This window comes from Streptococcus sp. LMAG:39 (assembly GCF_008680485.1).
In the GTDB taxonomy this organism is placed as follows: Bacteria; Bacillota; Bacilli; order Lactobacillales; family Streptococcaceae; genus Streptococcus; species Streptococcus pasteurianus.
The window spans coordinates 346,029-461,371 of record NZ_NALE01000001.1 but is presented as its reverse complement, the minus strand read 5'-3'; the positions used below and the strand labels follow the sequence as shown (position 1 = coordinate 461,371).

Genomic DNA, 115,343 nt, shown 5'->3' with positions numbered 1-115,343 from the left:
AAAGCTGTTGACAACGTTAACAACATCATCGCTGAAGCAATCATCGGTTTCGATGTTCGTGACCAACAAGCTATTGACCGTGCAATGATCGCTCTTGATGGTACTCCAAACAAAGGTAAACTCGGTGCAAATGCTATCCTTGGTGTTTCTATTGCCGTAGCTCGTGCAGCAGCAGACTACCTTGAAGTTCCACTTTACAACTACCTTGGTGGTTTCAACACTAAAGTTCTTCCAACTCCAATGATGAACATCATCAATGGTGGTTCTCACTCAGACGCTCCAATCGCTTTCCAAGAATTCATGATCTTACCTGCTGGTGCACCTACATTCAAAGAAGCTCTTCGTTGGGGTGCTGAAATCTTCCACACTCTTAAGAAAATCCTTAAAGAACGTGGTCTTGAAACAGCTGTTGGTGACGAAGGTGGATTTGCTCCTAAATTTGACGGAACTGAAGATGCCGTAGAAACAATCATCAAAGCTATCGAAACTGCTGGTTACAAACCAGGTGAAGATGTATTCCTTGGATTTGACTGTGCTTCATCAGAATTCTACGATAACGGAATCTATGACTACACTAAATTCGAAGGTGAAGGCGCAGCTAAACGTACTGCTTCAGAACAAATCGATTACATTGAAGAATTGGTTAACAAATACCCAATCATCACAATCGAAGATGCAATGGACGAAAACGACTGGGACGGATGGAAAGAACTTACTAAACGTCTTGGTAAACGTGTTCAATTGGTCGGTGATGACTTCTTCGTAACTAACACTTCATACCTTGAACGTGGTATCAAAGAAGAAGCTGCTAACTCAATCCTTATCAAAGTTAACCAAATCGGTACTTTGACTGAAACATTCGAAGCTATCGAAATGGCTAAAGAAGCTGGTTACACTGCCGTTGTATCACACCGTTCAGGTGAAACTGAAGATTCAACAATCGCTGACATCGCAGTTGCAACTAACGCTGGTCAAATTAAAACTGGTTCACTTTCACGTACTGACCGTATCGCTAAATACAACCAATTGCTTCGTATCGAAGACCAACTTGGTGAAGTAGCTGAATACCGTGGATTGAAATCATTCTACAACTTGAAAAAATAATCGTTGATATATCAACGTTTTGAGAGCCTATCTATTTCAAATAGGCTCTTTTTTTGTGTTTAAGGGGCAAAAAAGGGGCAGTTAAGTCTTGTGCTAATTTTTAATATGGCTAGAAATGCTTAATAATCTCTATTTTAAAGGTGCTTAATTTTTGATTAAAGTGACTTTGTTATGGTAATTAGGAAGCTTGGCTACAAAGAAAAAGGACTGCGATAAACTGCAATCCTTTTAAGGTTATTTTTCAAATTCGGCTTTACTTTTAGTATCGGCATACTCTTCGGTGACTTCTTTTGAAAGAATGTCATCGTAACTTGGTAGTGTAATACTAGAACCGTATTTATTTTTTAGAGCTGTTGTCACTAGGCGATAAGCAAGGTTGGCATTACGTGAGAGGATAGGTCCGTGGAAGTAGCTGCCATAGACATTTTTATAATGAACACCTTCAGTGCCGTCCTCTTTGTTGTTACCATTTCCGTAAACGCAGATACCAAGTGGTTTTTCGTCATCAGACAAGAATGTTCGACCTTGGTGATTTTCAAAACCATAGTAAGTTTCGTTAAATTCATCGTTATGGATTTTTATATCTCCGATGAAACGATTATTTTCTTGGTTGAGGGTGTAATGTCCCATAACACCAATACCATTGATTTTTTCACCATTGGCTTGAACATAGTATTGACCAAGGAGTTGGAAACCACCACAGATAGCTAGAATGACTTTGTCTTTGTTGATGAAATCAGCAATGGCTTCTTTCTTACGTGGAAGGTCTTTGGCGACAATAGTTTGTTCATAGTCTTGACCACCACCAAAGAAAACCATATCGTAGTAGTCAGCATCAAAGGTATCTCCTAATGAAACAATGTCAAAGGTCATTCTAGCTCCAAGCTTTTCACCGACATATTTCATCATGAGGATATTACCATTGTCACCGTAGGTATTCATCAGATTGCCGTAAAGGTGGGCAACGTTTAACTCATAGTTGTAATCTTTTGTGTTAGGAGATTGTAGCGAAGTGTAAGTCATTTTAATTCATCTCCTTTCCAACGGCATGGCGACTAGCTAGAATTTCTCGGAATTGTAACATGGCGGTATAAGTTGCAAGGATATAGGCGTGCTCAGTTGTTTGTGATTCAATTAATGCCATAATATCCTCGAGACTTTCGGCTTCGGTGATGTTGTTTTCATCGTAGCCTGTCACACGCAAACGACGAGCAATTTCAGAATGACGAACACCGCCTGCAAATGCTTGAGGAATATCCATATCTAAAACAGCCTCGAAGTTAGCATCCCAAATCCAACTGGTATCAATTCCGTCAGCGTAATTGGCATTGAGTAGGACAGAAAGTGTAAATGGATAAGGGGCTAATTTAATCATATCAAGTGCTTGACTAGCGCCAACTGGGTTTTTAATGAGAACCAAAGTACAAGATTTATCACCGATTTTAAAGGTTTCTTGGCGTCCAAAGACGGCGCGACTCTTATCAAAACCAGCTTTAATTTTTTCAGGAGCAACTCCGAAAAATTCAGCAACAGATACCGCAGCAAGAGCGTTATAAATGTTATAGAGACCACCGACGTTGATTTTGTAATCTTGACCGTCAATGACAAATTCAGAAGTTGTATTGGTGATTTTCGTCAATTCTGTCAAGGCATAATCGAGTTTTGGACGGTGGAAACCACAATTGTCACAGACATAATCACCAAGGTTTGCATAGGTGTTCAATTTGTATTTTAGAATTTGCTGACATTGTGGACACAAAATTCCTTCGGTATTATAGTGTGCGAGTTCTGGAGTGTGTTTTTCAGTGTCAAAGCCATAATATTTAACAGGATTTACCACGTTTGTAGAATTGAAAAGTGGGCTGTCTCCGTTGGCTAAGATTGTTGCTGTTGGAGCTTTGGCAGCACCGTCTAAAATCATTTGGTAAGTGGTGTAAATTTCACCGTAACGGTCCATTTGGTCACGGAAAATATTGGTGAATACAAAGAGACTTGGTGTGATGTATTCTGTGATTTTTGGCAGACTAGCTTCGTCGATTTCAAGCACGGCAATTTTTTTACCAGATTTGGCTTTTTTGGCTGTCAAGAAAGTTGAAGTAATCCCAGTAATCATATTGGCACCGCTTGGATTTGTGACGATTTCACCAAAAGCTTCACGTAAAATCCCAACTGTAAGAGCAGTGGTCAAAGTTTTACCGTTTGTTCCTGTTACCACAACGATTTCATAATCTTTAGCGATAGTGTCTAAAATATCTTTGTCGAATTTGAGGGCGATTTTTCCAGGCAAGGTTGAGCCACGTCCCATTTTTGAAAGGACAAAGTGAGCTGACTTCCCAGCCGTGATTCCCATAAGTGTGTTTACTTTCATAGAAATATTGTACCACAAAAAGATATATTCTAATAAAGAAAATCTGTTTTAAACGTGGTATAATAGAAAGGTAGTTTTAATTAGTTAGAGAAAAGAGATGCATGTATGAGTAATTTTACGGCTATTGATGCTAAATTTTGGGCAACTTTAGTTGAAAACCCATGGACAATTGTCGTTCACATTTTGGATATTTTAATTGTTGCGTATTTTATTTATCGTTTAATCAAAGCCCTTGCGGGTACGAAAATCATGTCCTTGATTCAAGGGGTCGTGTTCTTCATTTTACTAAAGTTTGTAGCTGAATGGATTGGCTTTACGACGATTACTTACTTGATGAATCAAGTCATCACTTATGGTGTTATTGCGGGTGTGGTTATCTTTGCTCCTGAAATTCGTTCTGGTCTTGAGAAATTTGGTCGTTCAACACAAGTTTTCCTACAAACACAGCAAGTGAGTGACGAGGAAAAGTTGGTTGAAGCACTGGTGAAATCGGTGGCTTACATGAGTCCGCGTAAGATTGGGGCTTTAATCTCAATTGAACGCACGCAAACTTTGCAGGAATATATTTCAACAGGGATTCCTTTGGACGCGGATATTTCAAGTCAGTTATTGATTAATATTTTCATTCCAAATACGCCTTTGCATGATGGTGCTGTCATTATCAGAGGCAATAAAATTGCGACGGCTTGTTCTTATCTTCCTTTGTCAGAATCAATGGCGATTTCAAAAGAATTTGGGACACGTCACCGCGCAGCGATTGGTCTGTCAGAGAATTCTGATGCCTTAACGATTGTTGTTTCAGAAGAAACAGGTGGTATTTCAATTACGTCAAAAGGTGAATTCTTACACGATTTGACCAAAGAAAACTTTGAAGCTATTCTTCGAACACAATTAATCACAGAAGTAGAGGAAGAAGAACACTGGTATCATAAGATTTGGAGGAAGAAACAATGAAGAAATTTTTCAATAGTCAATTTTGGTTGGTTATTGTATCTATTGTCTTTTCCATTCTCTTATTTTTAACAGCCACATCAAGTAATTACACACGGACAGGCTCGCAAGTATCGGGGGCAACAGAAACTTATACCCATACTTTGGAGAATGTTCCCATTGATATTAAATATGATACTGATAAGTATTTTATTAGTGGTTATTCTTATGAAACAGAGGTTTATCTGACATCGATTAATCGTGTCAAACTGGATTCTGAGATTAATAATGATACAAGAAGTTTTAAGGTAGTAGCTGATTTGACAAACTTGGGTGAGGGGACACAGACGGTTCCTTTGCAAGTGACGGATTTGCCATCAGGAGTTACGGCGACAACCTCACCAAGTAGTATTTCAGTAACAATCGGTAAAAAGAAAACAAAGACATTTGAAGTTCAAGGTGAAGTAGATTCCAGTCAATTGGCTACTGGCTATGAGTTGAAAAAAGTTTCAACAAATATTTCTGAAGTTGAAGTCACGAGTTCGGAATCAATTATTGACCAAATTGACCATGTGGTTGCTAAATTGCCAGAAACAGAAGTGTTGGACAGTAATTACAGTGGACGCGTAGCCTTGCAGGCTGTGGCAGCAGACGGCACAATCTTAGCTAGTGCTATTAACCCTTCGAAAGCCAAATTAGAAGTGACCGTGAAAAAATTGACAAAAACAGTTCCAGTAACTGTGAAAACAACAGGAGAGATGAGTGATAAAATCTCTGACATTTCATACAAATTAAGCCAAAGCCAAGTAACGATTTCTGGTAGTCAGGATGCTTTGGATGCGGTGGATGAAGTTGTTGCTAATGTTGATATTGCTAATGTTACAAAAGACACAAGTGTCAGCGTGAATTTATCAGCAAATAATGTGACTGTTGACCCTTCTGTTGTGACTGTTCAGTTGACAGTAACGAAAAAATAATAGATAATAGCAAAGACTATATATTAATGAATTAATGATAATTTAAGATGAAAATGTGATTTTTATAATGCAACTATTATTTTAGATTATCTTAGGAAATGAATTTAGTAATGGAGGAAGCGATTTTTCGCTAGTAGAATAATGGGAAAATATTTTGGTACAGATGGTGTTCGTGGAGAAGCAAATGTCGAATTGACACCTGAATTGGCGTTTAAATTGGGACGTTTTGGTGGCTATGTTCTTAGTCAGCATGAAACAGGACGTCCAAAAGTATTTGTGGCACGTGATACACGTATTTCAGGAGAATTGTTAGAATCTGCCTTGGTTGCTGGGCTTCTTTCTGTTGGGATTGAAGTTTACAAACTTGGTGTTTTAGCAACTCCAGGGGTATCTTACCTAGTTCGTACAGAAAAAGCGAGCGCCGGTGTCATGATTTCAGCTAGTCACAATCCTGCATTGGATAATGGGATTAAATTCTTCGGTGGCGATGGTTTTAAATTGGCTGATGACCAAGAAGACGAAATCGAAGCATTACTTGATGCTCCAGAAGATACGCTTCCACGCCCTTCAGCTGAAGGTTTAGGAACATTAGTTGACTATCCAGAAGGACTTCGTAAATACGAAAAATTTCTTGTTTCAACAGGTGTTAGCTTGGAAGGGATGAAAGTTGCCCTTGATACCGCTAACGGAGCTGCTTCTGTATCAGCGCGTGATGTTTTCTTGGATTTGGATGCTGATATTACTGTTATCGGTGAAAAGCCAGACGGTCTTAACATCAATGATGGCGTTGGGTCAACTCATCCAGAACAATTGCAAGAATTGGTTAAAGAATCTGGCGCAGCAGTTGGTTTGGCATTCGACGGTGATAGCGACCGTTTGATTGCTGTTGATGAAAATGGCGACATTGTTGACGGTGATAAAGTCATGTACATTATCGGCAAATATTTATCAGAACGTGGACAATTAGCTCACAACACTATCGTTACAACGGTTATGTCAAACCTTGGTTTCCACAAGGCGCTTGACCGTGAAGGGATTAACAAAGCGATTACAGCAGTTGGTGACCGTTACGTTGTTGAAGAAATGCGTAAATCTGGTTACAACCTTGGTGGTGAACAATCAGGTCATGTTATCATCATGGACTATAACACAACAGGTGATGGTCAGTTAACAGCTATTCAATTGGCAAAAGTGATGAAAGAAACTGGCAAATCACTTTCTGAATTAGCTTCCGAAGTTACTATTTACCCACAAAAATTAGTGAATATTCGTGTTGAAAATAGCATGAAGAGCAAAGCCATGGAAGTACCAGCTATCGCTGATATTATCAGCAAAATGGAAGCTGAAATGAATGGCAATGGTCGTATTTTAGTGCGTCCAAGTGGTACTGAACCGCTTCTTCGTGTCATGGCAGAAGCACCAACGGATGAAGAAGTAAGCTATTACGTGGATACCATTGCTGACGTTGTTCGTAAAGAAATCGGTATTGACTAAAATCATTTTCATAAAAAAAGGAGTATGGGAAATGCGTTTTGCCTGCTCCTTTTCTTTCGTAATAAAGTCATTGGTTATCCTTCGTAAAAATGTTATAATAGCGTCATGTTAACAAAACCAACATCAGCTTATGTCCATATACCATTTTGTACGCAGATTTGTTATTATTGTGATTTTTCAAAAGTATTTATCAAAAATCAGCCTGTTGACGATTATTTGCAGGCTCTTATTCGTGAATTTGAGAGTTATGATATTGAACAATTGCGGACCTTATATATCGGAGGTGGAACGCCAACCTCAATTACCGCGCAGCAATTGGATTATTTGCTGACGAATTTGACAAAGCATTTAGATTTGAGCGTATTAGAAGAATTTACCATTGAAGCAAATCCTGGGGATTTGACGGATGACAAGATTGAAGTGTTGAAGAAATCTGCTGTTAATCGTGTGTCGCTTGGTGTTCAGACTTTTAATGATAAGCAATTAAAGAGAATTGGGCGTAGCCACAATGAATCGCAAATTTATTCGACGATTGACCATTTGAAAACAGCAGGCTTTGACAATATTTCGATTGATTTAATTTATGCGCTTCCTGGTCAGACAATGGAAGATGTTAAGGAAAATGTTGCTAAGGCGATAGCGCTGGATATTCCTCATTTGAGTTTGTATAGTTTGATTTTAGAACATCACACGGTTTTCATGAATAAAATGCGTCGTGGAAAATTGAATTTGCCCCAAGAAGACCTTGAGGCGGAAATGTTTGAGTACATTATTGCTGAATTGGAAGCTAATGGCTTTGAGCATTATGAAATTTCTAATTTTACCAAGCCAGGTTTTGAAAGTCGTCATAATTTGATGTACTGGGATAATGCAGAATATTATGGTGTCGGTGCTGGGGCGTCTGGGTATTTAAACGGTGTTCGTTATCGTAACCGTGGGCCGATTCAACATTATTTAAAGGCTGTTTCTGAAGGAAATGCTAGGTTGTCAGAGGAGGTCTTGACTAAGGACGAAATGATGGAAGAAGAACTTTTCTTGGGCTTGCGTAAGAAATCTGGCGTTTCCATTGCAAAATTTGAAGAAAAGTTTGGCGTGTCTTTTGAAGAACGTTATGGTCAGATCGTGACAGAACTTTGTCAGCATGAGCTTTTGGTGCCAGATGATGAGGTGGTTCGAATGACTAAAAAAGGTCTCTTTTTAGGAGACACGGTAGCAGAGAGATTTATATTGGAGTAGTGACATGGGATTAAGTTATCAAGAAAATTATCAAGTACCTTTTTACGAAAGTGACATTAATCACAACATGAAATTGCCGCAACTTTTATCGTTAGTGTTGCAAGTTTCAGGGAAACAGTCACTTAGTCTGGGGATGAGTGATGATTATATTTATCAAACGTACAATCTTGTTTGGATTATCACAGAGTATGCGATTGAAATCGAGCGTTTGCCAAAATATACTGAAAATATCGTGATTGAAACGGTACCTACGGCTTATAATAAGCTCTTTTGTTACCGTGATTTCAATGTTTATGGTGAATCTGGTGATAAAATCATGACGATTCATTCGACTTTTGTCCTCATGGATTATGATAGCAGAAAGGTTCACCCTGTTATTGATGAAATTGTTGACGTTTATGACGTTGAAAAGATTAAAAAAATCGATCGTGGTCCTCGTTACGAAAGCTTGGAAATTCCAGAAGAAACAACCTATCACGTTCGCTTTTTTGATCTTGATTTAAATGGTCATGTTAACAATAGCAAATACCTTGAATGGATGTATGATGTGTTGGACGTGGCGTTTTTAGAGGAACACATTCCGCACTGCATTAATCTCAAATACGTGAAAGAAGTCCATTATGGGCATGATATTAAATCACGTGTTGAAACAGATGGTTTGATAACAAAACATGAAATTGTTACCCAAGGTGTTGTTCATGCACAAGCTCGCATCGAGTGGAAGGAAAAATAATGACTGTTGATGATAAGAAATGGGTTGATTGGCTTGTTCGCTTGCAATCCTTAGCACAAGCAGGGCTAGCTTATGGTCGCGATAAGTATGATATTGAACGTTTTGAGGAAATTCGAGAGATTTCAGTTGCAATGATGGCTGAATTATCGCAGTTACCAGCTCAGAAAGTAGCTGATTTGTTTGCTAACGAAACGGGCTATCAAACACCAAAAATTGATACACGCGCAGCTATTTTTCAAGATGACAAGATTTTACTAGTGCAAGAAGCTAATGGAAAGTGGGCGCTGCCAGGTGGTTGGTGTGATGTTGACCAATCTGTGGCGGAAAACACGCTTAAAGAGGTGAAAGAAGAAGCTGGACTTGATGTGCAATTGGAGCGCGTGATTGCTATTCAAGACCGTGAAAAACACAATCAACCAGTTTCTGCTCACAAGATTTGTAAGATTTTTTCATTATGCCATGCCAAAGGTGGGCAGTTTACAAAAAATTTAGAAACGATAGCAAGTGGGTATTTTGCGTGTGACAACCTGCCTGATCTTGCTGAATCTAAGACAACGAAAGAGCAGATTGCGATGTGCTTTACTGCTTATCACGATGAGAATTGGAAAACACTAATTGACTAAGGATAGTCAGAGAATTTTTAGCTAGAAAGTCTTTTTGGTGTTGTAAAAATGGAGGAAAGAATGACTTATAAAGGCTATTTGATTGATTTAGATGGAACAATTTACAAAGGGAAAAATCGTATTCCTGCTGGGGAACGTTTTATTCAACGTCTGCAAGAACGCAATATTCCTTATGTTTTGGTGACGAATAATACGACACGCACACCAGAAAAAGTTCAAGAAATGCTTGCGACACAATTCAATGTGCATACACCGCTTGAAACGATTTATACAGCAACAATGGCGACGATTGATTACATGAATGACATGAATCGTGGAAAAACAGTTTATGTGATTGGTGAAACGGGTTTGAAAACAGCTATTGCTGAGGCTGGCTATGTTGAAGATACTGAAAATCCAGCATATGTGGTTGTCGGACTAGATACGCAACTAACTTATGAAATGCTTGCCATTGCAACGCTTGCCATTCAAAAAGGAGCAGTCTTTATTGGAACGAATCCTGATTTGAATATCCCAACGGAGCGTGGGTTAATGCCAGGGGCTGGTTCGATTAATAAACTCTTGGAGACTGCAACACGTGTGCAACCAGTCTTTATTGGCAAACCAAATGCGATTATCATGAATAAAGCTTTGGATGTTCTGGGAGTTAAACGTGAAGAAGCTATCATGGTTGGTGATAATTATTTAACAGATATTATGGCAGGAATTCAAAATGATATTGCTACTTTGCTTGTGACGACTGGTTTCACCAAACCAGAAGAAGTGCCTACCCTTCCAGTGAAACCTGACCATGTCCTTGCTAGCTTAGATGAATGGAATTTTGATGAAAAATAAACTTTGGACGTTTAGTACTTGGCTCTGGCTCCTTGCTCTAGCTGTCTTGGTAGCTATTTATGGTGCTTGGCTGATTTACCCTTTGGAAGTTGATTGGCTCAAACTAACCCTTCAGGTCACGATTACCAAAGACGACCTCTTGAAAAACTTTAATATTCTGATGACCTATCTGACCAATCCACTTTCGCACACCCTTTCTATGCCAGATTTCCCGTCATCAATAGACGGGCTCAAGCATTTTCGTGACGTTAAGCATTTATTTCACTTAGCGCAAGCTGTTTTTGTGGTGCTGCTGTATCCGTCTTGGCGTTTTTGGAAAATTAGCAGAGCTGAAAAATCACTTTTTCTACATCGAAGAGCGTTTACTTTGGCAGCTATTTTGCCTGTGCTAATTGCAGTAGCAGGATTGCTGATTGGCTTTGACCAATTTTTTACGCTATTTCATGAAGTGCTTTTCCCTGGTGATTCAACATGGCTGTTCAACCCAGCCACAGACCCAATTATCTGGGTTTTACCAGAGGAATTTTTCTTGCATTGTTTTATCATTTTCTTTGTCACTTACGAAGTTATTATGATTGGCTTGCTTGTCATTGCTCGCCGTCAATTGGCTAAACGTCTGCACGACCAACAGAAACATCCGAAAACCACTAAGGTAGAAAGGAACGATTAAGATGTCCCTTGCATGGTATTATTGGCTATTATTTGCAGTTTCGTGGCTGTTTGCCATTCTTCTTTGGATTAAATCAACGACTATCCCTCAAAAATGGCTGGAAGCCCTCTTTGTAATTTGTGGCTTAATTGCCTTTGCCCTCCCATTTTTCTGGGGTTGGTTGGTGAGCTAAATGAAATATAAAAACAGAAAAACAAGCGCCTTGAAAACGCTTGTTTTTTTATATTTTAAAGAGTAAAATAAAATTACTTAGTTTTGTTGCCATTATCTGTAAGGGCACAAAAAAACGCACCCGAATCGGGTGCCAAAATGTGTACGGACAAAGCCTTATTTTAACTTGCTGTGTTGTTTCGAATAGTTCCAACAAACATATTATATAATAATTACTTATTATTTACAAGTGATATTATATAGAAATTGTTAAAGCTATAAAACGCACAACTCTAAAACTAAAATACAACTCCTATTTTATTCTATCAAAATTTTATATTAATATCACTATTTATTTGATTTTTAAAAATTAAATGGTATACTTCAATTAAAATAAGTTGTATTTTAAGGAGACCGAAATGATAAGAATCAAATTTGGCAAGGATAAACTTATAATTTTAACTGAATTACTAAAATTTTTGAAAAGTTTTATAGATTTGATAAAAATTTTTACTTCTTAAAAAAACTTTTTTTTTATAAATCTTTTTATCTTCAATACTTCAGAGGAGGAAAATTATGACTAAGAAAAATTATTCAATCGGACTTGACATAGGTACTAATAGCGTAGGTTGGGCTGTGATTACTGATGATTACAAAGTTCCAGCTAAAAAGATGAAAGTTTTAGGAAATACTGATAAAAAGTATATCAAGAAAAACTTACTAGGTGCGTTATTATTTGATAGCGGAGAGACTGCTGAAGCGACTCGTTTGAAACGTACAGCTCGACGTCGTTATACGCGTCGTAAAAATCGTTTGCGTTACCTACAAGAAATTTTTGCTGATGAAATGGCAAAAGTTGATGAAAGTTTCTTTCAACGTTTGGATGAATCTTTCTTGAGATGGGATGATGATAATAAAAAATTGGGGCGTTATCCAATTTTTGGGAACAAAGCAGATGTGGTTAAGTATCATCAAGAGTTTCCTACAATCTATCATTTGCGAAAACATCTTGCAGATTCATCTGAAAAAGCAGATTTACGCTTGGTTTATCTTGCTTTAGCTCATATGATTAAATTCCGTGGACATTTCTTAATTGAGGGTGAATTGAACGCTGAAAATACAGATGTTCAAAAAATATTTTCTGATTTCGTAAGAGTGTATGATAGAACATTTGATGATAGTCACTTATCAGAAATTACGGTTGATGCTGCAAGTATTTTGACAGAAAAAATTAGCAAATCACGTCGTTTAGAGAATCTTATTAAATACTACCCAACAGAAAAGAAAAATACTTTATTTGGAAATCTTATTGCTTTGGCTTTAGGATTACAGCCTAATTTTAAAATGAATTTCAAATTATCTGAAGATGCTAAGTTGCAATTTTCTAAAGATTCCTATAACGAAGATTTAGAAGAGTTACTTGGGAAAATTGGAGACGATTATGCAGATTTATTTACTTCAGCTAAAAATCTTTATGATGCAATCTTACTTTCAGGTATCTTAACTGTTGATGATAATTCAACTAAAGCTCCTTTATCAGCTTCGATGATTAAACGCTATGCAGAACATCATGAAGATTTAGAAAAACTAAAAGAATTCATTAAGGCAAATAAATCTGAGTTGTATCACGATATTTTTAAAGATGAAACCAAAAATGGTTATGCGGGTTATATTGAAAATGGTGTCAAGCAGGATGAATTCTATAAATATTTAAAAAATACTCTCTCTAAAATTGCTGGAAGTGATTATTTCCTAGATAAAATTGAACGTGAAGATTTCTTAAGAAAACAAAGAACATTTGATAATGGTTCGATTCCGCACCAAATTCATTTACAAGAAATGCATGCAATTTTGCGCCGTCAAGGTGATTATTACCCATTTCTAAAAGAGAACCAAGATAGAATTGAAAAAATCTTGACTTTTAGAATCCCTTACTATGTCGGTCCGTTAGCACGAAAAGATAGCCGATTTTCATGGGCAGAATATCATTCAGATGAGAAGATTACACCGTGGAACTTCGATAAGGTAATTGATAAAGAAAAGTCAGCTGAAAAATTTATTACACGCATGACTTTAAATGATTTGTATTTACCAGAGGAGAAAGTTCTACCAAAACACAGTCATGTATATGAAACATATGTGGTTTATAATGAATTAACCAAAATTAAGTATGTCAATGAGCAAGGAAAAGATTCTTTCTTTGATTCAAATATGAAACAAGAAATCTTTGACCATGTTTTTAAAGAAAATCGCAAAGTTACCAAGGAAAAACTTTTAAATTACCTTAATAAAGAATTTCCTGAATATCGTATTAAAGATTTAATTGGACTTGATAAAGAAAATAAATCTTTCAATGCTAGTCTTGGAACTTACCATGATTTGAAAAAGATTTTGGATAAAGCTTTCTTGGATGATAAAGTAAATGAAGAAGTCATTGAAGATATTATTAAAACGTTAACTTTGTTTGAAGATAAAGATATGATTCATGAACGTCTTCAAAAATATAGTGATATTTTTACAGCTGATCAATTGAAAAAACTTGAACGACGTCATTATACTGGTTGGGGACGTTTGTCATATAAATTAATTAACGGTATTCGTAATAAAGAAAATAATAAGACCATTCTTGATTATCTGATTGATGATGGTTCTGCTAATCGTAACTTTATGCAGTTAATTAACGATGATACATTACCATTTAAACAAATCATCCAAAAATCGCAAGTTGTTGGTGATGTCGATGATATTGAAGCTGTTGTTCATGATTTACCTGGAAGTCCTGCTATTAAAAAAGGTATTCTACAAAGTGTCAAAATCGTTGATGAGCTAGTTAAAGTGATGGGAGATAATCCTGATAATATTGTTATTGAAATGGCGCGTGAAAATCAAACAACTAATAGAGGAAGAAGCCAATCCCAACAACGTTTGAAAAAACTTCAGAACTCATTAAAAGAGTTAGGAAGTAATATTCTTAATGAGGAAAAACCGTCATATATTGAAGATAAGGTTGAAAATAGTCATCTTCAAAATGATCAACTCTTCCTTTACTACATTCAAAATGGTAAAGATATGTACACTGGTGATGAGTTGGATATTGACCATCTAAGCGATTATGATATTGACCACATTATTCCTCAAGCCTTTATTAAGGATGACTCTATTGATAATCGAGTACTAACAAGTTCTGCTAAAAATCGAGGTAAATCAGATGATGTACCAAGTCTTGATATTGTTCGTGCTAGAAAGGCAGAATGGGTTCGATTGTATAAATCAGGACTAATCTCTAAACGTAAATTTGATAATTTAACGAAAGCCGAACGTGGTGGATTGACTGAAGCAGATAAGGCTGGCTTTATTAAACGTCAATTGGTTGAAACACGTCAAATCACAAAACATGTGGCACAAATTTTAGATGCTCGTTTCAATACAGAAAGTGATGAAAATGACAAGGTGATTCGTGATGTGAAAGTCATTACTTTAAAATCAAATCTGGTTTCACAATTCCGAAAAGATTTTGAATTTTACAAAGTTCGCGAGATCAATGATTATCATCATGCTCATGATGCTTATCTTAATGCAGTTGTTGGAACAGCATTATTGAAAAAATATCCTAAATTAGCTTCTGAATTTGTATATGGTGAGTATAAAAAATATGATGTTCATAAACTTATTGCCAAATCTTCTGATGACCATTCTGAAATGGGTAAAGCAACAGCAAAATATTTCTTCTATTCAAATTTGATGAATTTCTTTAAAACTAAGGTTAAATATGCGGATGGCAGAGTCTTTGAACGACCAGATATTGAGACAAATGCTGACGGTGAAATTGCTTGGAATAAGCAAATTGACTTTGAAAAAGTTCGAAAAGTTTTATCCTATCCACAAGTCAATATTGTTAAAAAGGTTGAGACTCAGACGGGAGGATTCTCAAAAGAATCAATTTTACCTAAAGGTGACTCTGATAAATTAATTCCACGAAAGACAAAAAAAGCTTATTGGGATACTAAAAAATATGGTGGTTTTGATAGTCCAACAGTAGCTTATTCTGTTTTTGTTGTAGCTGACGTCGAAAAAGGTAAAGCTAAGAAATTGAAAACTGTAAAAGAGCTAGTTGGTATTTCTATCATGGAACGTTCTTTCTTTGAAGAAAATCCAGTTGAATTCTTAGAAAATAAAGGATATCACAATATTCGAGAAGATAAATTAATAAAACTTCCAAAATACAGTCTTTTTGAATTTGAGGGGGGAAGAAGACGTTTATTAGCTAGTGCTTCAGAACTTCAAAAAGGAAATGAAATGGTGCTTCCAGGACATTTAGTAGAATTGCTTTATCATGCTCATCGAGGTGATAGTTTTAATAGCAATGAACATTTAAAATATGTTAGTGCGCATAAGAAAGAATTTGAAGAGGCCTTATCTTGTGTAGAAAACTTTGCTAACTTATATGTTGATGTTGAAAAAAATTTAAGCAAAATTAGAGCAGCTGCAGATAGTATGGATAACTTCTCAATTGAGGAAATTTCAAATTCATTTATTAATTTATTAACATTGACTGCATTAGGTGCGCCAGCTGATTTCAATTTCCTTGGTGAAAAAATTCCACGTAAACGCTATACTTCGACTAAAGAATGTCTTAATGCCACCCTTATCCACCAATCTATCACTGGTCTTTATGAAACACGTATTGATTTGAGTAAAATAGGAGATGAGTAATGGGATGGCGTACGGTTATTGTTAATGAGCATTCTAAATTGTCGTATAAGAATAATCATTTGATTTTTAAAGATGCTTATCATACTGAAATGATTCATCTGGAAGAGATTGATATTCTGTTGCTTGAAACGACGAATATTGTGTTGACGACGATGTTGATTGAACGCTTAGTCGAGAGAAATATTTTAATTATTTTTTGTGATGAAAAACGTTTGCCAACTGCAATGCTGACGCCTTACTATGGACGCCACGATTCTAGTTTACAGCTGACAAATCAAATTGCTTGGGACGATGATGTCAAATGTGATGTTTGGACAACAATTATTGCCCAGAAAATATTAAATCAAAGCATATATCTTGGTGAGTGTTCTTTCTTTGAAAAATCTCAATCTATTATGGAGTTATATCGCGGCTTAGAGTCTTTTGATCCCAGTAATCGTGAGGGACATTCTGCAAGAATTTATTTTAATACCTTGTTTGGAAATGATTTCTCGCGTGAACAGGATAATGACATTAATGCTGGATTAGACTATGGATATACTTTGTTGTTGAGCATGTTTGCGCGTGAATTAGTTGTTTGTGGTTGTATGACGCAATTTGGCTTAAAACATGCTAACCAATTCAACCAGTTTAATCTGGCTAGTGATATCATGGAGCCATTTCGTCCAATTGTTGATAGAATTGTGTATGAAAATCGTAACGCTTCTTTTGTTAAAATTAAACGCGAATTGTTTACGATGTTTGATGAAACCTACTCTTATAACCATAAAGAAATGTTCCTAAACAATATCGTTAGTGATTATACAAAGAAAGTGATTAAAGCTCTAAATCATGGTGGGAAAGGGGTTCCTGAATTTAGGATATGAGTTATCGATATATGCGAATGATTTTAATGTTTGATATGCCAATCGAAACAGCAGAAGAACGAAAAGCCTATCGTAAATTTCGAAAGTTTTTATTGAGTGAAGGCTTTATCATGCACCAATTTTCGGTTTATAGCAAATTGTTATTAAATAATTCTGCCAATAAAGCCATGATTGATAGGTTGCAAGTCAATAATCCTAAAAAAGGAAGCATCACACTTTTGACAGTGACTGAAAAACAGTTTGCTCGTATGATTTATTTGAATGGTGAGAGAAATACCAGCGTCGCCAATTCTGATAGACGTCTTGTATTTCTTGGAGAGGATTATAGCGATGAAGATTAATTTTCCCATACTTGACGAACCAATTGAAATTCTTGATGCAACTATTTTAACGGTTGAAGATGTTACTGTATTTTCAAATCTTGTTAGGGAATTCTATTCTTACTCTGAAGAATGCGACTTGAAGTTGTTTGATGAGAAATTACGGTCTTTAAAAGTCTCAGAATTACTTTTGGTGACAGATATTTTCGGATTTGATATTAATTCACAGTCAATGCTAAAACTCATTCATGCTGATTTGGAGAGTCAATTAAATGACAAACCAGAAGTGAAATCAATGATTGAGCAGTTGGCAAACACCATTACAGAGTTGCTCTCGTATGAGTGTTTGGAAAATGAGTTGGACTTGGAATATGATAAAATTACCATTTTAGAACTTATTAAAGCTCTTGGTGTGAAATTTGAAACACAGAGTGATACTATTTTCGAAAAATGCTTTGAAATTCTTCAAGTTTATAATTATCTTAGTAAGAAGAAATTGTTAATTTTTGTTAATAGTGGGGCTTATTTAACCAAAAATGAAATGGAAAAACTAATAGAGTATATCAAGCTTTCAAATCAAAAAGTACTTTTTCTAGAGCCGAGAATACTTTATGATTTTCCGCAATATGTGTTGGATAGTGATTATTTTTTGATAGCAGAAAATATAAATTAAATGTGAATAATAAGGCATCTACTAAAAAAGTAGGTGCCTTTTCTTATAATTTGATAAATGCGCATAATATTTATATAACAAGGGATTGGAGAGAGTGTCGTTAACAAGCAGAGAGTTAGCAAAACTTGCTGTGTTAAAAGTGTGGAAAGAAGTTCGTGTAAAGGGGAGTTATCATCAGTTCAAAAAGAATAGAGTACTGTATTTTTTACGATTCCAATTCATGGAAACAAGGTGTTAGGAGCAGGTTTGAAAAAGAAAATGTTAAAAGACATAGGGCTATACAAGAGGTTTTTCTGTTAAAATCATATCCAGCAATTTTTCACAAAGAAGATGATGGAAGTTTTTGGGTAGAATTTCCAGGATATAGTGGTGGTACCGAAGGTGATGACGTCGAAGAAGCGATGAAAAATGCTCGAGAAATGTTAGAAAGCTCATTGGCTGCTTATTTAGATGAAGGGTTAGAGCTTCCAAAAGTTGTTGATATGAGTGAATTATCAGTTGAAGTTGGTTTTATTACTTTAATTCAAGCAGCCTCTTCCCCATATTTAAAAAGTACCAAAGCCATTCGAAAAAATGTTACGGTTCCAGAATGGTTAGTCAGATTCGCTGATCGAGAATATGTTAATTATTCAGAAGGTTTGGCACAAGTTTTAGAGAAAAAATTAAAGCTTTAAATTGCTATAAACGTTGTAAAATCAAGGTTTTTTAGGTATAATATAGTTAAAAATAATGAACTATTCGAGGCTGAAGTCTAGCTGAGACGAATGGCGCGATTACGAAATTTTGTGAGAAAAATGGTCCACGAGGTTTTAGAGCTGTGCTGTTTCGAATGGTTCCAAAACATCATTGACCGTATTAATTTAATGGCTGGCGTTTTAGAGCTGTGCTGTTTCGAATGGTTCCAAAACCATTGCCATCGCTGAAGGTGCTAAATGGCTGTTTTAGAGCTGTGCTGTTTCGAATGGTTCCAAAACCATTCGTGCTGCTAACATTGCTATGAAAGAGTTTTAGAGCTGTGCTGTTTCGAATGGTTCCAAAACATCATCTGCTAAAAGAGGAATTGTCTTATTGTTTTAGAGCTGTGCTGTTTCGAATGGTTCCAAAACAAATTTGAAGTCTGCATGTTATACCTCCCAGTTTTAGAGCTGTGCTGTTTCGAATGGTTCCAAAACATATTTCAAGGTATAGAAAATGAGTACGAGGTTTTAGAGCTGTGCTGTTTCGAATGGTTCCAAAACACTTCTGAACCACCACTTTGGAATGAAATGGTTTTAGAGCTGTGCTGTTTCGAATGGTTCCAAAACGCAAGTAATCGAGACAATTGAGATGATTACGTTTTAGAGCTGTGCTGTTTCGAATGGTTCCAAAACTCGCGTTTTCCTACATCACCTAAAACAGTGGTTTTAGAGCTGTGCTGTTTCGAATGGTTCCAAAACAAGCAGACACCTACGAACGTCAGAATGGTTGTTTTAGAGCTGTGCTGTTTCGAATGGTTCCAAAACGTCTGGTATTTAGGATTGAGCAGAAATAGTATTCTCAGAAACGTACTAAATTTTAGTGAAAACGCCTTTCAATATTTTTCGAAAGTTTTCTTTTATGGTAAAATAAAAACTGAATTTATTTAGATAGGTTGGATTGTTTACATGGAAAAAACTTTCTTTATGATTAAACCAGATGGTGTGAAACGCGGGCTTGTTGGTGAAGTACTTCACCGTATTGAACGACGTGGTTTTACAATTGAAAAATTGGAGATGCGCATGGCAACCCCAGAATTATTAGAAAAACATTATGCTGATTTGGTTGACCGCCCATTTTTCCCACTAATCGTTGATTTTATGACAAGTGGTCCAGTAATTACTGGCGTTATGTCTGGAAATGAAGTCATCACTTCATGGCGTACAATGATGGGAGCGACAAATCCTAAAGAAGCTCTTCCAGGAACAATCCGCGGAGATTACGCTCAAGCCCCAGATGAGGATGGCGCAACATTTAACATCGTTCACGGTTCCGACTCACCAGAATCAGTTGAACGCGAAATCGCCCTCTGGTTTGGAGAATAAATAAAAGGAATTATTTCGAAGCTGAAGTCTAGCTGAGACAAATGGCGCGATTACGAAATTTCGTGAGAAAAATGGTCCACGAGGTTTTAGAGCTGTGTTGTTTCGAATGGTTCCAAAACTCGTACTGCTTTTCAACTTGTGCTAAAATAGTTTTAGAGCTGTGTTGTTTCGAATGGTTCCAAAACTCGAGCAAAGCTATTACAACTATTCGAACGGTTTTAGAGCTGTGTTGTTTCGAATGGTTCCAAAACCATTCGGCTACAAGCTTCACAACAGACACAGTTTTAGAGCTGTGTTGTTTCGAATGGTTCCAAAACGTATATTTATTTAGGTGAACCAGTAGGTCTGTTTTAGAGCTGTGTTGTTTCGAATGGTTCCAAAACTGGGCTTCGTTGGGCAGATAACGAAATTTAGTTTTAGAGCTGTGTTGTTTCGAATGGTTCCAAAACAACTCTAATGTAACTCCAGCCTGCTTCGATGTTTTAGAGCTGTGTTGTTTCGAATGGTTCCAAAACAAAAAGAAATCTTTGAAAAGACGTATAGAGGTTTTAGAGCTGTGTTGTTTCGAATGGTTCCAAAACAAAATTAATGCTTATTAGTCTTGAGGATAGGTTTTAGAGCTGTGTTGTTTCGAATGGTTCCAAAACTGATCATGCGCATACCATGCAAGATTGCGTGTTTTAGAGCTGTGTTGTTTCGAATGGTTCCAAAACTTGTTCAATCTCTAAACGTAAGTTTGTTTGGTTTTAGAGCTGTGTTGTTTCGAATGGTTCCAAAACATCCTGAAGGGAGGGTGGATACCACTAACCGTTTTAGAGCTGTGTTGTTTCGAATGGTTCCAAAACATATTATTCGGTGTTTGATGCGAAAGCTCTGTTTTAGAGCTGTGTTGTTTCGAATGGTTCCAAAACAGATAAGGCAGAAAAGCTTGCTGACTTTTTGTTTTAGAGCTGTGTTGTTTCGAATGGTTCCAAAACTTTACTTTTCAAGAATTGCATGTTGATTACGTTTTAGAGCTGTGTTGTTTCGAATGGTTCCAAAACTCATTCCTCCTAATTAGAGGTAGACCGTGTAGTTTTATAGCTGTGCTGTTTATTTTACCATCTTATGATGCTTTTTTCTTGAAATGACTTCTAAAACTTTTTATAGCAACGTTTCTGTTTATCTGTTATAATAGAAATAATGATTAATTGTATAGGATTGTAAGATGGATATTCAAGAATTAAAAAAACGACAAGAGAAGATTCGTAATTTCTCTATCATTGCACACATTGACCACGGGAAGTCAACTTTGGCTGACCGTATTTTGGAAAAAACTGAGACGGTTTCTAGTCGTGAAATGCAAGCTCAACTCTTGGATAGCATGGATTTGGAGCGTGAGCGTGGTATCACGATTAAGCTTAATGCGATTGAGTTGAACTACACGGCTAAAGACGGTGAAACCTACATTTTCCACTTGATTGACACCCCAGGACACGTTGACTTTTCATATGAAGTGTCACGTTCTTTGGCGGCTTGTGAGGGGGCAATTTTGGTTGTTGATGCGGCACAAGGTATCGAAGCTCAAACGCTTGCCAATGTTTACCTAGCCCTTGATAATGATTTGGAAATTCTGCCAGTTATCAATAAAATTGATTTGCCAGCAGCAGACCCGGAGCGTGTGCGTCAAGAAATCGAAGATGTGATTGGTCTTGATGCTTCAGAGGCTGTGCTTGCTTCAGCAAAAGCAGGTATCGGGATTGAAGAAATCCTTGAACAAATTGTTGAGTACGTGCCAGCGCCAGCAGGAGATGTTGAAGCACCGCTTCAAGCGCTTATCTTTGACTCTGTTTATGATGCTTACCGCGGGGTTATTCTGCAAGTTCGTATCGTTAATGGTATGGTAAAACCTGGTGATAAGATTCAATTGATGTCAAATGGTAAAACGTTTGATGTTACAGAAGTTGGTATCTTCACGCCGAAAGCTGTTGGACGTGATTTCTTAGCAACTGGTGATGTTGGTTATATCGCAGCATCAATCAAGACAGTTGCTGATACCCGTGTGGGTGATACAGTAACTCTTGCTGAAAATCCAGCAGAAGCACCGCTTCATGGTTACAAACAAATGAACCCAATGGTATTTGCTGGTCTTTACCCAATTGAATCAAATAAATACAATGACCTCCGTGAAGCACTTGAAAAATTACAATTGAACGATGCTAGTCTCCAATTCGAGCCTGAAACATCACAAGCCCTTGGCTTTGGTTTCCGTTGTGGTTTCCTTGGTTTGCTTCACATGGACGTTATCCAAGAACGTTTGGAACGTGAATTCAACATTGATTTGATTATGACAGCACCATCCGTTGTTTACCATGTTAACACGACTGATGGCGAAATGCTTGAGGTGTCAAATCCGTCTGAATTCCCAGACCCAACTAAGGTTGCAAGTATCGAAGAACCATATGTGAAAGCACAAATCATGGTTCCGCAAGAATTTGTCGGAGCAGTCATGGAACTTGCCCAACGCAAACGTGGCGACTTCGTGACAATGGATTACATTGATGAAAATCGTGTCAATGTCATTTACCAGATTCCGCTTGCTGAAATTGTCTTTGATTTCTTTGATAAATTGAAATCATCAACACGTGGTTATGCAAGTTTTGATTACGAAATTTCAGAATACCGTAAATCAAAATTGGTTAAAATGGATATTCTCCTTAACGGTGATAAAGTTGATGCGCTCAGCTTCATTGTTCACAACGAATTTGCTTATGAACGTGGTAAATTAATCGTTGAAAAACTCAAGAAAATCATTCCACGTCAACAATTCGAAGTGCCAATTCAAGCAGCTATCGGTCAAAAAATCGTTGCACGCTCAGATATTAAAGCTCTTCGTAAAAATGTGCTTGCTAAGTGTTACGGTGGTGACGTTTCTCGTAAACGTAAATTGCTTGAAAAACAAAAAGCAGGTAAAAAACGTATGAAAGCTATCGGTTCTGTTGAAGTGCCACAAGAAGCCTTCTTGTCAGTACTTTCAATGGATGACGATAACAGTAAAAAATAAAATGATTAGACAGCTGAAACCTTTTCTTTCAGTTGTTTTTTTGAGAAATTTTAATGCTTCGAGCTAAAGTGAGAAAGAGGTTTGGGGGCGAAATGTCTTTGTTTTGAGATAGTTTCATAATGAATTTGCAAGCTTTTGTTAAGAGTAATTTTAGAGAACTGTTCAAATTTTCAGTTATTTTATGGTACAATAGAATTAAAACTATACCATGGGAGAGTTGTATGAAATTACTGACAAATGTGTCACAATTAAAAGGAACTTTGCGAGTTCCTGGAGATAAGTCAATCAGTCACCGTTCAATTATGTTCGGCAGTCTTGCCAAGGGAACAACAACTGTTCATGATATTTTGCGTGGTGAAGATGTGCTGTCAACAATGCAAGTATTTCGTGATTTAGGGGTTGATATCCAAGACGACGGTAACATCGTAACCATTACAGGTGTTGGCTTTGACGGGCTTAAAGCTCCAAAAAACAAACTAGATATGGGAAATTCAGGAACATCAATCCGCTTGATTTCTGGCGTGTTAGCAGGGCAAGATTTTACGGTTGAAATGTTTGGTGATGACAGTTTGTCAAAACGCCCAATGGACCGCGTGACCATTCCGCTTCGTCAAATGGGAGTTGAAGTGTCAGGGCAAACAGACCGTGATTTGCCACCGCTTACGATGCGTGGTAGCAAAGCGCTTAAACCGATTCATTATCAACTTCCTGTGGCGTCTGCTCAAGTGAAGTCAGCACTTATTTTTGCAGCTTTGCAAGCTGACGGTGAGTCTGTCATCATTGAAAAAGAAAAAACACGCAATCACACAGAAGATATGATTGTTCAGTTTGGTGGCGCAATTGACGTTAATGGCAAAGAAATTCGCATCAAAGGTGGTCAAGAATTTACTGGTCAAGATGTGGTTGTCCCAGGTGATATTTCATCAGCGGCTTTCTGGTTAGTCGCAGGGCTCATTGTTCCAAATGCTAAAGTAACCCTTGAAAATGTCGGTATCAATGAAACACGTACTGGTATCATTGATGTTATCAAGGAAATGGGGGGCAAAATGACCATTTCAAACGTTGATGAGATTGCTAAATCAGCAACGATTACCGTTGAAACATCTGAACTTCACGGCGTTGAAATTGGTGGCGAAATCATTCCGCGTTTGATTGATGAATTACCAATTATCGCTCTTCTTGCCACACAAGCTAATGGTACAACGATTATTCGTGATGCAGAAGAGTTGAAAGTGAAGGAAACAGACCGTATTCAGGTGGTTGCGGATGCGCTTAATGCAATGGGTGCTGACATTACGCCAACAGATGACGGTATGATTGTCAAAGGAAAAACACCTCTCCATGGCTCTAAAGTCAGTACTTTCGGTGACCACCGTATCGGTATGATGACTGCTGTTGCTGCGCTTTTGGTGTCCGACGGAGACGTTGAACTAGAACGAGCAGAAGCGATTAATACAAGCTACCCAAGCTTCTTTAATGATTTGGAGGTACTCTCACGTGGCTAGAATTATTATTGGTTTTATGGGGTCTGGGAAATCAACGATTTCATCATTGTTAGATGAAAATTACATTGATATGGATGCTTTGATTATAGAGCATATCGGCATGTCAATCGCAGACTTTTTCGCTAAAGAGGGTGAAGCTAAATTCCGTGAAATTGAGTCACAAGTGCTTGCGGAATTGGCTGATTCTGACCAAGTCATTTCAACTGGTGGCGGCGTTGTCATCAATCCGATTAACAGAGAGATTTTAGCAAGAAATCCAGAAACGATTTACCTAAAATCAGACTTTGAAACGCTTTATGACCGCATTGAGCATGATACGGAAAATGTTCGTCCTTTGTTTGTCAACAATAGCAAGGAAGCTTTCAAAGAAATCTTTGACGGTCGCCAAGAAATGTATGAAGCAGCAGCTAATCGTATTATTGAAGTGGCTGATAAAACACCTGAAGAAATTGTTGAGGAAATCGGATGAAAGTTGGCTATTTAGGACCAAGTGGTTCTTTTACACATAATGTTGCTGTTAAGGCATTTCCGGAAGCTAATCGCATACCTTTTGCAAATATCACCGAAGTTATCAAATCTTATAAAGAAGGTTTTGTGGATTATGCCATTATCCCTGTTGAAAATTCAATCGAGGGTTCAGTGCATGAAACGTTGGATTACCTTTTTCATCAAGCTGAAATTGAGGCGATTGCAGAAATCATTCAACCGATTAAACAACAGCTTTTAGCAACAACACAAACAAAGAAAATTGAAAAGATTTTTTCACACCCGCAAGCTATTGCTCAAGGGAAAAAATACATTAAAGCACATTATCCAGCAGCAAAAATTGAGATGACGGCTAGTACGGCCTACGCCGCACGTTTCATTGCTGAACATCCAGAGGAAAACTTTGCTGCCATTGCGCCAGTAGCTGCCGCAAAAGAATATGGTTTGGAAATTATTGCCCAAGATATTCAAGAAATGGATGAAAACTACACGCGCTTTTGGGTACTAGGGCATCAAAAACGGTCGTTTGATTGGGCAAAACTCAATCAAAAAGTTTCATTGGCATTGACCTTGCCAGATAACTTGCCTGGTGCGCTTTATAAAGCATTATCTGTTTTTGCTTGGCGTGGCATTGATTTGACTAAAATTGAAAGTCGCCCTCTAAAAACAGCTTTGGGAGAATATTTTTTCATCGTTGATGTTGAAAATAAAAATGATACACTAGTGTCATTTGCGCTAGAAGAATTGAACGTTCTTGGCATTGACTATAAAATCCTCGGACGTTATGATGTTTACAAACTGTAAAATCCTCTGATTTTTGATATTTAGGAATTGTTAAGCGCTTGTGCTGGCTCTAGTCTGATGAAAATGGGAAAGATATGGTATGAGATATGGCAAGAAATAATTTAAGTCGGCATGAAGAGTTAAGATATGAGTATCTTTTAAAGAATCTTGAGTATTTAAGTTTGCGTGAAAAGCAAGAATTTAACTATCTTTACAATAAAAAACAAGCTGGTGAGGTCAACGAGCCACCACGCTCTCAGCCGTCGTCTGCCTATAATGACAATTACTACGATGATTATTATGACGATGCTTATGATAATCAAGTGGATTATTATGATGACGATAACTGGACATCTCAAGGGCTTCCCAAATACCCAGAAGAAAAAAAGCAGTCGAAACGTTCCTTTAGAAGAACGAGCGAGCAGCAGGCAGAGATTCTTCCAACTTATCAAAACAATTATGAGAATTATAATGAGGCATTTTATCAAGAACCCGAACCTGTAACGCCTAAAAAAGCAAAGAAAGCCAAAAAGAAGCGTCGCAAAATTCGTATTAAGCGTCTGTTGAAACTTCTTAGTTTCTTGGTGATTCTTGTCATGGCAGGGATGATTTACATGTTTTTCAAAGGTGTTAATGATGTTTCAAGTGGTGAGACAAATTACACGGCGGCTGTGACAGAAACATTCAATGGTGAAGATAGCGATGACGGTACTAATATTCTCATATTAGGAAGTGACCAGCGGGTTACACAAGGATCTTCGGATGCCAGAACCGATACGATTATGGTGATGAATATTGGCAACAGCGACGGAAAAATTAAGTTAGTCAGCTTTATGCGCGATACCTTAGTTAATATTGATGGTGTTAGCTACAATGACTATTCAAATGACCAAAAATTAAATGTTGCTTTTAATATAGGAGAGCAGGATAATAACCAAGGTGCAGAACTCATGCGACAGACGTTGAAAGATAATTTTGATATTAACATCAAATATTATGTCATGGTTGACTTTGCAACCTTTGCAGAAGCCATTGATACCTTATTTCCAAATGGCGTTGAAATAGACGCCAAATTTGGTACGGTTGATGGTCAAGCAGTTTCGTCTGTTGAAGTTCCTGATGATCTCAATATGCAGGCTGACGGTACTGTTCCAAATCAAACGATTGAAGTTAGAACACAAAAAATGGATGGTCGGACTTTGCTCAATTATGCTCGTTTCCGTAAAGATGATGACGGTGATTATGGACGTACTCAACGCCAGCAACAAGTTATTTCTGCCATTATCAACCAGATTAAAGATCCAACAAAACTTTTTACAGGTTCAGCTGCAATTGGTAAAATCTATGCTTTGACCTCAACGAACGTTTCTTATTCATTCCTTTTGAAAGAAGGTTTATCTGTTATCACGAGTGGTCAAGAAGGCATCGAGCAAACAACCATTCCAGCCGAAGGTGACTGGACAGATGACTATGATATGTATGGCGGCTTAGGAATTACCATTGATTTTGATAAATATCAAGAAGAGTTAAAAGAACTTGGTTTGCGGTAGGAAGAGATATGATATAATAGAGAGGCAGTTAAGCTTCTCTATTTTTATTATGGAGAAAAGCGACCGAGAAATAGAACATTGCCAATTTAGAATTGGCTGAAAGGAAATTATGTTAAGTAAAAATGCTATTGTAGATGCTGAAATCACGGATTTATCACACGAAGGAGCAGGTGTTGCCAAGGTTGACGGTTTCGTCTTTTTTGTTGAAAATGCACTTCCAGGTGAGAAAATCAAAATGCGCGTCTTGAAAGTGAAAAAGAACATCGGATTTGGTAAAGTTGAGGAGTATGTGACAATCTCTGAACACCGCAATCAAGATTTGAATGTGGATTATTTGCGTACAGGAATTGCGGATTTTGGGCATCTTGCGTATGCTGAACAGTTAAAATTTAAACGCAAACAAGTAATGGATAATCTCTATAAAACAGCTGGTATTTCAGATGTCGAGGTGTCAGAAACACTTGGTATGGCGCACCCATACGCTTATCGCAATAAAGCACAAGTGCCTGTTCGTCGTGTTAATGGTCAGTTGGAGACAGGATTTTTCCGTAAACATTCTCATGATTTGATGCCGATTTCTGATTATTATATTCAAAATAAAGAAATTGACCGTTTGATTAATTTTACACGTGATTTGCTTCGCCGTTTTGACCTTAAACCTTATGATGAAAAAGAGCAAACTGGATTGATTCGTAATTTGGTTGTTCGTCGTGGGCATTATTCTGGTGAAATGATGCTGGTCTTTGTGACAACACGCCCAAAAATCTTCCGTATTGAGCAAATCATTGAGAAAATTGTGGCAGAGTTTCCAGCGGTTAAGTCAATCGTTCAAAATATTAACGATAAAAATACCAATGCGATTTTCGGTAAAGAGTTTAAGACATTGTATGGCAAAGATACGATTGTTGACAGCATGCTTGGCAATCAATATGAAATTTCTGCTCGTTCATTCTATCAAGTCAATACTGAAATGGCTGAAAAGCTTTACCAAACTGCCATTGATTTTTCAGACTTGACACCTAAAGATATTGTCATTGATGCTTACTCTGGTATTGGAACAATTGGGCTTTCATTTGCCAAAAATGTTAAAGCCGTTTACGGCGTCGAAGTGATTGAAGAAGCTGTGGAGGATGCTAAAAGAAATGCTGCGCTAAACAGTATTATCAATGCGCATTATCTTGCTGATTCGGCAGAACATGCTATGGCAACTTGGAGCAAAGACGGTATCAAACCAAGTGTGATTTTGGTTGATCCACCACGCAAAGGCTTGACAGAAAACTTTATCAAAGCCAGCGTTGCCATGCAGCCAGAAAAAATCACTTATATCTCATGTAACCCAGCAACTATGGCGCGTGACATCAAGCTCTATCAAGAACTCGGCTACAAACTCATAAAAGTACAACCAGTTGATTTGTTCCCGAATACGCATCACGTGGAGTGCGTAGTGTTGCTACAACGAAGCAAAGGGTAAAAATCCTTTATTTTAAGCACTTTTTCAAGCATTTTGTCTTTACTGAAAAGAGTGATTTTGACATAAAAAAGGTGCAAAAAAAGTACATTGATGTGAACGTCTGTTTGGATGTCGACTGCGTAGACAAAAAATAGATACGTCATAAACTATATTAGTTCAGCGAGAACATTTTAATAAGTGTTCTCGCTTTTTTTATTTTCAGGAGGAATTCATGCAAAAGAAGGAACAATCATCACGTCAAATGGTGATGTCTCATCTCGTGACTATTTTGGGAGTTGATATTGCGAAAGCAACTCAGCTAGTAGATGAAATGGAACAAGTAGGTTTAATCCGATTTGATGAATTCGGAAATGTTGGACTTTTAGTCTTGGAGGGACAATCATGAAACGTATTACTGCTAATCAATATCAGACATCAGAGCGATATTATAAACTCCCTAAAGTTTTGTTTGAGAGTGGACGCTATAAGAATATGAAGCTGGAGGTTAAGGTAGCCTACGCGGTTTTAAAAGATCGGTTGGAGTTGTCTTTGAGTAAGGGATGGATTGATGAAGATGGTGCTATTTATTTGATTTATTCCAATTCAAATCTGATGGCACTTTTAGGTTGTTCAAAGTCTAAATTACTTTCTATTAAGAAAACCTTACGTGAATATGGCTTAATTGATGAAGTCCAACAATCATCCAGTGAAAAAGGTCGTATGGCAAATAAAATTTACTTGGGGGAATTAGAACATGAACCTACCCCAGTCTTAGATTCAAACGGGGCTAGTCTTAAAAAAACACTAGGGGGGTCTCAAAGAAAGACGGGGCCGGTCTTAAATTCAGCCCCTAGTGAGACTGAAGGAAGTGAGACTAAATGTAGTGAAACTGAAGGGAGTGATTTCCTTATTGAGGACGAGGAGGAGAGGCAGCTAGTAGATGACAAACAAGAAGAAAACTTTACTCCAAAAGTAGATGCCGTGACTAAGTACGATCGAGACTATATTTGGGGTTTGGTTCATGACCAGTTAAGACAGACAGGTCTATCTCAGTCGGTTAGTGATGTTGCCATGATTTATTTTAGTGATCGTTATCAGTATGCTTTGGAACATATGAGATTTGCTCGGTCAGCGGAAGTGATAGCTGAATATGTGTTTAATGGGGTCTTGTCAGAATGGACCAAGCAACTGAGACGACAAGAAGTAAAGGGAGGTGATTAAGATGATTTGGTGGATACTAGGTGGAATCTATCTGATTTCTATCATCATGTTGATTGCTGAAATCATCCGTGCACCAGAAATGGATGATCATATTTAGGCAAGAGTTTTACAAGTGTAAGGCTCTTTTTTATTTGGAAAGAGAGGAAAAATGAAATTTTTAGATTTATTTGCTGGGATAGGCGGTTTTAGGCTAGGAATGGAAGCACAGGGCCATGAGTGTTTGGGCTTTTGCGAAATTGATAAATTCGCTAGAACATCCTACAAAGCCATGTTTAACACAGAAGGAGAAATAGAATACCATGACATTAAAGAGATCACAGACCATGACTTTAGACAATTTAGAGGGCAAGTGGAGGTTATCTGCGGGGGATTTCCTTGTCAAGCTTTTTCACTCGCAGGAAGACGACTGGGATTTGAAGATACTCGAGGGACTCTCTTTTTTGAGATTACTCGAGCGGCCAAACAAATCCAACCACGTTTTCTATTTTTGGAAAACGTCAAAGGCCTACTCAATCACGACGAGGGACGGACGTTCTCCACAATCCTCTCCACGCTGGATGAATTGGGGTATGATGTCGAATGGCAGGTGCTTAACAGCAAGGACTTCCAAGTCCCGCAAAACAGAGAACGGGTTTTTATTATCGGACATTCTAGAAGATACCGTTCCAGATTCCTATTTCCTCTCAGAGGAGAAAACAGCCCAGCTCATCTTGAAAGGCTAGGCAACATCAATCCCTCTAAACATGGTTTGAATGGTGAAGTCTATCTGACGAGTGGACTTGCTCCTACACTAACAAGAGGTAAAGGAGAGGGGGTAAAAATCGCCATTCCAGTCTTAACACCAGATAGATTAGAAAAACGGCAACATGGACGACGCTTTAAAGAAAATCAAGACCCTATGTTTACGTTGACCAGTCAAAATAGACACGGGGTTCTTGTCGCAGGAAATCTGCCGACTAGCTTTGACCAGACCGGAAGAGTATTTGACATTTCTGGCTTGTCACCGACCTTGACCACCATGCAAGGTGGAGATAAGGTGCCAAAGATACTGCTGAGGGAGGAGCTGCCATTTCTGAAAATCAAGGAAGCCACAAAAAGAGGGTACGCAAAGGCAACTCTTGGAGACTCTGTCAACCTGGCTTATCCAGACTCAACCAAACGGAGAGGACGAGTGGGCAAGGGAATAGCCAATACCCTAACGACTTCTGACAATATGGGAGTGGTAGTTGCTGCTATGGAATATCGACAGGATAAGTGGTACGAAGTTACAGGCATTGTTTTAGACGGAAAACTCTATCGGCTAAGAATTAGACGACTAACACCAAGAGAGTGTTTCAGGATTCAAGGATTTCCTGACTGGGCTTATGAAAGAGCAGAAAGCGTATCAAGTAAAAGTCAGCTCTATAAACAAGCCGGCAATAGCGTGACTGTCACAGTTATTGAAACCATTGCGAGAGAATTTAGAAGAATGGAAGAGGAAGAAAAACATGAACCTACTACATAAGAAAAGTATTCTAGATTGTACTGAATTAGAAGAACGTATTCACCAAGCTGAAACCAATCAACTATTGGAAAGGATACTATCACTCCCCAATTTTGATTGTGAATTTGAGGTGACTTTTGAAGATGATTACCATAAAGAGATGAATGATGCCCTATTCTACGAATCCAATCTTCATCGGATTTCGGATTTTTTGGAAACGAGGAATATTAAAAATGGTGTAGATACACTATTGACGAAAGACAATCACCTGGCCTTTCGTGCCTTTGGTCAAAATTATACTGCTAGAGGAAAGGAGGGCATTTTAACGACTTTAGTGACGGTCAAGTGCTTTGGTGAAGGACGGATGCCCATTGATATGAGTTGCTATTTCTCAACTCCAGAACCAACAGTTGAAAATAGCCTAACCCTATAAGGAGGAGCCTATGCTTGAGGTATATCTAGGAAATAATGCCAATACAAATCAAGACTTACTAACCATTTTGACGACCTATGGTGTGACTTACCGTTGTACAAAAGCATGTGATGTAAACCGTGAAATCATACTGTCACTCTTTGCCAAAACCACGGATTGTTTTGTTGAGTTACTGTCGCCACGATTTCTTCGCTTTAAGCGTCAATATTCGATAAGTTTGAATGAAATGATTCAGCTTATTCTCCAAAAGCCAGACCAAAACCTTCGTCTGCCTCTCATTGTCTGTCAGAATCATATCTATCCAGCTATTGGGCTAGACGAAGCTCGAACCTTTCTTCCCAGACAGGTAAAAGAAGAACTGTTTCAGGCCAGTCTGATGAAACAAGTGACAGGGTAGGTGTGAAGATGAATGAACGATTTTGGGACAATTTAGAAATCATTCTGGCAGAAAGAGACCTCACTTGGGCAGAACTAGCTCGCAAAGTATTCACAGGTCAATATGTTTATCCAAGTGAGTTTAATCGCCTCTATCAAAAATTACGGCATTACAAATCCAATCGTCTAATGCCACAGACAAGATGGGTTGAGCGTATTGTTCTAGTCTTAGATATTGATTATGAAGATTTATTTAGGAGGTGAACATGATAAGGATAGTGTTGTTTTATCTAGCCATACAGCTTAACGGTCTTCTGGTGAGTTTATTGCTGCAAGAGTATCTGACAATCGAGGTCTTAATCTTGCTACAATTGGTCCTATTATGTGTGACTTGCTTTGAGATTGCCCGTCATAAAACTGTTCAAGCAATAATTATGACCTTGAGAAATCGCCTAAGATGGTTGCTTCTTGGTTTTGTGGTTATGGTTGCTTTTGCAGTCTTCATCAGTGTTCTTTTTCCAGTTCAGACTAGGAATCAATCGGTACTAGTTGAAGTAGGAAAGCAGGTTCCACATCTTATCTTTTTATTGTTTTTGGTCAATGCAAGTGTCCTTGAAGAGATTGTTTATAGGCAATTGCTGTGGGAAAAATTGACATTCCCTTTTGTACAAATAGGAGTGACCAGTTTTCTCTTTGCTCTAGCCCATGGTCCCAATCAGCTCAGTAGTTGGCTCATGTATAGCTGTCTTGGGTTGACCTTGGCTGTTGTTCGATTGAAAACAGATTGTATGACGGCAATCGCCTTACATTTACTTTGGAATAGTTTGGTTTATGTCTTGACCTTCTTGTGATACCAAAATCAAGAGTGCTTCCGTATTATGGAAGCACCTTATGTTTGTTAGGGAATCCAAAGAAGAGGAGGTCACCATGTCATCTGAACAACAAGAGCGTCAAGCAATGCAATACGTAGAAAGAAGTGGTTTATTGACAGTTAGAACCCTCTTAAAGCTCTTAGAATGGTCGGCTAGGCAAGCCTTAGCTCAAGATTCAGCTTATAAGATTGGCGTTCAAAAACTGGAAGAACTCCTTCAAAGCCCTTATGCCATTGAAGGGATTAATGTTAGTAAAGATATTTTAGATAAGCCAATCGATGTGGAGAAATTCAAGGAGTTAATGGAGTCGGAAAAACTGCCGATTGCTATTAGTTGGCAAAAAGACTATCTCTACTTTTATGCCAAGGATAAGACCTTGCTCGATCATCACTTGGATGAATTGTTGAAGAAACTGATGTCTAATCCAGAGAAGCTAGAAGGTTTAACCTTTGATAAAACCTTGGATCAAGAAATAGAATTGGCCAAAGAGAAAATAAAAGTGACAGAACCTTCGGCAGTCAAAACCAAGGAGGTGACCTTGTAATGTATTCCAGGCAAAAAGCTTTAGTCTTTGGCCTCTTGGGTCTCGCCTTTGGCTATTTCTGCCATCGTCTAACCCTACTCTATGATAGTTTAACCAATGCTCCACCTATGGAACGATTTGCCTACCTCTTAGGAGAGGGGTCAAATCAAGTCCTAACCCCTTTATGGCTATTTTCCTTTACTCAAAAATCTCTTCTTGCCTTTATCCTTGGGATTCTAACGATGACGCTAGTCTATCTTTATGTATCGACAGGACAGAAGGTCTATCGAGAAGGGGAAGAATACGGTTCTGCACGATTTGGAACCAGTAAGGAAAAGCGGTTCTTTTACAGTAAGAATCCTTTCAATGACACGATTTTGGCTCGTGATGTTCGTCTAACCTTGTTGGAAAAGAAGAAGCCCCAGTTTGACCGAAATAAAAACTTGATTGTCATTGGGGGTTCTGGGGCAGGTAAGACCTTTCGTTTTGTTAAACCCAACCTTATCCAACTTAACTGTTCCAATATTGTCGTAGATCCTAAAGACCATTTGGCTGAGAAGACAGGTAAACTCTTTTTAGAAAATGGTTATCAGGTCAAAGTTTTAGATTTGGTTAATATGACCAATTCAGATGGTTTTAATCCCTTTCGTTATGTTGAGACAGAGAATGATTTGAACCGCATGTTAACGGTCTATTTTAACAATACCAAGGGAAATGGTTCTCGCAGTGATCCATTTTGGGATGAGGCTTCCATGACATTGGTGAGAGCTATTGCCTCTTATTTGGTGGATTTTTACAATCCTCCAGGAAGTTCCAAACAAGAGCAGGAAGCAAGATGTAAGCGAGGCCGTTATCCAGCCTTTTCTGAGATTGGGAAACTCATCAAACTCTTATCAAAGGGAGACAATCAGGACAAAAGTGTTCTCGAAGTCTTGTTTGAAGACTATTCTAAGAAATATGGTCACGAGAACTTTACCATGCGAAATTGGGCGGATTTCCAAAACTATAAGGATAAGACGTTGGATTCGGTGATTGCGGTCACAACAGCTAAATTTGCCCTTTTTAATATTCAATCAGTGATTGATTTGACACAAAGAGACACTATGGATTTGAAAACATGGGGCACTCAAAAGACCATGGTCTATCTTGTTATTCCAGACAATGATACTACCTTTCGTTTCCTATCTGCTTTATTTTTCTCTACGGTTTTCTCCACTTTGACCAGACAGGCTGATGTGGACTTTAAAGGGCAATTGCCTATTCATGTCAGAAGCTATCTGGATGAGTTTGCGAATGTCGGAGAAATTCCAGACTTTGCCGAACAAACCTCAACAGTTCGCTCTAGGAATATGAGTCTAGTACCAATCTTGCAAAATATTGCCCAACTCCAAGGACTTTATAAGGAAAAAGAGGCTTGGAAAACTATTCTGGGGAACTGTGACAGTCTCCTCTATTTGGGTGGAAATGACGAGGAAACTTTCAAATTCATGAGTGGTCTTCTAGGTAAACAAACCATTGATGTCAGAAGTACCAGTCGTTCTTTTGGGCAGACTGGCTCAGGTTCTACCTCTCACCAGAAAATTGCTCGTGACTTGATGACGGCTGATGAAGTCGGGACTATGAAACGAGATGAGTGCCTCGTACGCATTGCAGGAGTTCCTGTATTTAGATCTAAGAAATATTTTCCACTCAAACATAAGAATTGGAAATGGCTTGCGGATAAGGAATCTGATGAACGCTGGTGGCATTATCACCTCAATCCCTTAACCGCTGAGGAAGAACTAGATTTGTCAGGCCATACAATAAGGGATTTAAGCACAGAAACGTCACTACATTAATAGAAATGAGGAACTATATGAATCAAAAACTAACAGGCTTTGTTTACGGAGTGGACGCCAGCTCCATGTTCTCCCAAGCCATGTCTCTATTACAAAAAGGCTTAATTGCAGTAGGAGCCTTTCTAGTTGTCATGGGTATTATCAACCTTTCAACCAATATTAAAGATGGTGGTCCAGGTGTCCGAAATGCCATTCTAGAAATTGTTGGTGGGGTAATGGTGGGAGCCGCAGGAGCTTTTGTGACACAGATTACCATTTAGAGGAGGTCAGAACATGACATGATGATGAATTTTACGTCACCTTTTGTATTTCTAGCCTCTGAAAAAGTATCTAGCGATAGCCTTTTTGAAGGGTTTCAAGTGGATTTAGAATCAACTGCCAACCTGGTTAAATCACTAGCAGACTTTAATCCGACGGTGTGGTCTTATATGATAGCCATTACCAAGGGGATTATGCAGCCCTTGGGAGTAGCTATTCTTGCGGTTGTTCTCGTACTCGAATTCTCAAAAATGGCCAAGAAAATCGCAAACTCAGGTGGTGCGATGACCTTTGAAGCTATGGCACCCATGATTGTCAGCTACATCATGGTCGCGGTCTTGATTACCAATACGACGGTTATTGTGGAAGCCATTATTGCCCTTGCCTCTTATGTTATTGAACAAGTGGCAGGGCTTGTCACGAATGGTGGTGCTAATTACGATACCATCTCAGGCATTAAGGGATCTGGGATTGTAGGAAAAATGATTATTGGCTTTTTTGCGATTCTCATTTGGTTGGTACGTATGGCCAGTATCATGATTGTCAATATCTTGATTACCATTCGCTTTATCCAACTCTATCTGATGATACCTTTTGCTCCTGTTACCATTCCGACCTTCCTTAGTGATGACTGGAGAAGTGTTGGGATTGGCTACCTTAAGAACATCATGGTCTATGCCGTTCAAGGTATTTTGATTTTTCTAATTGTATCTCTTGTTCCCTTGTTTGAGTCGGCTGGAAAGATTGCCGTATCAAATGGAGCTGGAGTTATGGAATCACTCGCCATTATGTTTGGTGGCTTGGTACAGGCCATATTGTTAATCATTGCCTTAGTTGGCAGTCAACGAACCGCCCGAAGTATTTTGGGTATGTGAGAGTAGGATAGCTTAAACAGTCCAGTGGACTGTTTAAGGTTGTTCCTTGGAAATCGAAGAGGAACAAAGTACTGCTTTGCAGTCGATTACGTCGTCCTACCTCCGCAAGGACGACTAGAACTGTCATGGCTAGGAACTTAGCGTAGAGAGTTCAGACGTCTACTGCATCAAAATCATGAAGCAATTCAAACTGGACTGAGATTTTCATCTTAGTCCTTTTATCAAAGAAGGAGCAATTATTTATGAACACACGTGTCTTTAAGGACATCTCAAAGGTTCAACACAGGGCATGGTTAGGATTTACAACCAGACAGGTTATTTTTGTATTTCCAGCCATCGCCCTAACCATTTTGGTATTGGGCTTGAACCTATTTTACTGGCAATTTGGGGATTGGTTTGTCTATGGTTTTGTTTTTAGCTTTACCATTCCACTCATGTTATTTGGGGTCTATCGCCCAAATGATTTACCATTTGAAACCTATCTCAAGTACCGTTTTCATTATGAACTGACAGTACCAGATCGTACATTTACTGGAAGAAAAGGAGACCAACATGAAAAAATTAAAACACTCAATGAAAGCAAAGACCTCTTCTAATGACCAAAAGCAAAAGACGAAAACACAGAAGCAGGAGATCAGACCTTCTACCCTAAATACGTTAGCCTATCAAGGGCTTTTTCAGAATGGCCTTATGCAGGTCAGCCCAAGCTATTTTTCACAAACCTATCTCTTAGGAGATGTCAATTATCAAACAATTGGTTTAGATGATAAGGGAGCTATTGTTGAGAAATATTCCGATTTAATCAATTCTCTTGATGATAAGACCAATTTCCAACTGACCATTTTCAATCAAAAGGTCAATCTGGAAAAATTCCGTAAGAGTATCCTCTATCCCTTACAGGAAGATGGGTTTGATGCTTATCGTGATGAATTGAATCGTATGATGGATGCCAACTTAGAGGCGGGTGAGAACAACTTTTCGGCTGTCAAGTTTCTTTCATTTGGCAAGAGCGACCAAACACCAAAACTAGCTTTTAGATCTCTGTCACAGATTGGGGAATATTTCAAGAGTGGCTTTTCAGAGATTGATGTATCTCTTGGTCTGCTTGGTGGAGAGGAGCGAGTGAATGTTTTTGCGGATATGTTGCGAGGTGAAAATCATTTACCGTTTTCTTACAATGATTTGACCCTATCAGGTCAATCCACCAAACACTTTATTGCCCCATCCTACCTTTCCTTTAAACACAAGAATCATATTGAATTGGACGATAGATTATTACAGATTGTCTATGTTCGTGATTACGGTATGGAGCTAGGGGATAAATTTATTCGTGACCTCATGCAGTCAGATTTGGAAGTGATGATTAGCCTACATGCCAAAGGCTCAACTAAGTCTGAAACCATGACCAAGCTGCGAACCAAGAAGACCTTGATGGAATCACAAAAGATTGGGGAACAACAAAAGATGGCTCGGACTGGCATCTATTTGGAGAAGGTCGGCCATGTTCTTGAAAACAACATCGATGAAGCAGAAGCTCTTCTTCAAACCATGACCCAAACAGGAGATAAGCTGTTTGACACCGTATTTCTAATTGGCGTGCTTGCGGATACTGAAGACCAACTCAAACAATTTCTTGATATTATCAAGCAAGTGGCGGGGTCAAATGACATGATTATTGATAACTTGACCTATATGCAAGAAGCGGCCTTTAATAGTCTCTTACCATTTGGAAAAAACTATCTTGAAGGTGTTTCTCGATCACTATTGACTTCAAACATTGCCGTGAATGCACCTTGGACTTCCGTAGATATTCAAGACAAGGGTGGAAAATTTTATGGTATCAATCAAATCTCAAGTAATATCATCAGTATTGACCGTGGCAAGTTAAATACTCCATCAGGTTTGATTTTAGGGACCTCTGGAGCTGGAAAAGGGATGGCGACAAAACATGAAATCATCTCTACTAAGCTCAAGGAAGCAGATAGTGATACTGAAATTATTATTGTTGACCCAGAAAATGAGTACAGTATTATCGGTCAAGCCTTTGGTGGGGAAAGTATTGATATTGCCCCAGATTCCACAACGTTTTTAAATGTTCTCGATCTATCAGATGAGAATATGGATGAGGATCCAGTCAAGGTCAAGTCCGAATTTCTCTTGTCCTGGATTGGAAAGCTCTTGGACCGCAAAATGGCTGGTCGCGAAAAGTCGTTGATAGACCGTGTGACACGACTCACCTATAAGCATTTTGACACACCATCATTGGTCGAATGGGTCTTTGTCTTATCTCAACAACCTGAACAGGAAGCTAAGGACTTGGCACTGGATATGGAACTTTATGTGGAAGGGTCTCTGGATATATTTTCACATCGGACCAATATCAAAACTGATAGTCATTTCCTGATTTACAATGTCAAAAAGTTAGGTGATGAATTGAAGCAAATTGCCCTCATGGTTATCTTTGACCAAATTTGGAATCGGGTGGTGAAAAACCAAAAACTAGGGAAGAAAACATGGATTTATTTTGATGAAATGCAGCTTCTTTTATTGGACAAATACGCCTCTGATTTCTTCTTTAAACTCTGGAGTCGTGTCCGTAAGTATGGGGCGATACCGACAGGCATTACTCAGAATGTAGAAACGCTTCTTTTGGACGCAAATGGTAGACGTATTATTGCCAATAGCGAGTTTATGATTCTATTAAAACAGGCTAAGAGCGATCGCGAAGAATTGGTGCCTATGCTTGGGCTTTCCAAGGAACTGGAGAAATACTTGGTCAATCCTGAAAAAGGGGCAGGCTTAATTAAGGCCGGATCCACCGTTGTTCCTTTCAAAAATAAGATTCCACAACACACCAAGCTCTTTGACATCATGAGTACGGACCCTGAAAAAATGAGGACATGAGATGAAAGAGGATAAAAGGCTAGTCAAACAGGTCAGGAAAAAGTTTCGAAGCAATTTAAAATCAGTCCGCATGCATTATCGGAAAGAAGTTAGGACCTTAAAACAGACTGTTCCTAAAATAGGACGATTTCGAAAACCAGCTCAAAATTCTCTGTTTCAGGAAAAGAAAACAGAGTTCAAAGAAAATCTACTCAGTAGCCAAAAGGAAGCAGAAGAGAAGTTCCTAAAGGAAATTACCTATGTGTCTCCTAGACTGTTAAGGGGAAAGGAAATCAAGAACTATCGACTTCCGCAAGCTCAAGAGCGTTTGAGGACGGCAAGAAAACATTTGTCAGAAGTGAAACTAAGTGAAAAGTCAAAATCGGTTAATCCTAAGTTTACCTTCCAAAAAGATAAATCTTCCTTGAAGTCTCGCTTTCAGTTTCACCAAGAAAAATCATTTGATCGACTAAGTGCTGAAAAAGAAGTCAGTTCTGCCAAACGTGAGGTCAAACAACTCAAGAAAGCCCAAAAGTCTAAGAAAAACTCTACCAAAGTCAAAGCTGGATTAAGCTTAGCTGCATCTGAATCGCTTGACTTGGTGGCACAGGATGATGATTTAGATGGACTTAGAACCCTAAAGGATACTAGCCTGAAAGCCAGACGCTATGGCAGGTTTACCTATCAAGCAGGTAAAGTGGCGGTGAAAAGTGGTCAGACTGGTGTGCGTTTTACAAAGACGAGAGTGGCTCATGGAAAGGAACGATTCCAGAACTTCAAAATGGGAAAAGGATTCATACGCCAGAAACCTCTTAAACCAAGAAGACGCTACCAAACCTTTTTAAAGCATGCCAGAAAGCACAGTCTAGCAGGAGTTAAGGGGATTGTTCAAGCCATTAAGGGAAGCCTGACCTTCTTTTCTGCTATTGCGGGAAATCCTTTGACTTGGATTGTCTCAGGTCTTCTCTTGATACTCCTTTTGATGATGAGCTTTTTCATGAGTGTCTCAGGAAGCAGTGTCATTCAACAAGATGAGATCGAGTTGACCAAGGCTTATACCCACATGACGTGGGAAGATGCGGAACATACGAGAACCAACGAAAAAGGGATTACCTACTACACCAAAATTGATGAGGTCATGGTTTACATGAATCATCAATACCAAGACTACAAGCTTGACGATTTCATGGAAACAGGTGGTGCGACCTACAAAGAATTTCTCAGTCAAGTGTGGACGAACTTAAACGGTGGTGACTCTATTAGATCCATGTCTGACTTATTCCAGAAACCTCCTTACAAGCTGTCAGATGAGGACCAAGAAGAACTAAAGGAGTTGACCGAAGAAGGCAACTATTTAGCCCTTCAAGAATTGGATAATCCCTTTCAGGGACAGACCGATGAGGATAGCTTAAACATGACCTACCGATATGGTTATGAGGTTATTGATGAGAAACCAACGCTCCATCACCATATCATCTTAGAAGCAAAAGAAGGCCAAGTCATTGTGGCTCCGATGGATGGCAAGGTTTCTATTGATGGAGAAAACATTGTTTTGACATCAGGTAAGGGAGTGAATAGGACTAAACTAACCTTGTTCGGCATTCATTCAGGTCGAGTGAGTGAACATCAAAAAGTCTTGGCAGGAGACATTATTGGTCAGACCAAAGACGGAACGGGTCTAAAAGTCACCTATCAAAAGGTTGATGATGATATGGATAAGTTGGTCTATGTCAATCCAGCATTCTACTTTCCAAAAGTGATTCAGGTTCAGACCACCATTCTTCCAACTATCGGTCAGTTTGGTGGCAATGAGTTCGAAAGGGCCAAGGCGATTTATGACTATCTCAAAAGCAAAGGTGCGACCAATCAAGCTATCGCAGCGATTCTAGGAAATTGGTCGGTAGAATCTTCCATTAATCCGAAGCGTGCAGAGGGCGACTATCTATCTCCACCTATTGGTGCGACAGACAGTTCGTGGGATGATGAGGGTTGGCTTTCACTTAATGGTCCAACAATATACAATGGACGTTACCCTAATATCCTCAAACGTGGTTTAGGATTAGGCCAGTGGACAGACACTGCAGATGGGTCACGCAGACATACTTTATTGCTAGAATATGCCAAAGGAAAACATCAGAAGTGGTATGATTTGGGGTTACAACTGGACTTCATGTTGCATGGGGATAGTCCTTACTACACAAGTTGGTTGAAAGAGTTCTTTAACAATTCAGGAAGTCCAGCTAGTCTTGCCCAACTCTTTCTCATTTACTGGGAAGGTAACTCAGGAGATAAGCTACTTGAGCGTCAGACACGAGCCAGTGAGTGGTATTACCAAATTGAAAAAGGCTTTAGTCAACCCAACGGTGGGACAGCACAAAGTGATCCCAAATCGCTTGAAGCTGTCCGAGGAGACCTCTTTGAGAACTCTATTCCAGGAGGTGGTGACGGTATGGGTTATGCTTACGGTCAATGTACGTGGGGAGTCGCAGCCCGTATCAACCAACTGGGGCTGAAACTCAAAGGCCGAAATGGTGAAAAGATTCCAATTATCAGTACCATGGGCAATGGCCAAGATTGGGTGCGTACAGCCGCAAGTCTCGGTGGGGAAACTGGAACAAGTCCGCAAGCAGGAGCCATACTCTCATTTGCGGGTGGAGGACATGGCACACCAACAGAATACGGACATGTGGCTTTTGTGGAGAAAGTCTACCCAGATGGCTCATTCCTTATCTCCGAAACCAACTACAACGGTAATCCCAACTACACCTTCCGTAAATTATCTGGAGTGGATAGTAGTTTGAGTTTTGCTTATACGACGAAATAAAAATGGATATGCTAACAATAATTGGATTTGTTAGCATATTATTTTGTAAATATTTCGTTAGAAATTCTACCTTTTAGTTACTTTGAAAAGTTTAGTGATATGGTATAATACTAAGGAGAGGTTACTGAATATTTTAAATGGAGACAATTATTGAAAGAATGAAAAAAGAGTCGAAAACTGGTTTAACTTCTGGGAATCTAGTTGACCATATCTTTAAAAATCATAAAATTGACATTCAAGATGATGACTCTGTCACACTCTTAAATATGGGATATTATCATGGGTATAAACGATATAGATTTGTTAAAAAATCTAATTCAGATGGGATTCTGCCCGTTTCTTCATTTAAAGAAATTGTAGCAATCTACAATTTTGATATGGAGTTAAAAGGACTTTTTTATCCAATAGTGATGCTTGTAGAGACAGCATTAAAAAATCGGACTATCGATTCGATTGTAGCAGAATCTAGTAGTGGGATAGAGGATATATTAGAACATCAATTAGCTTGTTACATGGACTATCCTGAAGACCACGAAAAATATAGTTATAAACTCGATCAGTATAATGAAACTAGGCAAAATATACTGGATACAATTGACTATTACTCGGATAAAAATGAGGTCATTAAGCATTATTTAAAAAGTGATTATCAAATTCCTCTCTGGGCTTATTTTGAAGTTATTACTTTGGGACAGTTTAGTAGATTTTTAGGAAGTTTAACTAAGTCAAGTCGTGAAAAATTAAATCAAGATTTCACGATCATTCCTAATAGGTCAAATTCTCTCGAGTTAGTTGTCAATGCTCTTATTGAGTTAAGAAATGCTACCATGCACAACAGTGCGATTTTTGATGCTAATTTTTCAAGCGGTGTATCTAAAGCACTCAAAAAACAGATAAAACAAGATTTAGGATTATCGACATTCACTTGTGTTTTCATTGAAGATTATTTCATTCTACTAATTTGGACTTTGAACATTTTAAACTTTGATACAGTAGTCCTCAATAACTACATCAATCAATTCAATGAAATTGTTGAACGATTTGATGTTTCGCTCAATAATCGTGACATTCTCTTTAAGATTATCAGTACAAATAGAAAAACATCAATTCAACAACTAAGTAAATTCATTGACGAAAAACGAAATTAGTGGTATCATAGTTGTATCGAATTGGGGCGTGCTAGTCACGTCTGGGAGGGTCTGATGCGTCAGTCCTCCTCTTTTTTTATTTTTAAGTATTCTTCAGAGGTTATTGGTTGTGCTTCCGATAGCTTTTTTCTTTTCACTGAACTTAATGTGATAACAAAATCAAGTCTTCTTTTTTATGATGAGGAAAGAGTGACAGTTTGTTGCTACAGAAAAAAGAAAAGAAGGACACTTTATGACCAAAATATGTAATCATCACTTTCTTGTCAATCAGGAAAAAAGCGAGAAACACGTCTTTCGTAAGAGTAAAAAATACCGAACCCTTTGCTCTGTTGCCCTTGGAACCATGGTGACTGCTGTTGTTGCTTGGGGTGGAACAGTTGCACATGCTGATGAAGTCACATCTTCAGTTGATACCACCATTCAACGAACGGAGAATCCAGTTACGAATTTACCAGAAGCACAGCCAATCCCTGTATCTGAACAAACTGAAAGTTTAGCGTTAACTGGACAATCTAATGGTGCCATTGCTGTCACCGTACCGCATGATACGGTAACACAAGCAGTTGAAGAAGCCAAGGCTGAAGGTGTTTCTACAGTTGAAGATAGTCCAATGGATTTGGGAAATACAAGCTCTGCGTCAGAGACCAACCAACAAATTTCAAAAGCTGAAGCAGATGCCCAAAACCAAGTTGAGGCTATCAATGAAGTCACTAAAACCTACAAAGCTGACAAAGCAGCTTATGTGGATGAAAAAGCTCGCGTCGAACAAGAAAATAAGGAGCTGTCACAGGCCTATGAAGGGGCCAACCAAACTGGTAAAGAGGCAAATGCTTGGGTTGATACCAAAGTTAATGACCTAAAATCCCAGTATGCAGATGCTGATGTGACAGTAAAAGAACAAGTAGTCTCATCAGGAAATGGGACATCTGTACTTGACTATACAAACTATGGCAAGGCTGTTGAAACCATTCAATCAACTAACGAACAAGCTGTAGCGGATTATCTAACAAAGAAAACCAAGGCAGATGATATTGTTGCGAAAAATCAGGTCATTCAAAAAGAAAATGAAGCTGGACTTGCTAAGGCAAAAGCAGATAATGAAGCCATTGAAAGGTGTAATCAGGCAGGTCAAGCAGCTGTAGATTCTGAAAACCGTGCAGGCCAAGCCGCAGTTGATCAGGCTAATCAGGAGAAACAACAATTAGTTTCAGATCGAGCAGCTGAGATTCAAGCCATTACTAAACGCAATCAGGAAAAAGAAGCCTCAGCTAGAAAAGAAAATGAAGCGATTGATGCCTACAATGCAAAAGAAATGGAACGCTATCAACGTGACTTGGCCGAGATCTCAAAAGGTGAAGAAGGTTATATTTCTGAAGCACTTGCTCAAGCCCTCAATCTCAATAACGGTGAGCCACAAGCACAACATGGGGCCATTACCCGAAATCCTGATCAGATTATTTCAACTGGCGATGCCATGCTGGGTGGCTACTCAAGAATTTTGGATTCAACAGGATTCTTTGTCTATGATAGCTTCAAAACAGGTGAGACCCTTAGTTTTAACTATCAAAATCTTCAACATGCACGATTTGATGGCAAAAAGATTAGCCGTGTGACTTACGATATTACCAACCTTGTATCACCAGCTGGAACTGATGCCGTGAAATTGGTTGTACCAAATGATCCTACCGAAGGCTTTATTGCCTATCGAAATGATGGAAATGGTGACTGGCGAACAGATAAGATGGAGTTTCGTGTAGTTGCTAAGTATTTTTTGGAAGACGGTTCACAAGTAACCTTTTCAAAAGAAAAACCAGGTGTCTTCACACACTCGTCCCTCAATCATAATGACATTGGTCTAGAATATGTTAAAGATTCATCTGGGAAATTTGTACCTATAAATGGTTCAACCGTTCAAGTGACTAATGAAGGTCTAGCCCGTTCTTTGGGTTCCAACCGTGCAAGTGATTTGAATTTACCTGAGGAATGGGATACCACATCAAGTCGTTATGCTTATAAAGGAGCAATTGTCTCAACGGTCACATCAGGCAATACCTATACCGTCACCTTTGGCCAAGGCGATATGCCACAGAATGTTGGCTTGTCTTACTGGTTTGCCTTAAATACCCTACCAGTTGCTCGTACAGTAACACCTTATACTCCCAAACCTCATGTAACGGTGGAACTTGAACCCGTTCCAGAACCTATTACGGTAACACCAGATGTCTTTACTCCTAAAACATTTACACCAGAAAAGCCTGTAACCTTCACGCCAAAGCCTTTGGAAGAAGTGATTCAGCCTAGTCTAACTTTGACCAATGTAACCTTACCTGTCAAACCTATTCTAAAAGAACTTCCAACGCCGCCACAAGTACCCACTGTCCATTATCATGCTTACCGTTTGACGACAACTCCAGAGATTATGAAAGAAGTGGTCAATAGTGACCAAGCTAATCTTCATGAGAAAACTGTCGCAAAAGATTCTACAGTGATTTATCCCTTAACAGTTGATGCCTTTTCATCCAATCGTGCTCAAACGACTAGTCTCATTTTTGAGGACTATTTGCCTGCAGGGTATCTCTTTGATTTGGAAAAAACACAGGCTGAAAACGGGGACTACGAAGTGACTTTTGATGTATCTAAAAACTTTGTGACCTTAACCGCAAAGGAAAACTTGTTGCAGGAGTTGAATAAAGATTTAACCAAGATTTATCAATTGACCGCTCCCAAACTTTATGGAACTGTTCAAAATGATGGGGCAACCTATTCCAATAGTTACAAGTTGCTTTTGAATAAGGGCACAAGAAATAGCTATACGGTCACTTCAAATGTTGTGACGGTTCGTACGCCAGGTGATGGGGAGACAACTACACTTATTACACCTGACAAGAACAATGAAAATGCGGATGGTGTTCTCATTAACGATACGGTCGTAGCCCTTGGCACAACCAACCACTACCGTTTGACATGGGATTTGGACCAGTATCAGGGAGATCGTTCTGCTAAAGAGACCATTGCACGTGGCTTCTTCTTTGTGGATGATTACCCAGAGGAAGTGCTTGATGTGGTGGAAAATGGGACTGCTATCACAACTCTTGATGGTCAGAAGGTATCAGGGATAACGGTTAAAACCTATGTTTCACTAAATGATGCTCCTAAAGACCTTCAAGATAAGTTGGCTCGTGCCAAGATTACACCGACAGGTGCCTTTCAAGTCTTTATGCCGGATGACGACCAAGCCTTTTATGACCAGTATGTCAAAACAGGTACATCCTTGGCTCTTTTGACCAAAATGACGGTGAAAGATAGTCTCTATGGTCAAACAAAGACCTATACAAATAAGGCTTACCAAGTTGATTTTGGAAATGGCTATGAGACCAAAGAAGTGACCAACACCCTTGTTTCTCCAGAACTAAAGAAACAAAACCTCAATAAAGACAAAGTGGATATCAATGGGAAGCCTATGCTAGTGGGAACTCAAAATTACTATACTCTTTCATGGGATTTGGACCAATACAGAGGCATTAAAGCAGACAGCTCTCAGATTGCACAAGGTTTTTACTTTGTGGATGATTATCCAGAAGAAGCCCTTTTACCAGATGAAACAGCTGTTCAGTTTGTCACATCTGATGGCAAAACAGTTTCAGGAATCACGGTGAAGGCTTATTCTCAATTATCAGAAGCTCCTAAAACGCTACAAGCAGCCCTTTCGAAACAAAAAATTCAGCCTAAAGGAGCTTTTCAAGTTTTCATGCCTGAAGACCCACAAGCCTTTTTTGAATCTTATGTGACCAAGGGGGAGAATATTACCATTGTCACTCCGATGATGGTTTTGGAAACCATGCTTAATTCAGGGAAGTCTTATGAAAACGTGGCTTATCAGGTGGACTTTGGGCAAGCCTATGAAACCAACACGGTGACCAATTTTGTCCCTAAAGTAACTCCGCATAAGTCTAATACCAATCAAGAAGGTATTTCAATTGATGGAAAGACTGTTCTTCCGAATACGGTCAATTATTACAAAATTGTCTTGGATTACAGTCAATACAAGGACATGGTCGTGACGGATGATGTTCTTGCCAAGAGATTTTACATGGTAGACGATTACCCAGAAGAAGCCCTTACCCTAAATCCTGATGGCATTCAAGTTTTGGATAAGGCTGGCAATCTTGTATCGGGTATCTCTGTCAGCACCTACGCTAGTTTGTCAGAAGCTCCGAAAGTTGTTCAAGATGCCATGGCTAAACGTCAGTTTACACCTAAAGGAGCCATTCAAGTTCTTAGTAGCGATGATCCAAAAGCCTTTTATGATACCTATGTGAAGACTGGTCAAACCTTAGTTGTCACGCTTCCGATGACGGTAAAAAATGAGTTGACCAAAACAGGTGGTCAGTATGAAAATACAGCCTATCAGATTGATTTTGGCTTGGCCTATGTCACGGAAACAGTGGTTAATAATGTTCCAAAATTAGACCCACAAAAAGATGTGGTGATTGACTTGTCTCATAAAGATGCCAGCCTTGACGGGAAAGAAGTGGCCTTGCATCAAACCTTTAACTATCGCTTGGTTGGAGCGATGATTCCAAGCAATCGTGCGACTGATTTATTTGAATATGGTTTTGAAGATAACTATGATGAAAAGCATGATGAGTATAATGGTGTTTATCGCAGCTATCTGATGACGGATGTCATCCTCAAAGACGGTTCTGTCTTAAAAGAGGGGACAGAAGTCACGAAATACACCTTGCAACAAGTAGATACAGAAAATGGACTCGTGTCAATTTCATTTGATAAATCCTTCTTAGAGACTATCTCTGATGATTCAGCCTTTCAGGCAGATGTTTACCTTCAGATGAAACGGATTGCGACTGGTCAAGTGGAGAATACCTATCTCCATACAGTGAATGGCTATGTCATCAGCTCAAATACAGTTGTAACACGTACACCTGAACCTGAAGAACCAAGTCCAAATCAACCCACCCCACCTCAACCACCAATTGAGACTATTGAACCGCCTGTTCCAGCAAGCGTTTTGCCAAATACCGGGGAACAGGAATCCCTTTTGGGCTTGATTGGGGCTGGGATTTTGCTCGGTACAGCTTATGGACTAAAGAAAAAGGAGGAGAAGTAGATGAATCCGAAAACCATTTATGAAAAGGATTCAGACCATGATGGTTTGACAGATGCTCAGGAACTGGCTTTAAGAACCAATCCATATACTATTGACACAGATGGTGATGGTCAAGCTGATTTAGAAGAGCTACAATCTGGACATTCACCACTAGTTCCACAAAAGGAGTTGTGTGATGGCTTGGAACTTTGACACCATGAAAGAGGCTTTGTCTGAAATGGAGAAGGACGATTACCAAGAGTTTATCAAAGCCTTTCTCTCTTTGGAATTAAGTATTTCTGATAGAACAATTCTCAATCAAGTTTATCAAGATTATATGGATGAAGATGACCTATCCTTGATTAGTGATGAGCTACGAGTTAAAGTGGATGGCTATCTGGATGAAGTCCAGGCAGATATGACTGATATTCTGGAAAAATTGTACCGAACAGGTGAAGGCTCTAGTTTTATTATGGATTTAATGTCCTCAAATAGTCTTTCAGACACCTTGGAACAGTACGAGGTTTTGGATAGTGACGATTATTCACCACTTAGCCTTGAAACCCTACAGGCCATGATTCAACAGGACTTGGCCATTTCCAGTCAGGATTATTTTGGAGATCTGGTTCACCTTGCCTTGCAAAAAGATTTACTAGACCAGAAAAGTCAATTCTTACAACACTACGTGACTACTGTATTGGAAGGTATTCCACAAGAAAGAGACCAACGAGCCTTGGTCCTAGATTAACGCAAAGGGCTGAGAAAAACTCTCAGCCCTTTTAAAATGGGAGGGAAAATGAATCAAGAAGTCTTACTACAAATGATGAGAGCCACCATTCCTCGTGATAGAGCCCTGCTTGAGGCATTTTTATATTACCAAGCAGAGCATTTTGATGAGGAGTGGGATAGTCTTATTCGTCAGTTTATGAACAATAGGCAGGGAATCAAAAGATCTGTTCAGGTACTTCACTTTGAGACAGATGTTTCAGCTTTTGTCCAGGCTAGTCCTTATGATACTGCTCATGATCTATTGACCTATACACAAGTATTCGGCCAAATTGGTCTCCAAAAACTCGACAAACTATCGCCGTCTGAAAAAGACTTGGTGATTGAAGTGGCCTTGTTCAATTTGGCCACTCGTTTTCAACTATTAGACTCAAATGGACACTACCAAACTATTTCACCAGATTCACTCTTACAAAAGAGTAGGGGAGCTAATTTGGTCAATGTATATCGTGTGGCTAATAATTTAGCGGATAGGATCAGCCGAGATATTGAACAGTTTCTCTTGACCTACGAGCCTCAGCTTGAAACAGGAGTTGATGAAACTGTTCTAGAAAATGTAGAAACTGATGATGAGCACAAAGCTAGTAGTAATCAAGCAATATCTTTTAGAGAAGATGGCTCTTTGATTATTGCTAGTTTGGATGTAGATTTGTCTCAACTGGATATCCGAACTGGAAAAACAAGTCATCTGCCAGCCTATGAAGAGTTATCTTTACGACGTAAATTTGAGATACTAACATATTTTGACCAAATTCGAAATGAACGTTCAAAAGTCCCAAGTTTTAGACGAGGTGATTTTGATATTGTGATGGAAATGACACCAGTCTTTGATGGCGAGGAGTTACTAACCTATCTAGAGGCTGATGGAAATCCCTATGAGCTGAAACGAACGCTAACTGCAGTCGAAGAAAAGGAATTAGAAAAAATTGGGCAAGTCATTAGGATAGAAAATCAAGAGAAATTGACTCAGGTAGGGATTGATTTATCTCAGTTTGCCCCAGACCAAATCGGTATTTTATTGGATGCGGCAGGTCGTTTTCATTTGAAAAATGCGGATCTTGCTTTATTAGGTGGCTTTCCCAATGCCTCTGTAACTCAACTAGCTCTTGCGACAGAACTACTCCAAATGGGGCTAAGTCATGAAAAAATTGAATTTTTCTTTGGTAGCCAGCTTTCCATTGAAGAGCTGCGACAAGTTGCCTACGCTTTTTTACACCAAGAACTTAGCAGAGAAGACGCGGAACAATTTGAAAAGGATAAGAGCAACCGGCCAGATTTAACCCTCAGAGATTGGAAGAACAAGCTAGAGAAAGCTGAGACGAAAGTAGTGGTTGATGAAGAATTTGCGGTAAATCCACTTGTTCAGACGGTCTTGGACACTTATCCTCTGGGGTCATTGGTTTCCTATAAGGGACAGGACTTTGAGGTCGTGTCGGTCAGCGATGCTCGATTGAACGGTTTGATTCGGATTGAGTTAGTCAATGACTTTTCGGATATCATTGAACAAAATCCTGTTCTTTATGTTAGGACCTGGGAAGAAGTTAGTCAGGCACTGCATCAGACAAAGGCAGAACCACAAACAGAGTTAGACGAAGCAGACCAAGAATTAAACCTTTTTTCATTTCTGGAAGAGGAATCAGCTACTGAGCACCCTATTCAGACTGTCGGTCTCTTAGAACCAAGTGGTGTAGAGGAGTCTAACAATGATGTTGTTGACCAACCAAACAACCAAGGTCCTGTTGAGGAGGTAGAGGAATCAATTCCAGAGATTCCAGTAACGGACTTTTATTTTCCTGAAGATTTGACAGACTTCTATCCTAAGTCTGCTAGAGATAAGGTTGAGACAAATATTGCGGCTATTCGGTTGGTAAAAAATCTAGAAGTAGAGCACCGTATTGCTTCACCAAGTGAACAAGAACTCCTTGCCAAGTATGTAGGCTGGGGAGGGCTTGCCAATGATTTCTTTGATGACTATAATGCAAAATTTTCTAAGGAACGAGAAGAACTGAAAAACTTAGTCACAGATAAAGAATATTCCGATATGAAACAGTCCTCCTTGACAGCCTATTACACAGACCCTGCCCTTATCCGTCAGATGTGGGATAAGTTGGAAAGAGATGGTTTTACAGGCGGAAAAATCCTAGACCCTTCCATGGGAACAGGGAATTTCTTTGCGGCTATGCCTAAACAGTTAAGAGAAAAGAGTGAGCTATATGGCGTAGAGTTAGATACCATTACAGGAGCTATAGCCAAACACCTTCATCCCAATAGTCATATTGAAATTAAGGGTTTTGAGACGGTAGCTTTTAACGACAATAGCTTTGATTTAGTGATTTCAAATGTGCCGTTTGCCAATCTTCGAATTGCGGATAACAGGTACGATAAGCCTTACATGATTCATGATTACTTTGTCAAAAAGTCGCTTGATTTAGTCCATGATGGTGGGCAAGTAGCCATTATCTCTTCAACAGGAACCATGGATAAGCGAACCGAAAACATTTTACAAGATATTCGTGAGACAACTGACTTTCTTGGAGGGGTTCGCTTGCCTGATACCGCCTTTAAGGCCATTGCCGGAACCAATGTCACAACGGATATGTTGTTCTTCCAGAAACACTTGAACAAGGGCTATGTGGCAGATGACTTTGCCTTTTCAGGTTCCATTCGTCATGAAAAAGATAGTCGTATTTGGCTCAATCCTTACTTTGATGGAGAATACAATAGCCAAGTGCTAGGAACCTATGAAGTCAGAAACTTTAACGGTGGAACACTTTCTGTTAAGGGGACTAGTGATAACTTGATTGCCAGTGTCCAAACTGCTCTAAACCATGTTAAGGCCCCAAGAGAGATTGATCGAAATGAGGTCATCATTAACCTAGATGTATTGACCAAACAAGTGATTGACACCTCCATTCCACCTGATATTAGAGAAAATCTAGGTCAGTACAGTTTTGGTTACCAGGGTTCTACGGTCTATTATCGAGATAACAAAGGCATTCGAGTGGGGACCAAGACGGAAGAAATCAGTTACTATGTCGATGAAGATGGTAACTTCAAAGCCTGGGACAGCAAGCATTCCCAAAAGCAGATTGATCGCTTTAATGCCTTAGAAGTAACTGATAGCACTGCTCTAGATGTTTATGTTACAGATGATGCAGCAAAACGTGGTCAGTTTAAAGGGTTATATAAAAAGACAGTTTTCTATGAAGCTCCCTTATCTGAGAAAGAAGTAGCACGAATCAAAGGAATGGTGGACATTCGTAATGCCTATCAAGAAGTCATAGCCATTCAACGCTATTATGACTATGATAAAGGCGAGTTCAACGACTTATTAGGCAAGCTTAATCGTACCTATGATAGCTTTGTCAAACGCTATGGGTATTTGAACAGTGCAGTGAATCGTAATCTTTTTGATAGTGATGATAAATATTCGCTTCTTGCTAGTTTGGAAGATGAAAGTTTGGATTCGAGTGGAAAGTCTGTTATCTATACCAAATCCCTTGCCTTTGAAAAAGCTCTGGTGCGTCCTGAAAAAGAGGTTAAAAAGGTACATACTGCCCTTGATGCCTTAAATTCCAGCTTGGCTGACGGACGAGGTGTTGATTTCGATTATATGATGTCCATCTATCAGGTTGATTCGAAGATGACTTTGATTGAGGAGTTAGGCGACCTCATTATGCCTGATCCTGAGAAGTATTTGAATGGGGAGCTGTCCTATGTTTCTCGCCAAGACTTCCTGTCAGGTGATGTCGTTACCAAGTTAGAAGTGGTGGACCTATTTGTGAAACAAGGCAATCAGGACTTTAACTGGCCGCATTATGCAGGACTTCTAGAAGCGGTTAAACCAGCACGTATTACCTTGGCAGACATTGATTATCGGATTGGTTCACGCTGGATTCCCTTGTCTGTTTACGGAAAATTTGCCCAAGAAACCTTTATGGGAAAAGCTTTTGACCTCTCTGACCAAGAAGTGGTGACTGTCCTTGAAGTCAGTCCCATTGATGGGGTTATCACTTACCAATCTAAGTTTGCCTACACCTATTCCAACGCAACGGATAGGAGTCTAGGTGTCCCTGCTTCACGCTATGATAGTGGTCGAAAAATCTTTGAAAACCTCCTGAATTCCAATCAACCAACCATTACAAAACAAATTGTCGAAGGGGATAAGAAAAAGAATGTGACAGATGTGGAGAAAACAACGGTCCTACGTGCCAAGGAAACGCACCTACAAGAGCTATTTCAAGACTATGTGTCAAGGTATCCAGACGTCCAACAGATGATTGAAGATACCTATAATAGTCTCTATAATCGTACAGTTTCTAAGGTTTATGATGGTAGCCATTTAACCATTGATGGACTCGCCCAGAATATTTCCTTACGTCCTCACCAAAAGAATGCCATTCAACGGATTGTGGAGGAAAAACGTGCCCTACTAGCCCATGAGGTAGGGTCTGGAAAAACCTTGACCATGCTTGGAGCTGGTTTCAAATTGAAAGAACTCGGAATGGTACATAAACCTCTTTATGTGGTTCCTTCTAGTTTGACTGCACAGTTTGGTCAAGAAATTATGAAATTTTTCCCAACTAAGAAAGTTTATGTGACCACCAAGAAGGACTTTGTCAAAGCCAAACGTAAGCAGTTCGTATCACGTATTATCACAGGCGACTATGATGCCATTGTCATTGGAGATTCCCAGTTTGAAAAAATACCGATGAGCCGAGAGAAACAGGTCACCTATATCAATGACAAACTCGAGCAACTCAGAGAAATCAAGCTAGGAAGTGATTCTGACTATACAGTTAAAGAAGCAGAGCGTTCGATTAAGGGACTAGAACACCAACTAGAAGAACTCCAAAAACTGGAACGAGATACCTTTATTGAATTTGAAAACCTTGGCATTGATTTTCTCTTTGTGGATGAAGCTCATCATTTCAAGAATATCCGTCCAATCACTGGACTTGGGAATGTCGCGGGAATTACCAATACCACTTCAAAAAAGAATGTAGACATGGAGATGAAGGTGAGACAGGTTCAGGCGGAGCATGGTGATAGAAATGTCGTTTTTGCGACAGGAACACCAGTCTCAAACTCCATTAGTGAACTTTTCACCATGATGAATTACATTCAACCTGATGTCTTGGAACGATACCAGGTATCCAATTTTGACTCTTGGGTTGGTGCTTTTGGGAATATCGAAAACTCTATGGAACTAGCCCCGACAGGTGATAAATACCAACCTAAGAAACGGTTTAAGAAGTTTGTCAACTTGCCTGAACTCATGCGAATTTACAAGGAGACTGCAGACATTCAGACTTCAGACATGCTTGATTTACCTGTACCTGAAGCCAAGATTATTGCGGTGGAAAGCGAGTTAACACAAGCTCAGAAATACTATTTAGAAGAACTGGTAGAGCGTTCAGACGCTATCAAGTCAGGTAGTGTTGATCCAAGTAGAGATAATATGCTTAAGATAACTGGGGAAGCTAGAAAACTAGCCATTGATATGCGGTTGATTGACCCTGCTTATACCTTATCAGACAATCAGAAAATCCTTCAAGTAGTCGATAATGTCGAGCGGATTTACAGTGAAGGAGCTGAAAACAAAGCCACTCAGATGATTTTCTCTGATATTGGAACCCCTAAAAGTAAGGACGAAGGGTTTGATGTCTACAATGAACTTAAGGACTTGCTAGTAGATCGAGGGATTCCAAAAGAAGAAATTGCCTTTGTCCATGATGCCAATACTGATGAAAAGAAAAACTCACTGTCTAGAAAGGTCAATAGTGGGGAAGTACGGATTCTCATGGCTTCTACGGAAAAAGGTGGAACAGGTCTAAACGTGCAATCACGCATGAAAGCTGTCCACCACTTAGATGTTCCTTGGCGTCCCTCAGATATTGTCCAGCGAAATGGAAGGCTCATCCGACAAGGAAACATGCACCAGGAGGTAGATATTTATCACTATATTACTAAAGGGAGCTTCGACAATTACCTCTGGCAGACGCAGGAGAATAAACTCAAATATATCACCCAGATTATGACCTCAAAAGATCCTATTAGATCAGCAGAAGATATTGATGAACAAACCATGACCGCCTCAGACTTTAAGGCTTTAGCCACTGGTAATCCCTATCTCAAACTGAAAATGGAGTTGGAAAATGAACTAACAGTGTTAGAAAATCAAAAACGAGCTTTTAATCGCTCAAAAGATGAATACCGTCACACTGTTTCCTATTGCGAGAAGCACCTCCCTATTATGGAAAAACGGTTGAGTCAATATGATAAAGATATTGCCCAATCTTTGGCAACAAAGTCGCAAGATTTTGTCATAAAATTTGACAATCAAGCAATGGATAATCGTGCAGAAGCAGGGGACTATCTGCGAAAACTCATTACCTATAACCGCTCAGAGACCAAGGAAGTCAAAACACTTGCCAGCTTTAGAGGATTTGATTTAAAAATGACTACACGAGGTCCTAGTGAGCCCTTACCAGAGACGGTTTCTTTGATGATTGTAGGTGATAATCAATATACAGTCGCTCTTGATTTGAAATCAGACGTGGGAACCATTCAACGGATTAGTAATGCCATTGACCATATTATAGATGACCAAGAAAAGACGCAAGAGCTGGTAAAGGATTTAAAAGATAAACTACGAGTAGCCAAAGTAGAAGTTGAAAAAGTCTTCCCCAAGGAAGAAGATTATCAGCTTGTAAAGGCTAAGTATGATGTTTTGGCTCCCTTGGTGGAAAAAGAAGCAGAGATTGAGGAGATAGATGCAGCTTTGGCCAAGTTTAGTGAAGATCCAACACCTCAAAAGGAGCAACAAATAATACTCGAGATATAAGAAAAAAGGCTGACAAATATCTTTGAACGCGGTAAAATGAAGTCAAGAAATCACAAAAGGAGAATAGATCATGGCCCAAACACTAGAAGAAATGCGTTGTCAACTTGAAGAATGGTTGGCACAAGGCTTTACAAGCCCAGAAGATAGGGCAAACTACCAAACCTTAAAGGAACAGTATGAAGATGAAACTCTTGATTATAGCTTTTCAAAGCGTGAAATCACTGGACAGCTGGAACTCATCATCACAAGTCGTGAGAATGATTTTCCAAACCTAGACGAAGTGACGAAAGTGGAATACCTTGACTTGGTTGCCCAACTAGATGAACTTGACCAGGAACAAGCTAACTATTACCGTAAGCAGATGCCTTAGAAAGAGGTGGAAGATGTTGGAACAAATTCTACAAAGCCTTCTGATTATTATAGCAATAGGACTAATGTTGCTTGTCCTTTATCAGATTGTGAAAGTTTCAGGTACTTTATTCCTTATCGGGCTCATCAGTGGATTAGTCTTTATTGAAATCTATGGAATCTACCTCTTTTTCACAGAGAGAGACCTCTATACAGAAGATTTAGCAGCCAATGGTATTTGGAGTTTTACTGGATTTTTTATAGCTTTGAATTTATTTCTAGTTTTTAGCATTATTATGAAGTGGTGGAGAAATAGAATAGTTTAACACGGAGGATTACCGATTGGTAGTCCTTTTTCTTGTGATAAAATCTCCAAGCTAATCTTGATATGATGAGGCTATCACTAATAAAGGAGTAAGTCATGTTAAATAAAGTGAAAGCTCGATTTCTGATTGGAGTAGGAGGTTTAATCGCAGTCAGTTTTATGGTCATGATTGGCTACACGATTGGCTCACAATCCGTTTCAAAACAAACAGAGCACCAAATACGAGCAGAAGCCAATAAACTTGTGACAAAGGAAAAGCAGGAGGAAAGAGCGACAGTCTTATCAGATGAGCTTGTCAATGAATTTCTCACTCAATATTATACAAAGGTTCAGCTGGGTGAAAATAACGCTCGTATCAAACCCTACATGACGGATTCGGCATTTTCAGAAGAGGAAGCAAATCAGAATAAAGCGATCAATCAAGTTTATAAAGATTATATGCTTGACTACCGATTTGAATCAGCCAGTATCTATGTCAATACAGAGAGCAATGTTGCACTTGCGGAAGTTACCTATCAAGTGACTTATGTATCTGACTTGAGTGAGCAACAACAACGAACCACTCAGACAGAAACCAAGACGGTTATCTTATCCTACTCCAAAGTTTCCGACAAGCTTCTGGTTAATCAGTTGACCATTTGGAATGGGAAACTGGAGGACATGAAAGAAGCTACAGATGGTGCTAATTCCAGCATACCAACGATCCAAGGAACTACAACAAGTGAGAACAACTAGCAGGAGACAGTCTTCTGCTTTTTTTGATAGGGAGACAAGATGACACGAATTAAAGCAGTAAAACAAAAGGCCATTTTAGATGTGGCTGAAAGTCTAGGTTATTCCTTTAGACGTTTATCAGGACACATTTATGAACACCCAGACCATGATTCCTTTCGGATTTTTGCAGATACCAATACTTTCAAATGGTTTTCAAGAGATATACAAGGGGATGTGATTGACTTTGTTCAATTAGTGGCAGATGTTTCTTTCAAAGAGGCTGTATCCTATCTTGAAACTGGGGATTTTGAACAAACTAAGGTGATAGAAGAAACTTATCAACCGTTTCAATATTATTTGCGTGAAGAACCCTTTCAGCAAGCCCGTACTTACTTGAAAGAAGTTCGTGGCCTAAGTGATCAGACTATCAATACCTTTGGCAGACAAGGATTGCTTGCTCAAGCTACTTATCAATTGGAGCCCGTATTAGTGTTAAAAAGCTATGACCATAATGGGACCTTACAGGCCGCAAGCCTACAAGGTCTCGTCAAAAATGAAGAAAGACACAAACGTGGCTATTTGAAGAAAATCATGAAAGGCTCTCATGGCCATGTCGGTATTAGTTTCGATATTGGGAATCCTAAGCGACTCATTTTTTGTGAATCCGTTATCGATATGATGAGCTATTATCAGCTTCACCAAAAGCAATTATACGATGTTCGCCTGATTTCAATGGAAGGCTTAAAACTTTCAGTGATTGCTTATCAGACCTTGCGACTTGCGGCAGAAGAACAAGGAAAATTGGCATTTCTAGATACAGTAAAACCAAGCAGACTTAGCCATTATCTTCAGGCAATACAAGAGACGACAACCTTTTTTCAAACTCATTCAAACGTCATAACATTGGCTGTTGATAACGATGAAGCAGGAAGAGAATTTTGTCTGAAACTGTCAGATAAAGGACTTCCGATTTCTCAAGATTTACCACCATTGCAGGGACTTGAAACAAAGTCAGATTGGAATGATATTGTGAAACAATAGAGGGAAATATCTTTAGGGGACGTTGTCCAATCTGCTCAAACACAAGTCATTAGGAATCATCCTCCACCTAAATGGGAGCATGCATTGGAATTGTGATAACAAAATCAAGTCCGCTATCATAATCTAGAATGTGACAAGGAGGACACCCTATGAGTGTGATTGAACGTCTGGCTGAAAAAGTAGCTAGGCAAGAAGAAAAGGTCTCACGTGAGACGGAGAAATTGGAACACTATCGTGACCAACTACAAACAGCTATGTATAGTACCTTTATCAAACGGCAACAATCTAGTCAGTTGTCATTTCATGAAGCACTAGAGCAAGCCTTTGGTAAAGCAACCACATTACACCCAGATTACAGAAATGAGGATACAGAATGAGTAAAACATGGAATTTTGATCAGCCACTAGATGATGTGAAACCAACATCGTCCCATGAAGAAAGAGCTAAAATCGCAGCACTTTTCCATAAACAGGATGAAAAACTAATTGAAGAAGTAGATTATGTGGCTGCTTTTGAACAGCAACAAAAGGAGTCAGAATCTAAAGATATACAGACGCCCGAATCAAAAGTTAAACAAAGTCAGCCGAAGAAAGTAAATATCACAAGTGACTATAAACAACACTTGGCAGATACCATTGCACAAAACAACAAGGATATTTCAGCCTGTCAGAAGCAAATTGAAGAACTTCATCAATTGATTGATGAAAAGAAAATCCAAAATAAAAAGTTACAGGCTATTTCAGTAGCCATTGATGATTTATAAGCCAGGTAGTCCTATGCGGGCTACCTTTTTACAATTTAAGGAGAAGATAATGAAATTCTTTCAAAAGAAAACACAGCATCAAGACCGTTTTAAACGACTGATTCATCGATTATCAGAGATGTCCGATACTGAACTAACCAAAGTAGAACAACTCCTAGATGTGGTCTTTGATCCAAGTTTCAAGTCTAGTGAGAGAGTAGAAATATCTCGGAACATTTTAACCACTGAGGAACAAAGTCTTGATAAGTCGATTCAGGAAGCGAAAAATAAACTGAATACTGAGCAGTTAGAGAAGCGAATAGAGCAGTTTAAGCAATCGAAGAAACCTAAAAACGGATAACGCACCATATTTGGTGCGTTATCCGTTTTTTATGGTATAATGAAAGCAAATATAAGGAGGTCTTTATCTATGATTGGAGACAATATTAAATCACTACGCCGAACACACGATTTAACACAACCAGAATTTGCGAAAATGGTCGGGATTTCACGCAATAGCCTGAGTCGCTACGAAAATGGAACCAGCACCGTTTCAACAGAACTCATTGACCGCATTTGTCAGAAATTTAACGTTTCTTATGTCGATATTGTAGGAGAGGACAAGATGCTAACACCTGTTGAAGATTACCAACTGACTTTAAAAATAGAAGTGATAAAAGAACGTGGAGCAGCCATTTTATCACAGCTTTATAGATACCAGGATAGTCAAGATATTGCTTTTGATGATGAAACAAATCCTTGGATTCTCATGAGTGATGATTTGGCTGAATTGATTCATACGAAAATTTACCTTGTCGATACTTTCGATGAAATAGAGCGTTACAATGGCTATTTAGACGGTATTGAGCGGATGTTAGACATGGTGCATCATCGGGTGGTGGCTTAATGAGATTGGAAGAATTTAATGAGGTAGAGTTTCAGAAGGCCTTACAGCGAACCATTCGGGCTTTAACTCGAGGAAAGACGATTCCAGATCAACCGAAAGCCATTTTACTTGGAGGTCAGAGCGGAGCAGGTAAGACAACGATACATCGTATCAAGCAAAAAGAATTTCAAGGCAATATCATTATCATCGATGGTGACAGCTACCGTTCTCAGCATCCCAATTACTTGGCACTGCAAGAAAAGTATGGCAAGGACAGCGTGGACTATACCAAGGGATTTGCAGGAAAAATGGTAGAGCATCTGGTTGACGAACTCAGCACGCAAGGCTACCATTTGCTGATTGAAGGGACTTTGCGTACCACTCAAGTTCCACGTCAGACTGCTCAATTATTAGCTTCGAAAGGATACCAAGTTTCCTTAGCTGTGATTGGTACCAAACCAGAATTGTCCTATCTCAGCACCTTGATTCGTTACGAAGAGCTTTATGCCATCGATCCCAATCAGGCCAGGGCAACACCAAAAGAACACCATGATGGTATTGTAGAGAACTTGGTTGATAACCTAAGGGAGTTAGAAAGTGAGAAAATCTTTGACCAAATTCAAATTTATCAAAGAGACAGGACTTGCATTTATGATTCTAAAACGTATGAAGGTTCTGCAGCAGAGGTTCTTCAAAACTGCCTTTTCGGAGAGTGGAGTAAGGTTGAAGAAGAGATGTTGAAGGTTGGACGGGAGCGATTACAGGAGTTAATTGAGGACAATATACTGCAAAATAATATTAAGTAGTGGGGGTACTTATTGAGTATGGGGATTGTAATGAGGCAGTATAATAATTTTTATATAACATTTCAAAGACAGTTTAAGAAAGCTCATGGACAAGTTATAGAAACAATGCCATTAGAATTTTCTAATAAAGAATATATAGAACGCTTTAAATATATGTTTCCAGATAAAATATTGCTGATAGAGAGGGAAAGAAATTATTGGTATGGAAAACGTATTATTAGAAAGAATCTTTCCAAAATTCGATGTAAAGGTATGTCTTTAGAAACTGATAGTTTTATACTTTCAACTTCAAAACATATTAGGAAGATAAAAAGAGAGAGTCTGGCTAGTAACGAAGAGATGGTAAAAAAAGTAAATACTGCCCGAACAATATCTTTAGAAAAATTAAAAGCAGAGTCCTTGAGAAGAAAGAGAAAATTAAATTATATTCAGGAAGTTGAACCTCCATATTTAAGAAATTATCGAAATAGATTCTTTAAAACTCATGATTTACATGAACGATTGGAAATTATAAGAGAACTTTCTAAGTATGATTCAAAAGAAGTTCGGAAGTTTTTCTATGCAATAAATGGGCATATTAGAAATCAATCATTAAAAATAGAAGTTCAATTATATTTTCAGAGTTTATCTTTACCTTTTAGGTTGAGCAGAAAAAAGAAAGGTAAGAAGAATTTTATTGATAACGAAATTGTAAAAAATAAAAAAGGACCAGATGAATTGAAAAAGAGATTATATATTAATGATTTAGAAAAGATAAAAAGATTTGATATATTCGTATCGCATAATTCTAGAGACGAAGAAAAAATTATAGAGTTCTATAAAAAGTTCAATAAAAAAGGACAGGTGGTTTATATAGATTGGATAAATGATAAATATGATTTAAGGCGTGAATGGTGCAATGCCTCCACAGTTGATATTATCAAGGAGCGTATAAAACAATCAGATGTTTTTGTATTATACTTTTCAGGAGAAACTTTGAATTCCCAATGGTGTACTTGGGAATTGGGATATGCTGACGCATTAGGGAAGAAGATATGTGTTTACTTCTCAGAAGATATAAATAGAAAAGGTATTCCAAAATTCTATGTAGCTTATCCTGAATTGCAAATGTCAAAAAATATATATGTCAAAATTAAAGGGAATGAAGATATTTTACTTGAAGAGTGGAAAAAATTATAGGCTTATAATAAATTAGAGATGAGGGTAATATGAGACAAGAAGTATTTATAAAAAAATTTTCAAAGAGTATACAAGAAGGAAATGCAGCAGTGTTTGCTGGTGCAGGAACATCAGTTGATGCAGGATTTGTTAATTGGAAAAAGCTTGTAGCACCATTTGCAACTGAAATTGGTTTAGATATTGAAAAAGAGACTGATTTAATCGGATTAACTCAATATTATATAAACTATAAATCTGGAAATAGAGGCCCTGTTAACCAAGAAATTATTAGCCAGTTTTCTAGTCCAGGTGCGGAAACTGAGGTTATGAATCTATTAACACGACTTCCTATTACTACATATTGGACAACTAATTATGATAAGGTAATTGAAAATGGATTAATTAAGAATAATCGTAGAGGAGATATAAAGAGAAAAATAGATGATTTAGCAGTTAGCCGACCGGATAGTGACGCAGTTGTTTATAAAATGCATGGTGACGTAGATTCACCGGATGAAGCAGTTATCTCAAAAGATGATTATGAAAGGTATAGTGATAAAAATTCGTTATTCGTAACAGCATTACGGGGTGATTTAGTATCTAAAACATTTTTATTTGTAGGATTTAGTTTCGAAGATCCGAACTTAGAGTCTATTTTAGGGAAGGTAAAAATTTTACTAGGAGAGCGTACAAGAGAACATTATTGTATTCAAAAGCAGGTATTAGAACAAGATTATGATGATCAAGATGACTACCTATATGCTAAAATCAAACAAGATTTAAAAATTAGAGATTTAATGCGCTATGGAATAGATACAGTTCTAGTTGATGATTATTCTGAGATACCAAAGCTAATATCCAAAATTGAGGAAGAGTATTTCAAAAATACAATTTTTATTTCAGGTAGTATCTCTGATTACAATGAAAATTGGAGTCAAGAAAAGGTAAATCAATTCTGTTATAATTTATCGCGTTCGCTTGTTTCAAAAAATTATAAAATTATATCAGGGTTTGGACTTGGAGTAGGTAGTAGTGTTATAAATGGAGCTCTTGATGAAATTTATAAAACTAAGTATAGGCATGTCAGTGAGCATCTTGGATTATTTCCTTTTCCTCAACATGATGATGGAGAAAAGTCCTTAGTTGAACGTTGGACTGAGAATCGTGAACAAATGATTAGTGAGGCGGGGGTCTGTATATTTATATTTGGTAATAAATTAGATAATGGTGAGGTAGTAATTGCCAATGGAATGCTGGAGGAATTCCAGATTGCCAAAGAAAGAGGAAAAATAATAATTCCAATTGGTTCTACGGAGTTTGCAGCAAAAGAAATTTTTGATGCAATGAAAGAGTCGGGGGACTATCCATATCTAAATGATTATTGGGAGATTTTAGAGACTGAAGAAGATGTTATAAAAGTTGTTAATACAATAAATGAAATTATTGAAGGAGTTAGATAATGGCAACAAAAGTATTTATTTCATTTCGTTTTAGTGATGGAAAAGAGATTAAAGATGAACTAGTTGATTTATTTGATGAATCTACTGAGGTAATTAATAGATCAGAAGATGCTGATAGAAGTCAAATGAGTGAGGATACTATTCAGGAGTATCTATATGAGAAATTGAAAGATACATCGGTTACAATTGTATTATTAACTCCTGAGGCAGTTTCTTATAGAAAGAATTGGATTGGAAATTATGATGATTGGCTTTATGATGAACTTAGATACTCCTTGGAAGATAGAAAGAACAACAGAACAAATGGCGTAGTAGCAGTATATACAGATGATGCTAAAGATATGATACTAGAAAGTAGTTCACACTATTGTGCACATTGTCAAGAAACTAAATCATGTAGAACTTTGAAATCTTTTGACAATTTAGCACGAAAGAATATGTTGAATATAAAGCAAAGCTATAAGAAAAATCCATGTAATGATCTTTATGATGATAGTCATGACTCTTATATTTCTTTAGTGAGTTTGGAGGAGTTTAAACAGGATTATACTAAATATATTGATAATGCAAAAGATAAAAGAGATAGGCTACATGAATTTAATATATATAAAAGAATGTGAAGAGCATTGATTTAGCATAAATTGTCTTTAGAATAAATTATTATGTTAATTTTTAGAGAGTATTAAGCTCTCTTTTTTCTTCCCCTCATTTTTCATGTTGTGATACCTTTTCCAAATCTTCCTTGTTATCCTAATATCATTCCTAAGAAAATCAATCCATGATTTTTCACTGGGGGTTTGGGGGCGAAGCCACCAAGTTATCTTATCGTTGGCTGTCAAAACTGGAAGGTTTTGGTCAGCTGGCGATATGATTTTTTGGGTATTGTGACCACAATGCCTGAGCTCGCAAAGACCGAACAAGAAGAGAGTGAGGTCTTTAGGAAGCGTACTGACAATGTGAGGCAGCCTTACACTGTCGGACAAGTATAATGTTGAAATGATAGTAGGATGGGACAAGAAATTAAGTTAATCCGTAAGCAATTTAGAATTACGAGACAAGAAGAAAAACAGATAAAAGAAATGATGAGGGAACAAAAAGTGGATAGTTTCTCAGAATTTCTTCGTCAAAATTTGTTGAAAAAGAATTATCAGGATAGAATTTTTGAAAGTTGGTTCTCCCTTTGGCAATCTCAAAAGTTTGAGCAGATTAGTCGAGATGTGTATGAAGTTTTGATTATTGCAAGAGAGAATAATCAAGTGACTCAAGAACACGTGTCAATCTTATTGAACTGCGTTCAAGAATTGATTGCAGAAGTCAATCAAGCACAGCCACTCAGTCGTGAGTTTCGTGAAAAATACATGAGATAGGAGACTACTATGGTCTATCGTTATCGTACCAATCTCAAAAAAGTATTTCTAACAGATTCAGAATTACATCAATTGAATGAACGAATTGCTAAGAGTCACTGTCAAAATTTCTCGGTCTATGCCAGAAAAGTGTTGCTTAATCCCAATATGTCTTTTGCCACAATTAACACTGAAACTTATGACCAGTTAGTTTTTGAATTGAGACGGATTGGAAATAACATCAATCAAATTGCGCGTGCGATCAATCAAAGTCATCTGATTTCCCAGGAACAGTTACAAGAATTAAGTAAGGGAGTTAGTGAATTAATTACTGGAGTAGAGAAAGAATTTCAAGTGGAATTGAAAAGATTGAAGGAGTTTCATGGTAGTCACTAAACATTTTGCGACGCACGGAAAAAAATATCGCAGGCGTTTGATTAAGTATATCCTCAATCCCGATAAAACGGGCAATTTGAAATTGGTATCTGATTTTGGCATGAGTAATTACTTAGATTTTCCTAGCTATGAAGAAATGGTTGACATGTACAATGTCAATTTTACCAATAACGACAAGTTGTACGAATCTAGAAATGACCGACAAGAAAAACATCAACAAAATATCCATGCCCATCACCTCATCCAATCATTTTCTCCCGAGGATAATCTGACACCTGAAGAAATTAACCGCATTGGTTATGAGACCATGATGGAATTAACAGGAGGCCGTTTTCGTTTTATCGTGGCAACTCATACAGACAAAAATCATGTTCATAATCACATCCTAATCAACGCCATTGATCGTAATTCAGATAAAAAGTTGATATGGAATTATGCCTTAGAACGAAACCTTCGTATGGTTTCAGACCGCATTTCTAAAATGGCAGGGGCAAAAATTATCGAGAAGCGTTACTCGTATCGTGACTATCAAAAATATAGGCAGTCTAGTCATAAATTTGAATTAAAGCAACGTCTTTATTTTTTGATGCAGCACTCAAAGTCCTTTGATGATTTTTTAGAAAAAGCGGTGCAGTTACATGTTCATATTGATTTTAGTCAGAAGCATAGTCGATTCATGATGACAGATAGAGCTATGACAAAGCCAATTCGAGGACGCCAACTCAGTAAACGAGATTTATATGATAAAGAATTTTTTCGTACACATTTTGCCAAGCAAGAGATTGAAAGTCGATTAGAATTTCTGTTGAACTGTGTTAATTCATTAGAGGAGCTACTATTAAAAGCGAAAGAATTGAATATAACTGTTGACTTAAAGCACAAAAATGTAACTTTTATCCTGGAAGAAGATAATCAAAAGATAAGTTTGGGTCATAAAAAAATAAGTGATAAGAAATTATATGATGTCAATTTTTTTCAAGATTACTTTAAAAATAAGGAAGTCGGGGATTCAGAAGGATTAGATAATTTACGGGAACAGTACCACGCTTTTCAAGAAGAACGAGATAAGGATAAAGTATCCACTGAAGACATTGAGGAAGCCTTTGAGACATTTAAGGAAAAACGAGATGCCGTCCACGAATTTGAAGTGGAACTTGCAGAGCACCAAATAGAGAAGCTAGTTGATGAGGGTGTTTATATTAAGGTGTCTTTTGGTATAAAGCAGAGCGGTCTTATTTTCATTCCCAACTATCAATTAGATATTCTTGAAGAAGAGAATCAGACAAAATATAAAGTCTATATCCGTGAGACCACCTCATACTTTGTCTATAACAAAGAACATTCGGATAAGAATCAGTATATAAAAGGACGAACCTTGATTAGACAGCTGACCAACGAAAGTCGAGTAATACCATACAGAAGACCGACTGTTGAGCGACTTCAAGAAAAGATTTCTGAGATTAACCTCTTGATTGAGTTAACAGAGACAGACAAAAGATACCAAGACATTAAAGACGAACTAGTCGCAGAAATAGCAGAGCTAGATATCAAACTGAATCAAACCAATGAAAAAATCGCCACCTTGAATAAGATGGCGGAAGTGCTTATCAACCTAAAGAGTGATAATCCGAATAGTCGAAAACTAGCAAGGTATGACTTTTCAAAACTAAATTTGACAGAATCAATTACACTAGAACAAGTGACCGAGGAAATAAAAGTGCTGCAAGAGGAGCTAGGTTATTATCTTGATGAGTATGAGGGATTGACTAGAAGGTTAGAAACACTTGTGAAAATTCTCAGCACAAAAAAACATACCGACCTAAAATTTCAAGAAGATATTTCTCTAGAATAAACAAATTTTGACGAGTGTAAAAGTAGAGAAGTCTTCGCAATTAAATACATATATGAGATAGAATTTGAACATGATGAAACAAGTTATGTTTTTTTGAATAAACTAAACGTACCCATATCGAGAAACTAAACTTTATCGTTCGCAAAATGGCTTACCGCTTAGTTTTTCTCGATAATAAATATTTTGACATGTTCGCGGATGCAGAGTATGTCCTAAAATTATAGGCAGAGTAGTTGATGAAGTTCTTTCAGAAAATTTTATAGTATATGTAGAAGAATCCCCGCTGTACAGTTCAGAGTATTAATGTATAATGGGATTTTATTTTTTATAGAGATATTAGGTTTTCAACTTCAACATATCTAATTTCGTAGCTATCATCAGAACTAGCTACAACAGACATAGTATACTCTTCAGAGATAGAAAAATTTTTATACAAAATATCTTTAAGGATTCTATCTCCATCAATTATTTTTTTCTTATCAAGAAAAAGTGAGAAAGAATCTAATTCTTTATATAGCCCTTTACCTAAAAATTTTACATAACTTTCTTTAACTGTCCAAATTTTGAAAAATTCTTTTATTAATAATCTATGGAGAGATATACTAGCTAGGTATTCCTTTTCAGAAGTGCTAAAGAAAGATATAATTTCCTCAAACTTTTCGATATGTTTCTGGATATCTATTCCAACCATTTTATTTGAAATAGCACATGTAACATACTTTCCTGAATGAGAAATGCTATAGAAGATATCTTTTCTGCTTAAACTTGGTTTTCCAAATTCATTATATACTAAATCCTCTCCAAATAAATCAATTCCAAATTCACTTAACCCAATTTTAAGTAATTTTAATGAATTAATTGATCTTTGAATTTCGCTTTTATTTTTAGATTTTAATCTATACGATGGTATTTTATTTAAAAAATCATAATCAATGATTTGAGAATCTGACTTGGATATATCAGATATTAAAATTAACATTAGTTACACCCTCTAATTTATCATGTTGTTAATTATTTTTGATACTTGACTCAAATTTGAAGTAATAAAAAAGTGATCTCCCTCGACTGGGTAATAATTAATGTCGTTTGCACATAATAATTGCCATTTGTTTATTTCGTTATACGAAATGGAGTCTTTTGTGCCATAAAAAATAATTGTCTTGGTTTTTATCTGTTGATCATGGTCACTTAATTCATAGTCATTGTAGACTTTGAAATCGTTTAATATTATAGGCTTAAAAAAGTTAAAGATTTCTTCATTGTTTAAAATTTCTTTAGGTGTAGCATTATACTCAACTAAGATGTCTTTTAACTTTGCATCCGTTTCTAAATCATAATTTTTCTTATACATTGGTGGTTTGGTTGCTGAAATAAAAATTTTATCAGGATTATTAAACTCTGACTGTTCAATTTTTTTACAAATCTCATAAGTGAATAGACCGCCTAGGCTATGTCCAAAGATACTATATTTTTCTGAATCAGAGATTTCGGAGATAATTTTATTGTAAAGAAATTCAAGATTTTTAGAAAATGTATCCAATAGATTCATGTTTATATTCATGCCGTGACCAGGTAAGTCTATTGGAATTATAGTGCAATTTCTAAATAAATTTTTCCAAGAGGAGTAGATTGATGATGAGCCACCAGCGTATGGGAGACAAAAAATTTTCATGATGATACCTCAAGCCATTAGTTCTATTAAATTATGAGTTCATTATAATATATATAAACAGCTTTTTCAATGATTTTTTGTTCATATATATAGAATTTTGAGTTGAAATATGAACCATTGTTCACAAAATGCTTGCAAACAGAAAATAAATGAACTATAATTCATTTATAAGATTTAAAATTATTTTGAGGTAATAACTATGGCAAAAGATGATAATAAACAAAAATTAATAAAGGCTACAGATGCTCTCTTAAAAGATAGAAGCATAACTTCTATTACAACAAAAGAGATTACAAAAGCAGCAGGAGTTTCTGTGGGAGTTTTTTATAATTATTTTAGTAGTAAGGAAGATGTTTTTAAAGAATTAATCAAGATATTTTTTAACTATTCTTTAAAGCAAATGGAAGTCTTGCGAAAAGAAGTTACAGGAAAGAATATTCGTTCAGAAATAAAATTCAAAGAATTTCTAATTAATGGAGTAGATAATAATTGGGAAAATCATTTTTTAAATAGTGATATTCTGTTACTTTCTAGAAAAGATGAAGAGTTTCAAAAATTAATGATTTATTTTAATCAAAAGATGGTTTCCATTGTTGTAGAGATACTAACAGTTATTAATCCAGAATTACAAGAAGATTCAGCTTTACTAAAAGCGAAAATGATTATGAATTTAATTCAAAATTCCTACCCTAGCTTTTCAAAATTTGATAGTGAGGATGAAAAAGAGAGATACATTGAAACATTTGTGAATGTTATTTTTAGTATTAGTTTTAATGAATAAGGAGATTAAAATGGAAGATTATAACTTAACAAATGCACAAAAACGAATTATATATACTGAAGAAATATATTGTGAACCAAGAATATCAAATGAAGGAGGTTTTTACAAAATTTCTACACCTTTTAATTTATGTAAATTAATCGATGCAGTTGTTTCGGTTCTTAATTCTTCGAAGATCTTTAGAACAACTTTTCTATTGAAAAATGACGAAATCATTCAGAAATATCGTGATTTTAAATTTGATGACTCTATAGTGAACATCTTTTTTGACAAAAAAGAATTTGAAAATTATAAAAGGGTCTGTTTAAATTCCAAATTTGATATTTACAAAGATTTTTTATTTAAATTTGGAGTTTACCAAAATGAAGATGGTGGTCAACTATTTGTAATGTTTCATCATTCGATTGTAGATGCATATTCAATAGGATTAATTGCAGGAGCCATTTTTGATATTTATAATGGGCATGAATTTAATATTGGAACAGAGTATATTGAATACTTACAAGAAGAACAAAGATATTTGAAAGATACTGAAAAATTTAATGAGGATAAAGTATATTGGGAAAATAGATTATATAACTGTAAAAATTCATTTGAAAGCATCCCTGAAAATCCTTCGTCGGAGAAAATTTTAATTCGTTTAGATGATAACTATTTGGAAAGATGGGAATTGTTCCTAAGGAAAAATCACTTAAATGAAAATATCTTTTTGATAACGTTATTATGTATTTACAAATATAGAATTACTGACGAAAAAAATGGGATATTGGGGGTTCCCTATTATAACAGGCGAAATAAACGTTTTTATAACAGCTTTGGAATGTTCACAAGTACAGTCCCATTTTTATATTCTTTGTCTGGTGAAGAAAGCATTATCGACGCTTATAAAGGTATCAAGAGAAATTTTCTAAAAGATATTAAACATTCTGGATATCCTTATAATGAATTAATAAATAATCTTAAAGCAAATGGAAAAAACCTGTTTGAATGGAGTTTTAATTATTATGTAGATAATATGAATTACTTGGTTGAGGATTCTAAGGTAGTTGTAAAGGAAGAAACACCGAACTATTTACCAGTTCCGATAAGTATAATTTACAGAAGATTCAAAAATCAGAAAAATGAGTTAGAGCTTATTTATAATAAAAGAATATACACTAGAGAGAAAATCAATTCGTTAATCAAAAATTTCTTTAACTTTACAATAAATATTATTCATTGTGAAACTGTGGAAAAGATATCAAAAATTCAGATAGCAAAGCCTGAGTTTATAAGCAAAATAATTGAAAGAGAAAGTAAGTCATTAAACAATTTTGACAAAAACGTCAATTTATCATTAATAGATAGGGTCATGGAAATTTCTAAAGAATTTCCCAATAACATCGCTTTAAGATTAGGTCATTCAACAATTACCTATGAAACTCTATTTAAATTGATAGAAAATAGAGTTACTTATTTAAAGAACATTATCAAAGAAGGGGATAAAATTGGAGTAATTGGATATAAAGAATTCGATACATTTATTAATATTCTTTCATTAGTGCAAATGGGGATAACTTATGTGCCAATTGATCCAGAATACCCTCAAAAAAGGCAGAAATTTATTTTAGAAGACTCAAATTGTAGTTATTATATAGATCATAATGAATTAAAAATTAATCCAAACTATAAGCTAAATAGTACTTCAAGCGATCCTACTCCTCTTTACATTTTATATACTTCTGGAACTACAGGGACTCCGAAAGGAGTCATGATACCAGAAGCTGGAATAATAAGACTAATTAACGATAATAATTTAGAAAAATTATCTGATGGATATGATACGTTCTTACAGCTAAATTCTTTAGGATTTGACATTTCTGAATTGGAGATATGGCTACCTTTAACTAGTGGAAAGACTTTAGAAATTATCCCTAAAAATTATATATTCGATATAGAAAAATTATCACAAATTTTAGAATCTGATCGTAAATTTGCTTCAATAATGTCATTTACCTTACTTCAGGAACTTTTTTCTTATGATAATGAATTATTTAATCATATTAAATTCATAATAACCGGTGGCGAGATAGTCAAGAATAAGTTGATAGAAAATATTTATTATTCAAATGAAAATATAACAGTTGTTAATGGTTATGGTCCAACTGAAAATAGTGTATTATCCACAATTCAAATAATAGGTAGGAGCAATAAAGAATCAATACCTATTGGAAAAAGTATTTCTGGATCTAGTACATATATTTTAGACCAGTTTGGAAATGTTTGTGCTCCTATGCAAGTTGGAGAAATCATTGTAGGTGGGGAAGGGGTAGCGAATGGCTATATAAATCGTGAAGAACTAAATAAAAAGAACTTTTTCTATTTAAATTCGCTTAACGGGGAAAAGTTGTATCGTTCTGGTGATTTTGGATATTATAACTACAAGTCTGAGATTATAATCATTGGTAGGAAAGATTCTCAAGTGAAAATTAATGGACAGAGAATTGAAATTAGTGAAATTGAGGAAGTTATTCAAAATATTTTAAATTCAAAAAACATAAAAATTATTGTTAGTGTTATTGATAATACATTGGTTTGTTTCCATACGAGCCCAGAAATAGATGACTCTAAACTAAGAAAAACTCTCTCAGAAGTGCTGACATCTGCCATGGTTCCTAAATATTTTATTAATATCTCAGAGTTACCTCTTACTGTAAATGGTAAATTAAATAATAAAATTCTTGCTGAAAAATTTAGAAAAGAAGTATCAAATATTTCTGCCAATAATGACAAAATTAATTTAGATAACATTGATTTGGATGTACAAAAAGAGATCGAGGATTTATTAATAAGAGAAATAAACTTTAGTCAAAGTTTTATCGAAAATGGAGGAGACTCGCTTTCAGCCATGAAATTGGTAAATTACATGAAGAAAAGGAATAAAAATATAAGAGTCTCAGAATTATTAAGTATGAAGCCTCTGGTAGAAGTGTTAAACAATAGTCATAAATCTGAGAATGATTTACAAATTTCCAAAGACAACAACTTATCTTCAGTGAAAGCTTCTGTAGTTCAAAAAAGTATATTTTTCGATGAAAAATTTAATCATATAAAATATAAATATAATTCTCCTTTAGTTTTTGAGCTCAGGGGAGTAACTCAAGTTAATGAAAATAAAATTTTGGATAAGATTTCAAAATTCATTTCGACTCAACGTATACTACATAGTTGTTTACTAATAGAAAATGGAGAGATTATTTTTAAAATTAACAACCATAAAATAGATATTGTAAGAAAAGAGATGAGTAGCGGAAGTTTAAATGATATTATTAAAAGTTCTTTAGCGGATTTTGATGTAGAAAAGAATCTATTTTGTTGTAATTATATTAGTCTACAAAATAAAAGATTTTTAATTTTCGATTTTCACCACGCTATTTTTGATGGAGAATCACGTGAGCTATTTACAAAAAATCTAAAAGACTTTTTAAATGGTATTGAAAATGAACCTTCTGAGGTAGACTATTTTGACTATTTAAATTCAATCGATGAAAAAGATGATATTGAAGATGAGAAATTCTGGAAAAATGAAATTCAAAGTTTAGGTAATCTTTCAAATGATGTAGTACAGAATTATGATGTACAAATTTCAAAATATTACCCTATTGACATAAGCTCAAAGATAATAGCTAAGCTTTTAAAAGTTTCTAAAGCAACATCCGTGACCGTTAGTACCTTATTATTGTCAGCTTTGTTTTTAACTAAAAATAATATCTCACATAAATCAAGCAATACGATAGGAATTACAATTTCAACTAGGTCAAATGAAGTTACTTCAAAAATTATTGGACCATTTTTTAATACACTGCCATTATCTGTTTCAGAAAATAACATTTCAAATGATTTAAAATTTGTTAATAAAATAGGGGAAAGGGTTAATGAATTAGTTAATCACTGTCAGTATCCATTTAATAAAATTGATTCGATGTACAAAGCGTACTGTGGTGAATACGCAAATAATTTAATGGATTGGATGTATGTTTATAACCATGACAAAAAACTAGAATTTGAAAATGAAGGAATTAAATTCAAGTCAATAGACATTTTAGATACGGTTCAAGCAAAATATAGTTTATCACTGCTCGTAAATATTAAAGGGGATAATAATTTTTCGATTGGATTTGAAAGTAAATCACAGTGTTACAACGGAAAGAAAATTCAGGATATAATTCTAGAATTTGAAAGAAGTCTTGATGAGATACTTTCTTTTTTAGAGGATAAAGGAGGAAATAATGGAATATAGTTTTTATGATATAGTTTCTAAATTTAATGACCAGCCAAATAAGATAGCAATTGAAACGGACTATAGTAATATAACTTATGAAGAGCTTTTTAATAGAGTTGATAGTTATAGTAAGAAGATAGAACAAGTAGGATTACTTCCTGGATCTAAGGTAATAGTTCATATGAGTAGGGGTCCAGAGTACATTATTACGATTTTATCATTGTCTAAACTTGGAATAACTTTTGTACCAATAGATATTACTTACCCAAAAGAACGAATAGATTTTATACAAAATGATTGTCAAGCGAATGGAATTATAACTGACTATAAATATGATGATTTAACAGTTGTTGATTATCTAAAAATAGATGATAATATAAACCTTACTTTTAATTATTTTGGCAAAAGAGAAAATGATAGTAATGAAAAAATTGCATATATAATTTATACATCTGGTAGTACTGGAAAACCTAAGGGTGTTCAAATATCGAACAAAGGATTTAGTTATTTAAAAGAGTTGTTCAATGAACATTTGAAGTTGAGTAAAGATGATAAAATTTTACAATTCGCTAGCATTTCTTTTGATGCTTCTATTTGGGAAATTTCAATGGCCTTAACGAACGGTCTTACATTAGCCATATTTTTAGACAGTGATAAAGATAAAAATTTATTTGAGACTTTCGTAAAAAATCATTCTGTGACTGTTGCCACCTTACCTCCATCTTATTCCGAATTGCTTAGTGAAGAAGTAATTTCTCAATTTGATTTACTGATTACTGCTGGTTCTGAACCCCATAAAAAATTGCTTGAAAAAATCAATTTAGAAGAAACTAGATATATAAATGCATATGGACCTACTGAATGTACAGTATGTGCTTGCTTGTGGGAAGCAAAAGACTTAAAAGAATTAGACTCTAATCAAATCCCTATTGGAAATATAAGCCAAGATAATCTTCTGATTGATGATAGTGGTGAACTATGTGTATCTGGAAAAGGTTTATCAGTCGGATATCTAAATCGAGATATTTTGAATCAAAAAAACTTTTTTTATTTAAATGGATTACGATACTACAAAACGGGTGACTTGGTAAATACTGATAAGCATGGGAACCTATATTTTCGAGGACGTAATGATAATCAAGTGAAGTTTAACGGCTATCGTATAGAACTCGAAGAGATTGAACGATCAATATTTGATTTAGCCCCATCAATTATTGATACAGCTGTAACAGTACTTAATGAGACTTTGGTATGTTTTTATATGGGGAATATCAATGTTTCTGAAGTGAAAAGAGAATTAGAAACTAAGCTACCTATTTATATGGTTCCTTCTCTTTTCCAACATGTAGAGTCTTTTATATATAATACCAGTGGGAAAATTGACAGAAGTAAATTAACGATTAAAACCAAAGAGCAGCATTTTCAGAATTCAGATAATCGACTTGATTCAAAATTAGAAGAAATTTTAAGTGAAATCTTGCCAGTTGAGGTAAGTAATCCTGATGAAAGTTTAATGGAGTATGGCTTAAACTCATTAGGGCTCATTAATCTAGCTGCTAAAGTAAAAAACATTTATGGAATAGATATTTCTATTGAAGAAATTTCTAAAAATTGTACCTTTAACGGTTTATTGAATATTCTGTCGCATAAAAATGAGAATTTAGAACTTATCAAAAATTATGAAGTCACGCATGATGTGGAAAATGAAAATGAGTGGTTTCCTCTGACAAATATTCAGGAATCTTATTTACTAGGAAGAAATAATTTTTCTGAAATGGGCGGTTATGGAACACATGGTTATTTTGAAATTAAAACTCAATTAGATCCTGTAAGATTATCAAATGCTCTAAATAAAGTTATTTCAAGTCAAGGTATGCTCAGGGCAATCTTTTCTGAAGACTTACAGCAAAAGATACTCCCTGATACATTAAAATATCAGATGAACATTTTAGACATGAGTAGTTCGACACAAGAAGAGATTGATAAAGAAATAGAAAGAAGAAGAGATAGGTTAAGTCATCAAGTTTTTGATTACACGAAATGGCCACTGTTCGATATTAGTGCTTTATGTGTTTCCGAAAAATACACTATTTTGTTTATTAGTATTGATGGTTTATTGGCAGATGCCAAAAGTATGAAGATTTTTGCCAGTCAATGGTTAGCGGCTTATAATGGAGCCGATACTAGCAAATTAAAACCTAGAATATCATTTAGGGATTATATTATACATACAAATGATGATAGTGAAAATAAAGAGAGAGCCAAAACATTTTGGTTGAATAAACTAGACAAGCTTCCTGAATCTCCCCATATTATTGATAAAGATGCAGAAGCTGCGGTAGAGAATACCTTTTCTAGAGAATCGCTATTTTTAAATGAACAATCTTGGGTTTTGATTAAAGAATTTTGCCACAATAACCATATTACACCTACGGCCTTCTTTATACAAATTTATTTTGATACTTTGAAAAGATGGAGTCAAAATAAAAAGTTCACAATTAATTTAAGTGTTTTTAATAGAAAAAATATACACGAAGATATTGATAATCTGATTGGTGATTTTACAAGTAACATATTTTTAGATAATCGGAATCAAGATGTTGAGGATAATTTTATTGAAAAAGTAACCTCCGTACAAGATGATCTGTTTTTAGCAATAGATAATATTTCATTTGATGGCATTGATTTTTTAAGGGCATATGCAAATAAGTATAAAAAAAATTTAATTGTTCCTTATGTAGTTACTAGTCTAATTTCAGAGGAGACAACAAAACAAGCAGCGGATTATTTAGGAGAATTGACGTACGGAATAAGCCAAACTCCTCAAGTTTATATTGATATGCAAATTTCAAATAGTCATGAAGGAGTATTAATAAATTGGGATTATTCAAATCAAAAATTTACTAAAGAGTTTATGCTTAAGATCATTGAAGTTTTTGAGAAAAATATTACTTCAGTTTTAAATGGTAAGAAAAATATCGATACAGAATTACCCAATAGTGATAAGTTAATAATCCAAGAATATAATAATACTACTACATTAGACTATGATTCTTGCAGGTTAGAACAACTATTCTTTAATACAGTAGAGAAATATCCAAATCAGATTGCTATTAAGGATAAAGACTGTAGTTATACATATTCTCAATTAGAAGAAAAAGTCAAACAAAGAGCTTCTGATATAAAACAAACAGTTGGAAAAAAAGGTCAAAAAATTGGTATTGTTGATGAACGTAATTGTCAGACTATTATTGATTTAATTAGTATTTTATATAGCGGTAATACTTATGTTCCTATTGAAAAAGATTGTCCATCAGAGAGATTAACATATATAAAGAATGTTGCAGAAATAGAATATATGATTAATGATATTGATAAAATAGAACAATTAGAAAAAGTTGATGAAGAAAATGATGAAGAACAGGTAGCCTATGTGATTTTTACTTCTGGTAGTACAGGAAAGCCAAAAGGGGTAGCTGTGTCTCACAGAAGTGCAGTAAATACAATTATTGATATCAATAAAAAATTTAAACTGAATAGTAATGATCACTTTATACTTTTATCTTCATTAAGTTTTGATTTATCTGTTTTTGATATTTTTGGCTCTCTTGCTATTGGAGGAAGCCTTTATATTGTTGATGATAGGAGAGATCTAGAAGAAATTAATAATATTATTAAACAGGAGAATATAACTGTCTGGAATAGTGTTCCATCAACTATGAAGGCATATTTAAATTACAGTAATAATGAAACTGTTAATATAGGTAAAATTGATGATGAGTTAGAAAATCTGACAAGTTTAAACAGTCTTATTGATGAAAATATAGTATTTAACAAGGAAGCAAATGACAAGTATAAGAGTGACTCTACGAGTAGGTTTGTCATTAGTAATTATAATAAAAAAATAAATCTCCCATCAAATAATAATTTTCCAGATTTTATTCTAAGTAGGAAGTCCACAAGAAGTTTTAGTGAAAAAGACATATTACCAATGAATAAATTCTTTAAGGTTATATCCTCGCTAGGAAAAATTAAAAGCAATGATACTTCTCATTATCTTTATCCATCTGCAGGAGGGCTTTATCCTATTGATGTATATATTTCTGTCGAAAATAATAAAATTGAAGGAATAAGCGGAGGTATTTATTACTATAACCCAATAGCTAATACGATCTATAAAATTTATAATAGTCCTCTTGAAAGCAGTGTACATTATTATAGCAATCAGAAAATCTCGGAACGTTCAAGTTTTACTATTTTATTAGTATATAATTCGGAAGCAAATATTAGAAAATATGGTAGTGATGGCTATAAATATGCCTTAATTGATTCTGGATATTTAGGACAGCATGTTACTACCGTTGCAAATATCAATGGAATTTCATCTTGTGTTATTGGGACAGCAGATAGTGAATTAATTGCAAAACGTCTCTCATTATCGGCTAATCAAATGTTTCTAAATTGTATTATTTTTGGTAGTGAAACTAATCAGCAAGATTATGAATTGAATGAAATAAAAGTTCAAAATATTTCGGTCCCAGAAAATTCCTTAAATATAATTAGTGAAAAATTTAGTTCTTTAAGAGTTATTATGTTGAGTGGTGACTACATTCCCTTGGATCTACCAGATAAAATTTTTGATAGATTTGGAGAAGAGGTTGCTTTGTATAGTTTAGGTGGAGCAACTGAATGTAGTATATGGTCAATATATTATCCAATATCAAAAGTTGAAGCAAAATGGAAAACTATACCTTACGGATACCCGCTGGGTAATCAAAAAATTTGGATCATGGATGAAGAATTAAATATCAGTCCAGTTGATGTATTAGGTGAAATTGTTATTGGCGGTGTTGGCGTAGGAGAAGAATATCTAAATAATCCTATAAAAACTTCTGAATCTTTTGTAAATCATTCGCATTTTGGAAAAGTTTATAGGACAGGAGATTTTGGTATTCTGAGAAAGAATGGCACTATTGAATTTATGGGAAGACTAGATAATCAAGTGAAGATTAATGGTTATCGTGTAGAACTTCCGGAAATTGAAAAAGTAATTAAAGATAATTGTGATGTTCAAGATGTAGTAGCGATTATTGATAGTACAGAAAGTGGTAATAGTAAGCTTATTTGTTTCGTTCAGAGTGAAATTAATTCTAACTTGTATGAATATATTATAGAAAAAATAAAAAACAAACTTCCTGTATATATGATTCCTCAAGAAATTCATAAGGTTGAAAAGATTCCGGTTACAGAAAATGGTAAAGTGGATAAGAAAAAATTATTAGCAGATGCCATAAGTTATAAAAAGAATGATTTAGAATCAGCTGATAATTTATTATCTGAGCAACAGTTAGATGAAACAGAAAAAAGGGATGACGAGTACTTACTAGTAGAGATTCGACAAATTTTCTCTAGCATTCTTGAAGTAAATGATTTTTCAAATGATAGTACTATTTTTGAGCTTGGAGGAGACTCTATAAATATTGTTAGTATTCAAAAACAGATTGAAAAAAGATATGGAGTCAGCTTAAAAATAATTGATGTTTTTGAGAATAATACAGTTAATAAGCTTGTAAACTTTTTAGAATCGAAAAATAAAGTAAAAGTTATTGGTGCTCGTTTTACTTCGTCATTTTTGACAAATAAATCTGGTGATGAAACGGTAGAAGAAACAGTCAAATTAGTTAAGAAAAGTGAATTTAGAATTGTTTTTGAAGCATTAGTACTTATATTACTAGATGTTATAACTAATACTAAATTTGATATTTCGTATGATTGTGACAACAATAATTCTGAGACAACAAAAATTATTAGATTCAGAAAAGAATATTTAAAACTTGATAGAGTAAATTTAGATACTACTTTTTCAGAATTAATTGAACAAGCAAAATTTGAAACGTCACTTAACTTAACTAGTGATGGAGGAATTATGATAAGTTATACCAATTTAGTAGAACGGTATAAACTTAGTACAGCTGACTTAGTGTTTTACTTCAATGAAGAAAACTCTGAACTCAAAGCGAAATTTAATTCTTGCAAATTGCAAGATTCAAGCATTAAAGTCCTACTTGATAATGTAGCTAAGGTATCAGAGAGATTAAATTAAGATTTACGGGAGGAACGTATGATAAACAATGCAGCCATATTTCCTGGACAAGGAAATTTGTCGTTAGAGAAATTCAGAAAACTCATTGGAGAAAATCTTGAGGCTCAAAGAATTCTAAACAAAGCCATGAATACGATTGGGAAAAAAAGTGAAGACTTTTTTCAAGGTGATGTTCAAAACAGTACATATAATTCCCAAATTCTAACTTTTTTATCGTCGTATATATTTTTCAAGATATTTAAAAGAGATGTTCAAGATAAATTCTATATGTATGCAGGACATAGTTTAGGAGAAATTACAGCTCTAGTATGTGCTGATGTTGTTACATTTGACGAAGGGTTACTGTATGTAAATGAACGAGCTAAAGCAATGGAAGAGTGTACTACTGATAAGTTAGGTGGTATGACGGCTGTATTCCATAATGATCTTAATTTGCTAGAGAAGTTATCAAAACAATTTGAAGTTGGAATTTCGAACTATAATTCAAAAAAACAAATTGTTTTTTCTGGAAATCTAGAAAATTTAAATAAATTGGAATTTGAGTTACAAGAAAAATCAATACCTTTTAAAAGATTAAAAGTGGCTGGCGCATTTCATAGTAATTTAATGAAAAAAGCAAGTGAAAGCCTTGGGAAAATAAGATTGAACTATAATTCTGACAATATTGACAGAGTTTTTAGTAGTGCTTTAGGAAGATTTTATAATAAAGAAGATAATTTAACTCGTATTCTTTCAGAGCAGATAGTGATGCCCGTCCAATGGAATGTGGTTATTAATCAAATGAAAGAAAATAATATTACAAATATTATTGAATTTGGTACGCAACCTGTCTTGAAGAAGTTCTTTAATTCTAGTTACCCTAGTGTTTTTGATATTGTTAGTTCTTGTGATGAAGACTATGAAAATATTTATATAAAAAATTCATCAAATTTCTATTTGAAATTTTTAAAAAAAATTATATCAATTGCCGTTTGTAGTAAAAATAATTCTGATGATTTAAAAGGTTTCGAGGAATATAGAAACATATACCAAAATCTCTTGCAGAAATGTGATGATTTCATTTCGAATGATAGTATAGTAGATGTTTCGACTTGTCAGTTATTCTACGATACACTTTTTTCTAAGTTACTTCTCTTAAAATCTGTTCCAGAAAGTGAGATCATTGGTAGGAAGAATGAATTAAAGGAAAACTTTCATATTGGAGGTCTAAAATGGGAATTTTAGATGATATTGTTCTAGATAGTTACCAAGATACATCGGAAAAAAATAATAAGTATGCAATTATTGGAATTTCTGGTTTTTTTCCTGAGTCAGAATCAGTAGATGATTTTTTTAACAAATTGTTGAGAGGAAAAGATTTTATTAGAGATTTTCCTGAACAAAGAAAGAATGAAGTAAAAAAATTTGGAAATAAAATTTCTAAAGAGGATAAGTCATATAGACATGCAGCTTATTTGGATGATATTAGTAGTTTTGATAATGAACTTTTTCAATTAAGTGATGCAGAATCACGATTAATTGATCCTAAGCAACGATTGTTACTAATGACGGCTTATAGAGCTTTTGAAGATGCAGGCGTTTTGGAAGAACTTTCAAATACCCATACAGGCGTTTTTATTGGGAATAGTAATATGCTTAACTACAAATACTTTGATATCGTAAAAACTATTCGGCCAGATTTAGTTGATATTTCTAGTACAGGAAATATGGATTCAATGTTGTCCAGTAGAATTTCATATTATTTCAATTTAAAAGGACCAAGTGTAGTAATAGATACAGCCTGCTCTTCTAGTTTGTTTGCGGTAAATCAAGCAATTAATTCTATTTCGTGTGGCGAATGTGATCTTGCTTTGGTTGGTGGTGCACATATTCTCATGTATCCTGAAAACGTTGATGTGAGTTTAGGGATTGAATCTAAGGATGAACGAACACGAACTTTTGATGATGCAGCAGATGGAACGGGAGTGGGGGAAGCTGTTGGAGCAGTAGTAATAAAAAGATTAGATGATGCAATTGAGGATAAAAATTATATTTATTGTGTTATAGATGGTGTGTTATCCAATCAAGATGGCGATTCAATAAGTATAACTGCCCCAGATAGACGTGCCCAGAGTGAACTTCAATTATCGCTTTGGGAGAAAAGTTCATTTAATCCAGAAAAAACAGTATACGTAGAAGCACATGGAACCGCAACACATTTGGGTGATGATATTGAAATAAAAGCTTTAACTGATTCATTTAGAAATTACACCGACAAGAAGCAATTTTGCGGAATAGGTTCGGTAAAAACAAACATCGGTCATACAATAGATGCATCAGGCATATCTTCATTAATTAAATGTATTAAAATAATTGAGAACAAAATAATACCACCGACTATAAATTTTTCTTATCCTAATAGAAATATAGATTATGAAGATTCTCCATTTTACATAGTAGATAAAACAAGAGAGATAGTTGAAGATGATTATAAAATATTAATTAACTCCTTTGGATTGAGTGGTACTAATACTCATATTATTTTAAGCTCGTTTCCTAATCAAGAAAGGAAAGCAATTAAACCTAGACAATTCCATGTTAAAAATTTCTGGGTAGATAGTAATGAAGGAACATTTCTATCAGAAGATAGTACGGAAAATATTTTAATTTCACTATTAGAACAAAAATTGGGATTTTTAGATATTAATTCAAATACACAGATTGCAGATTTAGAATTAGATTCAATATTTATTGCTAGAGTGTATTCAGAAATTGATAAATTATTTCCTAATTCAATAGAAATTGCTGATCTTTATAGTTTAGAAACAATTGGAGAATTAGCGAAAAAAATTGAAGAAAAAAATATTATTCCTAATTTTAAAAATGGGACTTCAAAACTTGAAAATTCTTCCACTCTTAACGATCCTTGTGAGGATGAATATGCAATTATTGGTATAGATTTAAATATTGGAAATAATCAAAACAAAGAGGAATTCTATAATTCTTTACTAGCTGGGGAAAAATTCATTAGCAGTCTGTCCCCTAAAAGGATTAAGATTGCTAATGAATTTGGGAACATCTATAATTTCACAGATTTGAGTTTTAGGAAAGGAAATTACCTACAAAATATTGATTTATTTGATTATAACTTCTTCAATATTCCGAGATCTGAAGCTATGTTGATGGATCCAAATTCAAGATTAATGTTAACATCCGCATACAAAGCAATATTAGACGCTGGATATACAAAAGAGACAGTAGACAATAGAAAATGGGGAACTTTTATTTCATTTGGACAAGATTATCTTTTTAATTATGGTAGTCTAATTGCTTCACTGGATAACAAGAAAATTGGAATTTCTAACATAGGAAATATGTCAGCTATGATTTCTGGCAGAATTTCATATCTGCTGAACCTTAAAGGTCCAGCAATTACAATTGATTCTTCATGCTCTTCTTCTTTATCTGCTGTTTCACTAGCCGTTGATTCAATTAAAGATAAAAAATGTGAAGTAGCAATAGTTGGTGGAGTGAAACTTAATTTTTGTCCGATAGATTCAGAAGAGAATGATATTGGTATTTTGGATAACTCAGAAAATTCCTCTGCATTTGATGATAAGGCAAATGGTACCTATACAGGGGAAGGTGTTGCGACAATCATAATAAAAAGCAAATCCAAAGCGATGGAGGATAATGATAGGATATATGCAACAATCTGTGGTATGGCAGTTAATCATGATGGAAAAACATCAGGTTTAACAGTTCCAAATCCTAATGCACAGACTAATGTTATTATGGATGCATGGAAAAATATAGAGGTGGAAGATTCTGATGAATTATATATTGAAACTCATGGAACAGCCACTAAATTAGGTGATCCAATAGAAATATCTGGAATCAATCATGCATTTAATTTTATGAGGGATAATAGTATTGGAATCGGATCTGTAAAAAATAATATAGGCCACTTATTTGAATTGTCGGGTCTGATTAGTATTATTAAGGCTGCGATGTCACTATATAATGAGAAAATTCCTAAAAATATTGGATTTATGTATCCAAATCAAAATATAAATTTCTCAAATTCTAAAGCATATATCAATGACCTAAATAAAGACATAGTGGGTAAAGAAACCTATATTGGTGTTAGTTCTTTTGGTTTTTCGGGCACAAATGCTCATATGGTTTTAAAAAAGGGACCACTTAACAAGAAACAATTTTCTACTTTCAAAGTTGAAAAACTTGATTTAGCGGAAGAGGCGTGTTGGATATCTGATTATTTAAATCATACTACTGAGTCTAGTTCAGACAAAACAATCAAAGACCAACTAAATGAAGTATTCACAGATATTTTTGGTAATCAAAAAGATCTTTCAGGAAATATTTATGAACTAGGCGGTGATTCTTTAACGGCTGCAGAGATAGCAGGACGATTGAATAAAATTTTCAATTTGAAATTAACAGTGGCAGATATATTAAGAAACAATTCAATTGATAGTTTATCTAATTTTTTATCAAATAATAATTTTAGTGAGAGCACTAAAGAGATAGTAAAATCTAAAGTAAAGAATAGATATCTTGCAACACCACAGCAAATTAGAATGTATAAAATGTCAAAAAGTCATTTGGAAACAGGGTTAAATGTAAATATTGGTTTACATTTAAAAGGTGTGATAGATATTGAAAAATTGAACGTTGCATTTAATAAAATTATTGAGCAAAACGAAGCTTTCAGAACAAAATTTATAGAGGAAGCAGGACAAATTTTCCAAGTTATAAATCCATTTATGCAGGAAAATATTGAGGTTGAGCATGCTCCAATTGAAGAGTGGGAAAAAATAAAAGAGAATTTCATTAAGGTGTTTGATTTGAAAAACGGTCCCCTTTTTAGAATCAAGCTATTACAAAGTAGCTCTAATAATTCGATTTTGTTATTTGATGCACACCATATAATTTTTGATTTTCAATCAATGAAAGTATTTTTAAGTCAATTAATAACTCTATATAATAAACAAGAAGGTCCAGAATCTACTATTGATTATACAGATTATTCAGAATGGTACAACCAACAGATAAAAATAAATCATCAGTTGAAATTACAAGAATGGGTAAATGAATTAAAGGATGCACCAATTAATTTAGAGGTTTTACCAGCTACTATAAAAAGCAATACAGTAAGCTCAATCGGGCTTGTTATAGATTCAACATTGCTAGAAAAATTAGAAAAATATTCTGCAAAAGAAAACGTTAGTCTATTTTCGGTATTGTTAGCCGCTTATTTTAAAATAACTAGTGCAATTGAGAAAAATGATAAACAAGTTGTTGGGATACCGGTATCTGGCAGAGATTTTGGTAATGTCAATAATGTAATTGGTCTTTTTAGAAATTCTCTCCCTATTTATGTGGACTTATCTAAGGTTAGAAATGATAGCGAATTAGTTTTAAAAACACAATCTAGAATTTTGTCTGCTATGGAAAAACAGGAAATACAGACATATGAAATAGAAGAAGCAATGGGAGAAAATAATTTATTTAATAATTATTTTATTTACCAAGATTCAATTAGTTCTGATAATTTTAAAATGGATGGTTTAGAAATTCAAACTGAATTGATAAGAAAACAAGGTATGTTTAATATTAAATGGGAATTTGTGAAAATTGATGGATGCTTACAAGCCGTAATCGAATATCGAAATGAACTGTTCACTGAATCAGAAATAATGTATTTAAAGAAATATTTCCTTGAGATACTCAAAGGAATTATTAAAGAATGAGGGAAGAAATAATGGAAAATCTTTTAGAAGTCAAAAAACTATCAAAAACGTATAAGAACGGAAGAAAAGCATTAGATAATTTAAATTTTAATGTTACAAAAGGCGAGATTCTTGGTTTTCTAGGACCAAATGGTGCGGGAAAAAGTACGACTATAAATATTTTATCTACCTTATTGCAATCTGATGAAGGTGAAATAATATATTTTAATAATGAAAATTTGTCCATCAAGGATGTAAAGAAACAACTAGGAATCGTTCCTCAAGAATTAGCGATTTATGAAGATATCTCTGCCTCACAGAATGTCAAATTCTTTGCTTCTTTATATGGCGTTAAAAAAAGTGAAATCAATGAAAAAGTTGAAAATGCATTAAAAAAAGTAGGACTTGAAGATAGAAAAGATGATAAACCGTCAACTTTTTCTGGTGGTATGAAAAGACGTTTGAATATTGCATGTGCAATAGCACATAGCCCTAAATTGATTATTTTTGATGAACCAACAGTGGGTATTGATCCACAATCTAGGAATCATATTCTAGATTCAATTAAGAATTTAAGGGATGAGGGAGCTACTATTATTTACACAACTCATTATATGGAAGAAGTACAACAAATTTGTGACCGTGTCATTATCATGGATGGAGGAGTAGTACTTTTGAATGATTCTCTTGATGATATTTTAGAACATTATAGTAATTCTAATTATCAAGTTAGAGTAGATCAGCAGTTCTCTCCGGCAGTGTTAGATGAAATTCGTGAATTAACAAATGTTGAAGAGGTGAACCAAAAAGATGAATTTGAAATAATCTTTAGTATGGGTGAAGAGTCCATGCCGATTAATGCTGTACTGGAGGTTTTAATCAAGTTCAATCTAAATATTACTAGTATTACAATGGTCAAGAAAAATTTAGAAGATGTTTTCTTGCTACTAACTGGGAAAAAATTAAGAGATTAATAGTGGGGTCTGTAATGTTAACAATAATGAAACAAGATACGATAAATCTTTTAAAGAATAAACCAATCATGATGTATCTACTAATTTATCCGGTTGTCCTGATATTAGTAACAGGGTTTGTATTCGGTTCGATTTTTAGTGACGATATTTTAACATCATATGATTATTATGGTGTTACGATGATGATTTATTTATCAATGGCAACTGTAATTATATTACCCGAATTATTATTTGGAAGTAATGTGAAGTATGCAAATTACAGGATTGTATATTCGCCGATTCCACGTTACAAGATTTATTTATCCAAATTAATCGTTTCTATTTCTATTTCGTATTTTATCTTAGCAATTTATATGCTTGTTTTTAATAGCACAGGGTTAGTAAACTATGGTAAAACTAATATCGCCTATAGTTTATTACTTGACTTAGCTTTGGTAACCTTTTCTATCACATTTGGAGGTGCTTTCTGTGTGTTACTAAAAAGCGAAGATATTGCAACAAAAATTTTAAATTTAGCTATTAATGTTTTAGCAATTCTATCTGGTTTATTCTTTCCGATGTATATATTTGGGAAAAAAGTTGCTAATTTGTCTACCTTATCTCCAATTTCAAAAGTGATGTCAACATTTTTTAGTATAATTTACGATAAAAATTATAGTTCTTATTTTAATACATTAGGAATTTTGTTACTATGTTCAGTACTATTTTTAATTATCATTCACTTTAAATATCGGCCTGAAAATTTTGGAGAGTAAAATGAAATTTATAATCTTAAGAAATAACTTGCAACGTTTTTTGAAAGAAAAATCATATATTCTTATATCTTTTTTACTAGTTTTTGTAACTATTGCAGCAACATCATTTGTTGTAACAATGAAAAGTCAAAAAGTAAAAATCGGTGTAACAAAAAATGCAATTGAACTATTGGAGATGAGCAATAATAACATTTCTGTCAAAGAAGTAGAAAGGGATGAAGATTATTATGTTAATTTAATAATGGGTAAGTACGATGCATATATTAATAAAGAGGATGGAAAATATAAAGTAACTACAGTAAGAAATTCAACTTTAGGTAAGAAATTAAGTCAGTATTTAAATAAAGGAAAATCTTTAACTGCTCCTACTTCTAGCGGTCATAATCATTATAAAATTATTATTACTGTTATGGCTATGAGTTCTATGATACTATCATTAATACTGTATAGATTCTATTTTGATGATAGAAATGGTCTAGATAAACGAATCTATCTAAGCGGAGTATCAAACTTTTCTTATGTTCTACAGCAGGTAATGTTTAATTTTCTAATTTTATCTATTACGAATTTATTAAGCAGCTTAATTTTACTCCCATTGTTTGATCTTGATATATCGTGGAACTTAGTACTATATATCCTCCTAATTGAGGTATTTTCAGCAAACTTTGGAATGGTTTTATCCACCTTGACTAAAAAAAATCAAGGGGCGCTATTAATAGGAACAATGGTATCTGTTCTGACTATGCTTCTTTCGGGTGCATTATTCTCTGTAAAAATAGGTTCTATACAAGATAAGATACATTATATTTTTCCTCAGTATTATATTTCAAATTTAGGAAAAAATATTGATGGCCACTCAACTAATTTGACTCAATCGATTACAGTCATTGTAGGATATACACTTTTGTTTTTCCTAATTGCAAATTATATGCAAAAACAAAAAGTAGATGAATGATATATTTAAACTGATATTTAACTAATCGTGGATAGAATAATGTTTTACCATGATTTTAGCTACAGTATATTTTAATCTTGGTATTATACGAGTCTGCAAAATAGGCGATAATTGCTAGCAGATTCCATATTGTGGGAAATCTGTCTTAGTGAGATAGGTGCTAATATTCATCAATTCTTTTCTGAGAACTGCTATAGTAACAAAGGTAAAAAAAGCGTGTCTCATCATTCTCATTGGTTATCTGTTAAATCTGTTGGATAAGGTTTTGGCATTATGGGAAAATTATATAGTTTTAGTATATTCAGTTTATCTTTTATTTCTTTTTAACTAGGTTTGCCGTACTAATCTAATATCAGTGCAACTTTAATCTTGTTATCTTGTTACATTTAAATTTTTGGGTTGGTAATCTAAAATAGATTACGGAATCATTTTATTAGTCTTTAGTTTGTAATAAAATAATATTGTCATATTATGACAAATTTCGAGATTTTTTCTCAAAGTGACATATACTTTTTCTTAGGAGAAAGCTAGATGTACCAACGTATAAGAGATTTGAGAGAGGATCATGATTTCACTCAAAGGTTTGTTGCAAATTTACTTTCCTTTTCTCATACAAATTATGCAAAAATTGAGAGAGGAGAGGTTGCCTTAACGGCAGATGTTCTTGTGCAACTTTCTAAACTCTATAACGTTAGTACAGATTATCTATTAGGGTTAACAGATTGTCCAGATAGGATAAAACATAAAATAAAATAGTCTCTCCTTGATTTGTTCATTGACAATTGAATAAACCGAGGTGGGACTTTCTTATTTGTCGAGCAATTTAGTGAGATACGCCGTGATAGGAGCGAAAATTATTAGCTATAAAATAGAGTGGTTCTCTATCTGCCATGACCACAAATAAGGACAATGATACTTCTGAACGTTCAGGCTGCCAACGTAAAAGGACAGCGGGTGAGATGCCCATGAGTGGTTTAACCAATCATACCCACGGAGGAGATAATTGAGTATCACGTTATCAGGAGGAAAAATTTTGGAACAAACAGTTGTAAAATATAGTCTGCAGTTATCAATGCTTAATTTTTTATACTCTAAAGAATTGTTGTCTAAAAATGAATATGAAAAAATCAGAAGCAGACTGCGTATTAAGTACACAAAATAGCTGACCTTTTTATTTGAACGCGGTAATATAGAATCAAAAGGAGGAATTTCAGTATGAAAAAAAATAATGTTGAAATAATAAAAGCTGATTCTTTAGTTCGACGTAGAGGTGTCAATGTAGAAAGACATTTAAAAAGGGTTGCTGCTTATTGCCGAGTGAGTTCTGATAGTGAGGATCAGAAGAACAGTTATGAATCTCAGGTGAGACATTATAAAGATTACATTTCTCAGCGTTCAGATTGGGAACTCGCTGATATCTATGCAGATGAGGGGATTTCAGGAACTCAAGTAGGAAAGAGAAAAGATTTTCAACGCTTAATCAATGATTGTGTAAATGGAGAAATTGATTATATTGTAACAAAAGCAATTGCTAGATTTGCAAGAAACACCTTAGATACTTTGAAGTATGTCAGAATGTTAAAGGATATGCAAATTGGAGTTTATTTTGAGGAAGAGAATATTGATACCCTTACTATGGATGGAGAATTACTTCTAACCATTCTTAGCTCTGTTGCACAGCAAGAAGTAGAAAATACATCTGCACATGTGAAAAAGGGATTAAAAATGAAGATGCAACGTGGTGAACTGATAGGGTTTCAAGGTTGCTTGGGGTATGACTATGATATAGAAACCAAACAACTTTCTATCAATAAAAAAGAAGCAAAAATAGTCCGTTATATCTTTAAAAGGTACTTAGAAGGTATTGGAGGGAAAGTTATAGCAAGGGAACTTGATGAACTAGGTTACAAATCTCCGAGAGGATTAGATCATTGGAATGATACAACAGTCTTAGGAATCATAAAGAATGAAAAATATAAAGGCGATATTCTAATGGGAAAAACTTTTACAGTGGATCCAATAAGCAAGAGACGTTTAAGTAATTTTGGTGAAGAAGATAAGTACTACATCAAAGATAACCATGAACCTATAATATCTAAAGAAGACTTTGAGAAAGCTCAGGAGATTAGGTTGCGTAGGGCAGGAAATAAAAAGACAGTTGCGAATGTAAATGGAAAACGTGAACGCTATTCAAAAATGTATGCTTTTAGTAGTATGTTAGAATGTGGCTTTTGTGGTTCATTATTGTCTAGGAGAAGTTGGCACTGTCGTTCAGATTATCGAAAAGTTGTGTGGCATTGTGTTACTTCGATAAAAAAAGGGAAAAAATACTGTAAACATAGTAAAGGATTAGAGGAACTGGCTATTGAGGGAGCTTTCATGGAAGCTTACAGACAACTCTATCATTCGAATGAAAATATAGTGTCAGATTTACTTGAAACGATTGAATCTGAATTAAATGACAATAGCCTCAACAAGGAACTAAAAAAGATTACTAATAAGCTTCGTATTTTACTAAAAAAAGAGGAGAATCTTGTAAATTTAAAACTAGAAGGGAAAATAAGTGATTCTATTTATAATGAAAAATATAATGAGCTCTCCTTAGAAAAAGAATATCTTGCAGAAGAAAAAGTAAATGTTGAAATAACATTGAAGTCAGAAATTGATGTTAAGAAAAGACTAGCTGAGTTTAAACAATTACTATCTTCACAAAAAATGCTCACTGAGTTTGATCGTACAGTTTTTGAGAGTATCGTTGAGAAAATTATTGTAGGTGGTGTTAATAGCGATGGTGAAATTGATCCTGCAATGTTAACCATAATTTTCAAAACAGGAGAAACTCAAAATAAGGATGGCAAACAATTCAAAAGTAAACGTAAAAATGCTAAACTAGAACCAGATAAATTGTGTCCTCAAAACTGTGACGAGGACAAAAAATTGTATTCTCAAGGAATAGACAACACACGTTGAGGCAATATCACTGCTTGTACGAGTTGGTGGAACAGCGAAGTAGAAGCAGTGATACTGCCCATGCGATAATTGTCGTAGAATGAGGAGTTAACGACGAAATGAGACGGTAACAGCGAACCGTTGAGTGCGTAGCTCTACTTGTAAAATTCTAGAAACCTTTGAATGAAAGGGATAATGAAAAGCCTTGATAGCAAGGCTTTTTGTCGTATGGAGAAGAAGTATCAGAGTAAGAATCCAAGTAGAGTGTCTTGATGTGCTAGCGTGATAGGTTATCAATCTATTTCCACAAACCCTGAGAGTATGGACTTGTTTCCACAGAAGAGGAGTTTGTGGAAATGAACATATCCCTTACATTATTACCTAGATGGTCGTTGAAGTTTGAGTTCTATATATTGATACTACATATTTTAAAGTTAGTATTTTTAAATCAGTAAAATAATATCCTTATTTTAAAATTTAGAGAAAAGTAGTATAATAGTAGAAAAGAAGAGAGTTCGTGGATGTTAATAAATATAATCTTGTTTACAATCAGAATATTGCCGAGAATAGTCACTGTCTTTTAAAAGCTTTATTCGTAAAAGGTATAGAAATATAATATTTTTTGAAGAGGTAAAGGAGAAAATAAGATCTGTTTAATTTAGGGTACTGATAAATCAGGATGGAGGTGTTTTTTTGAGAACATATGAAAATAAAGAAGAGCTAAAAAAAGAAATAAGTAAAGCATTTGAGAAATATATTTTGGAATTTGATAATATCCCAGAAAGCCTGAAAGATAAAAGAATTACTGAAGTTGATAGAACTCCAGCCGAAAACCTTTCGTATCAGGTTGGATGGACAAGTTTGGTTCTTAAATGGGAAGAAGATGAAAGAAAGGGGCGCCAAGTAAAAACACCATCGGATGAATTTAAATGGAATCAACTTGGTGAGTTATATCAGTGGTTCACGGATACTTACGCTCATTTATCTCTGCAAGAGTTGAAAGCAAAATTAAATGAAAATATTAATTCTATCTATGCAATGATTGATTCGTTGAGTGAGGAGGAATTATTTGAACCGCATATGAGAAAGTGGGCCGATGAAGCGACTAAAACAGCGACTTGGGAAGTGTATAAGTTTATTCATGTAAATACTGTTGCACCTTTTGGAACTTTCCGAACTAAAATCAGAAAATGGAAGAAAATAGTATTATAAATTATATTTCTTATTGGTTAAAAAATTTCATAAAAATGTTTACCAAAGGCGATAAAAGAAAAAACTATCGTCTTTTTCTTTATAAATTATTAGAACGATTAAAAATCAGAGGAACGATTTCATTCCCCACCAAACCCCCACCAAAGTTTAGGTTTTGGTAGGAAGTTGCTTAATTTTGTAAAAGCAATCCATCTAACGCTCCAGTTAAATGTTTATAAAAAGAAGCAAAAAGCAATTTCATTTTACTTGAGAGAAGGATTTTTAATTATTTCTGAGAATATAGATGATAATACTCAGGAATTAGAATTGTCTATGACATGGACTAATTTGTAATGGAGAATGAGGAATGTCAAAAGACATTAATAGTAGACTGTACATTTAAGAAGTTTTTGAAAGGCTTTACCAAATTTATGCTTCTGCACGTCAAGAAGTATTAGATTTAGTTAATTTATCAGGTACTTTTATTCCGCTTAATATCGATTCCGATAGAGAGGGATTGCTTGACTATTAGATTCTTGTGGCAGAAATTGCAGGGATAATAGTTGGTTTTACTGTATTTACAGTAGATAATTAGCATGGCTATATGTAGATAGGAAATTTATTCGACAAGGGATTGGGACAAGGTTAGTTGATGGTGCTTTCAAGCAGATGAATAATACTATTTCAATTGAAGTTTTAGCAGGAAGTATTCTTGAGCTTACATTTTACAAAAAATTCGAATTTGAAATTGTAAATATAAAGACAGGTCGAATGCCAGGAAATGAAGAGTTTTCAGTTTCCGTAAATGATTTGAGGAGCAGAGTTAGTAAGTCTGAACATATTTTTGTTTTTATATGCTATAATCATCATAGAGCAGTTAATAAGAAAAGAGAATAATATGTTAGTTGATAAATTACAAGAGCAGTCCGATTTGACTCCTCAAGAGCAAGTGGTTGCGTCCTTTATTTTGGAGAACATGAAAATGATTCCCTCCTTTTCTGCTCAAGGATTGGCAGGAAAATCATTTACTAGTAAGGCAACGGTTGTTCGTCTGTGTCAAAAACTAGGCTTTTCTGGGTTCCAAGAGTTCAAATTACAATTGTTAGCAGAATGGCATGAAAAGCAACGACTTGATGCATTATTGTCAAAGGAGCCAATTTCTTCCCATACAAATTTTGAGGATCTCCTAGATATTCTTCCGCAGATTTATGATAAAGCTTTAACCAATACTAGATTTACTTTAAGAAAGCAACAACTTCCAAAACTTATAAATTTTATTGAAAAATCGGATCAGATAATTTTTTTAGGGACTGGTATTTCGTATATCTCAGCACAAGCTGCTGCATTTAAGTTTTCAAATTTAGGGCTACAAGCAACCGCTATGGAATCTCTTAATAAGCATTTTCTTGCACTCAATAAAGATAAGAAAACAGTATTTTTCCTTATCAGCTTTACTGGAAAAAACGAGTCCATTCTTCAGATGGCACGTTATTTAAAACAGGAAGGGTTTTGTCCCATTGTTGGATTAGTTGGTCCTTATTATGAACAATTAAAACCTTACTGTCATGAGATTATAGAATTGCCTAATCGTGAAAGCTTGATTGGTTTGGATGTTGTCAGTAGTAATATCAGCTTGACGTATATTATCGATCTTCTATTTTCAATGTATCTAGCCAAAACATATGATAAACAAGTCAAAGTAAACCTATCTAATCGACCAAAATAAACCACATTGAACCTTTGTTACAGAAAACAAAGGTTTTTTTAAATGATTACTGGACCATTTGTCCAAAATATTGAAATAAAATTGTAAGCGTTATCTGAAGTTGTTATACTAGCTCTGTCAAAAAAGACATTAGGGAGGAAAATATGAAAAACTATCAAGCCTTAGCACAAGATATTGTTGAGCATATCGGTGGAAAAGATAATGTCACAGGACTTGTCCACTGTATCACACGCCTACGCTTTAATTTAGTTGATGAATCAAAAGCAGATGATGATTATCTAAAGGCACTAGATGGCGTTGTAACTGTCATGAAAAGTGGAGGACAGTATCAAGTTGTTATCGGTAACCATGTTGCAGATGTCTATGAAGAAGTTCTGCCTTTGCTGAATATTACAGATTCTAAAGTAAGTGGTCAGCCAGTAAATGTAAAATTATTCGACAGAATGATCGATACGATTTCTGGAATTTTTCAGCCAGTTCTAGGCATTATGGCTGCTTGTGGAATGGTTAAAGGTTTCAATACCTTGTTTGTTACCTTAGGTTTATATGAAAATACTAGTGGTGTCTATCAGATTTTAAATGCTGTTGGAGATGCTATGTTTACCTTTATGCCTCTGTTTCTAGGATATACGGCGGCGAAAAAATTTAAGTTGAAACCAATGCTTGGTTTAGCAATTGGAGCGGCTCTCTGTTATCCAGCGATTCAAGCAAGTAGTTTATCCGCAAATTCAGAAGCTTTGTTTACTCTATTTGAAGGTAGCGTTCTAGCATCACCAGTCTATATCAATTTTCTTGGCATCCCAGTAATTGCGATTGATTATACAGGAACAGTTATTCCTGTTATTCTAGCAGTTTGGTTTGCTTCAAAATGTGAATGGGTATATAATCGTCTCATTCCAGACTTGGTGAAATTCTTCTTTGTGCCAATGTTGACGATGTTAACCGTTATTCCAGTGACTTTATTGGTATTGGGTCCTCTGGCAACATTTGGTTCAACCTTAATTTCTCAATTTACCCTTGCTGTGCGTGACATCAGTCCACTTTTAGCAGGTGCGTTAGTAGGGGCAACTTGGCAAATTCTAATCATTTTTGGTCTTCATTGGGGCTTTATTCCAGTGTATATTAATAACGTGATGACATTGGGTTATGATAATGTCATGATGCCATTCTTTGCTTGTACCTTTGCAACATCGGCGGTAGTGTTGGGCATTTATTGCAAGACTAAAAATCAGAAATTAAAAGAGATGGCTATTCCTAACTTTATATCAGGAATTTTTGGTATTACGGAACCAGCTATTTACGGGATGTTGTTACCATTAAAAAAACCATTTATTATCAGCTGTATCGCAGGAGGAATTGGTGGTGCTTTCTATGGACATTTCAATTTTAGAAAATTTATCATGGGTGGTATGGGAATTTTCGAATTGCCTAATATGATGAATCCAGATGGAAGCATGGGGAATATTATTGTTGCTTTTGTAGGGATTCTTATCTCGATGGTTGTCGGGTTGATCTTAACTTTAATGTTCTATAAAGAAGATGAATTAGTGCAGAATGAGTCAGAAGAAAAAGATACTATTCTTTTAAGCCCTTTAGAGGGAGAAGTCGTTCCACTAGAAAGTATTGAAGACCAAGCTTTTGCTTCTGGAATGCTGGGAAAAGGTTTAGCAATCATTCCAAGTCAAGGAACTTTAAAATCTCCTGTTGATGGTGAGATTATAGCATTATTTCCAACTGGCCATGCCATAGGATTAAAGAGCGATAGTGGAATTGAAATTTTGATTCATATTGGAATGGATACTGTGCAGTTAAATGGTAGAGGCTTTTCAACTAAAGTGACTGCTGGTGAACACGTTCAAAAAGGTCAAGTATTAATAGAATTTGATCAGAAACTTATTCAATCGGAAGGCTACTCGCTGGTAACACCAGTGCTAGTTACAAATTGGGAAGAGTTTTCTGATATGACGATTGAGAATCAACAGGATATCGCATTTGGTCAAAAGATGATCTCTGTTAGAAAGTAGATAGTATGGACAATGAATTTTTATGGGGAGTAGCAACAGCTGCCAATCAATGTGAAGGTGGTATAGAACAACGAGGTAAGGCATTAGTTGATGTTATTCCATTTGGAGAGCAGCGTTTTGGTGTCATGAAAGGTGAAATCTGTCATAACACCCTTCAGAATGATACCTATTTTCCTGGAAGGCAAGCAATCAATATGGCAGAGAACTACGATACAGATATTGATTTATTAATAGAATTAGGAATAAATGCTTATCGGTTATCCTTTTCATGGTCACGTATTTTTCCAAAAGGTAATGAAGATAAACCGAATCCTAGTGGTTTAGCTTTCTATGATAAGATTATTAATAAGCTTTTAGACAATAGTATTGAGCCGATAGTAACTATTTGTCATTTCGACTTACCTCTTTATCTGGTAGAAGAATTTGGCGGATGGGGAGATAGGCAGGTTGTTGATTATTATTTGAATTACTGTGAAGTCTTATTCCAGCATTTTAAAGGACGCATCAAGTATTGGATAACCTTTAATGAAATCAATATGATTTTACATTTACCATTCTTAGCCGCAGGTTTGTATGTATCAGATAAATCTTACCCTCTGGAGTACATTTATCAAGCAGCACACCATCAGTTAATTGCCTCAGCTAAAGCGACTAAGTTAGCTCATGAAATTTCAAAAGAGAATAACATTGGTTGTATGCTAGCAGCTGGAAAGGTTTATTCCTATTCAGCAAATCCAGAAGATGTTTGGTTAGCTTTGGAAAAAGATAGGGAAAACTATTTCTTTACAGATGTTCAAGTCAGGGGAGAGTATCCTACTTATGCACAAAAGTTTTTCAAAAGGAATGACATCAATTTGTTGATTCCTGAGGAGGATTTACTATTACTAAAAGAATACACGGTAGATTATATCAGTTTATCTTATTACAATAGTCGTTGCGTATCAGCTGATGCTTCTTTAGCAACGAATTCGGGGAATTTATTCGCATCTGTTTCAAATCCTTTTTTGGAGACGAGTCAGTGGGGATGGCCAATCGATCCGTTGGGTTTTAGAATCACATTGAATGAATTATATGATCGTTATCAAAAACCTTTGTTCGTTGTAGAAAATGGTTTGGGTGCGATTGATTCTTTGGATGAACATAATGAGATTGATGATACCTATCGTATTAACTATTTATCAGATCATATTACTGCCCTATTAAAGGCAAAAGATGAGGATGGTATTCCTATATTAGGTTATACGATGTGGTCTGGGATTGATATCATTAGTGCAACAGGAGGACAAATGTCGAAACGATACGGTTTGATATATGTAGATATGGATGATCAAGGACAAGGAACCTTGAAACGAATACCAAAAGCTTCTTATCGTTGGTATCGAGAAATGATTAGAGAGAACCGTTAGATAGATAATTAAACCAGCCGAGCAATTCCTTTAGTTGCTTGGTTGTTTCAATTTTAAAGATAAAAATAACCAATAGACCACCGTGTGTTGTTTGGCACGCATGTTAGTATGAGTGAGACTAAAATTAGTCATTATGTATGTTTGTTGTTTGCTTATAGGTATAGCGGCAAATAAGCTGATTTTCATATAAGGTATTTACCTCAAATATAAGTAAGTGATATTGGTTATCCCTAGATTTTTCTTTTTTAGGACAAAGTAATTCTTACGAGATGTTACTATTGTTTTGAGGATATCAGCGGCAGGAAAGTCAATGGAATGTTCATATTGGAGTAGCAGTAGAAGTTACATCCAAAATCTTGGTAGCTCTTACTGTATCCACTTGAGGGTGGTCACGCTGAAACTTAATTTGATTCATAGAGTATCTTTTCGACAAGTTCAATACTAATAATATCTTTCAATTTCAAATCGATATGACCTGTTTGAATTTTTATCAAAATGAAATCTTTTTGTCAGATGTGATATTGTGTCAGTGTAGGAAATACGTTTGTTTTTTTAATTACATGGATGCGTGTGGTCAGTTACTCAGCGTATAGTTCACTGAGGAGTAACAAATGCCTCTCTAGTGACAAACCTGACATGTAAGCTACTTTGTTTGCATCATTAGTAAGTGCTGAAGTATGATGCAGATAGCATATATGGCTTTTTACTTTGGGTGGGGAAGGATTAGAGAAAGAATATTTATTGGGGGTGGGAGTGTAGGTTTGATAGCAGGAGGATTATTTCCCTATTTTTCATTTTAAAACAAAAATTTTCAAATTTTGAAAATAGGTTGAAAGCGCAGTCATGTTAAGATATCATGTATTCAAACCTAGGGAAATTTATATAGGAGGTGCTCTAGATGAGCAACAATAAAGAAACAGCGAAGCAAATTATTCAAATAATTATATCAATCTCTTTTTCTATGCTAAACTAAAGAGATGGAGGTGAGCTTAGGTTTTTACAGATTAAAGACTGTCTTTTGCAAAGTAGCCAAGCAACTATTTCGCAAAAACAAAACGTTGTCATCAATCTAGAGTACTCTTTTCCCCCTCATATGTAAGATTTTGAGAACGAGAGTCGAAATGAAACTGATATTTGATATTAACTTTTCTGATATTATTTGTATGATGAAACAAAAAAACACTTGAAATATTCAAGGTTTTAATATTTATTAAAAATAAAAACGCTAAAACGGCTTAAAAATGCATAAAATGGTGTTTTTATGCATATTTTACCGTTTCCTTCCATAAAAGTATGTAAAATGAGTGAAAAATAAATATAACTAAGTTTTTTGGAAAAATTAATTAATTTACAAATTTTCTGTATTTTTAGAAAATAGTATGTTATAATGGTTAACATACCAAAAGAAAGTTTATGGTAGGAGGATCCCATTATGGAGATTAAAAAATGGAAACGTGTAGGTCTAGGAGCTGTGACCTTGTTATCAACAGTTGTTTTAGCAGCTTGTGGCAATAGCAGTAGTTCATCAGCTTCTTCAAGTGATGAAATCAATTGGTTTATTCCAACTGAAATTAGTACCTTGGATATTTCAAAAGTTACAGATACTTATTCATCAATTGCAATTGGTAACTCAGGAAGTAACCTTCTTCGTCGTGATGAAGATGGCGAGTTACAACCTGATTTGGCTGAAAAAGTAGAAGTATCTGATGATGGCTTGACTTATACAGCAACACTTCGCGATGATCTTAAATGGTCAGATGGAAGTGATTTGACAGCAGAAGACTTTGTCTATAGTTGGCAACGTATTGTTGCCCCAGCAACGGCTTCAGAGTACGCTTACCTTGTATCAGATGCACACGTCTTGAATGCTGAAGAAGTTATTGCAGGAACTAAAAGTGTTGATGAATTGGGTGTCAAAGCTGACGGAAATAAACTTATTTTCACTTTATCTGCTCCGTCACCACAGTTTATGAGCTTGCTTTCATTTGCAAACTTCATGCCACAAAGTAAAGACTTTGTTGAAGAAGCAGGTGATGATTACGGAACAACTTCTGAAAAATCATTGTATTCTGGACCATATACCGTTGAAGATTGGAACGGTACAAACGGAACGTTTACTCTTGTGAAAAACAAATACTATTGGGATGCTAAAGATGTTAAGACTAAGAAAGTAAACATCCAAACGATTAAGAAACCAGATACAGCTGTGCAAATGTATAAAGATGGTGATCTTGATTATGCAAACATCTCAAATACTGAAGCAACATACAAAGCTAATAAAAATCGTGATGATGTTGTTGATGTTCCAGAAGCTACAACAGCCTACATGGTTTATAACCAAACAGGTACTGTGACTGCTTTGAACAACACTAAAATTCGTCAAGCCCTTAACTTGGCAACTGATCGTGAAGGAATTGTCAAAGCTGCGATAGATACTGGTTCAACAGTTGCGACAGCTCTTGCGCCTACGGGTCTTGAAACATTGCCAGATGGTGCTGATTTGGCTGAATACGTTTCTCCAGGTTATAGCTATGATGAAGAAGCAGCAGCTAAACTCTTCAAAGAAGGTTTGGCAGAACTTGGTACTGATTCAGTTACATTGACAATCACGGCTGATTCAGATGCACCAGTTGCAAAAGCTGCAGTTGACTATATCAAAGAAACTTGGGAAAATACTCTTTCAGGTTTGACAGTCGAAGAAAAATTCGTTACTTTCAAACAACGTCTTGAAGATACTAAAAACCAGAACTTTGATGTAGCTCTTGTGCTTTGGGGTGGTGACTATCCAGAAGGTTCTACTTTCTATGGTCTGTTCACTACTAACTCATCTTACAACTACGGTAAATTCTCAAATGCAGATTATGATGCGGCTTACCAAAAAGCAATCACAACAGATGCTTTAGACCCAGCGGCTGCTGCAGACGATTATAAAGCCGCTGAAAAAGCACTTTATGACAATGCGCTTTATAACCCAATCTATTTCCGTAGTGGTAAAGGACTTCAAAATCCAGACCTTAAAGGACTTGTTCGTAGCTCAACTGGTTTATCAGTAGATTTTACTTACGCATATAAAGAATAAATCCAATCAAATTAATGTAAAACAAGGTTCGGGCATTGCCCGCCTTGTTTTCTTTGTGCCTTGAAAAATGATACAATAGATAGGAAATCGTTTAAAAAATGTAAGAATAGGTAAAGGAAAGAAGATGCGTTTAGATAAATTTTTGGTAGAAGCAGGCATAGGATCGCGGACGGAAGTCAAACAACTGCTAAAGAAAAAACAAGTGCTTGTTAATGGTAAAGTAGAAATATCACCTAAAACACAGATTGATGAGAAGGCCGACCAGATTAGGTGTCAGGGGCAGACTCTTTCTTATGAAAAATACGTTTATTATATGTTGAATAAACCAAAAGGTGTGATTTCAGCAACGGAGGATAATCATCATAAAACCGTCTTAGATTTACTCGATAAGACAGCTTGGGATAAGGAAACCTTTCCAATTGGGCGTTTGGATATTGATACGCATGGGCTTTTACTATTAACTAATAACGGTAAGTTAGCGCATGCCATGCTATCTCCTAAAAAACATGTTGATAAAACTTACCGAGCCAAAGTTGCTGGTCTGATGACGACCGCTGATGTGGCAGCTTTTGCCAATGGTATTGACTTGAAAGATTTCACTTGTCAGCCAGCGCAGTTGGTGATTCTTGAAATAAATGAAGCAGAAAGAACAAGTGTTGTTGAAATTACCATTAAAGAGGGAAAATTCCACCAAGTCAAACGCATGGTACAGGCTTGTGGCAAAAAAGTGACAGATCTTCAACGTCTCAGCATGGGGCCACTTCAATTGGATAAGCAATTGGCTCTTGGAGAGTGGCGTCGATTAACAGATGATGAGTTAGCAAGCCTTGAAGAATTTGATGTTGAATTGTAAATTTCTGCAGTAGTTATTTGATTATTTGGGGCAATCATGTTAAGATAATAGTAATAAATTCAATGAGCGAGGTGTATTAAAGTGGCATTTGGTGAAAACGGACCACGTAAAAAAACAGCGTTTGAAAAACTGACTTTAGTAGTTGTTATCTTAATGGTTCTAGTAACCGTAGGTGGTCTTATTGCGACTGCAATTGGTTCAATTATTTAAAGAACGCTGAAGAGGCGTTTTTTTATGCTTTAACCCATCAAACTTTAAAGTAATTTTTACAATAATGAAAGAATAGGAATTAATAATGAGTATGTTTTTAGATACTGCCAAAATTAGCGTAAAAGCTGGTCGTGGTGGTGACGGAATGGTTGCCTTTCGTCGTGAAAAATACGTCCCTAACGGTGGACCTTGGGGCGGTGATGGCGGTAAAGGTGGTTCAGTCATCTTTAAAGTTGACGAAGGGCTTCGTACCTTGATGGACTTCCGTTATAATCGTATTTTTAAAGCCAAATCTGGTGAAAAAGGGATGACAAAGGGAATGCACGGACGTGGTGCGGAGGACCTTATTGTCCGGGTCCCACAAGGGACAACTGTTCGTGATGCGGAAACCAATAAAGTGATTACTGACCTTGTTGAGAATGGTCAAGAATTCGTTGTTGCTCGTGGCGGACGTGGTGGACGTGGTAATATTCGCTTTGCGACACCACGTAACCCAGCACCTGAAATCGCTGAAAATGGTGAACCTGGTGAGGAACGTAACCTTCAATTAGAATTAAAAATCTTGGCTGACGTTGGTTTGGTTGGATTCCCATCAGTTGGTAAATCAACATTGTTGAGTGTTGTGACAGCTGCTAAACCTAAAATTGGTGCTTACCACTTTACAACAATCGTGCCTAATCTTGGAATGGTTCGTACCAAATCAGGTGATAGCTTTGCTATGGCTGACCTTCCAGGGTTGATTGAGGGCGCTTCACAAGGTGTTGGACTAGGTACACAATTCCTTCGCCATATTGAGCGTACACGCGTTATCTTACACGTGATTGATATGTCAGCTAGTGAAGGTCGTGACCCGTATGAAGATTATGTTTCTATTAATAATGAGCTTGAAACCTATAATCTTCGTTTGATGGAACGTCCACAAATCATTGTTGCAAATAAGATGGATATGCCAGAAGCGGAAGAAAACTTGAAAATTTTCAAAGAAAAATTGACAGCGAATTATGATGATTTTGAAGAGATGCCAATGATTTTCCCAATTTCAAGCTTGGCACATCAAGGACTAGAAAATCTAATGGAAGCGACAGCAGAATTACTTGCTAAGACAGATGAATTCTTGCTTTACACTGATGATGACATGATTGACGAAGAAGTTTATTATGGCTTTGCTCCAGATGAACGTCCATTTGAAATTTCACGTGATGACGATGCTGCTTGGGTATTGTCAGGTGAAAAACTTGAAAAACTCTTTGTCATGACGAATATGGAACGTGATGAATCCGTTATGAAATTTGCTCGCCAATTGCGTGGTATGGGGGTTGATGAAGCCCTTCGTGAACGCGGAGCTAAAGACGGAGACATTGTCCGAATCGGAAACTTCGAATTCGAATTTGTGGATTAACCTGCCACTTGTCGTTGATAGCTTAGCTATCTAACGACAAGACAGCAAGCTCTATATGGAGCTTGCCTAGGCATCTTACTAGTTCGAAAATGGTTCATTATCGAAACCATTTTCGAACTAGTAACTTATGTTCCAACGACGTGTTTGATTGCTGTGCTGCTTTGCTTAAATTGGAAGAATTATAAATTTTAAAGATTAATAGGAATTGTGATGATTCACAATTGAGCTTATATTACATTTTACTGGAGGTTCTTATGGGTGATAAACCGATATCTTTTCGAGATAAAGATGGTAATTTTGTATCAGCAGCCGATGTTTGGAATGCTGAAAAGCTAGAAGAACTTTTCAATACCCTTAATCCAAATCGACGTTTGCGCTTGGAGCGTGAAAAATTAGCTAAAGAAAAAGCAGATGAAGCCAAGGATCAAGAATCATAATACTCGCCTTACTTACCTGCATAAAACTCGTTTTTCAATCTCTAAGCTTGTGAAAAAACTGTCCACTGGACTTAACTCGCTTTTCAATTTCTAGACTCGTGAAAAAACTGTCCAGTGGACAGTTTTTTTAATATTTTTGAAGTTCTTTGTCAGTTAATTGATAACGCAGATTAGCAATGTCGTCAATGAATTTTCTATCGTGAGAAACACTGATAATACAGCCGTTAAAATTTCTTAAAAGTTCTCTGATTAATGGCTGACTAGTTGGTGAAAAATGCCTTGTCGGCTCATCAAGAATTAAGATATGATTTTGGGCTAAAACCATACGTGCTAAGAATAGTTTTGCTTTTTGCCCACCTGAAAGTTCAAGGACAGAGTGTTCGATTTCTTGTCTTGTAAATTGAAGGCTGGCAAGGAGTGTTCGAGCTTTTTCGCTGTCTGATACCTGTGTTAAAAATGTTAGAGCGGTCATTTCTTTGCTAAAAACACTATCGTAATCTTGTGGCATATAACCGATTGAAAAATGATTTTTATCTAGCTCTTGGTAAATTTGTGTGAGCAGACGTGTTTTTCCGATACCGTTTCGCCCAGTAATCACCAGTTTATCTTGACCTAAAATGGTTAAACTGACTTTTTGGCCAGTTGATAAATCATGATTGTCCCAAGACAGAAGTTTTTTCTTGTTATCGAGAGGGATAATATCATCGAAAAATAGTTTTATACTATCCATTTCTTCAGGAAAATTGACCATTTTTTCTTTTTCTTTGGCATACCGTTTTTCAAGAGATAAGACATTTTTCATCTTTTTAGCCGCTAATCTCCCCATAGTGCTATCATGAGTATTTCGCACATTGTATTCTGCCGCCTGATGAAGCCGTTGTATTTTAGCATCTCTTTTAGCTTTTATACGGCGGTCGTTTTTGGCTTGTTCCAATTGTTTGGTGTAAGCTTTGTGACGATAAGTCATATAATCTGTGTAACTTCCTGAAAAATAGCTTGCGCGAGCAACTTGACGACGCTTTATTAACTCAAGGTGTAGAATAGCAGTAGCAGTTTTTTCTAGCAGAGCTTCATCATGAGAGATAAAAATAATTGTTTTGTCAGATGATTGAATGAATGCTTGTAAAGTATTAATTGCCTGTGCATCAAGGTCGCTAGAGGGTTCATCTAGTAAGAGTAAATCATTGGTTTCACCAACCAGTTTAGCAAGTTGTAACTTTAATTTTTCTCCACCAGATAAACTTTTCAAACTCTGATTTCTATTTTCTAAGAATTGAATATCCAAATCTAATCGCGCAGCCATTTGGTAAAAAGCATTGAAATCGAAACTAACATAATCTAAATTATCATAAAGAAATTCTGAAACTGTCATCTTTTCTTGTTTTTGTGACAAAGCTTGTGGTAAATACCCAATTTTGGGAAAATGATTATCAATTTTTCCCTCGAGAATACAGTAGTTAGTCATTAATTGCGGAGACAAAATAGCCTTTAAAAGTGTTGACTTCCCAGTACCCTCTTCGCCAATAATAGCTAATTTATCCCCAGAATTGACGATTACATTTAAATCAGAAATAAGCTGTGTTAAGTCTTTAAGATGTGTAATTGTTAAATGATTAATTTGTAGCATAAGAACCTCGCTTTCAATAAAAAACTCTCTACCAAATCAAGTAGAGAGTGAGGCTTTCTATTAATAAAACAAAATAGCACTAATAAAGGCAGAAAATAGCCATCTATTAGCTGAGGAAGTTTATTAAAGAGCACACTAAAAACAAAACTTGATATGGTAGTATCAAAAATTCTGTTCTTAGTTGTTCATTGCTCCTTTTCCTCCTAAATGTTAATTTGATATTAGTTTATCAAAAGGTGCTATAAAAGTCAAAGGTTATAGTAGGTAGTGTTAGCTAAGTGCTGTAATACCTAGCGTAGAAACCTAACAGCTTTAACTTAACCTAGTGAGAAATCTAGTTACCTACGATTTAGTAGGTAACGTAAAAGGTCGAGATGCTTTAGCATCCGACCAATATAAAAAGATTATGACGCAAAACTAGTAGGTTAATATTGAACCTACTCGTTTGCTAATAAGTGAGTTAGCTAAGTGTTATAGCACTTAGCGTAGAAAACAACAGCTTTAGCTGTCAAGTTTTCTTACTCAGTTACACATTCAAGACTTTATCAAGGAAGTCCTTTAGGCGTGGGTGTTGTGGGTTGTCGAAGATTTGTTCTGGTGTGCCGTCTTCGAGGAATTCACCGCCGTCAGTAAAGATAACGCGGTTGGCAACTTTACGAGCAAATCCCATTTCGTGAGTGACGATTAACATTGTCATGCCTTGTTCTGCAAGATTTTTCATAACGTTAAGAACATCTCCGACCATTTCTGGGTCAAGTGCAGAAGTAGGCTCGTCAAAAAGCATGATATCAGGATTCATGGCTAAACTGCGAGCGATAGCCACACGTTGTTTTTGTCCCCCTGATAAGCTTTCGGGTTTTGCGTCACGTTTATCAGCTAAGCCGACTTGTTCAAGAAGTTCCATGGCATGTTTTTCTGCCTCTTCTTTGCTTTCCTTACCTAGTTCGATAGGCGCAAAGGTAATGTTTTCAAGAACTGTCATGTGTGGGAAAAGGTTAAAGTGTTGGAATACCATTCCAATATCCTCACGAACTTTATCGACATCAGTTTTTGGGTCAGAAAGTTCATAACCATCAACGATAACTTTCCCACTTGTGATTGTTTCAAGTAAGTTGAGGGTACGTAGGAATGTTGATTTTCCTGAACCTGAAGGACCAATAATACAAACAACATCACCTTCGTGGAACTGAGTTGTGATTCCTTTTAAGACCTCATTATTTCCATAAGATTTGTGCAAATCTTGTACATCAATTTTTAATTCTGCCATTATTTAAGCCTCTTTTCTAGACGTTTTGCTAAACGTGTCAAAAGGGTAATCATTACAAGGTAGATAACTGCTAGGATAGCATACACACGGAAAGATTGGTAATTACGAGCAATGATAATTTTACCAGTTTGGAAGAGTTCAACAAGACCAATTGCTGATACGATAGTTGTATCTTTCAATGAAATAACGAATTGGTTGATGAAGTTTGGTAGCATTAGGCGAATAGCTTGTGGCAAGATGATTTTTTGCATTGTCTTACCATATGAAATACCCAAGCTACGGCTGGCTTCCATTTGACCTTGAGGAACAGCCTCAATACCACCACGTACGATTTCTGCAATGTAAGCACCGCCGTTAAGCGAAAGCGCAATAGTAGCTGCAACGAAATCGTTAATTGGACTTTGTCTGCCAGTGATGGATTCGAGAAGGTTTGGAATTCCCCAGAAGATAAAGGCAGCTACAATCATCAATGGGATACCACGTACGATGTCAACAAAGACAGCTGAAATAGTACGAAGAACTTTGTTTGGCGCAACAGCCATCATACCAAAGATAATACCAATAACCATAGCAATTGCAAATGAAATCAGTGTTAAGCTAAGTGTTTTTCCTAAACCTGCAAGTAATTGTGAATAGTTATTTTTGAGGAGTCCCCAGATTGTTGTTTCATCAACAGTTGATGAACTTGAGCTTGAACTATCACTTGTATCAAGGTATTTATTGACGATTTCGTCGTATTCGCCAGATTCAACCAAGGCAGCAAGACCGTTGTTGAACATTTCAATCAATTCTGGGTTAGAACCTTTGCTAACGGCAAATCCGTATTCACCGGATTTTTCCCCAGCGATAGGTGTTTCAAAGTCACGTCCTTGTTGGATAGCGTAGAGGAGAACGGCTTCATCATCCATTAAGGCATCAATAGAACCAGAGTTTAAGCTGTCATACATTGTTGAGGCTTCGTCAAAAGCTTTCAAGGTATAACCGTATTCGTCAGCGTGTTCAGATAACCATGTGTAAGATGATGTTCCGTTTTTAGCTCCGACAGTTAAGCCTTTTAAATCACTATAACTTTTAACGCTGCTACCAGATTTTACAGCAAGTAAGATATTTGAAGTGTAGTAAGCATCAGAGAAATCAAAAATTTCCTTACGAGCGTCTGTGATTGACATACCTGCTATGACCGCATCCGCTTGTCCAGCTTGAACCGCGTTAAGCGCAGCATCAAAACCAGGGTTAGAAATTTCAACGTTGAAACCTTGTTGTTCAGCGATAGCTTTAATCAATTCAACGTCGATACCTTCATATTCACCAGAATCATTTTGGTATTCAAATGGTGCGAAAGAAGAGTCCATGACGATTTTGTAAGTACTTTTAACGGGTGTAGCTTTAGCAGAAGCGTCTCCAGTTAATGTTAAGGTACTTGAAGCGGCTGAACTATTAGATGATGAGCTTGTTGAAGAAGATGTATATGAATCACCTAACCATTTTTGCATGATTTGGTCATAAGTACCGTCTTCTTTCATAGCAGCAAGGGCTTCGTTGAATTCATCAATCAAATATTCGTAGCTGCTTCCTTTTTTAACAGCAAAAGCGAAGCTTCCGATTGATTCTGCATCGATATTGATTTCATATGATTTTCCTTGATTGATAGCGTATTGAACAACTGGTGTGTCGTCCATCGCTGCATCAATAGAACCAGAATCAAGGCTGTTATTCATCAAATCGCTAGTATCAAATGTTTTGACAGTATAGCCATATTTATCAGCATGTTCGTCAAGCCAAGTTTGGGCAGCAGTACCATTTTTAACACCGACAGTTTTACCTTTTAATTGGCTATATTTTGAAATGGCTGTGTTACCACTTTTGGTGTAGATAACGATTGAAGTATCATAATAGGTATCAGAGAAAGTAAAGACTTTCTTACGTGCGTCAGTAACGGTTGTTCCTGCCATAAGAGCATCAGCTTGTCCCGCTTGAACAGCGTTTACTGCAGCATCAAAACCAGGGTAAGTTTGTTCGTAGTCCCATCCCTCGCGTTTAGCGACTTCTTTGATGATATCAACATCAATCCCTTTATAAGTTTGGTCTGAATCTTTAAATTCGAATGGGGCATAAGCTGTATCAGATACAATGCTAATTGTGTCTGCCTGAGCTTTGACACCAAACACAAAGAATACAGAGAATATTGCTAGCATAAGAGCTTTCAATTTGTGCTTCATGTTAGTCTCCTTTTGGTTAGAATAGTATTATTATACCAAAATTCAGACATTAAGGCAAATTTAAGAAATATGTGATGTTAGAAAATCTTACATGAAATACTATAATTTTAGCAATAATAGTCTAAAAATCCCTTTTTTACTGACTTGTGTTACAATAAGAGTAACAAATTTCAGTTTTGAGGATTATCATGATAGATAGAGTAGAGAACAATCAATTTAAATTAGTATCAAAATACCAACCGTCTGGAGACCAACCAGAAGCTATTGAGGCTTTGGTCGATAATATTGAAGGTGGGGAAAAAGCTCAAATTCTTCTTGGAGCAACAGGAACTGGTAAGACTTATACGATGAGTCAAGTTATTGCTAAGGTCAACAAACCAACGTTGGTCATTGCTCATAATAAAACTTTGGCTGGGCAACTTTATGGGGAATTTAAAGAATTTTTCCCAGACAATGCTGTTGAATATTTTGTGTCTTATTATGATTACTATCAACCAGAAGCTTATGTGCCTTCTAGCGATACTTATATTGAAAAAGATAGCTCGGTAAATGATGAAATCGATAAATTACGCCATTCAGCAACATCAGCCCTACTAGAACGTAATGACGTTATCGTAGTAGCGTCGGTATCGTGTATCTATGGTTTGGGGTCACCAAAAGAATATGCTGATAGTGTGGTTAGTTTGCGACCTGGGCAAGAAATATCACGTGATCAATTGTTAAACGATTTGGTTGACATTCAATTTGAACGAAATGACATTGATTTTCAACGTGGCCGTTTTCGTGTGCGTGGCGACGTTGTCGAAATTTTCCCAGCCAGTCGTGATGAGCATGCTTTTCGTGTGGAATTTTTTGGTGACGAAATTGACCGTATTCGAGAAATCGAAAGTTTGACAGGTAAAGTTCTTGGTGAGGTGGAACATTTAGCGATTTTCCCTGCTACACACTTCATGACCAATGAGGAACATATGGAGCACGCCATTCACAACATTTTGGAAGAAATGGAAGAGCAGGTCAAGCAGTTTGAGGCAGAAGGAAAGTTGATAGAAGCGCAGCGTATTCGCCAAAGAACAGAATACGATGTTGAAATGCTTCGTGAAATGGGCTATACAAATGGTGTCGAAAATTATTCGCGTCATATGGACGGTCGTTCAGAAGGGGAGCCACCGTTTACCTTACTTGATTTCTTTCCAGAAGATTTCCTTATTATGGTTGATGAAAGTCACATGACCATGGGTCAAATCAAAGGAATGTATAACGGAGACCGTTCGCGTAAGGAAATGCTGGTTAATTATGGTTTTCGTTTGCCAAGTGCGCTTGATAATCGTCCCTTGCGCCGTGAAGAATTTGAAAGTCATGTTCACCAAATTGTTTACGTGTCAGCCACCCCAGGGGATTACGAGCTGGAACAAACTGATACTGTTGTTGAACAAATCATTCGTCCAACTGGTTTACTTGACCCTGAAGTGGAAGTGCGTCCAACCATGGGACAAATGGATGATTTGCTCGGTGAAATCAATAGACGTGCTGAAAAAGGCGAACGCACTTTCATTACAACATTAACTAAGAAAATGGCAGAAGATTTGACCGATTACCTCAAAGAAATGGGGGTCAAAGTCAAGTATATGCATTCAGATATTAAAACGTTGGAACGTACGGAGATCATTCGTGATTTGCGCCTAGGTGTTTTTGATGTCTTGATTGGGATTAATTTGCTTCGTGAAGGAATTGACGTCCCAGAAGTAAGTTTGGTTGCCATTCTTGATGCGGACAAGGAAGGATTCTTGCGCAATGAACGTGGTCTTATTCAAACGATTGGGCGTGCAGCGCGAAACAGCGAGGGGCATGTTATCATGTATGCTGATAAGATTACAGAATCCATGCAAAAAGCCATGGACGAAACTGCGCGTCGTCGTGAAATTCAAATGCGTTACAATGAAGAACATGGTATTATTCCGCAAACAATCAAAAAAGATATTCGCGATTTGATTGCCATTTCGAAAAGTTCTGATACAGATGTCACAGAAGATATTCCAGACTACAATGCTATGACGAAAGCAGAACGTCAAGAGACCATTAAGAAACTTCAAAAACAAATGCAAGAAGCAGCAGAAATGCTTGATTTTGAACTTGCTGCCCAATTGCGTGATATGGTATTAGAATTGAAAGCCTTGGATTAGAATTGAGATTCATGTAAAAGTTCACTTTAGAACACCCTAAAAAACAATTAATATTAAGTATTAGCGTAGAGAATAGAATTCGGAGGAAAATATGTCACGTGCACAGAGTGTGATTTTAACAAATATGTGCTTAATTGAGGATGGTCAGGGAAATGTTGTCATGCAGATTCGTGACCCAAAACGTTATCGTTGGTCTGGTTATGCGCTTCCTGGAGGGCATATTGAGCCACACGAAGGTTTGGTTGAGTCTGTTATTCGTGAAGTTAAGGAAGAAACTGGTTTGACGATTAACGATCCACAATTAGTGGGAATGAAACATTGGTACACTAAAGAAGATGAACGCTACCTTGTTTTCTTATATCGAGCTTCTGACTACGTCGGTGATATTCATTCGACTGACGAGGGCGAAATTAAATGGATTCCTCGCAAGGAATTACCAAAACTAGATTTAGCTTATGATATGCTCAATTTGCTTCGTGTTTTTGAGGAAGATGACCTCAACGAACTCTTTTACCGTGAACGTTTGAAAGATGATTTCTTACGCGAATTTTGGTAAGAAACAAAATTTTCTACTATAATTAATAATGTAGTAAAAATAAAACAGCTTGGAAGAATCGTTCTAAGCTGTTTTTGATAATTAATTTAGAAGGGGAAATGCTTGGTTTTAGATTATTTAACAGAACCGCCTGTAATACCTTCCACGTAGTATTTTTGCATAAACATGAAGAGTAATGTGATTGGAATGGCGATAATAACTGAACCTGCTGTAAATGACATGAACCAATCATTGATGGTATCTTGTTGCAACATTGAGAAGAGTCCAATGGCAACGGTGTATTTACTTGTCGCATCTCCTAAGATAACCTTAGCAAAGATGAAGTCAATCCAAGGTCCGATGAAAGCCATAAGCGCTGTATAAACGATAATTGGTTTTGAAAGAGGAAGTGTGATTTTAAAGAAAATATCAGCGCGTGTTGCTCCATCAATCATGGCAGATTCATCAAGTGAGTAAGGAATTGTATCAAAGAACCCTTTGGCAATATAGAAGCCTAGTGCTGCACCAGCTGAGTAAACCAAGACAAGGGCAAGAAGTGTTTGGTCAAGGTTAAAGGCTTTTAAGATGTAGTAAACGGCAATCATACTCATAAAGCCAGGGAACATATTAAGCACAAGTGCTAGTTTCAAGAAACCGTTGCGGTGTTTAAATTTGATACGACTGAGTGAGTAAGCCATAGCAACCGTGATAAAGGTTGCTATGATACAAGATGCTGTTGCAACTAGCAATGTATTTAAGAACCATTGTCCAAAAGGAAAGGCATCTGATGTGAATAATTTGATATAATTATCCAGCGTCCAAGTTTTTGGAATGAAATAGTTAACATAAGCTGTTCCTTCGCCACGGAAACTTGTAAGGACAACCCAAACAATTGGAAAGAGCCAGATGATTGATAAAACAATCAGTAAAATATAGACAAACGTCAATCTTAATCGTTTTTGGTTTTTCATTATTTCGCAACCCCTTCCTTATAAGAACTTGTTCTTGTGTAAGCTAGAAGACTGAACACGGCAGAAAGAACAAAGATGATGATACCGATAACAGAAGCAAGGTTGTAGTCTGCTGCAGTAACTGTCAAATTGTAAAGCCATGTAACAAGCAAGTCTGTGCTACCAGCTTGATAGAAATTAGAGTTAGTAGGACCACCACCAGTAAGGAGGTAGATAACGTTGAAGTTGTTGATGTTACCGATAAATTGTTGAATCAAGTTCGGCATCATAACCAGTAAAATTTGAGGAAATGTGATTGATTTGAAAATCTGGAATTTGCTTGCTCCGTCAATTTCAGCAGCTTCAATTTGCTCTTGTGGCAAGTTCATGATGATACCAGTAGCAACCAACATTGTTACAGGAATACCAACCCACATGTTAACGATGATAATTGAGAACTTGGCCCAAAGCGGATCAGATAAGAATGGTAATGGATTGGCAGCTGAGACGAGTCCGATTTTTTCAAGAATAGCATTGATTGGACCAGCATCGCGAAGCAAGTTTCTCATGATAAGAAGTGAAATGAATTGTGGCACCGCAATGGTAATAACAAAGATTGTTCGCCACATTTTCTTCAATTTCAAACCTTTAGTATTGATAATAAGAGCTAAAATAATACCAAAGAAGAAGTTTGTTACTGTGGCAAATACTGCCCAAATCAAGGTCCAAGAAAGCACTGGGAAGAATGTTACTGCCATACGACCGTTGAAGATATTACCAAAGTTAGTGAAACCAACCCAATCAAAGAGACTCTTTGGTGGTAGGTGATTGTGGTCATAACTTGTAAATGCCAAACAAATCATGTAAATCAATGGTAAGATGGTAAAGAGCAGAACACCAATCATTGGAATTGCCATCAAAGTCATGTGGAAACGACCATTAGCAAGTGTTTCAAAATCTTCTTTGAACGTTGGAATCTTTTTGTTTTCTTTATCTAGAACATAAAGATTACGCGCACTTTTTAGGTTACACCAGTAAATGTAAGCAAAGACAAGGCAGAAAATCAAGGCTGCTAAACCGAAGATTAGCATTAACATTGAGTTATCACCCTCAACAGCGACTTTCATCTTAATGCCACCAACTGTTTTCTCAACAAGTCCTTGTTCTTGCGTACCCAAAGTGATTAACCCTTGCAAACTCGGAATAATTGAAGTAACAAAAGCAATCAAAAATAGGATTTCTGAAAGTAAGAATAAACATCCCTTAATAATCTGTTTATGATAGAAATTTGAAAATCCCATAATCAGAAATGACAGTTTAGTATCAAAGCCACCTTTTTTGAAAACTTCTTTAACAGGTACACTGTCAAAATATTGTGAATTAATCATACAAAACTCCTTTTACATCATTATTGGAAGTCACTGCTAAAAGTTTTAAGCTTAAATATCTTAGCAATAACTTCTATAATGATTAACCTAAAAATAAAGTGGGGAAGTGACTCCCCACTTTAATACGTCTTACTCAGCAGCAGCTAAATCTGCGTCAAATTCTTGTAATTTAGTGAGGTAGTCACTACTTTGAATTTTACCATTATAGACATCGCTGAGAAGAGCAGCACTTTCAGTCCAGAATGTTGTCATTTGACTAAGTTTAGGTGTAACAACTGTGTAGTCAGATGATGATGCCATCTTGATGACTGCTTGTGCCAATTCGTTTGATTGAACGGTATCAGATTCTTGAACTTCTTTGTTTGCTGGGATGATGTTACGTCCTTCATAGGTAAATTGGTTTTCTTGGCTTTCAGCGCTAGTCAACATTGAAGCAAGTTTGTAAGAAGCAGCGATACGGTCTGTGTCAGAACCAGCAGGTGCTTGGTTTACAGCAAAAAGTTTAACACCAAGGAAAGCTTTTTGTTGAACAGTATTTCCACCGATTGTTACAGTAGGGTAAACAGCGATACCGAGATTTTCTTCACCGATAGCTTCTTGTGCAGCTGACAAATCCCATGGTCCTGTTTCGATCGCAGCAACGCTACCATCACCAAATTTAGACATAGCGTTTTCAGCTGTTAGGTTAACAAATCCGCTGTTTGAGTTTTGGTCTGAAATCCATTGAAGGACAGATACACCAGCTTCGTTACCCCAGTTTGTGCCATCAACTGTTTCACCGTCTTTTCCGAACAATGTGTCACCAACTGACATGAAAAGTGGGGCAGTAGCGTAAGCATTCATTGATTTGAAAGTAGCACCAAATGTAGCTTTGCTTGTAATTGTTTCATAGTTAGTAACATCCTCTTCAGAAAGTTTAGACTTATTATAGAAGAGAACTTGTGATTCAATACCGAATGGGAAGGCGTATGTTTTACCATTGTATTGAGCACCAGCAACTGCTTGGTCGGTATCGTTTTCAGCAATTTCGTTGGCATATTCTTCTGGAACTTCTTGAATAACACCAGATTCTACTAATTGACCAAGTTGGTCATGTGGGAGTGAAAAGACATCAGCAGCTTTTTCTGGGTCTTTTTTTACATTTTCTTGTGCTTTTGAATCGTTTGATTCAACAACTTTTACAGTGTAGCCAGATTCTTCTTCGAATTGTTTAACGACTTCTGAATAAGATTCTTTAGCGCCTGTTGGAACCCATAATTTAATAGTCTTGCTTGATGAAGAGCTTGAACTATTTGATGAGGAATTTGAGCAAGCGACTAATACGCTACCTGCGAGTGTAAGACCTGCACCAGCAAGGACCATTTTTTTCCATGTATTCTTCTTCATGATTTCCCCTCCTAGAGAAAGATTAGTAATATAATTGTTACACCTATATCATGCAACCGCTTGCAGATATTGTCAAGCGATTTTTTGAAAAAAATTTAGTTTTTAAACCCCAAAATGGTCATAAAAGCTTGATTTAAGCGATCTCATAACAATAAAAAATTTTTTGTCA

Annotated in this window: 87 protein-coding genes, 4 pseudogenes and 2 CRISPR repeat arrays (1 of these 93 only partly in view); of the genes and pseudogenes, 79 read left to right on the top strand and 12 right to left on the bottom strand. The window is 36.1% G+C overall.

The genetic code is table 11. The annotated features are described in order from the left end of the window. Nucleotides 1-1,104, top strand: the 3' portion of a protein-coding gene (gene eno, locus CCC20_RS02155; RefSeq protein WP_013852055.1) for a surface-displayed alpha-enolase. Its footprint begins 195 nt before the window's first position; only the last 1,104 of its 1,299 coding nucleotides appear in the window; its start codon lies beyond the left edge, outside the window; the stop codon is at nucleotides 1,102-1,104. 234 nt (nucleotides 1,105-1,338) lie between these two features. Here the strand turns inward: eno and gatD are convergent, their stop codons facing one another. Then, complete coding sequence (gene gatD / locus CCC20_RS02150) at nucleotides 1,339-2,127, bottom strand: lipid II isoglutaminyl synthase subunit GatD (protein ID WP_058692371.1); 789 nt, start codon at nucleotides 2,125-2,127, stop codon at nucleotides 1,339-1,341. A 1-nt stretch (nucleotide 2,128) separates the two neighbouring features. Next, a complete protein-coding gene (murT, locus tag CCC20_RS02145) occupies nucleotides 2,129-3,472 on the bottom strand; it encodes a lipid II isoglutaminyl synthase subunit MurT (RefSeq protein ID WP_003065573.1) in 1,344 nt (447 codons plus the stop codon). 105 nt (nucleotides 3,473-3,577) lie between these two features. On the opposite strand from murT, the gene cdaA reads away from it, so the two are divergent. The 56 genes and pseudogenes from cdaA to CCC20_RS01865 all read left to right on the top strand — a co-directional run bounded on the left by cdaA (nucleotide 3,578) and on the right by CCC20_RS01865 (nucleotide 67,115). After that, nucleotides 3,578-4,426, top strand: a complete 849-nt coding sequence (gene cdaA / locus CCC20_RS02140) for a diadenylate cyclase CdaA (protein WP_003065571.1) — start codon at nucleotides 3,578-3,580, stop codon at nucleotides 4,424-4,426. After that, on the top strand, nucleotides 4,423-5,379 hold the full coding sequence (locus CCC20_RS02135) for a CdaR family protein (protein WP_003065568.1): 957 nt from the start codon (nucleotides 4,423-4,425) through the stop codon (nucleotides 5,377-5,379). The genes cdaA and CCC20_RS02135 overlap by 4 nt, the downstream gene beginning before the upstream one ends. A 141-nt stretch (nucleotides 5,380-5,520) precedes the next feature. Continuing rightward, nucleotides 5,521-6,873 (top strand): phosphoglucosamine mutase, encoded by a 1,353-nt coding sequence (gene glmM / locus CCC20_RS02130; protein WP_003065567.1) that lies wholly within the window; start codon nucleotides 5,521-5,523, stop codon nucleotides 6,871-6,873. Nucleotides 6,874-6,978: 105 nt separating this feature from the next. Further along, entirely contained in the window at nucleotides 6,979-8,109 is a 1,131-nt protein-coding gene (gene hemW, locus CCC20_RS02125; protein WP_287178832.1) for a radical SAM family heme chaperone HemW, read from the top strand. A gap of 4 nt (nucleotides 8,110-8,113) precedes the next feature. Then, on the top strand, nucleotides 8,114-8,842 hold the full coding sequence (locus CCC20_RS02120; protein WP_003065563.1) for an acyl-ACP thioesterase domain-containing protein: 729 nt from the start codon (nucleotides 8,114-8,116) through the stop codon (nucleotides 8,840-8,842). After that, nucleotides 8,842-9,465 carry an NUDIX hydrolase N-terminal domain-containing protein gene (locus CCC20_RS02115; RefSeq protein WP_013852053.1) on the top strand — a complete coding sequence of 208 codons (624 nt, stop codon included), beginning with the start codon at nucleotides 8,842-8,844 and terminating at the stop codon, nucleotides 9,463-9,465. Before CCC20_RS02120 ends, CCC20_RS02115 begins: the two co-directional genes overlap by 1 nt. A 60-nt stretch (nucleotides 9,466-9,525) precedes the next feature. After that, a complete protein-coding gene (locus CCC20_RS02110) occupies nucleotides 9,526-10,299 on the top strand; it encodes a TIGR01457 family HAD-type hydrolase (RefSeq protein ID WP_013852052.1) in 774 nt (257 codons plus the stop codon). Continuing rightward, nucleotides 10,289-10,969 (top strand): TIGR01906 family membrane protein, encoded by a 681-nt coding sequence (locus tag CCC20_RS02105; protein WP_285394810.1) that lies wholly within the window; start codon nucleotides 10,289-10,291, stop codon nucleotides 10,967-10,969. The genes CCC20_RS02110 and CCC20_RS02105 overlap by 11 nt, the downstream gene beginning before the upstream one ends. A gap of 1 nt (nucleotide 10,970) precedes the next feature. Beyond that, nucleotides 10,971-11,141 carry a hypothetical protein gene (locus tag CCC20_RS02100; RefSeq protein ID WP_003065554.1) on the top strand — a complete coding sequence of 57 codons (171 nt, stop codon included), beginning with the start codon at nucleotides 10,971-10,973 and terminating at the stop codon, nucleotides 11,139-11,141. A gap of 554 nt (nucleotides 11,142-11,695) precedes the next feature. Next, complete coding sequence (cas9, locus tag CCC20_RS02095; protein WP_270620196.1) at nucleotides 11,696-15,832, top strand: type II CRISPR RNA-guided endonuclease Cas9; 4,137 nt, start codon at nucleotides 11,696-11,698, stop codon at nucleotides 15,830-15,832. Further along, a complete protein-coding gene (gene cas1, locus CCC20_RS02090; RefSeq protein WP_270620197.1) occupies nucleotides 15,832-16,698 on the top strand; it encodes a type II CRISPR-associated endonuclease Cas1 in 867 nt (288 codons plus the stop codon). The genes cas9 and cas1 overlap by 1 nt, the downstream gene beginning before the upstream one ends. Then, entirely contained in the window at nucleotides 16,695-17,039 is a 345-nt protein-coding gene (gene cas2, locus CCC20_RS02085; protein WP_270620198.1) for a CRISPR-associated endonuclease Cas2, read from the top strand. The genes cas1 and cas2 overlap by 4 nt, the downstream gene beginning before the upstream one ends. Beyond that, nucleotides 17,029-17,691, top strand: a complete 663-nt coding sequence (gene csn2, locus CCC20_RS02080) for a type II-A CRISPR-associated protein Csn2 (protein ID WP_003065546.1) — start codon at nucleotides 17,029-17,031, stop codon at nucleotides 17,689-17,691. The genes cas2 and csn2 overlap by 11 nt, the downstream gene beginning before the upstream one ends. A gap of 94 nt (nucleotides 17,692-17,785) precedes the next feature. Further along, nucleotides 17,786-17,991, top strand: a pseudogene (locus tag CCC20_RS02075) (type II toxin-antitoxin system HicA family toxin). Then, on the top strand, nucleotides 17,985-18,365 hold the full coding sequence (locus CCC20_RS02070; RefSeq protein WP_270620205.1) for a type II toxin-antitoxin system HicB family antitoxin: 381 nt from the start codon (nucleotides 17,985-17,987) through the stop codon (nucleotides 18,363-18,365). The pseudogene CCC20_RS02075 and the gene CCC20_RS02070 overlap by 7 nt, the downstream one beginning before the upstream one ends. Before the next feature lie 132 nt (nucleotides 18,366-18,497). Continuing rightward, nucleotides 18,498-19,193: a CRISPR direct-repeat array (repeat unit 36 nt). Nucleotides 19,194-19,334: 141 nt separating this feature from the next. Beyond that, nucleotides 19,335-19,751, top strand: a complete 417-nt coding sequence (gene ndk / locus CCC20_RS02065) for a nucleoside-diphosphate kinase (RefSeq protein WP_058692365.1) — start codon at nucleotides 19,335-19,337, stop codon at nucleotides 19,749-19,751. Nucleotides 19,752-19,833: 82 nt separating this feature from the next. Next, nucleotides 19,834-20,794: direct repeats of the CRISPR family, unit length 36 nt; unit sequence GTTTTAGAGCTGTGTTGTTTCGAATGGTTCCAAAAC. A 164-nt stretch (nucleotides 20,795-20,958) separates the two neighbouring features. Then, nucleotides 20,959-22,794: a translation elongation factor 4 gene (gene lepA / locus CCC20_RS02060; RefSeq protein ID WP_003065532.1), complete on the top strand. Its 1,836-nt coding sequence runs from the start codon at nucleotides 20,959-20,961 to the stop codon at nucleotides 22,792-22,794. A gap of 221 nt (nucleotides 22,795-23,015) precedes the next feature. After that, nucleotides 23,016-24,299: a 3-phosphoshikimate 1-carboxyvinyltransferase gene (gene aroA / locus CCC20_RS02055; protein ID WP_058692364.1), complete on the top strand. Its 1,284-nt coding sequence runs from the start codon at nucleotides 23,016-23,018 to the stop codon at nucleotides 24,297-24,299. Continuing rightward, nucleotides 24,292-24,768: a shikimate kinase gene (locus CCC20_RS02050; RefSeq protein WP_058692363.1), complete on the top strand. Its 477-nt coding sequence runs from the start codon at nucleotides 24,292-24,294 to the stop codon at nucleotides 24,766-24,768. Before aroA ends, CCC20_RS02050 begins: the two co-directional genes overlap by 8 nt. Beyond that, on the top strand, nucleotides 24,765-25,589 hold the full coding sequence (pheA, locus tag CCC20_RS02045) for a prephenate dehydratase (protein WP_058692362.1): 825 nt from the start codon (nucleotides 24,765-24,767) through the stop codon (nucleotides 25,587-25,589). The genes CCC20_RS02050 and pheA overlap by 4 nt, the downstream gene beginning before the upstream one ends. Nucleotides 25,590-25,675: 86 nt before the next feature. After that, on the top strand, nucleotides 25,676-27,118 hold the full coding sequence (locus tag CCC20_RS02040) for an LCP family protein (RefSeq protein WP_013852043.1): 1,443 nt from the start codon (nucleotides 25,676-25,678) through the stop codon (nucleotides 27,116-27,118). Between the two features lie 109 nt (nucleotides 27,119-27,227). Beyond that, a complete protein-coding gene (gene rlmD / locus CCC20_RS02035) occupies nucleotides 27,228-28,589 on the top strand; it encodes a 23S rRNA (uracil(1939)-C(5))-methyltransferase RlmD (RefSeq protein WP_287178807.1) in 1,362 nt (453 codons plus the stop codon). A 211-nt stretch (nucleotides 28,590-28,800) separates the two neighbouring features. Further along, nucleotides 28,801-28,974 carry a hypothetical protein gene (locus CCC20_RS02030; RefSeq protein ID WP_144356677.1) on the top strand — a complete coding sequence of 58 codons (174 nt, stop codon included), beginning with the start codon at nucleotides 28,801-28,803 and terminating at the stop codon, nucleotides 28,972-28,974. Continuing rightward, nucleotides 28,971-29,789 carry a replication initiator protein A gene (locus CCC20_RS02025; RefSeq protein WP_144356678.1) on the top strand — a complete coding sequence of 273 codons (819 nt, stop codon included), beginning with the start codon at nucleotides 28,971-28,973 and terminating at the stop codon, nucleotides 29,787-29,789. The genes CCC20_RS02030 and CCC20_RS02025 overlap by 4 nt, the downstream gene beginning before the upstream one ends. A gap of 148 nt (nucleotides 29,790-29,937) precedes the next feature. Further along, on the top strand, nucleotides 29,938-31,293 hold the full coding sequence (gene dcm / locus CCC20_RS02020; RefSeq protein WP_144356679.1) for a DNA (cytosine-5-)-methyltransferase: 1,356 nt from the start codon (nucleotides 29,938-29,940) through the stop codon (nucleotides 31,291-31,293). After that, nucleotides 31,277-31,705 (top strand): hypothetical protein, encoded by a 429-nt coding sequence (locus CCC20_RS02015; protein WP_144356680.1) that lies wholly within the window; start codon nucleotides 31,277-31,279, stop codon nucleotides 31,703-31,705. The genes dcm and CCC20_RS02015 overlap by 17 nt, the downstream gene beginning before the upstream one ends. A 10-nt stretch (nucleotides 31,706-31,715) precedes the next feature. Then, the gene (locus CCC20_RS02010; protein ID WP_144356681.1) at nucleotides 31,716-32,102 is read left to right on the top strand and encodes a thioredoxin domain-containing protein; all 387 of its coding nucleotides are present in this window, start codon (nucleotides 31,716-31,718) and stop codon (nucleotides 32,100-32,102) included. A gap of 8 nt (nucleotides 32,103-32,110) precedes the next feature. Next, nucleotides 32,111-32,344, top strand: a complete 234-nt coding sequence (locus CCC20_RS02005) for a transcriptional regulator (protein ID WP_144356682.1) — start codon at nucleotides 32,111-32,113, stop codon at nucleotides 32,342-32,344. A gap of 2 nt (nucleotides 32,345-32,346) precedes the next feature. Next, nucleotides 32,347-32,931 carry a CPBP family intramembrane glutamic endopeptidase gene (locus CCC20_RS02000; RefSeq protein WP_144356683.1) on the top strand — a complete coding sequence of 195 codons (585 nt, stop codon included), beginning with the start codon at nucleotides 32,347-32,349 and terminating at the stop codon, nucleotides 32,929-32,931. A 76-nt stretch (nucleotides 32,932-33,007) separates the two neighbouring features. Continuing rightward, entirely contained in the window at nucleotides 33,008-33,496 is a 489-nt protein-coding gene (locus CCC20_RS01995; protein WP_287178797.1) for a hypothetical protein, read from the top strand. Further along, on the top strand, nucleotides 33,496-35,313 hold the full coding sequence (locus tag CCC20_RS01990; RefSeq protein WP_287178795.1) for a VirD4-like conjugal transfer protein, CD1115 family: 1,818 nt from the start codon (nucleotides 33,496-33,498) through the stop codon (nucleotides 35,311-35,313). Before CCC20_RS01995 ends, CCC20_RS01990 begins: the two co-directional genes overlap by 1 nt. Before the next feature lie 17 nt (nucleotides 35,314-35,330). Then, the gene (locus CCC20_RS01985) at nucleotides 35,331-35,573 is read left to right on the top strand and encodes a hypothetical protein (protein ID WP_001072182.1); all 243 of its coding nucleotides are present in this window, start codon (nucleotides 35,331-35,333) and stop codon (nucleotides 35,571-35,573) included. 18 nt (nucleotides 35,574-35,591) lie between these two features. After that, a complete protein-coding gene (locus CCC20_RS01980; protein ID WP_285394253.1) occupies nucleotides 35,592-36,446 on the top strand; it encodes a VirB6/TrbL-like conjugal transfer protein, CD1112 family in 855 nt (284 codons plus the stop codon). A gap of 242 nt (nucleotides 36,447-36,688) precedes the next feature. Further along, the gene (locus tag CCC20_RS01975) at nucleotides 36,689-37,042 is read left to right on the top strand and encodes a PrgI family protein (protein WP_285394255.1); all 354 of its coding nucleotides are present in this window, start codon (nucleotides 36,689-36,691) and stop codon (nucleotides 37,040-37,042) included. Continuing rightward, nucleotides 36,999-39,350 carry a VirB4-like conjugal transfer ATPase, CD1110 family gene (locus tag CCC20_RS01970; RefSeq protein WP_287178434.1) on the top strand — a complete coding sequence of 784 codons (2,352 nt, stop codon included), beginning with the start codon at nucleotides 36,999-37,001 and terminating at the stop codon, nucleotides 39,348-39,350. Before CCC20_RS01975 ends, CCC20_RS01970 begins: the two co-directional genes overlap by 44 nt. Before the next feature lies 1 nt (nucleotide 39,351). Continuing rightward, nucleotides 39,352-42,153 (top strand): phage tail tip lysozyme, encoded by a 2,802-nt coding sequence (locus CCC20_RS01965; protein WP_144356687.1) that lies wholly within the window; start codon nucleotides 39,352-39,354, stop codon nucleotides 42,151-42,153. Between the two features lie 137 nt (nucleotides 42,154-42,290). After that, nucleotides 42,291-43,301 (top strand): Abi family protein, encoded by a 1,011-nt coding sequence (locus tag CCC20_RS01960; protein ID WP_144356688.1) that lies wholly within the window; start codon nucleotides 42,291-42,293, stop codon nucleotides 43,299-43,301. Between the two features lie 232 nt (nucleotides 43,302-43,533). Next, on the top strand, nucleotides 43,534-48,429 hold the full coding sequence (locus tag CCC20_RS01955; protein WP_287178792.1) for an SspB-related isopeptide-forming adhesin: 4,896 nt from the start codon (nucleotides 43,534-43,536) through the stop codon (nucleotides 48,427-48,429). Further along, on the top strand, nucleotides 48,430-48,621 hold the full coding sequence (locus CCC20_RS01950) for a calcium-binding protein (protein WP_144356690.1): 192 nt from the start codon (nucleotides 48,430-48,432) through the stop codon (nucleotides 48,619-48,621). After that, nucleotides 48,605-49,156 (top strand): hypothetical protein, encoded by a 552-nt coding sequence (locus CCC20_RS01945; protein ID WP_144356691.1) that lies wholly within the window; start codon nucleotides 48,605-48,607, stop codon nucleotides 49,154-49,156. Before CCC20_RS01950 ends, CCC20_RS01945 begins: the two co-directional genes overlap by 17 nt. A 48-nt stretch (nucleotides 49,157-49,204) precedes the next feature. Further along, complete coding sequence (locus tag CCC20_RS01940; protein WP_287178788.1) at nucleotides 49,205-56,041, top strand: helicase-like domain-containing protein; 6,837 nt, start codon at nucleotides 49,205-49,207, stop codon at nucleotides 56,039-56,041. Between the two features lie 70 nt (nucleotides 56,042-56,111). Then, nucleotides 56,112-56,411 (top strand): DUF5962 family protein, encoded by a 300-nt coding sequence (locus tag CCC20_RS01935; RefSeq protein ID WP_144356693.1) that lies wholly within the window; start codon nucleotides 56,112-56,114, stop codon nucleotides 56,409-56,411. Between the two features lie 13 nt (nucleotides 56,412-56,424). Then, nucleotides 56,425-56,715 (top strand): DUF5966 family protein, encoded by a 291-nt coding sequence (locus CCC20_RS01930; RefSeq protein WP_144356694.1) that lies wholly within the window; start codon nucleotides 56,425-56,427, stop codon nucleotides 56,713-56,715. 95 nt (nucleotides 56,716-56,810) lie between these two features. After that, on the top strand, nucleotides 56,811-57,449 hold the full coding sequence (locus CCC20_RS01925; RefSeq protein WP_144356695.1) for a peptidylprolyl isomerase: 639 nt from the start codon (nucleotides 56,811-56,813) through the stop codon (nucleotides 57,447-57,449). Nucleotides 57,450-57,488: 39 nt separating this feature from the next. Beyond that, nucleotides 57,489-58,565: pseudogene (locus CCC20_RS01920) on the top strand (toprim domain-containing protein). A gap of 53 nt (nucleotides 58,566-58,618) precedes the next feature. Next, nucleotides 58,619-58,846, top strand: a complete 228-nt coding sequence (locus tag CCC20_RS01915) for a DUF5965 family protein (RefSeq protein ID WP_144356697.1) — start codon at nucleotides 58,619-58,621, stop codon at nucleotides 58,844-58,846. Next, on the top strand, nucleotides 58,843-59,232 hold the full coding sequence (locus tag CCC20_RS01910) for a DUF5945 family protein (RefSeq protein WP_287178411.1): 390 nt from the start codon (nucleotides 58,843-58,845) through the stop codon (nucleotides 59,230-59,232). Before CCC20_RS01915 ends, CCC20_RS01910 begins: the two co-directional genes overlap by 4 nt. Before the next feature lie 49 nt (nucleotides 59,233-59,281). Further along, the gene (locus CCC20_RS01905) at nucleotides 59,282-59,572 is read left to right on the top strand and encodes a hypothetical protein (protein ID WP_285394270.1); all 291 of its coding nucleotides are present in this window, start codon (nucleotides 59,282-59,284) and stop codon (nucleotides 59,570-59,572) included. 69 nt (nucleotides 59,573-59,641) lie between these two features. Continuing rightward, complete coding sequence (gene pezA / locus CCC20_RS01900) at nucleotides 59,642-60,118, top strand: type II toxin-antitoxin system antitoxin PezA (protein ID WP_285394271.1); 477 nt, start codon at nucleotides 59,642-59,644, stop codon at nucleotides 60,116-60,118. Beyond that, nucleotides 60,118-60,903 (top strand): type II toxin-antitoxin system toxin PezT, encoded by a 786-nt coding sequence (pezT, locus tag CCC20_RS01895; RefSeq protein ID WP_287178786.1) that lies wholly within the window; start codon nucleotides 60,118-60,120, stop codon nucleotides 60,901-60,903. The genes pezA and pezT overlap by 1 nt, the downstream gene beginning before the upstream one ends. Nucleotides 60,904-60,921: 18 nt before the next feature. Continuing rightward, entirely contained in the window at nucleotides 60,922-62,082 is a 1,161-nt protein-coding gene (locus CCC20_RS01890; RefSeq protein ID WP_287178784.1) for a toll/interleukin-1 receptor domain-containing protein, read from the top strand. A gap of 29 nt (nucleotides 62,083-62,111) precedes the next feature. Continuing rightward, the gene (locus tag CCC20_RS01885) at nucleotides 62,112-63,521 is read left to right on the top strand and encodes an SIR2 family protein (RefSeq protein ID WP_144356926.1); all 1,410 of its coding nucleotides are present in this window, start codon (nucleotides 62,112-62,114) and stop codon (nucleotides 63,519-63,521) included. After that, the gene (locus CCC20_RS01880; RefSeq protein ID WP_144356925.1) at nucleotides 63,521-64,141 is read left to right on the top strand and encodes a TIR domain-containing protein; all 621 of its coding nucleotides are present in this window, start codon (nucleotides 63,521-63,523) and stop codon (nucleotides 64,139-64,141) included. The genes CCC20_RS01885 and CCC20_RS01880 overlap by 1 nt, the downstream gene beginning before the upstream one ends. A gap of 387 nt (nucleotides 64,142-64,528) precedes the next feature. Continuing rightward, complete coding sequence (locus CCC20_RS01875; protein ID WP_144356923.1) at nucleotides 64,529-64,888, top strand: SAG1252 family conjugative relaxosome accessory protein; 360 nt, start codon at nucleotides 64,529-64,531, stop codon at nucleotides 64,886-64,888. Between the two features lie 9 nt (nucleotides 64,889-64,897). Further along, on the top strand, nucleotides 64,898-65,263 hold the full coding sequence (locus CCC20_RS01870; RefSeq protein ID WP_144356922.1) for a MobC family plasmid mobilization relaxosome protein: 366 nt from the start codon (nucleotides 64,898-64,900) through the stop codon (nucleotides 65,261-65,263). Further along, nucleotides 65,250-67,115 carry an SAG1250 family conjugative relaxase gene (locus CCC20_RS01865; protein ID WP_287178775.1) on the top strand — a complete coding sequence of 622 codons (1,866 nt, stop codon included), beginning with the start codon at nucleotides 65,250-65,252 and terminating at the stop codon, nucleotides 67,113-67,115. The genes CCC20_RS01870 and CCC20_RS01865 overlap by 14 nt, the downstream gene beginning before the upstream one ends. Before the next feature lie 325 nt (nucleotides 67,116-67,440). On the opposite strand, the gene CCC20_RS01860 is transcribed toward CCC20_RS01865, so the two are convergent. Together CCC20_RS01860 and CCC20_RS01855 are read right to left on the bottom strand one after the other, a co-directional pair. Then, nucleotides 67,441-68,094 (bottom strand): 4'-phosphopantetheinyl transferase family protein, encoded by a 654-nt coding sequence (locus CCC20_RS01860; RefSeq protein WP_154864668.1) that lies wholly within the window; start codon nucleotides 68,092-68,094, stop codon nucleotides 67,441-67,443. A gap of 12 nt (nucleotides 68,095-68,106) precedes the next feature. After that, nucleotides 68,107-68,787: a thioesterase II family protein gene (locus CCC20_RS01855; protein ID WP_260844592.1), complete on the bottom strand. Its 681-nt coding sequence runs from the start codon at nucleotides 68,785-68,787 to the stop codon at nucleotides 68,107-68,109. Nucleotides 68,788-68,986: 199 nt separating this feature from the next. Between CCC20_RS01855 and CCC20_RS01850 the strand changes: the two genes are divergently transcribed. The 15 genes from CCC20_RS01850 to CCC20_RS01780 all read left to right on the top strand — a co-directional run bounded on the left by CCC20_RS01850 (nucleotide 68,987) and on the right by CCC20_RS01780 (nucleotide 97,644). Then, the gene (locus CCC20_RS01850; RefSeq protein ID WP_010730296.1) at nucleotides 68,987-69,568 is read left to right on the top strand and encodes a TetR/AcrR family transcriptional regulator; all 582 of its coding nucleotides are present in this window, start codon (nucleotides 68,987-68,989) and stop codon (nucleotides 69,566-69,568) included. Nucleotides 69,569-69,578: 10 nt separating this feature from the next. Further along, a complete protein-coding gene (locus tag CCC20_RS01845; protein WP_287178771.1) occupies nucleotides 69,579-73,847 on the top strand; it encodes a condensation domain-containing protein in 4,269 nt (1,422 codons plus the stop codon). Next, nucleotides 73,837-79,932, top strand: coding sequence for a D-alanine--poly(phosphoribitol) ligase subunit DltA (dltA, locus tag CCC20_RS01840; protein ID WP_287178768.1), 6,096 nt, complete (start codon nucleotides 73,837-73,839; stop codon nucleotides 79,930-79,932). Before CCC20_RS01845 ends, dltA begins: the two co-directional genes overlap by 11 nt. 18 nt (nucleotides 79,933-79,950) lie before the next feature. Beyond that, nucleotides 79,951-81,156 carry an ACP S-malonyltransferase gene (locus CCC20_RS01835; protein ID WP_287178766.1) on the top strand — a complete coding sequence of 402 codons (1,206 nt, stop codon included), beginning with the start codon at nucleotides 79,951-79,953 and terminating at the stop codon, nucleotides 81,154-81,156. Then, nucleotides 81,144-85,685 carry a beta-ketoacyl synthase N-terminal-like domain-containing protein gene (locus CCC20_RS01830; RefSeq protein WP_287178762.1) on the top strand — a complete coding sequence of 1,514 codons (4,542 nt, stop codon included), beginning with the start codon at nucleotides 81,144-81,146 and terminating at the stop codon, nucleotides 85,683-85,685. Before CCC20_RS01835 ends, CCC20_RS01830 begins: the two co-directional genes overlap by 13 nt. A gap of 11 nt (nucleotides 85,686-85,696) precedes the next feature. Then, nucleotides 85,697-86,638, top strand: coding sequence for an ABC transporter ATP-binding protein (locus CCC20_RS01825; RefSeq protein ID WP_144356938.1), 942 nt, complete (start codon nucleotides 85,697-85,699; stop codon nucleotides 86,636-86,638). A 14-nt stretch (nucleotides 86,639-86,652) separates the two neighbouring features. Next, a complete protein-coding gene (locus tag CCC20_RS01820) occupies nucleotides 86,653-87,393 on the top strand; it encodes an ABC transporter permease (protein ID WP_025481285.1) in 741 nt (246 codons plus the stop codon). A gap of 1 nt (nucleotide 87,394) precedes the next feature. Next, the gene (locus CCC20_RS01815; RefSeq protein WP_010730293.1) at nucleotides 87,395-88,348 is read left to right on the top strand and encodes an ABC transporter permease; all 954 of its coding nucleotides are present in this window, start codon (nucleotides 87,395-87,397) and stop codon (nucleotides 88,346-88,348) included. A gap of 531 nt (nucleotides 88,349-88,879) precedes the next feature. Continuing rightward, a complete protein-coding gene (locus CCC20_RS01810; protein WP_010730292.1) occupies nucleotides 88,880-89,104 on the top strand; it encodes a helix-turn-helix domain-containing protein in 225 nt (74 codons plus the stop codon). Nucleotides 89,105-89,563: 459 nt separating this feature from the next. Further along, a complete protein-coding gene (locus tag CCC20_RS01805; protein ID WP_144356929.1) occupies nucleotides 89,564-91,318 on the top strand; it encodes a recombinase family protein in 1,755 nt (584 codons plus the stop codon). Nucleotides 91,319-91,990: 672 nt separating this feature from the next. Beyond that, on the top strand, nucleotides 91,991-92,509 hold the full coding sequence (locus CCC20_RS01800; protein WP_058692336.1) for a ClbS/DfsB family four-helix bundle protein: 519 nt from the start codon (nucleotides 91,991-91,993) through the stop codon (nucleotides 92,507-92,509). 648 nt (nucleotides 92,510-93,157) lie between these two features. After that, nucleotides 93,158-93,385 carry a hypothetical protein gene (locus CCC20_RS01795; RefSeq protein WP_003065516.1) on the top strand — a complete coding sequence of 76 codons (228 nt, stop codon included), beginning with the start codon at nucleotides 93,158-93,160 and terminating at the stop codon, nucleotides 93,383-93,385. Between the two features lies 1 nt (nucleotide 93,386). Next, nucleotides 93,387-94,214 carry a MurR/RpiR family transcriptional regulator gene (locus tag CCC20_RS01790; protein WP_013852040.1) on the top strand — a complete coding sequence of 276 codons (828 nt, stop codon included), beginning with the start codon at nucleotides 93,387-93,389 and terminating at the stop codon, nucleotides 94,212-94,214. Nucleotides 94,215-94,357: 143 nt separating this feature from the next. Next, nucleotides 94,358-96,238, top strand: coding sequence for a beta-glucoside-specific PTS transporter subunit IIABC (locus CCC20_RS01785; RefSeq protein ID WP_270620202.1), 1,881 nt, complete (start codon nucleotides 94,358-94,360; stop codon nucleotides 96,236-96,238). A 5-nt stretch (nucleotides 96,239-96,243) separates the two neighbouring features. Next, nucleotides 96,244-97,644 (top strand): 6-phospho-beta-glucosidase, encoded by a 1,401-nt coding sequence (locus CCC20_RS01780; protein ID WP_013852038.1) that lies wholly within the window; start codon nucleotides 96,244-96,246, stop codon nucleotides 97,642-97,644. A gap of 124 nt (nucleotides 97,645-97,768) precedes the next feature. On the opposite strand, the pseudogene CCC20_RS01775 reads toward CCC20_RS01780, so the two are convergent. Next, nucleotides 97,769-98,059 (bottom strand): annotated as a pseudogene (locus CCC20_RS01775) (DUF5960 family protein). Then, nucleotides 98,046-98,339 (bottom strand): annotated as a pseudogene (locus CCC20_RS01770) (hypothetical protein). The pseudogenes CCC20_RS01775 and CCC20_RS01770 overlap by 14 nt, the downstream one beginning before the upstream one ends. A 737-nt stretch (nucleotides 98,340-99,076) precedes the next feature. Here CCC20_RS01770 and CCC20_RS01765 point away from each other — a divergent pair. The 5 genes from CCC20_RS01765 to CCC20_RS01745 all read left to right on the top strand — a co-directional run bounded on the left by CCC20_RS01765 (nucleotide 99,077) and on the right by CCC20_RS01745 (nucleotide 103,622). Then, entirely contained in the window at nucleotides 99,077-100,723 is a 1,647-nt protein-coding gene (locus CCC20_RS01765) for a peptide ABC transporter substrate-binding protein (RefSeq protein ID WP_003065508.1), read from the top strand. Nucleotides 100,724-100,847: 124 nt separating this feature from the next. Further along, entirely contained in the window at nucleotides 100,848-101,576 is a 729-nt protein-coding gene (locus tag CCC20_RS01760) for a pseudouridine synthase (RefSeq protein ID WP_117575002.1), read from the top strand. A gap of 81 nt (nucleotides 101,577-101,657) precedes the next feature. After that, nucleotides 101,658-101,786: a DUF4044 domain-containing protein gene (locus tag CCC20_RS01755; protein WP_003065505.1), complete on the top strand. Its 129-nt coding sequence runs from the start codon at nucleotides 101,658-101,660 to the stop codon at nucleotides 101,784-101,786. Between the two features lie 85 nt (nucleotides 101,787-101,871). After that, nucleotides 101,872-103,185: a GTPase ObgE gene (gene obgE, locus CCC20_RS01750; protein ID WP_003065504.1), complete on the top strand. Its 1,314-nt coding sequence runs from the start codon at nucleotides 101,872-101,874 to the stop codon at nucleotides 103,183-103,185. A gap of 254 nt (nucleotides 103,186-103,439) precedes the next feature. Then, entirely contained in the window at nucleotides 103,440-103,622 is a 183-nt protein-coding gene (locus tag CCC20_RS01745; RefSeq protein ID WP_003065502.1) for a hypothetical protein, read from the top strand. Between the two features lie 127 nt (nucleotides 103,623-103,749). Here CCC20_RS01745 and CCC20_RS01740 read toward each other — a convergent pair whose 3' ends face one another. From CCC20_RS01740 to CCC20_RS01730, 3 genes are all read right to left on the bottom strand, one after another. Continuing rightward, nucleotides 103,750-105,249, bottom strand: coding sequence for an ATP-binding cassette domain-containing protein (locus CCC20_RS01740; protein ID WP_287178737.1), 1,500 nt, complete (start codon nucleotides 105,247-105,249; stop codon nucleotides 103,750-103,752). A 526-nt stretch (nucleotides 105,250-105,775) separates the two neighbouring features. Next, a complete protein-coding gene (locus tag CCC20_RS01735) occupies nucleotides 105,776-106,516 on the bottom strand; it encodes an amino acid ABC transporter ATP-binding protein (RefSeq protein ID WP_013852036.1) in 741 nt (246 codons plus the stop codon). After that, entirely contained in the window at nucleotides 106,516-108,735 is a 2,220-nt protein-coding gene (locus CCC20_RS01730; RefSeq protein ID WP_013852035.1) for an ABC transporter substrate-binding protein/permease, read from the bottom strand. Before CCC20_RS01730 ends, CCC20_RS01735 begins: the two co-directional genes overlap by 1 nt. 188 nt (nucleotides 108,736-108,923) lie before the next feature. Between CCC20_RS01730 and uvrB the strand changes: the two genes are divergently transcribed. Both uvrB and CCC20_RS01720 read left to right on the top strand, forming a co-directional pair. Continuing rightward, entirely contained in the window at nucleotides 108,924-110,915 is a 1,992-nt protein-coding gene (gene uvrB, locus CCC20_RS01725) for an excinuclease ABC subunit UvrB (protein ID WP_003065493.1), read from the top strand. Between the two features lie 91 nt (nucleotides 110,916-111,006). Continuing rightward, entirely contained in the window at nucleotides 111,007-111,471 is a 465-nt protein-coding gene (locus CCC20_RS01720; protein ID WP_003065491.1) for an 8-oxo-dGTP diphosphatase, read from the top strand. Between the two features lie 113 nt (nucleotides 111,472-111,584). On the opposite strand, the gene CCC20_RS01715 is transcribed toward CCC20_RS01720, so the two are convergent. From CCC20_RS01715 to CCC20_RS01705, 3 genes are all read right to left on the bottom strand, one after another. After that, a complete protein-coding gene (locus CCC20_RS01715; RefSeq protein WP_003065489.1) occupies nucleotides 111,585-112,421 on the bottom strand; it encodes a sugar ABC transporter permease in 837 nt (278 codons plus the stop codon). Further along, nucleotides 112,421-113,788 carry a carbohydrate ABC transporter permease gene (locus CCC20_RS01710; protein WP_285394216.1) on the bottom strand — a complete coding sequence of 456 codons (1,368 nt, stop codon included), beginning with the start codon at nucleotides 113,786-113,788 and terminating at the stop codon, nucleotides 112,421-112,423. The genes CCC20_RS01715 and CCC20_RS01710 overlap by 1 nt, the downstream gene beginning before the upstream one ends. A gap of 129 nt (nucleotides 113,789-113,917) precedes the next feature. After that, complete coding sequence (locus tag CCC20_RS01705; protein ID WP_003065481.1) at nucleotides 113,918-115,174, bottom strand: extracellular solute-binding protein; 1,257 nt, start codon at nucleotides 115,172-115,174, stop codon at nucleotides 113,918-113,920. Nucleotides 115,175-115,343: the final 169 nt, after the last annotated feature.

What these genes read in the sequence shown, in the direction of transcription:
- gatD (WP_058692371.1), bottom strand. Translation starts at nt 2,127, where the DNA reads ATGACTTACACTTCGCTACAATCTCCTAACACAAAAGATTACAACTAT.
- murT (WP_003065573.1), bottom strand. Translation starts at nt 3,472, where the DNA reads ATGAAAGTAAACACACTTATGGGAATCACGGCTGGGAAGTCAGCTCAC.
- cdaA (WP_003065571.1), top strand. Translation starts at nt 3,578, where the DNA reads ATGAGTAATTTTACGGCTATTGATGCTAAATTTTGGGCAACTTTAGTT.
- CCC20_RS02135 (WP_003065568.1), top strand. Translation starts at nt 4,423, where the DNA reads ATGAAGAAATTTTTCAATAGTCAATTTTGGTTGGTTATTGTATCTATT.
- glmM (WP_003065567.1), top strand. Translation starts at nt 5,521, where the DNA reads ATGGGAAAATATTTTGGTACAGATGGTGTTCGTGGAGAAGCAAATGTC.
- hemW (WP_287178832.1), top strand. Translation starts at nt 6,979, where the DNA reads ATGTTAACAAAACCAACATCAGCTTATGTCCATATACCATTTTGTACG.
- CCC20_RS02120 (WP_003065563.1), top strand. Translation starts at nt 8,114, where the DNA reads ATGGGATTAAGTTATCAAGAAAATTATCAAGTACCTTTTTACGAAAGT.
- CCC20_RS02115 (WP_013852053.1), top strand. Translation starts at nt 8,842, where the DNA reads ATGACTGTTGATGATAAGAAATGGGTTGATTGGCTTGTTCGCTTGCAA.
- CCC20_RS02110 (WP_013852052.1), top strand. Translation starts at nt 9,526, where the DNA reads ATGACTTATAAAGGCTATTTGATTGATTTAGATGGAACAATTTACAAA.
- CCC20_RS02105 (WP_285394810.1), top strand. Translation starts at nt 10,289, where the DNA reads ATGAAAAATAAACTTTGGACGTTTAGTACTTGGCTCTGGCTCCTTGCT.
- CCC20_RS02100 (WP_003065554.1), top strand. Translation starts at nt 10,971, where the DNA reads ATGTCCCTTGCATGGTATTATTGGCTATTATTTGCAGTTTCGTGGCTG.
- cas9 (WP_270620196.1), top strand. Translation starts at nt 11,696, where the DNA reads ATGACTAAGAAAAATTATTCAATCGGACTTGACATAGGTACTAATAGC.
- cas1 (WP_270620197.1), top strand. Translation starts at nt 15,832, where the DNA reads ATGGGATGGCGTACGGTTATTGTTAATGAGCATTCTAAATTGTCGTAT.
- cas2 (WP_270620198.1), top strand. Translation starts at nt 16,695, where the DNA reads ATGAGTTATCGATATATGCGAATGATTTTAATGTTTGATATGCCAATC.
- csn2 (WP_003065546.1), top strand. Translation starts at nt 17,029, where the DNA reads ATGAAGATTAATTTTCCCATACTTGACGAACCAATTGAAATTCTTGAT.
- ndk (WP_058692365.1), top strand. Translation starts at nt 19,335, where the DNA reads ATGGAAAAAACTTTCTTTATGATTAAACCAGATGGTGTGAAACGCGGG.
- lepA (WP_003065532.1), top strand. Translation starts at nt 20,959, where the DNA reads ATGGATATTCAAGAATTAAAAAAACGACAAGAGAAGATTCGTAATTTC.
- aroA (WP_058692364.1), top strand. Translation starts at nt 23,016, where the DNA reads ATGAAATTACTGACAAATGTGTCACAATTAAAAGGAACTTTGCGAGTT.
- pheA (WP_058692362.1), top strand. Translation starts at nt 24,765, where the DNA reads ATGAAAGTTGGCTATTTAGGACCAAGTGGTTCTTTTACACATAATGTT.
- CCC20_RS02040 (WP_013852043.1), top strand. Translation starts at nt 25,676, where the DNA reads ATGGCAAGAAATAATTTAAGTCGGCATGAAGAGTTAAGATATGAGTAT.
- rlmD (WP_287178807.1), top strand. Translation starts at nt 27,228, where the DNA reads ATGTTAAGTAAAAATGCTATTGTAGATGCTGAAATCACGGATTTATCA.
- CCC20_RS02030 (WP_144356677.1), top strand. Translation starts at nt 28,801, where the DNA reads ATGCAAAAGAAGGAACAATCATCACGTCAAATGGTGATGTCTCATCTC.
- CCC20_RS02025 (WP_144356678.1), top strand. Translation starts at nt 28,971, where the DNA reads ATGAAACGTATTACTGCTAATCAATATCAGACATCAGAGCGATATTAT.
- dcm (WP_144356679.1), top strand. Translation starts at nt 29,938, where the DNA reads ATGAAATTTTTAGATTTATTTGCTGGGATAGGCGGTTTTAGGCTAGGA.
- CCC20_RS02015 (WP_144356680.1), top strand. Translation starts at nt 31,277, where the DNA reads ATGAACCTACTACATAAGAAAAGTATTCTAGATTGTACTGAATTAGAA.
- CCC20_RS02010 (WP_144356681.1), top strand. Translation starts at nt 31,716, where the DNA reads ATGCTTGAGGTATATCTAGGAAATAATGCCAATACAAATCAAGACTTA.
- CCC20_RS02005 (WP_144356682.1), top strand. Translation starts at nt 32,111, where the DNA reads ATGAATGAACGATTTTGGGACAATTTAGAAATCATTCTGGCAGAAAGA.
- CCC20_RS02000 (WP_144356683.1), top strand. Translation starts at nt 32,347, where the DNA reads ATGATAAGGATAGTGTTGTTTTATCTAGCCATACAGCTTAACGGTCTT.
- CCC20_RS01995 (WP_287178797.1), top strand. Translation starts at nt 33,008, where the DNA reads ATGTCATCTGAACAACAAGAGCGTCAAGCAATGCAATACGTAGAAAGA.
- CCC20_RS01990 (WP_287178795.1), top strand. Translation starts at nt 33,496, where the DNA reads ATGTATTCCAGGCAAAAAGCTTTAGTCTTTGGCCTCTTGGGTCTCGCC.
- CCC20_RS01985 (WP_001072182.1), top strand. Translation starts at nt 35,331, where the DNA reads ATGAATCAAAAACTAACAGGCTTTGTTTACGGAGTGGACGCCAGCTCC.
- CCC20_RS01980 (WP_285394253.1), top strand. Translation starts at nt 35,592, where the DNA reads ATGATGATGAATTTTACGTCACCTTTTGTATTTCTAGCCTCTGAAAAA.
- CCC20_RS01975 (WP_285394255.1), top strand. Translation starts at nt 36,689, where the DNA reads ATGAACACACGTGTCTTTAAGGACATCTCAAAGGTTCAACACAGGGCA.
- CCC20_RS01970 (WP_287178434.1), top strand. Translation starts at nt 36,999, where the DNA reads ATGAAAAAATTAAAACACTCAATGAAAGCAAAGACCTCTTCTAATGAC.
- CCC20_RS01965 (WP_144356687.1), top strand. Translation starts at nt 39,352, where the DNA reads ATGAAAGAGGATAAAAGGCTAGTCAAACAGGTCAGGAAAAAGTTTCGA.
- CCC20_RS01960 (WP_144356688.1), top strand. Translation starts at nt 42,291, where the DNA reads ATGGAGACAATTATTGAAAGAATGAAAAAAGAGTCGAAAACTGGTTTA.
- CCC20_RS01955 (WP_287178792.1), top strand. Translation starts at nt 43,534, where the DNA reads ATGACCAAAATATGTAATCATCACTTTCTTGTCAATCAGGAAAAAAGC.
- CCC20_RS01950 (WP_144356690.1), top strand. Translation starts at nt 48,430, where the DNA reads ATGAATCCGAAAACCATTTATGAAAAGGATTCAGACCATGATGGTTTG.
- CCC20_RS01945 (WP_144356691.1), top strand. Translation starts at nt 48,605, where the DNA reads ATGGCTTGGAACTTTGACACCATGAAAGAGGCTTTGTCTGAAATGGAG.
- CCC20_RS01940 (WP_287178788.1), top strand. Translation starts at nt 49,205, where the DNA reads ATGAATCAAGAAGTCTTACTACAAATGATGAGAGCCACCATTCCTCGT.
- CCC20_RS01935 (WP_144356693.1), top strand. Translation starts at nt 56,112, where the DNA reads ATGGCCCAAACACTAGAAGAAATGCGTTGTCAACTTGAAGAATGGTTG.
- CCC20_RS01930 (WP_144356694.1), top strand. Translation starts at nt 56,425, where the DNA reads ATGTTGGAACAAATTCTACAAAGCCTTCTGATTATTATAGCAATAGGA.
- CCC20_RS01925 (WP_144356695.1), top strand. Translation starts at nt 56,811, where the DNA reads ATGTTAAATAAAGTGAAAGCTCGATTTCTGATTGGAGTAGGAGGTTTA.
- CCC20_RS01915 (WP_144356697.1), top strand. Translation starts at nt 58,619, where the DNA reads ATGAGTGTGATTGAACGTCTGGCTGAAAAAGTAGCTAGGCAAGAAGAA.
- CCC20_RS01910 (WP_287178411.1), top strand. Translation starts at nt 58,843, where the DNA reads ATGAGTAAAACATGGAATTTTGATCAGCCACTAGATGATGTGAAACCA.
- CCC20_RS01905 (WP_285394270.1), top strand. Translation starts at nt 59,282, where the DNA reads ATGAAATTCTTTCAAAAGAAAACACAGCATCAAGACCGTTTTAAACGA.
- pezA (WP_285394271.1), top strand. Translation starts at nt 59,642, where the DNA reads ATGATTGGAGACAATATTAAATCACTACGCCGAACACACGATTTAACA.
- pezT (WP_287178786.1), top strand. Translation starts at nt 60,118, where the DNA reads ATGAGATTGGAAGAATTTAATGAGGTAGAGTTTCAGAAGGCCTTACAG.
- CCC20_RS01890 (WP_287178784.1), top strand. Translation starts at nt 60,922, where the DNA reads ATGGGGATTGTAATGAGGCAGTATAATAATTTTTATATAACATTTCAA.
- CCC20_RS01885 (WP_144356926.1), top strand. Translation starts at nt 62,112, where the DNA reads ATGAGACAAGAAGTATTTATAAAAAAATTTTCAAAGAGTATACAAGAA.
- CCC20_RS01880 (WP_144356925.1), top strand. Translation starts at nt 63,521, where the DNA reads ATGGCAACAAAAGTATTTATTTCATTTCGTTTTAGTGATGGAAAAGAG.
- CCC20_RS01875 (WP_144356923.1), top strand. Translation starts at nt 64,529, where the DNA reads ATGGGACAAGAAATTAAGTTAATCCGTAAGCAATTTAGAATTACGAGA.
- CCC20_RS01870 (WP_144356922.1), top strand. Translation starts at nt 64,898, where the DNA reads ATGGTCTATCGTTATCGTACCAATCTCAAAAAAGTATTTCTAACAGAT.
- CCC20_RS01865 (WP_287178775.1), top strand. Translation starts at nt 65,250, where the DNA reads ATGGTAGTCACTAAACATTTTGCGACGCACGGAAAAAAATATCGCAGG.
- CCC20_RS01860 (WP_154864668.1), bottom strand. Translation starts at nt 68,094, where the DNA reads ATGTTAATTTTAATATCTGATATATCCAAGTCAGATTCTCAAATCATT.
- CCC20_RS01855 (WP_260844592.1), bottom strand. Translation starts at nt 68,787, where the DNA reads ATGAAAATTTTTTGTCTCCCATACGCTGGTGGCTCATCATCAATCTAC.
- CCC20_RS01850 (WP_010730296.1), top strand. Translation starts at nt 68,987, where the DNA reads ATGGCAAAAGATGATAATAAACAAAAATTAATAAAGGCTACAGATGCT.
- CCC20_RS01845 (WP_287178771.1), top strand. Translation starts at nt 69,579, where the DNA reads ATGGAAGATTATAACTTAACAAATGCACAAAAACGAATTATATATACT.
- dltA (WP_287178768.1), top strand. Translation starts at nt 73,837, where the DNA reads ATGGAATATAGTTTTTATGATATAGTTTCTAAATTTAATGACCAGCCA.
- CCC20_RS01835 (WP_287178766.1), top strand. Translation starts at nt 79,951, where the DNA reads ATGATAAACAATGCAGCCATATTTCCTGGACAAGGAAATTTGTCGTTA.
- CCC20_RS01830 (WP_287178762.1), top strand. Translation starts at nt 81,144, where the DNA reads ATGGGAATTTTAGATGATATTGTTCTAGATAGTTACCAAGATACATCG.
- CCC20_RS01825 (WP_144356938.1), top strand. Translation starts at nt 85,697, where the DNA reads ATGGAAAATCTTTTAGAAGTCAAAAAACTATCAAAAACGTATAAGAAC.
- CCC20_RS01820 (WP_025481285.1), top strand. Translation starts at nt 86,653, where the DNA reads ATGTTAACAATAATGAAACAAGATACGATAAATCTTTTAAAGAATAAA.
- CCC20_RS01815 (WP_010730293.1), top strand. Translation starts at nt 87,395, where the DNA reads ATGAAATTTATAATCTTAAGAAATAACTTGCAACGTTTTTTGAAAGAA.
- CCC20_RS01810 (WP_010730292.1), top strand. Translation starts at nt 88,880, where the DNA reads ATGTACCAACGTATAAGAGATTTGAGAGAGGATCATGATTTCACTCAA.
- CCC20_RS01805 (WP_144356929.1), top strand. Translation starts at nt 89,564, where the DNA reads ATGAAAAAAAATAATGTTGAAATAATAAAAGCTGATTCTTTAGTTCGA.
- CCC20_RS01795 (WP_003065516.1), top strand. Translation starts at nt 93,158, where the DNA reads ATGAATAATACTATTTCAATTGAAGTTTTAGCAGGAAGTATTCTTGAG.
- CCC20_RS01790 (WP_013852040.1), top strand. Translation starts at nt 93,387, where the DNA reads ATGTTAGTTGATAAATTACAAGAGCAGTCCGATTTGACTCCTCAAGAG.
- CCC20_RS01785 (WP_270620202.1), top strand. Translation starts at nt 94,358, where the DNA reads ATGAAAAACTATCAAGCCTTAGCACAAGATATTGTTGAGCATATCGGT.
- CCC20_RS01780 (WP_013852038.1), top strand. Translation starts at nt 96,244, where the DNA reads ATGGACAATGAATTTTTATGGGGAGTAGCAACAGCTGCCAATCAATGT.
- CCC20_RS01765 (WP_003065508.1), top strand. Translation starts at nt 99,077, where the DNA reads ATGGAGATTAAAAAATGGAAACGTGTAGGTCTAGGAGCTGTGACCTTG.
- CCC20_RS01760 (WP_117575002.1), top strand. Translation starts at nt 100,848, where the DNA reads ATGCGTTTAGATAAATTTTTGGTAGAAGCAGGCATAGGATCGCGGACG.
- obgE (WP_003065504.1), top strand. Translation starts at nt 101,872, where the DNA reads ATGAGTATGTTTTTAGATACTGCCAAAATTAGCGTAAAAGCTGGTCGT.
- CCC20_RS01745 (WP_003065502.1), top strand. Translation starts at nt 103,440, where the DNA reads ATGGGTGATAAACCGATATCTTTTCGAGATAAAGATGGTAATTTTGTA.
- CCC20_RS01740 (WP_287178737.1), bottom strand. Translation starts at nt 105,249, where the DNA reads ATGCTACAAATTAATCATTTAACAATTACACATCTTAAAGACTTAACA.
- CCC20_RS01735 (WP_013852036.1), bottom strand. Translation starts at nt 106,516, where the DNA reads ATGGCAGAATTAAAAATTGATGTACAAGATTTGCACAAATCTTATGGA.
- CCC20_RS01730 (WP_013852035.1), bottom strand. Translation starts at nt 108,735, where the DNA reads ATGAAGCACAAATTGAAAGCTCTTATGCTAGCAATATTCTCTGTATTC.
- uvrB (WP_003065493.1), top strand. Translation starts at nt 108,924, where the DNA reads ATGATAGATAGAGTAGAGAACAATCAATTTAAATTAGTATCAAAATAC.
- CCC20_RS01720 (WP_003065491.1), top strand. Translation starts at nt 111,007, where the DNA reads ATGTCACGTGCACAGAGTGTGATTTTAACAAATATGTGCTTAATTGAG.
- CCC20_RS01715 (WP_003065489.1), bottom strand. Translation starts at nt 112,421, where the DNA reads ATGAAAAACCAAAAACGATTAAGATTGACGTTTGTCTATATTTTACTG.
- CCC20_RS01710 (WP_285394216.1), bottom strand. Translation starts at nt 113,788, where the DNA reads ATGATTAATTCACAATATTTTGACAGTGTACCTGTTAAAGAAGTTTTC.
- CCC20_RS01705 (WP_003065481.1), bottom strand. Translation starts at nt 115,174, where the DNA reads ATGAAGAAGAATACATGGAAAAAAATGGTCCTTGCTGGTGCAGGTCTT.